This is a genomic window from Paraburkholderia dilworthii (genome assembly GCF_000472525.1).
Classification (GTDB): Bacteria; Pseudomonadota; Gammaproteobacteria; order Burkholderiales; family Burkholderiaceae; genus Paraburkholderia; species Paraburkholderia dilworthii.
Genome location: NZ_AWZT01000012.1, coordinates 54,964 through 150,318, shown reverse-complemented (window position 1 = coordinate 150,318; position 95,355 = coordinate 54,964). Strand labels below are relative to the sequence as shown.

Sequence of the window (95,355 nt, the reverse complement as noted above, 5' to 3'; positions counted from 1 at the left end):
GGGTTATACGGCGCGCCAGCTACGATTCCGTCAAAGTCCAGTGGATACTTCGTTGCTTCGACCATCGCTTCGCGACCACCGTCCGAGCAACCCATAAAATATGAACGCTTCACGGTCTGAACGTTGTATGCAGACGCCGTTGCCTGCTGGCCAAGTGCCGCCATTGTATGCACCGCGCGATGCAGATAATCCTGTACAGCATCGGTATTTTGCACACCTGGAGAACTTACGGCCCAACTACTGTCGGACTCGAGAGATGTTCCCGTTGCAGCAATGGAACCGTCTACATGACCGTCGTCGGTTTGCCAGACCGCATAACCAGCGCGGAGATGAGCTGGATTGGGAGCTCCCGACTCACCAACGTTTCCGCAGTTGCCACCGCATCCAATCTGGAGGTACTTGCCGTTCCACTTATCTGCAGCAGGAAATCCTGCTGCAAAATTTGCGGTCTTGCCCGTTACGGAATTGGTAACGAAGCTCCCGGTAACCAGACAGTAGGCGGGTGCACCATCGCCCAAGGCATTCTCAGCTAGCAGGTTGACCCCTCCTTTGGTCGCGCGGAATACTGCCGGCAGGCTCGTCCATAAATTTGGGATGTCCTTGACCGTGACGCCCGTCGGCATTGCTTTCTGCATGGTCGAGGTGGTGCACATTTCCGCTAACGTCTGCTGCTGCGGCGACGCAGTTTGTACACCCCCGTCGCCACACCCCGCCGTCATCAGCGAAACAGCTACGCTGACTATCGCCGAAATCCTGACATTCATTTGTGTCTCCGGTGGTTCTATTACTTCGGATAAAGCGGCGCATAAGCCCAACTGAGGCATATGCCGGTAGCGGAAGAGTACAACCTTAAGCGAACCTCCGTTTCAGTTAACGATATGTCTTGCCGCGAGTACTGTCAATCCCAGCGGAGTTAGTGTTAGTACCAAGCAAGCGCTGGCAAATGAAAGACTGTGGTATCGGACAGAATCCCGCGGAGCAGTTCTACTCGTTAGCGGTATAAGTAGTCCTCAGCATGCCGGCCATTGTTCAACGCACTTTTCTTATTGCGACAGAACCCGTCGGACCAGTTACATAGTTAAATCTGCGAACCCGCTCCTCTCGGAGCGCAAGACATCGCATTGTTATGCGTGACGCCATACTCCTGCGTCATCTACAGATCGAGCACAAGCACCGGCGAACGTGAGCGCGAACAACAAGGCGTGAACTGGTCATCAGCCGCACGCTCTTCATCGGTCAGGAACATGTCCCTGTGCAGCGGTGTGCCATCGAGAACGCGCGTAAGGCATGTACCGCAGACGCCTTGTTCACACGAAGTCGGAATGTGAACGCCATGTTTGGCGAGTACTGATAAGGCCGTTTCGTCAGCGCCGACTGATAGCACCTCGCCGCTGCTTGCGATTCGAATCTGGAATGCTCGGTCCTCTTCATCGGTGTCTTCAATTGCGGCGGCAAAATATTCGCGATGCAATAGCTCGTCGCGATATCCGGCAGCGCGAGCAACCCCCAGGACGTAATCGATGAAACCACCCGGCCCGCAGACATACACGTGAGTGGCGGGATTATTTGCAGCGCTGAAGAGAGACGTGGCATCGAAACGCTGCGTAGCGTCGCCATCGTCAACGTGAAAGATGACATTCGACACGAAGTGTGAGCCGTTCAGGCGTTCCATGAAAGCGAGCTTGGAGCTTGAGCGGGCGCAGTAATGGAGTTCGAATGAATCGCCGGTCGTGTAGAGGCTTTCGGCCATCGACAAAAGCGGCGTGATCCCAATGCCACCAGCCACTAGAACGGAGTGATGCGCGTCCTTTGATAGCTGAAAGTGATTTCGCGGCAGGCTGATCGTGAGGGTCGTTCCTTCCCTAAGTTCGTGCATGGCAATCGAACCACCACGAGAAGCGGGGTCCTTCAGTACGCCAATCGAGTACCTGTGCGTTTCGTTGGGGTCGTTACATATCGAATACTGGCGAACGGGACCGCCGGGTGGATGCACGTCAATGTGTGAGCCTGCGGTGAACGACGGAAGAGGATTTCCGTCCGCATTTACCAGATCGAACGCGCAGACATCCTCGGCGACCAACTGCCTGTTCGTGACTTTGACTATCAAACTCATGATATTTTCCGCCCGAACTCAGACCGACGCGGTTTGCGCTTCGAGTGACGCCGGCGCGGACTCGGCCTTGATCATTGCGGTCCACTGTCGACGCGCCTGCACTGGGGCGATATCGAATGCGATGTCGACGAACGGCCTGTCGGGAGTACGCTTCACACTCCGATATTGCGACTCAATGATTTCCTTGTCTTCGCCGAATGTGACCACGATGTTTCGATAGATCTCTTCAGTAACCGAGGGCTCATCAAGGCGGAAATTATGCGCGGCCGACCAGAAGTAATGCGTTGTGTCTTCCGTTTCCGGGGTCATCGCGTTCAGCCCGCGGAAGCCATATCCGCCGTCACGCTGCCCTTCCGGTGCTCCAGCGCCTACGTCCTTGGCTCCAGTGAAAATCCGCACGAGTCCGGGTTCGAACTCGATTTCTTGCCAGCGGTCGACCCGATCAGTGCCAAATGTAAAGGCAGCGGTATATGTCGGCGGGGGAACACAATTCGGCATCCAGCGCTCGACACGAACGCCGCTGTCCGTGCGCGTCGTCTTCGTCGTCGCCGCGAAGTGAGTTTCGGCATCGCCACCGATAGTCTGCTTGTGTACGTAGCCGAGATGTGTCAGGTCGAGCAGATTGTCGTAGATCAGCAGATGGTTCGCTTCAATGAGGTACGTGTTTTTCTTGTACCGCCATCTGCCATCCTGATGCCACGGGTATGCCGCAATCCTGTTCGCATCCGCCTTTTCGGTATCGCCCATCCAGATCCAGATCAGGTCGTCGCGCTCGACCACCGGATAGGCCTTCACCTTTGCCTTGGACGGGATCCTGTCCTGACCGGGAATACGGACGCATTGCCCATTCAGGTCGTATTCCAGTCCATGGTAGGCGCAGCGCAGACAGTCTCCCACGACATCGCCGTGGCGCAACGGCAAGGCACGATGACAGCATCGGTCCTCCAGCGCTGCCACTGTGCCGCCTGCGCCTCTGAACAGGACGACGGGCTCGTTCAGGAGCGTCCGGGCGAAGGGGCGGGCTTCTACTTCGTCGGCCCATGCCGCGACGTACCACGAGTTTTTGGCAAACATAATTGTCTCCATATCGTCGGGAAGACATCGACGGAACCCTTCCGTCGTTGCTTCGCTCAATTGACTTTCCGCAAGTTTCACGGCTGCATTATCATCTGGCAATCAGATAGCGTAAATAACGGTGATAGACAAAATGGATAACTTCGATCTGAATCTGATCAGGGTCTTTGACGCGTTGCAGCGGCATGGACACGTCGGTAAGGCCGCCGAGGAACTCGGCCTGAGCCAGCCGTCGGTGTCGTATTCGCTCAAACATCTACGCGAACAGCTCGGCGACCCTTTATTCGTAAAGGTGCGGCATGGGATGGAGCCGACCTCGCGCGCGCTCGCGCTGACCCCGGTCGTTCAATCGATCCTGGCCGATATCCGTGAACATATCCTCACGGCGCCCGGTTTCGACTCAGGCACAGCGCGCCGAACGTTCACTCTCGCAATGTCGGACGTTGGAGAAATGGTCTTCCTTCCAAAAATCCTGAAACGGATCGCGAGAGATGCACCGCTCGTCGACGTGCGCACTGTGTCGACTGATCCGAAGGATCTGATGGCGGCGTTGCAGCGCAGCGAAGTGGATCTCGCCATCGGTTACTTTCCGGATCTTCAGGGCACAGACGTCTTCCAGCAGCGATTGTTTCGTCATGGCTTTGTCTGTCTGGTCCGGGCCGATCACCCGGTGGTATCGGAAGGACTGACGAAGAAGCAGTTTCAGTCGCTGCCGCACGCAGTCGTGCAGGCCGAAGGGCGCAGCCAGGAAATCGTAGAGCAGTTCCTGAAGGCGAAAGGTGTCCAGCGCCGCGAGATGCTCCATTCGCCGCATTTCCTGAGCATTCCGATGGTTATTGCTTCCACTGACCTCGTTGTGACAGTCCCGGCTGCCGTAGCAGAGGTGTTCGCACGGTTTGCCGATGTGCGCGCGCTCGAACCTCCCTATTCGATGCCGTCATTCGATCTGAAACAGCATTGGCACCGCTCCCAGCAGAACGATCCAGGCAACCGCTGGCTGCGGGCTCAAGTGCTCGAGTTATTTGGAGACGATGGATCGGCTACACGACGATAGGTGACGACCGATTTCTTGCCTTCCTTAAGTCGGGGCGGTGTTATTCATTTTATCTATTACCGTTATTTAACCCATCTGATTGCCAAATGTGTGTCCCGTGACGAAACTTGAGTCATACGAGGCGCGCGAAGAAGCGCACGGCGATACCCGGTCAGATTCAAACGCCGGGCCATAACGAACTGGAGACAACCGTCATGCACCCACAACATCCCTTTTCAAGGCGACCGTCGCGCGCCGGAACAGTCCTCCTGTAAATTCCAACTGCATGTAGCAAGCCTCTCTGCACCCGTTCCGGGCACCTGGTACTGGCCGGCTGTCTTGGCTTGACGGCACACACGACAAATATCACGGAAGGAGACGTATGAACTGCAGTAAGTACTACATATCACTTGTGGGTGCACTCTTCACCATGCCTGCTTTCTGTCAGAGCAGCGTGATCTTCTACGGCATCGTTGACACAGGGGTCGAATATATTTCGCATGCGAATGCGTCGGGCGACAAACTTTTCCGGATGCCAGCGATTACTGGTTCACTTCCGTCGCGGTGGGGTTTGCGTGGATCCGAAGACCTCGGCGGCGGATATAAAGCTGTTTTTACTCTGGAGGATGGCTTCAACCTGCGAGGTGGGGATCTTGGGCAAGGGGGCCGGCTTTTCGGCCGGCAGTCATGGGTTGGCGTTAGTGGGCCGTTCGGCACCGTTTCGTTTGGTCGTCAGTACACCATGACCTACCTTGCCCTGCTCGATAACGATGTGCTCGGGCCCGCCATCTATAGCCTTGGATCGCTTGACGCATATGTGCCGAATGCACGAAGCGATAACAGCATTGCGTACAAAGGCACGTTCGCCGGATTCACACTCGGCGCAACTTACTCTTTTGGCCGAGATTCAGCCGGCACCGGAAACTCGCCGGGACAAGGGACTTGCGCGGGATCCATCGCGGGTGACTTCAATCAGTGTCGGGATTGGTCGGCGATGGTGAAGTACGATGCACCCATGTTCGGGGTAGTGGCGTCGTACGAGGAACAGCGTGGTGGGACGAATGCAGCGTTCACCTTCTTCGAGGGGGTGGCGCCTGTTGCGATTGCGAGTAGTGGCGACAAGGACACTCGCATACAGGCGAATGCTTATGTGAGATTTTCTGGTGTGAAAATTGTTGGTGGATGGCTTGGACGCAGCGTTGAACCAGCCTCAGCTAGCACGGCGAGCGTCCGGTCAAACATTTACTATGCCGGCGCTTCCTATCCGGTTACACCATTTCTGAATGTCGATGGAGAAGTCTATCGGATCATAAACCGCGAACACGATACGCGCGCGACGTTAAGTACGGTACGCGTCATGTACTTCCTTTCAAAGCGGAGCGCTGTCTACAGCCAGGTAGCATACGTCGCGAACAGTACCCACGCGCGATACGGCGTAAGCTCGGGGGGCGCAGGTGCTACGCCCGGTGCGGGGATGGGTCAAACCGGCGCGATGGTTGGTCTTAGGCATCTCTTCTAGACATCATGTATGGACCTGCCGCACCTCAAGGTACGCGGATTAAGCTTGAGGTGGGTTACGCCGCGGCTCAGAGCCGCCATTGACGGGGCAGGTCATGAACAAGTTTAGCAAGTACGTGGGCCTGGATGTACATCAGGAAACGATTGCCGTGGCGGTCGCCGACACGGCCGGCGAAGTGCGGTATATGGGCGAGATCGTGAACACGCCGGAGGCCATCACGAAGCTGGTCGCACAGCTCAAGCGGAGCACGGGACGGCTGGCGTTCTGCTACGAAGCCGGCCCGTGCGGCTACACAATCTGCCGGCAACTGCGTGAGTTGAAGCAGGACTGTCAGGTCATCGCGCCGTCACTGATTCCGAAGAAGCCGGGCGAGCGCGTGAAGACCGACCGGCGCGATGCCCTAAGCCTGGCGCGCCTGCATCGCGCCGACGAGTTGAGCCCCGTGTGGATTCCAGATGAGGCCCAGGAGGCACTGCGCGATCTGACCCGTGCGCGTGAGGACATGAAGCATCTGCAGCGCCAGGCCTTGAGGTAACGCCACAGGGCAATCGCGAGGCGCCGTGCGACGGCGACGATGGCCATGCGTCGGGCACATCGGTTGGGGCCGGTGCCCTGGGTGCGCCGGTTGAATCACTGCGAGTGCGCTGCCGGGCTGATAGCGCAGCCAGGTCCAGGCCATCTCGACTAGTAGCGCGCGTACGCGCCGGTTGCCCTGTTTGCTGATCCCCTGGTCGGTCTGGCTCTCGCCGCTGTCATACGGTTGGGGCACCAATCCGACACAGGCCCCGACCTGGCGTCGGTTGTGGAAATCGCGCCAGTAGAGTTCGAGCGCGAGGCGCGAGGCGCGAGGCGCGAAGCGCTGACTTCGCCAATGCCTTTCAGGCGTGCTAGGGCATCGCTGCGCGCGCGAGACGGCGCCGGCACGCTGGCCTGACGGGTCTTCTCGAGTGCGGCGAACTGCTGGGTGGCGAGCGCGAGCCGTTCGCATTCGCGCAGCAGCCGCTCGCGCAGTTCGAGCGGCAGAGGCGTTCCGTCGTGACACCTCACCTCGTCGCGCGCGAGCCGGCCGGCAAAGTCCCGGTGATCGACTTCATCCCAACAGCCTAGCGTGGCCAGCAGCTTGCGCATGCGGTCGAGGTGCTGTAGTACTTCCTTCTGCAGTTGCCCGCGTTCGCGCATCAGGTGGCGCGACGCTTCATCCTGCGCGGACGGCACGTGAACCACGTGCATGCGGTCGCGTTCGCCGCGCAGCCATGCACGCAGGTTGGTGACGAGCTTGATGGCATCAAGCCGGTCAGTCTTCGCACGCCGCATGCGACGCTCTACCGGGATGCTCGCGGGATCCACGACGTAACATTCAATGGCAATGTCAACTTGAAGGCCGCGCTGGGTAGAATGGGGGATGAAGAATAACCCCTCGCCGTATCACGGCTTCCGTTTTCCAGCCGCAGTTATCAGTTGCGCGGTACGCTGGTACCACCGTTTCAACCTGAGCCTGCGCGACATCGAGGAATTGCTGCTCGAGCGCGGCGTCGTGGTCAGCTACGAGTCGGTGCGCAACTGGTGCGACCGGTTCGACGCGATGTTTGCCTACCAGGTGAAAGTGGTCCGGCCGCGGCCGGGCACGACGTGGCATCTCGATGAGCTGTTCGTCAAACTGCGCGGTAAGCCGTACGTGCTGTGGCGTGCAGTCGATCAGCACGGCGTCGAACTGGACGTGCTGCTGCAAAAGCGCCGTGACAAGACTGCGGCAAGGCGCTTCTTCAGAAGGATGCTGCGCTCGCACCCGGTGCCCCGGAAGATTGTCACCCACCAGCTGCGCAGCTATCCGGCGGCAAAGGCCGAGTTGCCGCAGCTGGCCGATGTGAAGCACGTCTTCGTGAAGGCCTCGGCCCGGGTCAATAACCGCGCGGAGAACAGCCACCAGCCGACACGCCGGCGTGAGCGTCAGATGCAGGGTTTCCGTGACCCGCGGCGCACGCAGCGCTTTCTGTCGAACTTCGGCCCGATCCGTCAGCACTTCGCGCTGCCCCGGCACAGGATGAGTGCAGGTGACCATCGCTCACAACTGCGGGCACGCCTGGCCAGCTGGTTCCAGTGGACCGTCGCTGAGCCGACTGGCATCGCTCGCTAATCAACAGGAATCCTACTCATACTGCATTGGTACATGCCCGCGTCGTCAACTTGACAATGCCCTCAGTACGCTTCAAGTGCGCCACAGCAGGCAACGGCGCTACCGGCCCACCGACCGTCTGCTGCAGTTCCTCGAGGGCTTGTGATTATGCTCGGCCGCGTGAACTGATCCGATCGGTGAGCCCAGCAATGCTCAGGAATTCAAAGGCTCGCGCGGCACGGTCCCGTACTTCGATTCATATCGGTACCCACGCCGCGCACTCCGTTGTCCTCAACGCCAAACCGTGCATAATTCCGGGGCATCCATAAAAGGTCGACTCGACCACGACGCCAGCAAGCCCGTCTTTCCACGGCGCAAGGAAATCCAGGATCTTCGTCAGGTCGTTGGGCAGGCGCCTTTGAGCCACGATCCGGTCCGTTTCATCGATCACGGTAACCATGCTGTTGTTCGAATGCAGGTCAATGCCACTATAGTTCATGGTGAACGTCCTTCCGGTCAAAGTGCTTGGCAAACTCACTTTAAGCCCGGCCGCTCCGAAGAGCGGCGGAAGGCCCGCTAGATGATTTTCAAGTTCCGCCGTCTGCTGCTGCGCTTTGAGCGCATCAGTGACGTTCACTATGCGTTCAAGACGCTCGCCTATACGATGATCAACCTGCGCCACTTCTGCTGAACCAGCGCGTGGCTCGCACTTCACTGACGGCGCCATGCGCCATGATCGCTCACGCCTGTTGCGTTCGCATTCCTTATCATACTGTACACTTCGATATCGAGATGCCTGTCGCTTTTCACAACGATGTGCCTGGCTTCGCACGATCACCAACGGCCATCGTAGTTCTTCCGTTCGCAATGGACGGAAACCCGCAACCAGTTGCACGTTTTGCTCTCACGAAGATGGCCGTTGGCCTGACCTCGTCTGAAGTCACGGAGCGCGCCGTGGCGAGCGTGCTCATTGACGGACACTATGACCGACACATTGCGCACATACGCGAACGACTGTTCAACGCCCACGTAAAGATGACTCAGTCGATGTCCGAGGCGGGCCTGGAGATTTTTCATACACCGAATGCAGGGCTGTTCCTGTGGGCAAAGTTGCCCATTCAGCCGGAAGACAGCATCGCGATTACAAACGATGCCTTGAGCAAGGGAATCTGGTTGGCGCCTGGTTCTTACTTCCGGCCGAGCGAACACGCCTCGGAGTGGTTCAGGTTTAATGCCGCAACATCCGACATACCGGAACTGTGGGCGTTTCTCCGCAAACTGAGACGCAGCCGGACCTGAAGGAGGAGCGGGCACCGAGGTCTCGGTGACCCACCGTGAGGCATTAAGAAACCGCCATCGATTCGGTCATGTTCTGACGCATGTAGTCCAGGAACCGCTGCTGGAACAACATCGTGTGTTCATGCGCGAGTTTTTCTGCCGTATTGGCATCCTTGCGCTCAATCGCGTCGATAAGGTCGGCGTGGTCACGTCCTAGCTTCGTCGCCGTCGGTGATGTGACAGTGAAATCAAAGTGAAGGTGTGAGAGCCGCTGTCCTTCACCAAGCAGCCGCTCGTAGTACCCGATGAAGTAGGGATTATTCGCTGCATGTGCGATGGCAACGTGCAACGCCTTGTTCGTCTCGGTCATTGACTGATAGTCGCCGCTCTCAACCGCTTGCATATACTCGTCATCCGCCTGACGGATTCGCACAAGGTCCGCCTGCGTACGGTGCAGTGCTGCCAGACGGGTCACGGCCCGTTGAATGAGGTCCAGCGCGGAGATGTATTTCGGGAACTCTTCAATTTCGAAGGGCGTGACGAGCGTCGTCCGGTTCGGAAGAATCGTAACGAGACCCTCGCTGATAAGGCGGGCGAGCGCGTCGCGAACGGGCGAACGGGAAAGGCCAAACTGCGCGGCGAGCGACACCTCGTCGAGCGGGGAGCCTGGCTTGAGTTGCAGTGTCAGAATCTGCTTTCGCAGCTCCTCGTAGATATACCGTCCGCCGTGGCGGCGGCCGCCTGCCTCTGTCTCCGTCGTAGCTTTGCTCATGGTTCCACCGCTGTCATCGTAAGCCCGGAAACACGGGCGCGCATTCAAGTTTATCATCGTGCGCGCTCCGCCTCAGACCGCCGGAAAACCGGAGCCCCACGTGTCGCTCAGCATGAATCCGGCGGACAATGGGTCATCGGGGTCAACCCCAATCTGCTGGATTCCATAAAGCCAGGCTCGCCCCTGAATGCGCGGAAGAATTGCCGCGCGACCTCCAACTTCCGTCTTGCCGAGCAGTTCCACATTGAACTCGCCACCGATTGTCGAGCGCGACTTCAACCGGCTTCCGATGTCAGCCAAACCTCTGGCTGCCAGCGTCGCCAGATTGGCGGAGCTGCCCGTACCGCACGGGGACCGGTCGACTCGCCCCGGCGGCAACGTCGTGCAGGTCTGATAGAGCTCAGAGCTGACGCGATTTCGGAACATGACGTACGCGACCTCGTTTATCTCCGGGAAAAGCGGATGTTGAATCCGAATCCGGCCGTTGATGATGTCTCTGAGACGGATGCCAAGCTCAGCAAGTGCTCGAGCATTCTCCGGCGCAATAGTCATCTCTACTTGGTCAACATCGACGAGCGCGTAGTACACCCCGCCGAAAGCTACGTCCGCTTTGATTCTCCCGAGTTGTGGAACTTCGAATTCCAAATCCAGTAGTTCGACAAAGGAAGGCACCATGTCGAGCGAGACCCCCGTGCAGCGTCCATCCTCGCAGGTCGCGCGCGCAGTCACCAGTCCCGCAGGCGTATCGAGAACAACAGTCGTCTCCGGCTCCTGCATCTCGACCAGGCCGAGCTCGAGCAACGCCGTGACCACGCAAATTGCATTGCTGCCGGACATCGGATAGGCTTTGTCCGCCTGCAGGACGATAAACCCGGCATGCGCCTCCGGACGCGTCGGCGGCAGCAGCAGATTGACTGACATCTGAAGGCACCCGCGCGGTTCGAGCACAACCAGTCGGCGAAGACTATCGTCGACCTCGTTGATGTAGTTCATCTTGTCGAGCATCGTCGCACCGGGGATTCCCAAAACTCCCCCGGTGATGACTTTGCCAACCTCGCCTTCACAGTGCACATCCACGAGTTGAAGCGTCTTTTTCCAGCGCATGATGGACCCGCCTTACTTGATGTACCAGCCCCAGGGCTTATCGCCGTCATACCGCGTGATTTGCTTCGTTTCCAGATAATTGTTCAAGCCCCACACGCCGAGCTCTCGCCCGATGCCGCTCTGCTTGTATCCGCCCCAAGGCGCTTCAGTGAACGTGGGCTGCGAGCAGTTAATCCAGACGATGCCGGCGCGCAGCGCCCGTGCGACTCGCTCACAGCGTTCGTTGTCGCGCGACATGACGGCGGCAGCTAGCCCGAAACGGGAGTTGTTGGCAGAGCGCACCGCTTCGTTATCTTCGTCGAACGGCCGGATGCAGACAACCGGTCCAAAAATCTCTTTGTTCCAGACCCAGCTTTCTTAGGGACGTCGGCAAAGACGACGGGCTCCATGAAGTAACCTTTGTCGAGGTGTGCAGGACGGTCACCACCCGTCACCAATCGCGCCCCGTCTGCCTCGCCACGCGCAACCGCCGCGAGCACTTTCTCGTACTGTCCCTTGCTAACAATGGGGCCGAGCAGGACGCCGTCTTCAAGGCCGTTACCGATTTTGATTTTGCGCGTTTCCTCTTTCAGCCGCTGAAGGAGACGGTCGTAGATGCCACGCTGAACGAGTACCCGCGATGTAGCCGAGCAGACTTCTCCCTGATTCCAGAAGATGCCGAACATTATCCATTCGACGGCAGCGTCGATGTCGCTATCATCAAATACGATGAAGGGGGACTTGCCACCCAGCTCGAGGCTGATGTTCTTGATGTCGCGCGCAGCGGCCTGCATGATGCGGCTGCCGGTCGGCACGCTTCCCGTGAACGCCAGCTTGTCGATGCCCGGATGCTCGCTCATTGGCAAGCCCACATCACTTCCAGGGCCAGTCAGAATGTTCAGCACACCGGGCGGAAGGTCCGCCTCGGCCGCGATACTGCCCAGCTCAAGGGCCGTCAGGGACGTCATCTCTGACGGCTTCAGAATCATCGTACATCCGGCGGCCAGCGCGGGGGCGACTTTCCATGCTGCCATCAGCATCGGGAAGTTCCACGGAATAATAGCGCCGGCAACGCCGACCGGCTCCTTGCGTGCCACTGAACTGAAACGGTCGTCGGAGAGCGTCACGGGCGTCTCAGCGTTCTCGTCAAGCTTCTCTGCGAGCCCAGCGTAGAAGTCGAAGCAGCCTGCTGCGTCACCCAGATCCCAAAGCGCTTCGGGAAGCGGCTTACCGTTGTCGCGGACTTCGATTTCGGCAAGTTCCTGGATTCGGTCGCGGATACCGTTGCCGATGCGTCGAAGCACGACGCCACGTTCTGCTCCGCTCATCCTCGGCCACGGACCCTCATCAAATGCTTTTCGGGCCGCCTTGACGGCGAGGTCGACGTCTTCTGCAGTTGCGGAGGCGACTTTGGCAATCACCTGCTCGGTACTGGGGTCGACAGTTTCGAAGGTTCCCTTGTTGACAGGCGCCACCCAACGACCGTCGATGAAAAGCTGTTCGTACGATTTCATAATAAGTCTCGTCAAGAAAAACGATAGGCACTGAATGGCGTAAGGCTCTGCTTGGTCGGGCGACCAGCAACCATGTCGGCAATCAGTCGACCTGTGGTAGCGCCGAGCGTCAGACCGAGCTGCCCGTGGCCGAACGCCATGAAGACGTTTCCAAGCCTGCGAGAACGGTCGATGATGGGCTTCGTGTCAGGCAGGAAGGGTCGATAGCCAACACCGTATTCCACGTCGGCGGTTTTAAGTTCCGGCAGAACCCGTTTGGCCTTTTCGAGGATGATTTCCGCCCGCCCGAAGTTCGGTTTCGCGCCGTCGCCCGCGAATTCGATAGTGCCGCCAATCTGCAGGCCGCGAGTCATGGGAGTGAAGCAGAAACCGCCATCCGCATAGATGGTCGAGTGACGAAATTCCACACCCGGGTTTTTGACGACAGCCTGGTAGCCCGCGATGCCCTTGAGCGGCACGCTTACCCCCAGCGAATTGAAGAACCGCCGCGCACCCGTACCAGCAGCAACAACGACGTGCTGCGCCGCAACGCTCTGGCCATTTGCAAGGTCGACGCCGACAGCGCGGCCGTTCGATTCGACAATACGATTGGCCTCAGTCTGGATTCGGCGTCCGCCGTGAGCGATGAAGCTGCCGGTGAGCGCAGCGATGAAGCCTTCCGTGTCGCTGACAGCGCGCCACTCAGGGAAAATCAGTCCGTGGGCGAACTTGCCAGCAAGCGCCGGCTCGAGGTCGCCGATTTCCTTGGCGTTCAGACGCTGTGACCTGAAGCCAAGCGACTCGCGCAGCTCCAGATGTGGCAGCTCGCGCGTGAGCGCAGCTGGATTGTCGAAGACTTCCAGAATAGGACGTTCGCCCATCAGAGCTTTGTCGTCGCAGGCCTCGAGCAACGGAGCGTAGTCTGCATAGACGTCATGCGTGAGGGTCGCCATTGACTCGGCGATGTCCACAATCTTCGAGTGCCTTGCGCACATGAGAAAGCGGAAGAACCACGGTATGATTCCAGGCAGAGCGCTTGGACGCAGCGCGAGCGGACCCTTCTGGTCCATGAGCCAGCCCGGGATTTTCATGAGGATGCCGGGCTTGGATAGCGGGATGATTTCGCTCACCGCCATCTGGCCACAACTCCACTTCGCCGTACTATTGCCCGGATTTTCCGGGTCAATGAGCGTAACCGCGTAGCCGTCGCGCTGAAGATAAAGCGCGCAGCACACGCCCACGATGCCGCCGCCTATGACGACAGCAGATTCCTGGGCAGAGGCAAGCGGGTCAAGCGAAGCATTCTCGCGAGGAACGGCGTTCAATTCACAAACTCCTTCAAGCTGAAGCCATGAGCATAGGGCTGGGAGGTGTCGACATAATATTCTGCCCGTCCCGTAATCCAGGCGCGTCCTTCGACACTCGGCAACACCGCGTCCAACCCGCTCTTCAGTCTTGTTGTTGATTCCACTCGACCAGTGAAACAGCTGCCAATCAGGCTCTGGTGCCGGAAAGCTTGCCCCTCCGAGAGTAGGCCGCGCGCGTACCGCTGGGCGACTCGAGCGGACGTGCCGGTGCCGCACGGTGAGCGGTCAATCAGCGTGTCGCCGGCGATGACGACCGCTCGAGCGTCGGCGTCATCGGAGACAGGCGCGCCCGTCCACATGGCATGTTTCACGCTGCGGATGCCTGGGTTATCAGGATGAACGACGTCGATTGTCGAGTTCACCGCGGTTTGCAGCTGGCGGCCCCACTCCAGCAGCTGGTCTGGAGAGAAGTGCTCGCATCCCGGGAAGTTCGGCTGCACCTCCACGATAGGATAGAAGTTGCCGCCATACGCGATGTCGACGGCAAGACGTCCGAAGTGCGGATGCTCGATTTCAATATCGCGATGAAGCAGAAAGCTGGGCACGTTTGTGAATCGAACCGACGCGACACGGTCGCCATCCATCACGTACCTGGCGTGCAGTTTGCCAGCAGGAACGTCGACGACGACCATACCAGCCGACTTGGGTTGAATCAGACCCGCTTCGAGCGCGAACGAAATGGAGCCGATTGATGCATGTCCACACATCGGCAGGCAGCCGGATGTTTCGATGAAGACGAGACTCATATCCGCATCTGCAGACAGGGGCGGATAAAGAATGGTCCCGGACATATGCGAGTGGCCGCGCGGTTCCAGCATCAACGCGCGTCGAATCCAGTCGTGGTCTCGCACAAATAGGCCGCGGCGTTCATCCATTGTCGTACCGCTGAGCGCCGGCGCGCCGGCAACCACCATGCGCACGGGCATGCCTTCGGTATGCCCTTCGATACTCTTAAAGTTGTGCTTGCTCATCCGAATACCTTGCAAGAGTGCATTGCCGGCGGATTTCTGCGCCGGCTTCCTGTCATGCCTGAGCTGCTTCGAAGACGGCGCGGAAGTCCGCCTTTTCTGCGTCGGTCAGCGGCTGCAGCGGCATGCGAGCTGAGCCGACCTTGAATCCCGCCAGTTCACAGCCGTACTTCACCTTCTGCACGAACTTGCCCGCTTCCATCGTCGCCATGACCGGGAAGAGCGAGCGCATTACGTCCTGGGCACCGCGGATGTCGCCAGCGGTGAACTTGTTGTAGAAGTCCACCACCGGCTTCACGAAGCAGTTCGCCGGGCCGCAAATCCAGCTGCTCGCGCCCCATAGGAAGAAGTCGAGCGCCTGGTCATCGGAGCCGCACGACAGCTGGTAATGGTCTTTGTACTTTTCGCCGATTTCGATGGCGCGCAGCAGGTTGCCGCTGCTCTCCTTGATGCCGACGACCCGCGGGTTATCCTTGAACGCGTCCAGCACGCCGAAGCCCACTTCGACGTTCGTGCGAACTGGATAGTTGTAAAGCACGACATCGACGTCGGGAACCGCTTTGAGGATGGCCTCGTAGTGACCAATCAGCTCTTCCTGCGAGGGCAGCGCATAGTACGGCGGAGCGATGAGGACGTTCTTGTAGCCCGCATCGCGGACCAGCTGAACCTGCTCGATGACTTCACGGGTGCATGAACCGTTCGCGCCACCGATGAGTGTGCCGCGGTCGCCCACGACCTCAAGAACGGTCTTCAGGATGGCGCGGCGCTCGTCGTGCGTCAGCGCGTAGTACTCACCGGTCGAGCCGAGCGGCACGAAGCCGGCTACCCCCGCCTTGAGCTGGAACTCGAGAATGTTAGCCAGGACGTCGCGGTCGACAGCGCCGGCAGCATTGAACGGCGTGACGAGTGCGGGCAGGATGCCTTTCATCTGCATGTGTTTCTCCCTTTATGAAGGACGGGTTGGGTTAGTAGGCAAAGCGTTTAAGGAATCGCGACTCGACCACGCCAACCAGGCGCGTGAGGGGAAAAGCGACGAGGAAGTAAATAATCGCGACCGTCGTCAGGAACTCGACCGGCTTTGCTGTGCTGCTCGAGATGTTCTGTCCGACGAACATGAGGTCCGCGACGCCAACCGACGAGATGAGCGCACTTTCCTTGAACAGACTGACGACGTTCGAGAGCAGCGGCGGAATCGCGCGCAGCAGTGCTTGGGGGAAAATAACGTAAAGAATTTTTGCTTGCGGCGAAAGGCTCAATGCGATACAGGCGTCGAGCTGTTCACTGGAGATAGACTTCAACGCGCCGCGGAACGTCTCGCTAGTGATAGCTGCCATGTACAGCGTCAGGGAAATCACAACCGAAACATACGGCGGTATCGGAAGGCGGAAAACGACCGGGAAGCAAAAGAAGACCCAGAACAGCTGGATGAGCAGCGGCGTGCCTCGTAAAAACTCCACGTATAGCGTTGTCGCGCCCTTGATGAATCGGTTGGGCGACATACGAAGCAGGCTTAGCACGAAGCCGGCGAGGCTTCCGATAACCGCGCAGCTGCTCGTAAATGCAAGGGTGAGCCCCAGTCCTTTGAGCAAGACAAGCCAATAAGGAAGAACAGCTGAAAAATCGAGATGCATGGTCTTCTCCTCAACGCTTGACCGCAAGGTCCTGACGACGCTCAATCACATGCACAAATTTTGCGATGGGCACGGACAGAGCGAAGTAGATGAGAGCAACGACCGTGTAGGTTTCGAGCGGCCGGTAGGCTTCTGTCGCAAGGCTCTTGCCGACGTACATAAGATCGGCGACCGCAACGATGGCAACGAGCGCGCTCTGCTGCAGACTGCCAATGCCGTTTGTCATGAGAACCGGCATCGAGCTGCGAAGTGCTTGAGGCAACACCACATACATGGTGCGCTGCCACGGCTTGAGGCCCAAAGCGACAGATGCGTCGAGATGCTCCTTAGGGACCGCCTGAACGCCTGCACGGTAGGCTTCAGCGTTGAACGCGGTCAAATTGAGACCAAGCGCGAGCACGCCCATGAGGATGGGGTCGATGAACACGTCGACCATCATCGGGATGCAGTAAAAGAACCAGACGATTTGTAGAAGCGCAGGCGTGCAGCGGAAAAACTCGATAAAAAGCTGCGCCGGCCAGCGTACGACGACCCATCTGCTCATGGCCATGAGGCAGAGCAGGAAGCCAAGCACGAGACCCATGATGTTCGAGGCTACGGCGAGCTCGATGGTGACCTTGAGGCCTTCGAGCAAGGCGCCGAAACTGCCTTCAAGGAAGCGGAAGTCGAAGTGATAGTACATGTCGGACCTCAGTCGAGATGCAGCACTTTCTCGAGGAATTCGCGGGTGCGCGCTTCCTCGGGGCACTTGAATATTTCGGCGGGAGCGCCTTGTTCGACGATTTTTCCGCTCGCACAGAAAACCACGCGTGTGGCGATGTCGCGCGCAAAGTGCATGTCGTGCGTCACGATAATCATCGCCATCTTCTGTTCGGCAAGCTGGAGCATCACGTTTTGCACTTCGATGACCATCTCGGGGTCAAGGGCCGAGGTGACTTCATCGAACAACATCAGCTTCGGCTCGAGCATCAGGGCACGCGCAATGGCAACGCGCTGCTTCTGGCCGCCGGAGAGCTGACTCGGGTATGCGTGGAGCTTGCTTTCAAGGCCGAGCCGGGCCAGATACGTGCGAGCCCGCTCGGTCGCTTCTGCTTTTGTGATGCCGCTGACCTTCGTCGGGGCGAGGATGAGATTACCAAGGACGGACAGGTGCGGGAACAGCGTGTAGTGCTGGAACACCATGCCAATCTGTTTCTGCAGCTTGGCATCGATGCGCTTCGACTTGCCCGAGTCGGCTCCGTAGATGTACGGCTTGCCCTGAAAGCCAATCTCGCCGCCCTGGACGCCTTCCAGCCCCATCATCACGCGAAGCAGCGAGCTCTTGCCGCTACCGCTCGGTCCAATGATGACGAGCCGGTCATCGGCGCGCATGTCAAGGTTCATGTGGTCCATGACGACCAGATTCGGGCCGTAGGACTTGTAGACGTCTCGAAACTGTACGAAATCACCGAAGGTCGCGTTGGCACAGCCAACTGCAACTGGCGGAACATCCTGTTGAGCAATCATGGTTTGGGAAGAAAGCATGGAATCTCTCCAGCTGACGCGCCCGTAGGCACGTGATGTGTGATTCGAAAATCAGCGGCTGGCGACAGTGCCGAACCGCATACGAAATCGGCTAATACGGCTTCGGCTCGAGAGTTGGGACCCTTAGGAGCCTTGGTGCCCATGGGCTTCCCATACAGCACGCAGACATCCATCCGCGCCCGGAACGTAGGCAAGTCGACGACGGTGCGCGTTCTATCGCCTCTGTGACGTAGTCGGAAATTTTCAGTAAGCACTGCAAACGGCCTCATGGAGCATGAAGCATCGTGTTGTTCTATCTCGTCAAGCTTGCAAAGAACAGATTGACGGGCGCCCTTCTGAATATCCTCGGAACAGCGCACGCATTGGGGCGTGCCGCGTCAACGGGTGCGTCACTTGTTTGTGACAAGCATTGCCTGGACAGAGGTTTTGATGAGGCGGTTGACGGCGCCCGACTTGACCTGTTCGTCGACATACTTGTTAAGGACGGCGATGTCGGCAGCAGGCGTTTCTTTCCTGAGGCCGAATGCGACTTCCTGCTGGGCGAGCGGCGGAGTCGGCTGGATTGTGGACGCCCATTCCGGGTGCGCCTCGGTAAGCAGCATGTTCGTGATGTTGGCATCTGCGAGCAGGTCCGCGCGCTTGGACATGAGTGCGAGGCGCGTCTCATCGTTACCCGGCAGACGCATGATTGTCGCTTGCTTGAAAACGGCAGAGATAGCCTTGTCCTGCGCGGTTCCTGACATGACCGCGACTGTCACACCGGGCTTGTCGATTTCGGCGATGGTGCGAGCGGCCTTTGGAACCTTTGGATTGTTCTTGTTGTAGACGAAGGAGACGTTGTAGTCCGTTGCCGGCGCCGAGAACGAAATGGCTTTCTCCCGTTCCGGCGGGTCATTCAACGCCATCGACAGGTCCCACTTGTCGGACTGCAGGCCGGCGACGATGTTGTCCCACGTGGTGTCGACGAACTCGACCTTCACCTTCAGCACGTTCTGTCCAAAGCTGCTACAGAGTTCCGAGAAAAAGCCGCTATATTCGCCGGTTTTCGGGTCGCGCATGACGTAGGGAGGAGCCACGGCCGCGCCGCAGCGGAGAACACCAGCCTTTTTCACACTTTGCCAGGCATTGGTGTCATCGGCGTGAGCCGGAGCACCAGCAGCGAGAAAACCGGTTACCGCCAGGCACGTCAGAACGCGCCGCGTGAAGCGAGACAGCAGAACCATAATCAGCTCCCGAAGTATTGATAAGCCTGTTAGAAAGCCTCTTTCTCGTCACACAGCTTTGCGCATCTATTTGTGTGCAGCGATGTACACATTCTAGGAATTCAAAATTTGGGCTGTCAAGCTAGCGCAGGTGGCCGGCACCCCGCGACAGGCATTTTTTGCGGTAACGGCTGATCGCACGATGCGCGGCATCGAGGTGATTCGATAGCCGGAATACGGACGCTGGCACCGTTTCCAAAAGCCAGTGGTGTACCCTACAAAATTCGGCTGTCGGATCAAGCCACTCACGTTTCCAGCGAGGCGCCGACACGTCCGCGTCATTTAGCACAAAGCATCTGAAGCAGTACGGCACGCAGCGGCGATCGGTGAGCCAGCCCGGTGGCGTCTGTATGCGGCTCAACCTGTCGTCATCAAGACGCGCGAGCGTTGCAAATGCTTCCAACGCTGAATGCGAAATCGCCGGGAAAAGTATCCAGCCCGCAGTTCCCAGCACAGGCATCTCCTCTGAAACGCTGATTTCCCACAATGTCCCGACGCTGAGCTGATAGCGCGCCGCAACCCTGCCTAGCCAGCTTCCGAAAGCCTCCTCATAAAATGGCCTTGGAGCGACCGGCCACGGGGCCGAGTTACTGCGTGATCCGGCAGACATGCTCAAGGTGTGTTATGTCGATCAATTCGTCGCCGTTGCGAATCGCTAGCTCCGCGGCGTTGTTCAGCAGCGCAGATATTTCGCCGGTTAATCCCCCACTCGCGCTCAAGACAAACTGAACGATCTCGCGTCGCGCGAGATCCGACGGCTTGCGCAGCGGCAACACCCGTTCAAATGCGGCGAGCAGCCGCCGTAGACCGTCGCTTTCGCGCCAGCGGGGGATCTCAAATGGGGTATAACGGCTGATCATCTGGGCATCGGTCTGAAGTGCCAATACTGCGTCGCGTGTTCCGACCAAGACCATGCTGATCTGTAGGTCATTGGCGAGGAACTTGAGAAGATTCAGGGACGCACGCTGTTCCCGATAGCTGCCCGCGAGCAGATGGTGGATCTCATCGACAACAAGCATGCGTGGCGATACCCGCCTGAGAATGTCACGAGCTAGCCGCTCCAGGGACGCCAGACCAGCCGCGGCATTGTGCGGAGCGCCTAGCTCGAAAAGAAGGCCCGAATAAAAACGATGCTGGTCTGGCGTCGGCGGCATCTGCATGGAAACGACCGAACAGCGTTCTACCCCAGTCCTGTCGTCAAATTCGTTGGGATGCGAGCGCCGGAATTTCGCGGTGATTTTGGTCTTGCCGATATTTGAGTCGCCATGCAGGAGCAGGCATGGCATCCGATCGCGACGAGGGGTTTCGTACAGACGCTCAAGTTGCTGCAACGCTTGCGTGGCGAGCGGGTAGTCAATCCATCGATCGCGGAGAAGCGCAACAATGCGTTCGTCGTCCCCCAACTCGGCCTGCTTTCTGGCGGTCGGCAACAGATGTCCGAGCGTGACATTTTTCATGTTCTACCTCACCATTGCTCGACATCAAAAGCCTGAACGGGTGCATCGTAATTGACCGTCTAGACGTCGTGCTCCGACGTCTCACTCCTGAATTGCACGACTCTTTCGAGCACCTCATCCAATGGGACATACTTTTTACGCGATCGCCGACGTGCTCGAGCCGTCGCCCGCCTGGCGTTAGCAATCACGTGCCGCTGCTCTTCTACGGTGCGGAAAATTAGCGCCTCAGAGATGGTGCGCTGTCCTTCCGACCGGATCGCCTTTAGCGCGGTTCGCTGTTCGAAAAGCGAAATCGCCGGCCGCCGCATATCCGCATACCGGACTTCGAGGTAGTCACGGGTACCGGCGGTCACGAACACGCGTGAGAGATCCTCCGGATGGTATCGAATGGTGACCGTGCGCCGGGACTCGCGCCATGCAACGAATATCGGATGCCAGTAACGAATATGGAAAAGCGTCAGTCCATACGCCTGGATGGTCCTCGACGCCGCAGGCAAGAAACGGATCAGGAACTGCAACTCAGCGTCCCTGGCCCCCGACAATTGCCGCGAGTCAGAACTCCGGCCGAGCATTCTCCACATGTCGGCTGGCGTTGCGCCAAGCAGCCCCCGATGTGCCGCATGGTGGTATCGTCTGGCGACTTCAATCGCGAGCCATTGCTCAAACTCACGCAGCGTTAGTGCGGCCGTCTTTTCGGACTTTCGCGCTTTGCGACCTTTCGGGGACGATCCGGTCGCCCCCGGCAGGCCTCGCACCCGTTCCATGAGAGTCCGGTTCAGGCGCTCTATATGGCCACCGAAATGGGGACGTCCCACAGGTCGATACATGAGGTCGATGCCGTATTCGCGGCACCCACTGCGAAGCGCCCTGCTTTTAAACTCGGCAGCGTTGTCGAGATGCAGAACTTTCGGAATTCCACGCATCGGCGCAATCCGCGTCCGCCTCTATCTTCGCAAGCCAAGGCTCCTTGCATAGTGCCGCTCTGGTCAGGAGCAATCCCACCGTTGCCGCCCCCGGACGATCCATGCTGACGTAGAAACTCAACACGCACCTCGTCGCCACGTCCAGCGCGATGGTCAGCCAGGGACGGCCGATCACCCGTCTGTCGTACTCGCTCACCAGCAGCACATCCGCTTGTGTGTGGTCGACCTGAACGATCTCCAGGGGGTACTTGGCAACAAGCGACCCGGGCGCTTTGAGCGCGTCAGGCAACGCCGCGCGCTTCAAAGCGTCCAACTCGCGATGCCTCGCCCATCGCCGCCCAATGGTCGTTCGGCTTGGCAGTTGCAGTCCCGCGAGTGCACATCTGCGTCGAACCTCCAGCACAAGATCCGTTGCAGGATGGGCCAGCTGTCGCTGCTTAGGGAGCGAGACATGCACTATGAGCTTGCCCCCGAAAAACGAATCCCTTGCTGAGCAGGTAAACTCAAGCAAGGAGAAGAACGATGACAAGCAAGGCAAAGCGAGCGCAGTACACGCTCGAGTTCAAGCTGGAAGCGGTGCGGCTGGTCAAGGCCGGGCAAAGCATGGCAGCGGTGGCGGCGACACTGGGCGTGGTTGAACAGACGCTGTACAACTGGGTGAAGGCTGACCGGGAAGGCAAGCTGGCGGGCGCAGGCACGAAGCCTGTGAGCCCGGAACAGATGGAGCTGGCGCGGCTGCGTGCCGAAGTAGCTCGCCTGAAGATGGAGCGCGATATTTTAAAAAAAGCCGCCGCGTACTTCGCCAGGGAGTCGATGTGAAGTACGCATTCATTGAGCGTAATCGACGCCACTGGCCAGTCTCGGTGCTATCTGAAGTGCTGGAAGTCAGTCCCAGCGGATATCATCAGCGCCAGCGACGCAGCGTACAGGACAAGCCTCACCGAAGCCGCGTGAGTAACGATGCATTGCTCGCAAACATCAAGGCCATTCACACACAGGTCAAGGGCGAATACGGCTGGCCGCGCATGTGGAAGGAACTGCTCGCACGTGGTGTACGCGTGGGCAAGGAGCGGGTTCGCAAGCTGATGGCGCAGCACGGCATTCGAGCCCGCCACAAGCGCAAGTACATCGCGACGACAAACTCGAACCACGATTTGCCGGTTGCGCCAAATCTGCTGGAGCGCAATTTCACTGCCACAGCGCCTAACCAGACCTGGACAACCGACATCACGTATCTGGCGACGGCCGAGGGCTGGGTGTACCTCGCGGTCATCATCGACCTGTTCAGTCGGCAGGTGGTTGGCTGGTCGATGCAGCCGCACATGAAGGCCGAACTGGTCACGGACGCATTGCGCATGGCGTGGTTCCGGCGACGCCCTGACTCCGGCGTAATCGTGCATAGCGACAGGGGTAGCCAGTATTGCAGCGGCCTGTTTCAGGACACGTTGAAGGCCTATGGCATGCGTTCGTCGATGAGCCGACGCGGCGATTGTTGGGATAATGCGCCGACCGAAAGTCTGTGGGGTTCGCTGAAGGTCGCACGTATGCATGGAAGACATTTCGCCACGCGGCGTGCCGCGATGGATGAGGTAATTGACTGGCTGGGTTTTTACAATGCATGCCGGTTACACTCGACGCTCAATTACGTCAGCCCCATGACGTTCGAAAAGAACTGGGTCGCAGCTCAGAGAGGCGAAGCCGCATAATTCACCCAGCTATGGGATTCGTCAAACGAGGGCAAGGTCACTACTTCGTCGATCACCTTATCGACGTCGTCCCCCAACCGACCGCCGCCAATCGATGGGCCTCGGCGATGCGGAGCGACGGAACTCGCTACAGGATCGGTTAAAAATCTCCGGCGCAGACGATACACCGTTGTCCAATGCACGCCGAGCAGGCGCCCGGCGAGAACGGCCAGTTCTCGTGAAAGCGGTCCCCGCCCCAATGGCCGAAGCACTGATGCCACTTTCGCAGCACGGTCGTTCGTCACGCTCGCATCCGCCATCGCAGCCCCTCATCGACTTCCGTTGAACGCATTTAGCGGAATTAAAGGACACGTCGACCCGCTAGCAAAATTAACGGACAAACGGACGTGCATCCGTTGCCGGAACGCAACGCGTTAAAAGGACGAATTTCGCCGCTAAGGCCTGCTGAGCATGGCTCGCGGACCTTTGTTCCGCTAGCGCAAGATGTGGACGTGGCTAGCAGAATTAACGAACATCAACAAACGGTTCGTCTTTCCACCACTGCTGGCCGGCAGCGACGCGACAGTGCACCGGGTCGTCGAACGCCTGCGAGAAGACCACGCCTGGATCGAATTGCAATGGTTGGACATCGAAGCCCAGCTTGAGACACGGCGGACCGCGCCTCTAGACGTACAAGGGGTGGCGTCAGGATTCGGACGGCTACGCACGTTGGCTCTCCTGTCACACTCCGATGCATCCTGTCTGCATTGGAAAGAGTCGCGCTTTAGTTCCATGCGACAGCACGAATGTACACTTCGGGTTTCTCAGTGTCCGCTTGACCGAGGACATTGAATAGGCGCAGGAACGACTCAGCCTCAGTTGAACGGATATCGATTTTTCCAGTTAAATGCCGTGCAACCTTGCAGCCCGCATTCGCGATCAGCGGCACAACGTTGAACATCACTCTGGAGGGGCTGAGTCGAGCGGCGCTCGCGTACTCGCCAAACCGATCCGCCCTCAGATATTTCCTTACTGCATCGGCTGTTTCCGCTTTCACAGCAGCTTCTTTAGCGGGCATAAGCAGAAGCGACTCAAGATCGTTCCACGAGAGGTAGACATCGAAAGTATCGCCGCCGTTATCTTCAACGGGAAAATCTACAAACACATAATGCTCGAACTCGCCAAGTTTCTCTGTTTCATGTGCATAGTAATTGTAGACAGTACGAATCTTATGGGCGTGATTGTGGTGGCGGGCGTTCCGCAGAACTAGCATTGTGGCAAGCTCCGGAGTCGCGTACCACGCCGGCTCGCTTTGCAAGCCCGCTTTTGACATAGCGTCATATAGACTATGGAACGCGTTCAGAACTCCCGTTAGAGCGCTTTCGACGTTGCCAGCGGCTTCCGCCCTATCGACGCGTAGCAACCCTCCGCGTTCTGCACTGAAATTGGCCTCAAGCAGGATCCGCAACGATTGCGCTAGATCCTCGAATGAATGACTCAGCGGCGACATAACGCTCTTGCCCTCATGGATGTTCGATCAGTCCGTTGATCTTTCTCTTCGCGGTTTGCGTCACCCGCTTGCAGTTCTGTCATGAACAGGATCATGGGTTTGGCACCACGATCTCGAGTTCGGAGTATTTTGTGATTTCAGCTGCAAAGGCTGACGGCAGTCGCTCTTTATGAACGTCCCCTGTTGCGAATTCGTGCTCGAGATATACGTCTTGTAGCCGCGTCCGAGGAAGCGGACCCGCCAAACCGAGCAGAGTTCGAAGGTGCCGGACGTTCTCGGCGTATGGTACGACGAACGGATACGGAACGCCTGGACGAAAGTTTGCCCAAGTGAGATCCACTCGATTTTCGTCGTCATCGTAATGGCGCGAGACAAGGTGCTCAGTCTCGGGCTTTTGACGCACTCGCCAGCGCGCCGCAAGAACAACTGCTTCCCGATCACCAGTGTTTGTTATAACGAGTCGGCCCTCTGTCGGAAGGATCGGTTGAACGAATGGAAATCTGTGCACGTCCAAGACGACCCTAGCCGTCGGCTTGCGACCCCGACTCGAAAGATGAAGCGAAACGATGACTGCACCGCACGTGCCGAGTGCGGAAAGAATTTGCGCAACATCAACAACGATATCCCAAGCGTCCTTAGTCTTTTTTTTCTTCCTACACCGCCGCTTGACTGTTTCCTTCATCGCGAGCATGGGCATTGGTCGCTGCGTCTTCTATTGAGAAGTATATGGCCCCCCCTTGCCCAAGTAGCGGTTTGCTCTGCGCCAATACGGGCATAAACTCTTTCGAAAAGTCCGAAAGATGCTTTTCGCTCTTTTCCTCGAACTCATGCCATAGACGGTTCAATTCAAGCTCTTGCGCGAGGTTTTCCAGCACACGGGTCGGGTCATTGGTCTGCCCCGAACGTCGAAGGGCAGCGCTAATCGCGGCTCGGGATCTGTCCGTTCGCTCTATTGGAATTCCGCCATCTCGATCGTGAAGCGCGGCCTCCTGGAACATTCCAGTTAGCCAGGCTGCCTGCGATAAAACACCAACGCCACCGCGGCCTTGCAGATGCTGGCGAATGCGCTGATACACCGCAATTTCGAACGCAAACGCGTTGATTAAACCTCTATGCGGCATTGCAACATATACGTTACCTCGTCCGATCCGGCGGAGATCCCGTTGTCCTTCCGTTTCCCTTATAAGCTCAGGCGGCATGGGCACTCGAGTCAGCGTGTCGAGAATGTCGTACTGAAGGGATGCAGTCAAAAGCTGGGCTACCTCTGTCAATATTTCCAGCGCAACGCCGCCGGGTTCGCGTTCCGGTGGATCGACAACATCGAAGCCAATCGCCTTCACAGTCTGGCGCGGCCGATTCAGCTTCGCAAATGCGCATACTCTGCTGACCGGTGGCGACAGCGCGCTAGGCTTCCCAATCGTTGCAATGGCGTCAAGCTGGTCAAGCGCCTTGATCACTGCTGGCGATCTATAGTTAGTACGCCCGCCTTTCGCTTCGAACAGATGCCATTCGCCACGGCGATCAATGATTAGCAAGTCTGGCACCTTCTCACTTTTGACAGTCAGTTTACGGCCCGCGGCAACAGTCTTCGTAGATCTTGTGGCAATCAGCGAGGCCGGAGTGACGAAAGCTGCCGAGGTGAAAATCGCTTGATGCAATGCCTTACACGGCAGCCGGTCCGCGGGTAGCTAGCGATCGGCTGCTATTCGCGCAGCGATCTGTCCCATGTAATAGGACACAGTGCTCCATTCTGACGACTCGACGTAGCGAGAAAAATTCTGCGGCCTAATCTGGCCGTTCGAAATGTCAAACATGCTTAGCACCCATTCCACCCGTGCACTCAAGAACGCGCTCAGTGCGGTCCGCTCCGGCCCTCCCATGAGCAGCGTTGATGGCCAATCTTTTTTAGGTCCATAACCCGTTTCGAACGCGGCGCGTGCAAGTTCATGACGCGATACCTTAGATCGCAAGTTCAGTGTGTGTAACCTGTCGAACGGACTCTTTCTGACTGGAGTGAAGTCCCCCGGAAACTTTGATGCAACCTTCGCGGCTCTCTTTGGAAGCCAGTAGCTGAAGTGACTCGTCAATGGATTTCCTTTTTGTTATTTTCGACCTCTCAACAGCATGCCCGCAATGCATGCGTGACGGGAGCGGTATCATCCTGGCAACTCAAGCTAGCCTTGTGCAGTGTTCAAAACGGTTCCTGACCACGCAGTCAAACGGTCCACGGTGACATATCGCGCCCCCGTACCCCGATAGAGACCAACAAGTGTTGCGTACTCTTTGTGAATAATCCGGGCTCCTCTCTCGGCGATGCTTGCGCTTTGACACTGCAAAGCAAGAACGCAGTCGGAGAGTTGCACCTCCGAGTCGGCAAACCATGCGCAAATGTTTTCTTTTTTTGGTACCCCGACACGTGGCAATAAAATCATGTGGCCGATGGAAATCCCACGCGTGAACGGTCGAACCTTGGGGAGCGACGAAATCGCGGCCCCCCTAACAAGATGCTTGATATCAGTCGAGTGGATGAAGGGCAATCCGCGACTTGCCGGAACGGCTTCGAAACAAGGTAGCCCGCCCCGCACAATCGTGCTTCTAATACCAGAATGCTTTACGTTCTCGGCGGGTGTTCCCGAACGTTGACTCTTTCGTTTGGTCATTGCTACCAGCAGGGAGTTTGCCCTCGCCCCACGGAACGTCGAACTCTTGAACTGGGAAACAACTTGCACGTCATAGAGCGATTCCACCACTGCTCGTCCCTGCCTATCCATGTCGGCGAACATAGTTGACTCCGGGAGAATCGCAACTACCCGTTTGGGTTTCGAATGTTCGATCGTCGTAATGACGTGAGCCATTGCCAAGCTCCCTCGAATCGTCTTTTCGTCAAGCGCGATGTCAACACCCTTGGCCTGACCCATGCTGAACGGTGGATTGAGCACGGCGACGTCGACGCTCCTATTTAACTTCGAATGCACTTTCTCCCACGTTACCCGGGCGAGAGAGTCACCGCGAATGAGCGTCCAATGGGGTCGCGCTTTTTTTAGATGTGAAATCGCGCTTCCGTCCAAATCGATGCCAGCGCAGTGGACGGCGGGGAACCATCTTTCAACGGCATCGAGAAGCGCACCTCTGCCGCAATGACTGTCGAGGACTGACTTCAATCTCGAACCTCTGAGAGTTTGTGCGACAACATCTGCAACATGTCCCGGCGAGTAGTAAGCATCCGTATCAGATGTAAGCATGGCGCGGCTTTATGCAATAAATGTGAGTGGGACCGACACCCGTTGTACGCTTTCCCTTTCTGATTGGATGGTCGTAGATGATCTCAGTATCTCGCGGATGGTCAAGCGCGTACCAGACCGCACCGAGCGCATGGGGTTTTGTACCCGTAGGCGCAATGTGTAGAAAGCAGCCCGGATTGTCTCGGTGGATCTCAAACAGCGCCGAATATGCTTCAAACGGGCAACTAGCGCGCGCATACCGGATATGCTCATAGGCTCGCGCTTCGCTAAGAAATTCGTTGTTCGTGGATATCGTGATCTGAGGATAATCGGTCTTGAACCCCGGTAGACCAACGACCGGCATGACCTGTGGCTGTGGATCAAAATCCAGCGCGATGTGTTTCGGCCGCGCACTTTCGAAGCCGAGGAACGGAACGAGCACACTCTTCACATGACGATCGGGCCCTGCGAGGTTTGCCATACCTGGAAGTGGGGAGACCCCGCCAAACGTTGCGGTAAGATCAAAGAGACTCGATGACGACGGGCTCTCATGCTCCTTGTAAGCACCAGGCTCTGTGTAGATAAAATAGATCGAATCGAAGTCCGGCAAAAACACCCGCAGCAGTGCAGCCCAGACGCTATGGTTGAGGCCGGTTATGTCGACATAGACTACGCTACGATTAAAAATCCTCTTAAGGCCCTCGTTATCCGAAAGCCCCACTGATGCGTCGGTCCCAGCCAACCTATAGGACATCGCTGTATCTTGCTGTTCAACAATCTGAACACATTGTGCCGGGCGTTTCTCGAGCATTTCGCGCCAAATGGCTTGCTGCAGTCTGTGTTCCTCGCTGAAGGCTCCGAAAACATAGAAGGCGTCCTCACCTAGAAGGTCTTCCTTCAGTGCCGGCACTGTCTGGGTATGGCCGTCATGCGCGATGTAACGATTCATCAATCAACCCTCATAGAAATCGGTAAACATCGCGAGCTGAGCCGGAAGCTCATCGGTCGGTGCGGGGTTCCCAGTGTTCAGCATCTCCGACAATGCCGCGGATGGGCGGGTGGAAAGTTTTAACAAGCTACTGGCCCGGAAAGTGACCCGACGCTTCCGTCGATGCGAATACTCAAAGAATGCGCAAAAGATGGGGTGGAGGCGATATTCGTCGTCCTTCATCTCGAGTTCAGATGTTGGCTTCGTTTTAGCGGTTACCTCAAATGCGAGGTTCGCCACACCGTCATCAAGGATCGGCTGGATCATTGCGCGCGAAGCGGAATCCCCCGTTACCACGAACGAATTCTGTTCCGGCGCTCTTCCAATCGGATCGCGAGCGAACTCGAAGAACGTCTTGCCGATCGCAAGTACAAGACGCTTGATTTCCACTCCGCGCTCGCTGAGTCCTTCAAGTTGAGCAAGTCGACGTTTCCCGACGAGGCGCGCCGATTCAGTCTGCGCACGAGCGTACAAAACCAATGGCGTTTCGCCGTCCCATCCAAGTCCGAGCTGACTCTGGATGGCTTCGTCAATGAGCTCCAAAAAGAACCGAATGTTGCCGGATGCGAGCGCCAGATAGGTGCCGACTCCGGCGTAATATTTCCGAATTCGGGCCCCCTTGCGTCCCTTCGACAACCAGAACAGGCTCGACACGCCGTGGTTGCCAATTCTGGTTTCCCATTCAGACGGTTTCGCCATCCAATTCTTCGCCAACTCGAGCAAAGGCTCCCCGGAGCTTTCGTGCCAGTATTGAAGGAAATATGATCTTGTGTCTGGGAGCGACGCAAACCAGTCGCGCACTTCCGCTGGCGCATCCCCAAGTCCGTGTTCAGCCAGGGCTGCCACACGCGCACATCCCAGCCCCTTTGCCTCCTCCTCAAACGACATGTCCGGCAGTAAATCGGCAAGCGACTCGGGGACCGGAACGCCGCGCTTTTTCGCGCTCGACAGCCGTTGATTCGCCACAGTCTCAGCAAACGTGTCAAATCGCTCCTCCGCGATGTCGATGATGGCGAAGTCATCGGGAGTAGAGAGCTGATCTCCTTCGTCGAGCGTATGATGGGTCTTAAGGCCGCCCCGACGCATACCGACCTTATACGACAGTGGCGGCTCTGAATGCTTGATATACGCGTTGAGCATCGACTGCTGTTCCATCGCCAAATTTTCGTACTCGTCAATGCAGCAGAAAAGCAGCTTTTCCTTCAGGTATCCCGCGTCAGCCAGGACTGAAGCAAAAGCTTTGAGCGGAGCATCGCTCGAGGAAAGGACAGGTGGAGTTGTGCGACCACCATTGTTAACGTACAACTCTAGCCCCGCCAAAGCCGACGTGAGAGCCGCCTGAAGAGCTCGAGGGTCGCTCACGTCGGACAGTCCGAACGTTGCTGCTACCGCGTGGACTGTGATCGGTGTACCCGATGGACGATCACGCTCGAGCCAGCTTGAGAGCTGGCAAAGTTCGATACAAGTGAGAATGTTGAAGTAGTGGGCGAACGCGCGCTGCCGATCAGGCGGACAGAGTTCGGTGATCGAAAATGCACGCACCCGATTCTTGTTGATCCGGACATAGATTCCATAGTGCGGCAAGCCATCTGAACCGAAGTCAGATGCTTGGGACCGCGCATAGGCAGCGTCAAAGCGAAGCGATCGCAATGCCGTCGTCTTTCCGGTCCCCCGCCCTCCGACCAGAAAGCTAGGTCTTGGGTGTACCAGCTTTTCGGTGTACGGCGGAGGCGTGAACAGTGCTGCGAAGTCCGGTTGCGACCATTCAGCGCGATAGTCGCCAAACAAATGCTGGACAACTTCTTTATTCGAGCTCATACGCGTCGCACCAATGGTGTCCATTGATCTGGTCCAACAGCCCAGAAGATTGGGAGAGTGGAATCGGGAGTGGAATGCTCGAACGCAACGAGAAGACCCGCCTCCGCATGTCCATACATGCGTGTACGTTGACCTTCAAGATACTGTGGCACACCAAGCCGAGAGGAGTATTTCTGGAGCAGACTCACGATGGCTGCCGGAATATCACCCAGATCAGGCTTCAGCGCACTGCGCGGAACGCCCGTGATAGTGTCCGCAGATTCGAGGACGTGAGCCGCGACCACCTTCAGACCGGCTAGATCCGCACGTAGCCTGTCCAACCCTGCACGCGTCGCAACCAAGCTCGCGTAAATAACGTGCAAACCAGTCGTGGCCTCAAGGTCCGCGAACGAATACGGTTGCTGGTTCAGATAGTCACGCTTCCACGTCGCCGCGATCTGGTTTCCGGATCCAAGGATGTCGTCCAGAAAGACTACGAGACGCCCCTCCCTCGCCTGCTCAAGGGCGCGCTTCGGATCCATGAAACGATCGTCGGCGATTCTGGCGGTCTGACGCAGTTTTCGGCAAAAGAGATTTCCCGAGTCGGTAACGTTCGGATCTTCACCTTCGACGCTCGTGAAAACGGCCCGGTCCAGCGTTGCCTGCGCCCTTTCCACGCCCATACGTGAGATGAGGCCGTCTCGAAGTTGACGGTAAAGAGACATCAACATCTGATCGACCGCACTGCTCGCGAAGTACGTAAAGTGGTCAAGAAGCACTGCGGCCGCAACCTGATCTTCTGTCTCGAAATTGTTGAGCCATGCCCGCGGCCGTACTATTGGTTGCCGGCACCACAGTCCCGAAGCCACCAGCGCCGAGCACTTCTCGACTACGGTGTCAATATATTGATCGGATCTCATACCTTCCAGATTTAGTCGCCGATATTCGCTACTGTTTGATACGAACTGCCTTCCGCGTCAGCCCGCGTTCGACTGCTTTCCCCGCCGCAATTGTAAGCGGTCTAACCAGACTTGAACTCCCTTCAATTTGACTCTAGGCGTGCCGACTCCGCTGCGAGCATTCGGGGATTGCAAAGCTACGGATGGTACGAGTTCCCGGCCATGTACAAACACCGGACAACCGGACGCCCCTCCTCTCACGCGCGGTTGACTACATCCTTAAGCGCCTTGCCAGCGGCAAATTCGAAGGTCTTCGCCGAAGGGATCTGGATCTCAGCACCTGTACCCGGATTCCGGCCGACGACGGGCGGCACGTGCGCCCGTCGAAAACGAGCCGAACCCGATCAGTCGCACGGTTTCGCCCTGCGTGAGCGCGGTGATGATGGTGCCGATCAGCGCATCCAGCGTTTGGCGGTCTCAGCCTTGGGTGAAGCCCGTCGTCGCGGCGACGACACCGACCAGATCCTGTTGATCCTTGTCTTAGCTGCAGAGATGGTGAAGTGCAGCCGCCACCCTGCCCGATCCAAGGGTCCGTTCAATCGGAGCACGCCGGGGCGAAAGGTAAGAATGTTTTCCTCGGCCGGCACCGCGTGCGTGACCGCACGCGGCAACGGTTTTCGTCGTTGCGCCTAGGTTGGTTGCACCACTGCGACGAGGTCCGAGCAAGCCGACGCCCAAGCTCGAGACGGGGCGCGACACGTCAACTCAGGGTCCCACAGGTTTCGCCCTCTGACCGCCGTCGGCCCCTACAGCCCCGAAAAACCGGTTACGGGGCTGGGGAATGTCCCGAAACGAAGGGTAATCAAGTTGCACGCCCTCAGGCGACATTCACCGCATCCTTGAACGCCTTACCCGCGGTGAACTTGACCGTCTTCGCGGCAGGGATCTGGATCTGAGCGCCGGTCGCCGGGTTCCGGCCAACACGCGCGGCGCGCGCGCCTGTCGAAAACGCCCCGAACCCGATCAGTTGCACGGTGTCGCCTTTCGTGACGGTCGCCGTGATGGTGCCGAGCAGCGCGTCGAGCGTTTCGGCGGCCAAGGCTTTACTGGTGCCCGTTTTTGCGGCGACGGCGTCGACGAGGTCCTGCTTGTTCATGGTGATGTCCTTCAGGTTGGCTTGAATGCCGTCACCCTACCCGATCCGCTGACCGGTGCGCAACCGGCTTCAGAGTGGCGCCACCGGGCTCGTCTTGAAGCAGCCAACGTCGCCCACCGGTGGCACTGTCGTCAAAGGTCACCTTTTGTCGGGCGGGCCGCCTTTCAGACGACGCCGCGATGCCGTCGGTCCGCCTCGATCGCTGCCCGTTTTCCCGCTGATGCTGCGAAGCAACGATCGCCATCCTTGCCGGCTTGCGTCTCCCCCTTCGCGCTCGTCGCGCCTTCAGGCTCTGCGACGCGTACCAAGCGAATTCCCGTGGCTGTCCCCACGGGCGCCCGCCAACGTAACGCGGAGGACGGCTAGGCCATTTGCAACGACTCCCCAGTTTTGATAACTGCTATTATCGCGACTGCGTTTAATGGCCTAAATCCGGGGTTGTGGCACTCGACTCCAGACCCTGCGGGCTTTCCAGCCACCTGTTTTTCGTTTTCATTCCAGCATGGGCAACCGGTCACTTCCTATCACCCTCACGCGCGCCTATAGCCGCACCGACTTCACCGCCCTGCGTGCGTTCGTGCAACGGGTGCCGCCGGCGACCATCGCGCGCCTGTATTTCAGCGAGGACAGCGATGGCAATGCGCCCACCGCCGGGTGGGTCAGCACATATCTGCGACAGATGCAGGCCGATCTGGTGGACCTCGCGATCGAGCATGGATCACCCGTGCTCGCCGATCACCTCAAAGCGTCGGCGCGTGCGCACGGCAGCGCACGGCTCACCTCGGTTACGCTGAAGATGGTCGAGCAGGCGGCAGCGCTTGCAGTAGCGCGACCCGATGCCCAGCATCCGGTCGGCATGTGGTTCCGTCCGCTCGTGTCACTCCGGCTGAAGGGCGAAGGGATCAGGACGCTTGGCGATCTGGTGGCGTTCTGTAACCGGCGCGGAGGCAGCTGGTGGCGGCCGGTGCCGCGCATCGGTGCGGGCCGGGCCCGGCACATCGTCGCGTGGCTCCGGCAGCATGAGGCGTCGATTGGTGAGCGGGTGGTCGATGATGTGGAACTCGAGGACCCCCTCGTCGCGGCCGACTTAGTGGTCGTTGATTGGCCGCGCAGCGCACTTGTGCCGCTCGAACGGATGACCCTCGGTGCCGCTCTTTCCGGCACAACTGGCGCCAACCGGTCTAGCGCTTTCCCGTTCATCCAAGCGCGCAACGATCTGGACGCGGTGCGCGCCTACCTCAACCGCTATCGCGACCAGCCAAAAACGCTGCGGGTTTACACGAAGGAGCTGGAACGCTTTCTCTTGTGGGCAGTCGCCGTAAGGGGCAAGCCAATGAGCGCGCTGATGGTCGAGGATTGTGAAGCCTACAAGGACTTCCTCGCTCTCCCCTGCCCTTCCTTTGTCGGGCCTAGGGCGCCGCGTAGCTCGCCGCGCTGGCGACCTTTTGCGACCGATGCACTGACACCAGAATCGCAGCGCTATGCGACCCGGGCGCTACGTGCGGCGTTCGCGTGGCTGGTCGATGTCCGGTATCTGGCCGGCAACCCGTGGAAGGCCGTGAACGACCCGCGGGTGGTCAAACGGGAGGCCAGCATCCGCATCGATCGGGCACTTCCTCGAGATCTATGGGAGCGCGCCCGGGCGTTCATGGACGGGGCATGCAAACCCGTGGGCGCGAAGCAGTGGCGCATCGCTCGCGCCCTGCTCCTGCTCATGGGGGCCTCGGGGCTGAGGCGGGAAGAGGCGGCTGGCGCGGTGCGTGCCCGGCTGGTGGTTTCACCGCACAGCACACGTGTGCATCCGGTGTGGCAACTAACAGTGATTGGCAAGCGAAACCGGGAGCGCACGGTCCCGGTCAGTCCTGCTACGGTGTCCGCACTGCGCGCCCACTGGCACGACAGAGGGGAATCTTTTGACGGCCCGCACTCGCCCGCTTCACTGTCCCTTCCGCTGCTCGCGCCACTCGTGGTGCCAAATTTCAGGGTTGCCGAGGCCAAGCATGCTAATACTGATGCCCCCCAGGGTTACTCCACACATGGCGTCTGGAAACTGGTCCGGTGGGCGATGACAGGTTTGCTGGAAGGTATGGACGGACTGTCGGAAGCAGAGCGGATGGTGCTTCATGAGGCGTCGCCGCACGCGTTTCGCCACACGTTCGGGACACATGCTGCGGCCGAGGACGTCCCGATCGACGTAATCCAGCGGGCGCTGGGACATGCCAGTATGCAGACAACTTCGATTTACGTTCAAGCGGAGCAACGTCGAATGGCGCAAGAATTCGAGCGCTTCTACGCCAGCGAGCGGGATTTGGATGAATGACAAACGGCGGGCGCGATTTTCGGGAAATCACCTGTCGCTCCCCGGTCCCTGCCCCGACCGCTCGATCGAGAGCCGGCATCGTGACTGCGCTTGGCGCTTAACCCAAAGGCATTGTCAACTGACAGTTTTCTGATCGTTCAGCTTTGGCGTAACACTTCCGTAGCACCTTCAGACACTTTTCTATCAGAATGGGAGCCCCCTGAGCGCGCAGTTTAGCGCGAAGCGCCCGTGCCATCGGCAGCGCAAATTCAGTATATAAGGCCGCGCCCGTTACGATAGCAAAGGTCACGAACGGCTCGGGCCAGAAAACGCATGAATGCGGGGCCCGGCGTTATTGGCGGCTCGACGTGGACGAAGTTTCCGCCGCAGCATCCTGGCCGCCTTGCCACTTTAACCGGGGAAACTGGCGCACCGGCGATGCTCAAATCGGCGCTCCCACGCCCCGAGCGGAGCCCGCGCCAGCGCCGAACAATCCAAGTACCCAAGTACCTGATTCTATTGAATATCCAAATTGGATTAGCTGAAGCAGAGCAGTGCCGCGTCCGCTAACGCTTTGATTTGATTGAGTTTCCAATTTGGATGTTCAGCGCCATTACTTGTTGTCGATCTCAGATTCGATGAACTCGGCGATTCGTCGCGCCCATTCTTCCGCGATTGCCTCTCCGTCTTTTCCCGGAAAGCGCAGACCGACGACCCCGCTCCTGACTGACACGTCACAGAACTTCCGCTTACCGGTGTTAATTGTCCTTACCGACGGCCGTGCCGCTTTCGGACGAGCTGGGGAGGCTAATGCCAGAGCCCTCTCCTGCGTCATGTCGACTGAATTAACTAAAGCATCGATTGCCTTCGTCACCTCTTCCACTCGCCCTTGCTGCGCCAACGAGGCGAACTTCGCGGCAGCGGTGCCGCCCAGCTTGTGAGGTCTGGCCGCGACAACTTGTTTCGCAGCGTCTGGCAAGTTCTCAAACGACAGAATTCGAGCCACGTGGCTCTGCGCCAGCCCTGACATACGGGTGATATCTGCCTGGGACAGACCAAGGTTCTGCTGAATTCTCTTGAATTGCCGGTATTTTTCAAAGTCTGGAAGCGACGGCGCGAGCAAATTGGAGAACGCCGCACCTAACTCCACTTCAGCATCCGTTCCGTTGAACGGTACACCACGAATGGTCGCGCGCTTTAACTCATCGCGGTAAATCGCTACTCGGTTATTTCCAGAAATGATCTCGTTCCGACCATCGCCCAGCGGTCGATAAACAATAGGGTGCACAAGCGGATTGCTTTCGAGGTTTGTTCGAAGCTCCTTGTACTCTTCCTCAGAGAGAACTCGTCGCCGCCCCGGAATTTCGACGAGAGTTTCGATTGCGACTTCTTGAGACGCCCCGACTCCGGCGGTCTCAAGCTCCTCAATTCGCTTCATTGCCGACTGGAGTTCTCGCTCCTTCTCGGCAAGTAGCGGAAAGGAAGCCATCAATTGCCCAGGCGCCGTTTTCGGCCGTCCGGAGGGATCGTCTCCGCCCTTTGGACTGCGTGGAGACGATCCTATGGAAGCGGCTTTTGCTGCTAGTCGGTCTTTAATGCTCATTTGGCCTCCTGGCCCGCGTGCCACAACGCAACAAGTTGCTGATCGATAATCTCGGCAAACCGATCGTAGGCCTCGCGGGCCCGCTGATAGGTTTTCAGACTGCCTTGGTACCTCGAAATGTCGTACACGGTCCCGAATTCCGCCGCGGCGGTTTGCGTAACCGCAGTCGTCGGAATTTCGATCGGAAGCACCAAGCCTTCATATGTCTTGTTAATCCAATCTCGTACGATAGGCGTTGCCGCTTGACTCTGATCGACCTTCGCAAGAAGAACATGAATAAAATCGAAGCTTTTGACGAGCTCAGGCGCCACCTGTGTCATGCTTTCTGATAGGTCCGAAAAGAGGCTCCAGAACTGAGTGGAAGATGCGTAGTCGAGTGCGCTTGGCGGCGTCGGTACAATCAGCCCGTCCGCAGCCATGAAGGCGTTGATTGTCAGATAGGAGAGTGCAGGGGGGGTGTCAATAATTACGACGTCATACTCGTCCAAGAGCGGCTCAAGCCCCCGATTCAACACGTTCCAAAATTGGAATGATTGATCCTTCGATTGCTTGAACGGAAGAAAAAATTCGGCGCCAAACAATGCGGCGCTTGCGGGAATGAGATCGACGCCGTCCCAGTACGTCGACTGGACCGCGTATTGCAGGTCGTCCACGTCTCCATAAATCAACGGAAGAACCGTCTGCTCGTCAGAAACTTCGCTATCTGCCAGTATTCCGTTGAGCGCGGACAAGGACGCTTGCGGATCAAGATCAACGAGTAACACCCGACGGCCGAAGAGCGATAAGCCCTGCGCAAGCGTCATGGCCGTAGTCGTTTTGCTCACACCGCCCTTGAAGTTCCCAATGGCAATTTTCTTTCCCTTCACCCCTGCAGGCCGCTTCGCGAACGGCGCAATTTGGGCAATCCATACCCGGGCCTCCTCCAGAGTAAACTCCCGGCTTCGACTGTGCCGCAGCGTCCCTTGCGGCAAGTCGAAGTCCGACCGCGTTAGATAGTTCATTCGCTGCCGATCGATCCGACAAAGGTCTCCGACTTGTGCAGTAGTAAAAACCGGAGGATTTTTGCGCGGGTGAGGAGCAAGCATGCTTTCGCGAACATCCACGAGCATGCCGCTCGCGTTGTCGGCGATAGCTTTTATCGCCGACAGGGGCATCGGCTTCGGAGCATGTTTCAGTTGGATTGACATTACTGGCTTTTCAGAGCGCGCACGCACTGCTGTGTTCATCAAGGGCTCCCAATTTTAGTAACGCCCAAGGCTATGAGCGTCGCGTGGTTGTTTCAACACCTAAAGCGTTAATCGCCAACTCGTGTTGAATTCTGCCGGAGCTTAGTGAGGAAAACTAGGGCTTGCAAGAAGTTTCGACGTTAATTCCGGCGCACGATACACGTCCGCCGCTGATTGAACATAAGGCCCCGTATGCAATCCATCGGAAACGTTCCGACTGTGGTGCAGCTCCGTGCAGGTTGGAACACAGTGCCTCGCCGGGAAGGTCAAAAGGTCATGGTTTGTGGGGAGCTTTCAAACTACGGTCAACCAAAAGGTCATATTTTGTGGGGAGCTTTTGAGACTGGCTCCTTCTGGAAGTGATCCTTTATGGGCAAACCCGACCGGCGCGTAGTCGAGCGGACGCCTTGCACGCGACTCCAAGGCGAGGCGCAGCCAACAATCGGGCGTTCAGTTGCGTCGGCCAGCGGACTTTTCAATGTCCCGGCGTTGCGATCGATGGGGCTAGGCCGATCCCTAACGCCCAACCCACCCACTAAAGGTCATGGTCTATGGGGCAGATGGCCGCGTTATCCCCCGGCCCGGACCTCCTCCCCACGAACCCTGACCTATGGAAGCCGGATGTCTTCCGAATGTCCTTACAGATCAATCGCTTGCAACGGCTTTCTCCGCACGCCCCACGGAACCTGACTTTTCCCCATAGACCATGACCGAATCACCCACGAACCATGACCGCAAGAACCCGCTTGTACCCACAAACCCTGACCTTTCACCCCATAGAACCCTACCGAACGGAGCCGAACCAACCTACCAGCAAGGCTTCGCCCGCTGTAAACGTTGTTAAAGGTGTTTGTTTTTAAAGAAAACAACAAACAGGAGTTGTTTCTCGACAGATTCCTTCCCAGAACCCCGCACCCGCACTCGCGCGATGAGTTATGAACAGGAACAGTCATGGTCTATGGGGCGCCGGGGGCAGCGCGTAACTGCCGCGCTCTCAAAGGTCAGAGCCAAATGAGTTGCCGACATGACCTTCTCCCCCTAAAATCGCCGACGTAACGGAGAAAACATGGCAAACCTGAAGCCGCTCAACCTTCCACCCAGCGAACTGAAAAAGCATGTCGCTACGGTTCACGTTAGCGGCGAGCTTTCCCTACTTGAGCGCAAGATTGTGAACGTGCTTTTGCTGAACGCATACGACGAGCTTCTCACAAAGAAACGTCACACATTGCCCGTCGGGATTCTATGTACGATGCTGGGGTTCGACAGCAAAAACCACGACGCGTTAAAGCGTGCGTTGTTAAAAGTCATGTCGACGCCAATCTCGTTCGACCTTCTTCATGATGGCGGAAAAACAGACTGGGAGGCCTCTCCGCTTATCGCCTATGCAAGTATAAAAAGCGGCACTTGTGCATACGAATACAGTGACTGGCTCGCCGAGAAACTTGCAAACCCTGACATCTACACGCTCATAAACATCAACGTTCAGAGACAGTTTAGCGGCGGCTACGCGCTCGCGTTGTACGAAAACTGCCTGCGCTTTAAACGAACAGGATCGACTGGCTGGATCTCAGTAGAAACTTGGCGACGACTTCTCGGTGCCGACGCGAGCATGTACGATGAGTTCAAGCATTTCTCAAGTGAAGTCATCAAGAAGGCAGTCAAAGAGATAAACCAAGTCTCTAATATCATCGTCACCCCGGAGTACAAGAGGGAGGCGAGGAGGGTGGTTCAAATCCGCTTTCTTGTTGACGATAATCCCCAACGGTCGATGTTAGACAATGACGAAGACGAGGATCAGAAGGCGGTCCGGAGTTCTGATGCGTTCAAACGGCTCACAAAGCTTGGTGTTGGGGATCGACTTGCGATAAGTTGGATTCAGCAGGAGCCTGAAAGGGCGCTTCAAACGGCGCTCTACGTCGAGGAGCGTGCGAAGCGAAAGCAGATTCGAGGTAACGCTGGCGGCTACGCGAGGACAGTGTTCGAAAAAGGGACGATCATTGAGTCTCTAGGAAACCAGCTCAAAGAGGCTCCCGCACCGGCACCCGTAACCCCGGACCAGACATCGGCAGACGAAAGAGCGCGACGCACGACGGAGAAGGTCAGAGCACTGTCCCTCGCTGAAAAGCAGCAGTTCGCCGCCGAATATATGGCCCAAGGCGGTAAGGGCAACACGTATCAGCACGAAACGGGGACCTTCAAAAACGCATTGGAGCGAACCGCCTACACCTCGTGGCTTCGCGCAAAGTTAGCGGCCGATTAGAGAGCACGGTGCGCGCATTCCCGGCGTGTGGCATAGCTGGCATCCAGTCCTTCCCGTTACTCGTCGCAAGCAGAAAGTTGAGAATCTGCTCCAGCTGCGCTACTCGGGGCGCCACTTGCTCGAAGTTCGGCACATCAAGACGAAGATATTTTTGTCCGTGCACAAGGCTTGACCGCACGCCCTTCCGCTCTTTTGGATGGCCAATGGTTAGCACAGCGAATAAGTCTTCCAACGAACAGTCGTCTGAGACGTACCGTGCCGTCGCTTTGGACCAGAAAAAAACCTCGTCGCGCGGATCGCCCCCGCCTCGACGATTACCCAGCTCATCCTTCGAGCTTGGCCGGAGGTATCCCGGCGTCACCGCCGCGCGGCGTCATCGGTCGCCAACAGCGCATTCACGAGCAATTCGATCTCTCGAACGCGCGAGGCAACGCTCGCGATGTCTGGCGTGGTCAATGCGGAGGTATTTCTTGCCTCCTTTCTTGCCTCTTGCAAAGCTGATGCTAACGCCCTTATGCGGAGGACGTTGTCCCGTGGTCAGAAATGCGAAGATGTCTGCCGTCGTGCTTCCAGGCGGAAGACTTGCGGCGCGCTCCGAGATCAGCTTCTCTCCGACTTGCCGCATCAGCACGTGGAGTGTGGCCACCTGTGCGGCAGACAACGGCTTGTCGGCGATTGCGTCCAACACGACTTCGGGCAACCGCGCGACGGCCAACATCCGTGATGTGTGAGCCGTCGAAACGCCGAGTCCAGCGGCCAACTCCTTTTGCGTTACCCAAAGACCGCGCTCAATCATTGCCGAATAGAACCGGCCCATAACCACCACGGGCGCCTTCGCGGCACGCAGCCGGCTGTGCATTGAGACTGCGGTCAGCTGGTTGGGAATCTGACGCACACTAAAGTCGTACCGCATGTTCTGGGCCTCATGTATTCGTTCGAATGTTTACGTCCGGATCTTATCGTGCCAATAGTTCTGTCAAGATCGCTATCGCTCCCGAAGCTCGTTACGCAAAGCGCTGAGCGGCTACGTCGTTAAGCGGCCAGTCGGCGTCCTTGCAAGGGTTTTTGGGGTCTGGGGAAAAAATCCTAGCGCCAATTGATAAGCTTGGTAGCGGCCATTTGGCTTGATAACCAAGCGCCAGGCTGGCGGACTATTTCAGACATCGTAACAATAGATCGCGAGACGCGGATTATGTCTCATTAAAGTCGCTGAAACTGAAATAGGACCGTGAGCCGGCTCACGGTCTCAACGAGATCAATCTATCGCGTATTTCCCTGAAGAACGCATAAAAATCAGTCACTTAGGGTCGGAATTTAGCCGGGACAAGCGGCGTGACTGACCTTGTAATTTATGGAACCGGCTTGGCGACGGAAACTGCTCTACTTTACGGGGCTGAATAGGGTGCGCCGACCGTAAAAGCTTCAATTATTTACCGTCATTCCGGGTTAAGACCGTGAGCCGGCTCGTCCCAATCGCGGGACGAATCCCGTGTCGCTAATGCGGCTGCAAATCACACCTCTTTTGCATGACTGGCTTCCTGCTGGCGCTGATTCAATTGAGTCGGCACAAATGGACCGATCGTCATGCGTTTATTCCGCAGTAAAAAACAGGTAGCGCTCTCTACAGCGCCGGGTGGTTATTCGGAAGAGGACCCCGAAGGGCTCATCTTCGATATGGGCGCGCGCCTGCGCACGGAAGCGAATCACTGGAAGCTTTTCGCCTTCTTTCTGGCGTTCGTTGCCGGTGGGGCGGTGTATACGCGAAATCCAGCGCCGTCGGTGGTCAAGGCGTACGGCGTCTCGTCCGACGCTAATGGCCATGCGGTTGTCCGACAGTTGACAGCCTACAAGCCCGACGATCAGGCGATTCGCACCGCACTGAAAGAAACGGTTGAGAGCTGGTTCACGATCGAGCCGGTGCTCACAGACGACATCCAGGCTTCGCGGATGGCGCGCAACATCAACGCCGTCAAGGCGATGATGGTCGGCAACGCACGCAACCAGTTCGCTGACTGGATCAAGGCCGACGCGCCGTTCCAAGCTATTACGCTCAATCCGAAGCTCGTGCGCGAGCCGCGCGTCTTCAACGTCGCATTGCTCGAAGACTCGACGGCTGTCGTTGAGTTTACAACCAGCACCACCCAGTCACCGACCGACAAGCCGGTCGTCCAGAAATACGCGCTGACTTTCCGCTATCAGGTCGTCCCTCCGACTGCCGAAGACGCGCTCGGCCGCAACCCGTTCGGGCTCTTCTATCCGTTGTTCTCCATGCAGAAGACCCAATGATGAATTCGAACCGTACGTTTGCCTCGTTGATGGTCGCCGGGCTGTGCGTCGGCGCGATGTGTCAGCCGGCCAGTGCCGCGAGGAAGGGCGAAGCGCCGTCGGGCGCTTCGTTCGATATTGCGAACGCCATGAGCGATCCAATGAGCCCGGTTAACCCCTACAACGCTGGCACGGATCCCGTCACGATGCCTGGCGACGCGCGTATGGCGGTGTTTCCGTACAGCCGCGACCAGATCTACCGGATCATGACCGCGCCGTTGAAGAACACGACGATCGAGCTCGCGCCCGGCGAGCGGCTGACCACGGACCCGGCGATGGGCGACTCGGTGCAATGGATCGTCGACACCGACGGAGGTAACCATGTATTCGTGAAGCCGATCAGACCCGGTCTCGTCAACACGTTGCACCTGACGACGAACCTGCGCGAATACGATATGACGCTCGTCTCTTCGCCGATGGGCGGACTCTTCTATCAGACAGTTCGCTTCAATTACCCGGGCTCCTTGATGGCGAAGGTGCGTGCGCGGGAAGAGGCCGGCTATGAGTCACGCGACGGCCAAAGCTCGGCGAACGATTCCGGTCCCATTGGCGTGTCTCCGGACAAGCTGAACTTCGATTACACCGTTTCTGGTTCCGCGTCGTTTCGGCCCGAAACAGTGTTCGACGATGGCAAGTCCGTCTGGTTGCGCCTGCCTGCCGACGCTCCGTTCGCCGTCCCGATCGTGAAGGATCACGGTGATGTCGTCAGCCCGAACTTCATTCGCCGCGGGCAGTACATCGTCATCCAGGAGATGGCGAAGGAAATCGTGCTGCGCGCGCCGAATGAGGAAGTGACCATCAGGCGCCGGCGTCCGGGCCTGTTCGGATTCTGAGTCGAATTATGGCTACGCAAAACGGACAACCTGACAGCGACCGGGCGACGATCGTCAAAGGCAAGTCGCCCCGCAATGTGCTGATCAGCGCAGGCGTGGTCGTCGCCGTCATTATTGGCGCGCTGGGCTTTTACTATCAGGTCAAGGAAGGCAACAAGGCCGAAGAAGAGGCGAAGCTCCAGAAGAAGGCGAAGCAGGCGGAGGTTGTCGACAAGTCGAACAATACCCAGGACCTGAACAAGACCATCGACGACCAGATGGCAGCGGCGCGGCGTCAGGCAGCTTCAGAAGCGCGTGCGGCGGCCGCGCCGGGCGCGCAGTCGACAGCGGGGGCCAGCTCGACGCCTGCTTTGAACGCGGATAATTTTCTTGGGGACCAGCACACGCAGCAGATCAAGTCACAGGCAGATTCGGACGCAGTTTTCGCTTCGCCGATCTTTCGCGCTGGCCTGAAAGTGAAAGACACCGCCCCGCAGCAGGCAGGGCAAATCCCGGGCATTCTCACGCCCGCGCAGGTTGCCGCGCAACAGGCCGCCGCACAGCAGGCAGCAGGCGCGTCGGTGGGTGACCGCGTGGCCGCCGCCTTGTCGGCCGCCGGCGTCGGCGGACAGCAGGGGCCGCGGCCCTATTCAAGCCAGGATCACGATGGCGCCTTCATCAGGAACGTCGCGAATCAGTCCGGGAATGGCCAGGACTTCGCTCGGACGGGTTTTGTCGGGCAGGCGCGCGGCTGCGTCCTGTCGCCCCCGCATCACATTCCGGTGTTGTCGATCGAAGGCCTGAATTCAGACAGGCCCGGCACTGCTGCGCTGGTTGTCGAAAAGGACGTTTACGACAGCATCCGCGGCGACTGCCTGATGATTCCGAAGGGGAGCATGATCACCGCGCCCTACAGTTCGGACATTCAACCCGGTCAGGAAAGCATTCTCGTTGCAGCAACCGAGATGCGTCTGCCGAACGGCAAACACGTACCGTTGTTCGGTGCGCAGGGCGCTGATGCCGATGGGACGGCCGGGTTCTCGGGTGACGTCAACAACCACTTCCTGAAAATCTTCGGCACATCTTTTCTCGTTGCCATTCTGCTTCGAAAGTTCGACGGTGGCGACACCTCGACAACGACCGGACCGCTTGGCGTCACGCAGGTCGGGAGTACGGGCGGGCAGGTCGCGGCGACTACCGCCCAGTCGGTGCTCGACCGGTACAAGAACATCCCGCCGACTATCACGGACGGTCCGGGCGAGCGTCGCTTCATGTTGAAAGTGAATCGCGACATCTACATGGAGCCGTACCGTGATCAGTAAGCGATTTCTTCCCGCCTTGCTGGTCGCAGTGTTTGTGCCGGTGGCGCATGCCGCGACGATTGAAGAGGTCATCAGTCCGACAAGCGTCGTGCTCGCGCAAGGCACCGCGCGCACGATCGCAAAGATCGATGGAAAACCCGTGTTCTATTGCGGGCTTTCCGCCTTTGGATCGTGGGCCGCGCATCTGGTCGGCCAACCGGTAGGCCGCAACTCCGAGAGCGGGATCACCGTGGCTGTGGATGAGCGCGATGTTGCGCTGGCCGGGCTGCTCGTCAGTAAGGGCTGGCTCCAGCCCCCGATGCTTGACGACGAAGCACAGGCCGCTATCACGGAGAGACGCGGAGGCTGGGCGTGCGCGAGTGCGGTCACGCCGTTCGAGCTCATGCATGGCAGCGTCGATCCGAAGGTTCTGGCGGGCATTGCGCTGAACGAGTCAGGGCTCAATGGGCATGCGTGGCCCTGGACGCTGAATATCGCAGGACAGGGCTATTTCTTCAGGTCGCGCGAGGACGCCTACCGCGTTGTGCAGTCACTGATCGCGCGTGGTCGCAGCGACTTCGATGTCGGCATCATGCAGATCAACTGGGGGTACCACGCTCGCCGCTTTGCATCGCCCTGGGATGCGCTCGCGCCCGCGACGAGCATCCGCGTGGCTGAAGACATTCTCAACGAGAACTACAGCAAGACCCATTCGGTTGCAAAGGCGATCGCCTATTACCACAGCGCCAATCCGGTCCCGGGCCAGGCGTATCTCGCGCGCTTTGCGCGGCACCTCAACCAGATCCAGGCCGGACTATGAAGCACACCGTTTCCCGCATCGCCGTCGCGTGCGCCATGCTCTTCGTGGCGATGGCGTCGCATGCTGCGAACACCGACCCGTTCGACTTCGATTACGAAATCGCGGGTGGGATCGCTGAGCGCCCGGCGCTCATTTTCAATGACGGCTCCAAAACATACATTCAGCCGCGCGCGGGTCAGGTCATCACAGCCGCTGGCGGTCATCAGGAAGGGCCGTACGTTGTTGTCGACGGCACGCCCGAGACGATCACGTACACGGTAGCGGGTCGCTCGGCCAGTGCGCGCTGGACGAGGGCGAATGCCTTTATCGGAGCCGGCGCGCGCGGTCCGCTGGCGTCGTTGCGCGACGACCAGCCGGCTGCGTTCGACGGCTTCACGAATCGACTGGTGCTGATCGGCTCCCACGGCTCGCTCGAGCCCGTTCGTGTGCTGAGTGGTTCGATGCCGGTGGCCGCCGTCGTGAAGGCACTCGTCCCCCAGGGATGGACGGGCTCCGCCCAGAAGGATGTGGACCTGACGGAAAACACCGGCTTCGCCACCCGCGCCGGCGAGAACTGGATGCAGGCGCTTGATCGCCTGATGACGCAAAGCGGTCTATACGCTGATGTGGATTTCACGTCACGTCATATCAGGGTGCATCGCGACGCGCCCAAGTCCGGCGCGCTGAACTACGCTGCTGGCCAGAAGTCACCGGCCGACGCGATCGCGCAGACGGTCGCAATGAAAGAGGGCGCAGCAGGCGCCTCCGCCGCTGGTACGCCGCAAGCGTCGCTGCTCGCGCAGTACTTCGGCGCTCAGGCGATCCGCGATGGCGACGACACACATACGCAGATCCGTTTCGCGGCAAAGCCCGCAACCGAGCTGACGTTCAGGACGCTGGACGGTCGGTCGCTACACCCGAAGTGGGATAGCGAAACCGCGGTCATGACAGTCGAGCGTGCGGAACGCATGCTGGTTTCGGACGGAACGCGCACGGTTGAGCTGGGCCGCTCGGCAGGCACGGTGTACGACTTTGACGCGGGCAGCGCCGCGCATCTGGAGGCGGTGTTCGACCGCGACGGCCAGACGTTCTTCAAGTTCGCAGACTCTGTCGTGCAGGTCCATGTGAGCGACGTGAAACACCTGGGCTTCGGCGAGCAGAAGGGCCGCTACTACATGTTCAACGGCACGGCGGACCAGTTCATCGTGACAGCCGATGGCGCAACTGTGAATGTCACGCGGCGTCACGACGTGAAGTATTTCGAGCGTCCTGCAGCGGGCGCACCGACGACGGCGTCGGCGGCATCTGGAGCCGCGAAATCATGAGGCGCGTGATTCCGGTTCTCATCGCTACGGTACCTGCACTGTGCGGGCCGCTCGCGCACGCGGACTGCCTTGATGACGCTGCGGCGTTCCAGCACGTGAGTACGCAGCTTGTCCATGCGATTGCGCAACACGAATCCGGGATGCGTGCGAACGCTGTGAACGTGAACAGCAACGGTACTGAAGACATCGGTCTGATGCAGATCAATTCGTCGTGGCTGCCGAAGCTCGCGCGCTACGGCATCCGGCGTCAGGATCTTTTCAACCCGTGTGTGAACGGCTACGTCGGCACGTGGATTCTCGCATCGAATATCCGGCAGTTTGGGCCGACATGGAAGGCCGTCGGCGCCTATAACGCGGTCTCGACGCAGAAGCAGCTGATTTACGCAAACGCCATTTATCGCCGCCTACAGCGGCTGGGGCAACAACAATGAATGTGACCATCGAACGTAACGACCGGGCGCGCGTGGTGGCGCGTGTTCTCGCCGTAATCCTGCTCATCGCCGGGCCCGCATGGACGCGCGCAGCGACCGATCCGAGCCCGTCGCGCATCGCCGCGCCGGCAGGCGACGGCTGGCAGGTCCTTTCAGGTGCGCCGGCCGGCAACGTGCCCGGTGAGGCTCCCGCAGCGGCTGTGAGCGGGTCGGTGTTGCCACCGTCCACCGCGCCCGTTTCGATGGCCGTGGCTCCGGTTGTTCTGCCAGCGACAACGACTACGGCTACGACTACGGTAGCGGCCGCGGCGCCTGGCGGTGTACTCACGTTTTCGGTGTCGCCATCGGACCGCAATCTGCGCAACGCCCTCGACCGCTGGTTACAGACCCAAGGCTGGCAACTCGCGTGGAAGGTCGACGATGACCTGCCGCTCGAGTTCAACGCGACGTTCACGGGCGACTTCACGTCAGTGCTTGTTCAGGTCATGAAAGCGACCAACCACATGCGCGTGCCGACCCGCATCTGCCGTCATTCGAACAACGTCATCCGCGTCGTGGCACGCGCGGCCAACTGCCAGGAGTAACCGATGCGCCACGCTTTCATCTTGAGGACTGCGACTGCTGGTGCGTGCGCGCTGGTCATCGCCGGCTGCGCCGTCACGCAAGGCGATGTCAATTCGGCCTACGACTCGGCAAACAGCACCGCCAGCGCTGCCATGAATAACCTGCCCGGCTCGATGGCGCTCGTTGAAGATGTGCCCACGGCGTTCCTCGGCGATCGCCTCGTGCCGGTCGCGTATGAAGCGACGCTGCCGGCGACGTTTCGTGAGAAGCGCATCACGATGCCCGCGAACCTCGACATCAACCGGATCGCTAACCTGGTGTCTGGCGCGACAGGCTATGCCGTTCATCTGAGCCCTGACGTCTTCGTGCCGCGGAGTTCGCTCGTGCCGCGCGAGGGCGCATCGTCGGGTGGCAAGTCGTCGTCCGCACCAGGCGGCAACAGCGCGAGCAACTATGAGAAGCCCCGCTATGCGCAGGTGTTTGACGGCCCGGCTGGCGAGTACCTGACCCGCATGACGCAGGATCTCGGGCTCGACTGGTCGTTCGATGGCTCGACCATCAATATCACGCGGTTTGTGACCCGCATGTACCAGATTGCCGCGATTCCGGGCAAGGTCTCCATCAAGTCCACCATGTCCAAGGGCATGGACACCTCGACCGGCAACCAGTCGAATGGCAGCGGTGGTGGAGGAAGCGGTGACACGGGTTCTTTCTCGGCGCAGACCTCGACGGGCCGTCAGGGTGAGTTCGATCAGATCCAGTCGATCACGGACGCGCTGAACAAGCTGCGCTCGCCCATGGGCAGCGTCAACGTCAATCCGCAAAGCCGTCTGGTCATGGTCCACGACACGCGCGAGGCCGCAGATGCGATGGGCAAGCTGCTCGCGCAGGAAAACGCGGTATCGACGCGTCAGGTCGCAATCCGCGTGCGTACCCTGCAAATTGCACTGAACCGCGGCAGCCAGGCAGGCGCCAATGCCGATGTCGTGTTCAACGCAATTGAGGGCGGCCTCGCCAAGTACGCGATCAGCTTTACGTCGCCCACGTCGCTGTCGTCCGGTGGTGGCACGCTCGGCATGTCCGTGTTGCGCCCGAATGCGCCGTTCTCCGGCACCAATGCGGTCATCAACGCACTCAACCAGTACGGGCGCACAGTGCAGGACAACACGCAGACCAAGCTCACGCTCAATGGCCTGCCAGTGTCCATCGCTTCGTTCCAGAGCGACGACTACCTGCGCTCGACGACGTCCTCCGCAGGCAGCCTGACGGCGACGTCGGGCGGCGTTCCCGGCCTGAACCCGGGCACCGTGACGACAGGCGATTTCGTGAACATCCTGCCGTCGGTGAACGATCACAACCAGATCGTGCTCGCGTACTGGAGCGACAGTTCGAAGCTGAACGGCCCCTTCACCGAGAAGTCGGTCGGCTCTGGCCAGACGCAGCAGACGATCCAGCTTGCACACACCGTGGGCAGCAAGGACGATCAGATTGTCGCGTTGGCCGATGGCCAGACGGTCGTGCTGTACGGCGAGATGACCGATCACGCCGACAGCACGACGAATGGGGGCATCGCCGGTATCACGGGTCTGTGGAACAAGGCGAAGACGTTCCAAGTGATCATGCTGACGGCTTCGGTCGTCCCGTCGATGTGAGCGGGCTCATGCACATCACGGATCCACTGCCGCGCGAAAAGAACGCGCGTCTCATCTTCGGGCTCGAGTGGCGCGCGTACCCGTCGAAGCAGATGCGGGCGGAGCGCCGTCGCTATGCCGACGATTTCGGCGCGACCCACTATGTCGAATACAGGATCGGCAAGGACGTCATCGGTGGGTTCTGCGCGCCCGAGATGGCCGAGCTTAAGGGTGCAAAGCTTTACTCGGGCGCCGCGCGCATTGCACAGCATGACCGGGTGAAGGGCAAGGCGGCTGTGGCCGTGCTGCTGCAGGACGATCAGCGCGTGCACGTCGTGTTCGTTGTACGCGGGGTCGTGCGTAGCGATGAGGTGCTCACGGTACCGCAGGTCCACGAGAGGAAGCTCTCCATCGAGCAGGAATGTCTGAAGCTGAACCTGCCGCTCACGACGCTCGGCTCGGGGCCGGCCGTGGGAGACGTCGACGAGAGTTTCGGTGCGGCCGCGCTGCTTGATGCGCGAAGAAGCGCGCGCGTTGGCAAGGTGCCCGCCAGCGTTCCTTCCATAGTGCCCATCGTGGTCATTGGCGCCGCGGTGATTTTTGGTGGCATCGAACTGGTCGACATTCTCAATCCGCCGCCGCCACCCGCACCGCGCGAACCGTCGTTCGAGGAGAAGTATGCCTCGCAGGTGCGTCAGACGTTCGCCGCAAAGATGCCGCGCGCCAATCTGCTTGCGCCCGCGCTGCTTGCGACGCTCGGCAACAGCGAGACGGTCGTTGCAGGCTTTGTGTTCGAGAAGGCGGTGTGCGGCACGCAGGGCTATTGCGCACTGACGCTGCGTCGCTACGGCGGCAGCTTCGACGATCTTCGACAGACCGCGCCTGAGTCGATGCGCCCGCTGCATTTCGATGCGGATGGACTGCATGCAGGGGCGCGCGGTCCTGATGTTCCCACAGTCGCGTTCGTGACTGCGAAAGATCAGAGCACCTGGCCCACGGAGCAAGGGCTGATCGAAGCCTTGCAGACACCGCCACAGAGGCTTTCCGCAAAGCCGTTCGAACTCGACAGCTACGGTTACACCGTACACCTCGAGCCCCCGAAGCCACTCCTCGCGGCTCGGATGGGCGCTAACGACTCCCGCCCGGAGCGGTTAATCCGCGTGGGCGACTGGACCATCAGCGGATACCGGTGGCAATCGCCGTTGCTGGCGAAGCTGCCTTCGAACATGACACTGGACACGATGACCGTTGAGCTGAAGCTTGGAGAGGCCGGCGCGAACAGGTCGCAAAGCGGCGAGGCGGTCGTCCAGAACGGTATCCATTTCACAGCCAGGGGCAAATACTATGTTCTCAACTAAAGTCCTGCCGGCGCTCGCGTGCGCCTTGATGGTTGCTTCGGTCGCCGTCCATGCCCAGCCAAAGACGAAGACGGTGCAGCCACAGTCAGTCGGCTCACATGTGCCGTCCGCGGACCTCGATCTGAGCACGGAATCGCCGGCGGCTGATGCAACTGCGCATACGAGCGTGGCCTCGCAGGCCGCAGTCCCACAGTCCACAGCGTCACAGTCCGCAACCGCCACGTCTGTTTCCGCTGCGCCGGCGTCGGCGTCGGCGACTGTGCCGTCAGAGTCCCGCCTTTCCATCGAGGATGTGGACCGGATCGCGCGTTCGTCCATCGCGCGGCAACTGGCGGGCAACGGGAGCGCGCTGCCCGGTGGTGTGGCTTTGAATGGTGCTGCTCCGGCGGTGGCGCCCGCCACTGCTCCTGCACCCCCCGTGAATAGCAAGCCTGCGCCCGTTCGTTCGCGCGCGGAGCCTGTGCGGTTTGTTGGCGCCTTCAGCGACATGAGCGGACAGTCGGTGCTCTACGAGTACCGCAATGCATCGTATCCCGCACACGTCGGCGCCAGGCTTCTTAACGGCTGGACTGTGAAGCGCGTCGACGGGTTCGTGGTGACCGTTGCTGACGGGACAGGCAAGGGCGCGCGCACCTGGACTGAAACGATAGTTGGGGGCACCCCCGCGCAGGACGTCCAGCAATCGGGGGTGAGCGGGCTGGCGGTTCGAGGTTTGCCGGATCTGTCGGGCCCGCTGCCTCCGAACATTCCTCTTTCCGCTATTGCTCGCTAACAAGGGACGCTGACCCATGAGTATGTTTTCTGGAATCGAAAAGAACGAGCCGTCCACTGGCGGCATCTTCGGACGCTTGCGCGCGTTCCGGGCGGGTTTCTCGGAGGACTCGGCGTCGTCCATGCCCATTGCCGGGTCGGACAAGCTGGATGCCGCTAATCGTGAACCGCGCTTCAGCAAGAAAAGCACGAAGGTGAAAGCCGAACCGGTTGAAGCAAAGCCGGGGCAACCGATGACGCTCGGTATGCGCCTGCGGATGGCCGACATCAGTGACGTCGACGCGCACGAGGACGGCAATCCGGATTTTCTGCATTCACCGGACGCCCGGCCGTTCGACCACATGAACGAACCGTCGGCGAGAGCAGACGAGCGGCCAGTAGATGACGGCAAAACGGGATTCTCTGCCAGTCCTGCCGAAGCTGCGCCTGCAACGTCGACGATCAACATAGAGGCAACGGTCGAAGTCGCCGCCGGGGATGCGCGTCGTCCAGCTTATCCAGAGGCTGACCTGCGCACGAAGCCGGAGTCGCCCGAGCTGGATTATCTGAACACATCTTCACCGCTGGCAGACGGGGTGCACGAAATTCATGCGCATGCCGAGCCGGTAGTGCAACAGGAACCGGAATTGATCCCGGTTGGGCTGCCGCAACTGCCGTCGGCCGAAGCGCTCGCATTCAAGCGCATCCTGAGCGAGCGCGGGACCGATGCAACGCTGCGCATCACTGATGCGGCTCGCCGCGAGTTCGTGGCAGTCGAAGTGCAGGCGGGCATGGCGATCGTCGTGACGACCCAGGCGTTCCACGAGTCGGCGCTCTATCCGACGTACCTGAAGGATCTCGAACGCGCCGATATCAAGGTGCATGAAGAGATGATCGCGGTCGAGGCCGTCATCTCCGCGATCTACGGGCGCGAGCGCAATCGGTCGGCGGCAATCGTCCCCGAAACGTCGCGCGCGATTGGAACGTTTCGCGATGTTGCTGAAGCCGCTCACGAATACGGCGCCGGCGACGTCCACTACGAGTACCGCGACTTCAACGATGATGTCGAAGTGCGTTTCCGGGTAAACGGCGACCTTTACACCTATCGCAAGCTGTCCAAGTCGCTGGTGCGTCGCGCACTGTCCGCGTCCTATCAGGACCTGGTCGCTCGCAATACGAACTCAGGCGAGACATTCCAGCCGAGCGCGCCGCAGTCGGCCATGATCCCGCTCGTTGTGCACACGGACATTCTCAACATCCGCTGGCAAAGCTCGCCGCTGGTTGGCGGTTTCGATGTCGCCCTACGCCTGCTCGATGGCAATTTCCGGAATCTCAAACTGCTGATGCCGGACCAGATGGGTCTCACACGCAGCCAGTTGAAGATCCTCGACTCGTTGTGCAATGTAAGTGGCGGGGTATCGATCTTCACAGGTGAAACCGGGTCGGCGAAATCGACACTGCTGCGCGCGCTTTCCTACATGCTGTCGTCCCGCGACCTGCGCAAGCAGTATGTCGTGAGCGAACCGTCGGAGTACCCGCATCCGTGGCTGTCGGAAATTTCGATTCCGCGCCGGCCGGACGAGTCGGACGAGGACGCGAGTCGCAAAGGGGCCGAGGTCATTCGCACGCTGATGCGGATGGACCCGGATGACCTGACCGTCAATGAGATCCGCGACCGCGTGATGGCTGCTCTCGTCGCGGAGCTGGCACTGACCGGCCACCCGGTCAGAACAACCCTCCACGCGGACAGTGCGATCGGCGCATTCATGCGGCTCGCAGGCGGCCGTCTGCAGTTGCCGATGGACGAAATGTCGTCGGAGAAGTTCGTCAACGCAGTCGCCAATCAGAAGCTGATTCCGCTGCTGTGCCCGCATTGCAAGGTTCCCGCGCGCGACGTGCTGAGCGCAACGCAGGTCGACACGCTCGAGAAGAAGTTCGGGCTCGACACGTCGACGATGGCATGCCGCGACGAAGCCGGTTGTGAGCACTGCCGCCTGAAGGGCCTCTTCACCCGCGCTGGCAAAGTAGCTGCCGGCACCAAGGGGCAGACGCTAGCGATGGAGATTTTCCGGCCGACGCTGGAGTTTCTTGACCATGTGGCAGTGCGCGACTGGCGCGGCGCGGAGAAGGTCTGGCGTTCGACACGCGTGTCTGGTTTCGACGATGACGACATGACGGGAAAAACGATCTACGAGCACGCCCTTTACAAGGCGTCGCAGGGGATCATCGACCCGCGCTTCATCGATACCACGATGCGCTCTTTTGACGAGTACAAGGTTTTCGCAGACCGTGACGGGAGGATGCCGTCGTGATCAGGGGGCTCGTCTACACAGTCTTCATGATGCTGCCGCAGAAAGAACGCATGCGTGTGGCGATCTGGCGATTTAGCAAACTGCGGGAAGGCTTTTATCGTGAAACGCGGCTTGATGTGGCCGCGAAAGGCCTGCGCAATCGCGAGACGCTGCTCGAGCGGCTGACGACGCTGGAGAAGCGTCACCGCAATCGCAAGGGACTGGCTTGGCCAGTCTTCCAGGCTATCGCCAAACGGATGGTGGCGGGGGACAACTTCGCGAACGCGATAAGGCCGTACATCCCGACCGACGAATACGCGCTGCTGGAGATTGCCGGTGCATCGACGCAACAGGATGCGGCGATCCGCGGCCTCGAGCTCGCGGAGATGGCGGCGAACGCGAAAGCGGTACTGGCCACGACGACATCACTGCAGATGGCTTACCCGGCGCTGCTCATCGTCTACATGTACCTGTACGCGATGCTGTTCGGCGGCACGATCTTTCCGGCCGTCGCCGATACGAAGCCGGTCTCGGAATGGTCCCCGTTTGCCCAGGCGCTTTATGCGTTCGACAGCTTTGCGTACCACTACTGGTGGCTGAGCGGCTCGATCGTCGGCGGGATTGTCTTCGGCTATTTTCATACACTCAAGCGCTGGACCGGGCACCTACGGAACAAGGTCGATTCCATGCCGCTGATGTGGCGCAACCGGCGTGATCTGCGCGCCGCTTTGCTGATTGTCTCGCTGGCAGGCCTCTTCGACTCGAACCTCACGTTGCGCGCGTCGCTCGACCGGCTCACGAAGACGGCAGATCCATGGCTCAAATGGCACCTCAACCGGATGGGCCGCAGGCTCACCCAGCGTCCGGACGAGACGATGCGTGCACTCGACACCGGCATCTTTTCCGAAACGGTGATGGACACGATCGCGGACGCGGCCGGTCGTGACCAGTTCGTGCAGGCGATCAAGTCGCTCGGTCGCAACTCACTGGACCGCGTTGTTGCGACGGTCCGCCGCAACGCCCGCATTACGCACTACGTGCTGCTCGGCTTTGCTGTCTCACTCTTTTTCGTTTTCGGCATCGGTTCGTACGTCGCGACCGGTGCTGTCAGCTTCGATTCGTCATCGTCGGCTGGCGCCAATTACTGAGGACCCGAAATGACTAACAACACCGCGAAGCGGAAGACCAATTCGTCAACCCCCGTAGCCGCACCTGCACTAGCCGGTCGGAAGTCGTCGCTCCTCAGGATGGGTCGTCGGCGCCGGCAGTCGGGCGAACTGTCGTTGATCGAGGGAGCGGCGGTCATGGCGGGCGCGGCGCTGCTCGCGCTTGTGGTCTATCAGGGGCGGTCATTCGTGATGGATCGCATCCACGCGCATCAGTTCAAGAGCGAAGCGCAGCTTTTTCGTAGTGGCATTCAGGACGCCACCTCGAGCGACGTCGATTTCTCAAGCGAGACGCAACAGACGCTCGCGAAGAACCATGCGTTTGACTCAGCGAATTCCCGCGTGAACACGTCCACCGGCGCGCTGACGGGAATTTTCGGCGGTGCAGTGACCGCCGTGCCCGGAACGATCGCGTCGACGGACGACGCAATGATCGTGACTTATCCGGTGCCGAGCACGGTGTGCTCGCTGTCGATCGGTGCGGTCGCTGGGGCTTATGCGAAGGTGACCGTCAACGGGACAACCGTGTACGACCCGGACACGCCGTTTAGCGGTGCGACGGCAGGTACGGCATGCGCCTCGGCCGGTGCCACAGCGAGCATCGGCATGTACGCCACTCACAATAACTAAGGGCGCCGGGTATGTTCAGCATCGTTGAGATGGTTGTCGTGCTGGTCGCTGCGGCATTGATGACGGTCGTCGGTATCAAGGAGGACGCAGCAAAGCGGCGCAACCAGGTGCTGACGGCCGAGGGGCAGAACGAGGCGGTGATCAATGCGGCGCTCGGTAACTGGGTAACCAAAAACTACGCGGCGCTCACGCAGAACGGTCCTGTAGATGTGGTGCCCCCGACAGATCTGCCCACGCTCGACCAGCTGTTTACCCAAAACAACGTGAAGCAGCCGCATGCGAACGGTCCATTTTGGGGTGGCACATACGTCATCAGTATGAGTGTGGGTCCATCGACGTGTTCCGTCGGTACAGGGGACTGCCACGTGAGCTATGTCCTGTATCCGTCGAAGCCCGTAACCCGCGGTGGCAACGCTGACGCGATCGGCGCATCGATTATCGCGCAGGCGGGAGGCAACGCCTTCGGCTTTTCGAAGCTGCCGAATCCGGGGACCATAACGGGGCTTAACGGATCATGGAATGCAACCAACCCCTTGCCGGGTAGTCCGGCTGGCGCTGTCCTCGCGACCAACGGCCCGTCGTCGGATGGTAACTCGGTGTACATCCGACGCGATGGCGCGCTGACGTGGACCGGCGATCAGAACGTCAATCACGTCAGCCTTCACAATGTGCATAACCTCGATGCCGAAGGTACGGTCAGCGCGGCGAATATCGGGACCACTGGCGCGGTGGCTGCGAGCGGCGCGGTTTCCGCGGGCACAACTGTCTCGACGGGCAACATCGGCTGGCCGCGAGTGGCGTGCCCGAAGATCAGCCAGATAACGGGCGCGAGCGACAACTCGGGCCTGATGCTGTCCTGTCAAAGCGTGTCAGGTGTTCTGCAGTGGATGCCAATCGGCGGTCCCAAGCTCTGGTACGGCTATACCGCGATACCGAACGGCAACGGCACGTTCGTGCCGAATCCGAACTGTCCTGCGGGTGGGACACCGCAGCTAGTGGTGTCGGGCCAGAGCATGTACACCGACCCGACTCGCGTCACTAACTACCCAGCGACCGGAAGCGGGCCATGGACGGTCTATATCACGGATGGCAGCGGAAGCATCATACCCGGTAGTGCCGTCGCGACAAGCTTCTGTACTTATTGAAGAGGACGGGAAATGAGCTTCGCCAGGATTTTCATATGGATCGCCGTGCTTACGGGGATCGCGACGGCCAGCAGCGCAGCAATGGCGGGGCCGGTTTTGTGCTCGGTGAACAATCAGGATTCGACATGTGTCGGGCATCTGACGACCGCATGGGAGGCGCCTCCCACGTGTCCTGATCAGCCTGGATGGACGACGGCAGCACCGGCGCAATGGATCGGGTCGCAATACTCAGCGCCGCAGTGCAACTATCAAGCGCCGCCGACGTGCCCTGCCAACTTCACGCAAACGTCGCCGCCCACATGGACTGGTTCGGGTTGGACTTCGCCCGGGTGCTCCGCTCCACAAACCCCGCCGCCGCCGACTCAACCTCCAGGCAACCTGGCAGCAATCTGCGAGACCGCCATAAGTAACTATGCGGCCCGAGCGGGAGTGCATTATGGCCCGTGGGGGACCATGCAGGGGCCATACCCCGTTACCGCCTCCAACCCGTACTCACCGCAGTTCCAGGGCGGGGGCTGGGGTTCGACAGGGCCAGGTGGAGTAGGCCCCGCCGATTTCTATTACATCCCTGACCTCGGGGCGAGCGGAAACAACGGCGTCTGCTGGTTTCAAAGCGGAACGTCGAATCTGACAGGGTACGACTACATGATGCCGTTTGGCTACGACGGCGGCGGTGACGGCGGCAGCGGCGGTTGAACAAGTAGTAAGAAAAAAAAAGCGCCCATCGGGCGCTTTTTCTTTGATGTTGATGTGCGATCACGAGCCCGTTGTGAACGTCGCGGTCTTTGTGATCGGCTTGCCGTCACGCTGGCCGGAAAACGTCACCGTGTATGTCGTCTTGGCCGCGAGCGGGGAGAGCGGCAGTAACACAGCGACGCCCGGGAACAATTCTCCATTCACATCGGCTGTTGCACCTGTCGATCCCGTCATTGCTGCGGCCGGAACTATGACACGTGCAGGGACGGTTGCGCCGTTGCCAGTCAAAGTAAAGCTGGTGACAGTCAGGGAGTCGCCCATTTGATCCGCCCTAACGCGGATCAGGACCGGACGGCCGGGCGACGCAACGTCCGGCGCGGGATTCGGGCTTTCCGCGACCATTGCGCGTGCCACGTTGGTTTCCCCGTCGTACGGGGAAATAGCGATCGCTGTTGCCGCCATCTGCTGTCCAGCGGCTGTGTAGAACCCGTTATCGGCAGGCGAACCCGCGACGTTTGTTGTCTGGCCGAAGTCGAGCACACAACCGTATGTGCCCTGGGGAGCATAGGTCACCAAGCCAATACCGACCGTCTCCTGGGTGGATGTTGCCCCCTGAAGGTGGTAAACAGAGTTCAAGGCCTGCCCAAGGCAGTCACTGCCGTTTGCGTCTCCTGTCGATTGAGCCAAACCGACTGCCGCGTTCTCGCCAATCCACTCGGTAACCGGCGCACCGGCCTTTCGAGCACGGCTAAGGGGCGTGGCTTCATAGTAGTTAGCGTTGGTCGAGATTTCGTTATGTGTGACGGCTGTGATATTGCTGGTCGCCAGATTCGTGACCAGATACAACGCGTGCGCTGCCGATGATGTATCGAGCACTGAATCCTGCTTCAGCAGACCGACGCCCATTGCCGAACGGTAGGCATTCAGTTGCGAAAAGATTGCGGCTTGAGCGGTGCTGCCGGCGTAGGTCGGTGCCGGTACCGACGTTTGCAGATTGCCGGCGCCAGACGGTGTCGTAGCCGGTGCAGCCGCTCCCGAGCCACTGCTTCCGCCACCGCCGCCGCAGGCCGACAGCGCTACTGCCGCGGCGAACGAAAAGGCGGTCAGTGCTGAGGTCTTCTTGTGGTTCATTGTTCTGCTTCCTCGATTGTCATGTGGCCGTGCCCCTTGCGCGACCTTGATTTCATCTTATAGAGCGGCAACGAAAGTCAAGTCGCCGTCAGTTGCGGTACCTATTGGACGGTTAGCGCAGACGCCATATTTCGGGCGTGATCCCATGGGTTAACGGAAAAATACGGCCAATGTTGAGCCCTATGCGCCGTAAGTAAGAAAGCGAGCCAGTGGCGGGCTCTCAGCGGCGCTTGCGGCGCCGGTGGAATATGCGAAGACCGATGAAGGCGACGACCAGGGCCAACCCCGTAGCTTCGGGCATTGCCTTAGCGAACCCGGGCACCAGGTGGCAGCCCATGTACAAGCTGAAAAGAGCGATCGCGACGCGACCGAACCATGGCGCGCTCAAAGCAGAGAGGAGTCGCGATGGCCGTGCCGCGGACCAATCGCCATACTCCTCGTTGATCTTTTCGAGGTCGAATTTGTCCGCCGTTTGAGCCCGCTCACTGTGATAGAACTGCTCGTAGCGGTCAAACCGACCGTCTCCGCGACCATCGAGCCATGCCGCGTTACTTTCCCGCGCAAGGTAATCAAAGTCTTGCATTTTCATTGGGCCCATCCTCTTCAACTCAATGCATGATCCCGGCATGCCACGCAACTGCGCCGACAGCGTTCGCGATCACGTGTCCGTCATCTTCGGCGTGAAAAGCCCCAGTCTCCGGATTTTGCCAACCGAACTGGGTCTTGCCGTCGGTGCTGAAAATGACGAGCCCTGCAGGCAACTCGTTGAGCGCGGTGTCAGGCGTCATTGGCCTTTCTCCGCCTGGCGCGACGTTTCATACCAAGCTGTTGCTGGCACGCGGGACAAGTGAACCGGTTATGCATTTCGATCTTGGCGTCGTTGTTCGAGACGACGTAGTGAGTGGTGCACGACCGGCAGGGTGCGGTCGTGAGACGCGTATCGGCCGCCATTGACCGGATAAGATTCCAGCCGCGATCGGCCGATATCACCCGGTTACCGCCAAACAGGCGGTCATATACGTCGTTGGTCGCGATCAGTGCCTCGGGCGGCAGAGCGCCCATTGCTACCGCCGAGCGGTAAAGCCATGCATAGACCGTGGCGTGCAGTCGATGCTGGGGAGTTTCAACGAACCATGGGAGGGAGTTTGCGGTATTGCCACAGGGTGAGCTTTTGCCGTGGATCTTGAAGTACAACCCGCGCATCTGGTTCTGCGTGAGGTTGAACAGGGCGGTGGCCGTCGATGCTCGCAACCCATAAGCAAGCAGGGCGCCGGCGAATGCCTCGTTCTTTGCGCGGCCCAGTCGAAGTTCGCCCCATCGCGCGTCGCTTGGAAGATCACCCGCCCGCGCCGGCGACGTGAACATGATCTGATGCGCAATCATCTCGTCGGTCAATGTGCTACCGACGAACTCATACCAGAACGACTGGCTGTTAAAGCGCCAGCGGAAGAGCGGCAGGCCGTTCATGCGCTGCAAGGCGAGATTGAGTCGATAGGAGGGGACTGTGAGTAGGTACTTTGCCACTTCGGTCGTAATGCCGAGTAATGGCGCGGCAAGCACGCTCATATTGAGAATCTGCGTCACAAGCGAAAGGAACGCCACGTTCTGGTGCCCGACAGCATACGATGCCAATGCGTCAAGTTCCGGTGTTTTCCTTCGCAGGATATCCACCGCCACCGTGGTCGCTGTGTCGTCGACAAAACAGCGCCAGTCCTCGACGGCCTGAAGAGTTGGCTCGACCATCAGGAACGGTGCGCGCAAAAGGTTGCGAAGCGACGATTGATTCAGCTGAAGCTGGTCAAGATCCTTCAGTTCGACGTTAAACACGTCGTTGAAGCGACTGTTCTGCTGCAGCAGCCACTTCATGTGATCAACCATGTTGAAGTTCGCGACCTGGATCTGTTCGGTGAGCCAATCCGGGACGTAAAGGCGGTCGACGGCCCGATAATTTTCTTTAATTTCCATTTCTACAACCTGTATCTCTCGTTGCTGGGCGGGCGGGGAATCACGCGGCGTTGGCGGCGGCAAGTAACTCCTGGTGGAAGGTGCCGACATGATCTGCAAAGGCTGCAAAAAGATTGGCGAAGGGTGCGACCGAACCGCCGGCCGTGACGAGCAACTGGGCCGTCTTGTATTTCTGCATGAACGAACCAAAGTCGTTCATGAGTTCCCGGATGTGTCGCTCGATAGCCTCTTTCGATTCGATCTCGGCCAGTTGCTGCTTGCGCCGTTCTTCCAGCAGAGCGACCTCGGCCTGTAGGCTTTCCATCTGCGAAGTTGCTTCCTTCACCTGTGCCATGAGGCCGTCCGCCGCTTCCTGCAGGTGCTTGATGTTCTCGGACGGTCCGCTGACGATGACTTCCTTCGTCTGAACTCGCTTGGCCGCCTCGGCAAGTTGACGGAGCAAGGTGTCGCGCTCCCGTTCAAGCCTGGATATCTCGGTGTGCATCGTGCTGACGGAACGATTCGCGCCGTCAAGATCGACCATCGTTTTTTTGTTCTTTTCCTTGTCCTGCTCGATCTGCAGACGCAGGTGCTTTGTTTCTTCGGTGAGGTACTGGTTTTCATTGCGAACGTCGTCGAGTTGGCCGACGATCTCGGACAATTGGCTTTTCACCACATCAAGGCTCGCGTCTTTCTCGGCGAGTTTGGCCTTGTAGCTCTCGATGATTTTCTTGACTTCGCGCTTAGACAGGTCGGGGTTCTCTTTCTTTGCCGCCAGCACCGCGTCGATTACTTCATCATCTTGGCTTACAAGCATCTGCATGTCAGTGATCGTCAGCATTTCGACGGCGCCGGCGTTAGTGCTGAAGCGTAGGTAGGAACGGATGTAGACCTTGACGGTGTCTTGTTTTTTCCGGAATGCCTTTTCTACGTAGCGGTAGAACAGTTGTGCTGCCTTGTTGCGTACGTGCCGGGTGTCGCCCTGCGATGCAGCGAAGTGGCTCTCGATCCGGCTGCGCAGATTGAAGAGGATGCCCCCAATGCGCATATGTTCTTCGAGAATCTTCCTAGTTGAGTGCGCGATTTCATTGCTTTCGGATGCGATGATCGCCCGCAGCGACTCCGGGATCTCGTTGCCGAAAAACTGGCGTACGGTATGCGAAATCTCGGACTCGTCCGGTACGTGAGCGAACGCCAGCGGTGTGGACTCAGCGGCCGCCAGGTCGGCGCCGTTGTCGTCCCCCTCAGGCACGGTCGGGTCGAACTCTGGCTCGTTGGTATTTTGCAGCGCTTGTGGATGGCTCATGTTCATTTCCCGCAATATGTTTTCGATGCTGCATGACGCCGTGCGCGGCGGACGCAGTTGGACGTCATGACCGGAGAAGATGCCCTTTCGGCCAGAAAGCGTTCAGTCTGGGGAGGGCGAAGGTATTTCTCATTTTTCATTGCGGAAGCCTTTAGTTGATCGCTCTTTTGGGCGCACATCCGAACGGGCGTTCGACTCTTAACCTGCGAGTCTCTTGGAGTTCCCCGGAACTCCAGTCCAGATTACGCTTCGTTTCCTGCCCGTCATTCCGGAAAGCGGCAGAAAAATAGCCGTCTTTGACGGATACATCAGACAAATATGCCGAAGCAAACGTTTAGATTCGGCAAAACCGACTAAAACTTTAGGAAAGAAGCGGCTATTTTTTAGGGCTAACCCTCAGCCTTTCGCGATGCTTTCTAACGGCCGCATCGTCTGCGGTGGCAATTCGCTGGATGGCATGCCATGCAGCCGCTACATTTATCGGAATCGTTGTGCTCGCTGCGTGCCGAGCGCGCCTGTCCCTTAGCCACTGGCGCAAGTCGGCGCGGCGTACGATGTTGACGGGCAGTTCCGGCGATAGGACACAACTGTCGCTAGCGAATACGCCCGCGCCTTCTATGAACCACACCGGCGGCAATATCCCGCGCAGGAACGCAAGTTTCGAGCGGTTCTGGCTGAGCGGGGACTTGCGCGCCTGCGGCTCACCGTCGGCGCCGATACGTATCAACACCTCCGCACTCGGCCCTGGCTTGATCAGACCCGTCCAGTTCTTCGTCTCGAAGACGAAAATCCCGAAGGGCGTGATCGCAAGATGGTCGACCTCGGCGGTGGGAAACTCTGTGCCGGGCGCATGGTTGAGCAGGACAGGGCCGCAGTGCAAGTAGAAGTTCCGGCCGCAAAGCCAGGTGAGGATATCCAACAACTCGGCCTGAACGCGCGCCTCGCCTTCGTCGCCACTACGGTCGTTGCGGATCTTTCGGAGCGGCGACTCCTCCCTGGCGCGTGGGTTGAGACCGCGTGCACGTAAGGTCCGCCATGCAACGAAGGCAACCGCGGCCAGGATCCACAGGCTTGTACTCATGACTCACTCCAATATCAGACGGTGAGTCAAGCTTGCCAGGAGGATGACAAAGTCAAGCGACCGGTTCCAAGGGGCGGAGAATCTCCACCCTCACATTGCAGCCCGAAAAGCTCCAGTTTTTCTGGAGCTTTCCGTGTTAAGACCGTGAGCCGGCTCGTCCCTGCGGTACGACGATGGTGGGCGGCGAAAAAGCGTAAGCCGCATGAAGTTCGTGAGCATTCCGGGCTCTCAGTAACGCTGGCCCCGGTAACCTCGTCCTATCTCCCGCGTCGGCTCGACGCATCGAAAGTAGCGTGCAGGCCCTCGCGCGCCTATTCCTTACCTTCCCCGCCTGACGTGACAACACGCCAGCCCTTCCGTGCGCGCCCCCCAAAAGCCGGACGCGGACGAAAGCGCATGGCGCCGAGTTTCCTTGCTCGTTGAGCATCGAAACCCCCGGACGTTGTCCGGACATTCCTTTGTGAATTTTTCTGGAGAGAAAAATGCTGAAAGTTCTGTTTAGAAACGCTATCACCTCGCCTGGCAAGCTGGTCGCACTGTGCTTCGTCGTGTATTTCGCGACGATCTCATTTGTCGTCGCTGCATTCCTTCTTCTGCTCAGCGCACGCTGGGTGATGGTGGAGATGAAGAAAAAGGCGAAGGCAATCGAAGCAGCGGAAGCCGAAGCTGAAGCTGCACGCGCAGAAGCGCAAAAGCTTGCATCCCGTCAGATGGCCGCAAGTGGAAGCGTCGAAAACGTAACCGCTTCGGCCGCAGCGAATGACAGCGTTGCAGCGCCTGCGCCGGCAAAGCAATACGCCAAGTCGGCCGTCGTCATTCCTTTCAAGACCGGTACCCAGTAAGTCGGGTCACCGCAAGAACCTACCGTCACCTTGGGCTTCCGCCCTGGTGACGGCACCTTACCCCGCCGGGAATCCCATTCCCGGTCATGGGACATGAGATTGCCGGCACCACCGGAGCAATCTCATGGAAATGCATGTGGCTGCCTGGCAGCTGGACATGTTCGGCGAGTCATCGCCGGTTGTCGTTACCCCTCCCAAGCCTGAGCCTTTGCCTGACCCCCATCTGTGGGCCGACGCGGTTCGCGAAAAGATGATCGATGCGTTGATCTCTCTCGCGAGCGACAGCCGCCGCGGCGACAGCATGCCGGAGTCGCTGATGGATTGTGCGGCGCTGCTTTCCGAGCGACTTCGCAATCGCAAGATCGACATCGACGACTATCACGCAACCCTCGGATGGATCATGGGTTACTGGCAGGGCGCCTTGCCCTATATCTATGTGTGCAAGGTCAACGGCGTTGACCCGGAGACAATGCAGGACGTGATCCTGACCACGCCGCTGCTCGAGCGTGATCTTCGCGAACTGCGCCGCATGTGCTTCGGCACCCTGCTATAGGAGGCATCGTGCGAAACACTGCGACACTTTTGACCCGCGTGCTCGCGGATCTCTTCCCGGGCAAATCTGCCATTCAACATCCCCCAAAACAGCCGTCACCGGAACCAGCGATGTCGCCGATGACGTCGACCGCGGCTGCTGCTCCTGATAACGGTACAGCCGCAAGCGTCGTGGGACAGGGCGCCGTCAACGAAACGGTAGTAACGATAGGCGATACGCCGCATCTGTTTGTGGACGAGGGCGACCACATCGTCCAGTTCACGCCGGCTTTCGACGACCGCACGGAAGAGACCGAGTTTGGCATGAAGATCGTGCCTGACCTCGAGCCTCACTGGTCCAAGGTGGCTGTCCATCGTTGTCCGCTCAAGATCGCTATTGCTACCGCCATACGCCAGGGAAACGACACTGTCATGAGCCCTGCAGTGAAGGCGACGCCGGAAGTCTCCGGCAACGGCTCCCGATCACCACTTCCGGAGACGGAGGAAGAACGCTTCGACGCCGGCGACGTGAGCCCGGTGCGCCAGCGTCGCGAACAGTCGGTGGACGCATCTACGGTGGTCGGCCGGATTGTTTCCTGGGGCGAAGAGAGGTTTCCCGACCGGAAGAAGCCGGGGCGGTTCTACAAGTCGTTTGCCATTCATATCGACACCACGTCCGGCAAGCGGACACTGCAAGGCGAGGGCTTGAAGGAGGCCATAGCTGAATGCAGGTGTGTAGTCGGTGACGTTGTGTCTGTCAGGCGCCTTCGCAAGATCAAGGTACCTGCAATCAGGGCGGATGGCTCGGCAATGGTCAAGGACGGCAAGCCGGTCATGTGGGACAAATGGCTCTGGTCAATCACTAAATAGAGGTAATTCAAATGGCATCTGTAAATAAGGTGATCCTCGTCGGCAATCTCGGCGCTGATCCCGAAGTTCGTTATCTCCCTAGCGGCGACGCTGTGGCTAACATTCGACTGGCAACAACTGACCGCTACAAGGACAAGGCGTCGGGCGAAATGAAGGAAGCAACGGAATGGCATCGTGTTTCCTTCTTTGGTCGGCTTGCCGAAATCGTTTCGGAATATCTGAAAAAGGGTTCGTCGGTCTATATCGAAGGCCGTATCCGGACGCGCAAGTGGCAGGCGCAGGATGGCACCGATCGTTACTCCACTGAGATCGTGGCTGAGCAGATGCAGATGCTTGGCGGTCGTCGCAGTGAAGACGACGGCGATGGTGGCTTCGAGCAGCGAGCCGGCGGTCGCGCTCAGCGCCCGGCGGCTGCGTCCCGCTCCACTGGATCCCGCGCGGCTGATGACGTTGGTACTCGTGCTCAGCCTCCACAACCTTCGCATGGTGGCGGTGGCGGTATGCGAGCACCAGCGGGCGGCGGATTCGACGACATGGATGACGACATACCATTCTAAGGATTACTAAAGGAATGATGTCGGAATGATCCCCGTATTTACGGGACTTCGCGGTCTGCAATCTGATCCCGGAAACACTCACCGATCTGTCAGCTTCACTCCCGTATCTCCTCACCATCGCAACGGCACACCTTCGGGTGTGTCGTGCGACGGATCTTCTGCCCAGCGGTTCTCGCGATTCTCTTACCTCATAGCACGTCTGCTGAGAAAAGCCGCCCGCTCGTGCGCGGACCGCTTTTTTGAGCACGCGTTTTCACGCCTGTCTCAGGCACCGACCAAACCCACTTACTTCAAGGAGAGTGATTCATGACTGTACGAGCAAAAGAGCTTACGCCAGACCAATACGCGTGGCTTCAGCGCGCGCTGGCCGGGTTCTCGCGTTCCCCGGAGCAATGGATTTCGCTCCTGATGAGCTACGGGGTGCCTGCAGACCGTCTTACCGGCAATGCATGCGCGTGTCCGATGTGCGGAGGAACTGATCGCTTCACCTACGATAACAAGCGTGGGCGGGGAGATTGGGTCTGCCGTCAATGCAACAACGGCAAGCCCGCGGCTGGTGACGGCCTGCAGCTAATCACACGTCTCAACCGGATAGGGCTGTATCGACTGATGTGCGAGCTGGATGGCGGCATCGTGCCACGGCCCACGCGTCGTGTTGATGCAGCTAACCCGCCGAAGCCCAGGCGTAAGCCTGACGCGAAGTTCATTTCGAACAGGCTTACGTCGATGTGGGATGCAGCAAAACCCGTGTGCCACGGCGACCTCGTGATGCGTTACCTGGGCGCTCGCGTTCCCGGGCTTAGCGTCGCGCCGTCGCAGGCCTTGCGGCTTGGCATGCTGGAGTATTGGCACGGCAGGAAAGTCATCGGCAGCTGGCCGGGCATTCTCGCGTGGTTCGAGCTGCCCGATGGTCGACTCGGAACACTGCATCGCACCTATCTGGAGCGATCCACGCCCTCCAAGGCACGGATCGTTTCGGGTGATGGAGAGATCCTCGACTCGAAGCTCAACGACCTGACGCTCAACCCGCTGGGAGGCGGTGCTGTGCGGCTGATGGAACCGGTGAATGGTGAGATCGGCGTCGCAGAAGGTCTCGAGTCGGCGTATGGGGCGTACATGGAATCCGGCGTCCCGATGTGGTACTGCCTGAACATCGGACTGCTGCGACAGTTCGTTGTCCCGGAAGGGCTGGGCATTCGGGTCGTGCACATCTTCGTTGACTTCGACAATATCAATCCGAAGACAGGGCAGTCGGTGGGCGTGGCAGGCGGGCTTGAACTGGCCAAGCGCCTGCGGACAGAGGGCTTCACGGTCTTCGTCCATCGCCCCCGTATCCGCGGAACAGACTTTGCCGATCAGTGGTGCGCGCGATCAGCGAATCGTGTGAATCCTGTGGCGCCGCCGCAGGTGTCTGTCGCTCGCTCTGAGCTGGTCGCCGCAGCTTAGGCGACTTCTTTTTTTTCCGCGGCTACGGCCGCACTTCTTCAACTTGCCCGGTGGGGATACTCCCCATTGGGGAATGTCTCGTCGGGCCAAATTCTATGGAGTAGAAAATGGCTTCGTTCCAGGTTCTCGTGGGTGGCTTTGCAATCGTCGCAACGAACGGCGCGGAGGGCGGTCGACAGCGCGTGGGGAAGTCTGAGGCAGTTGCGTTCGACGTGATTGACCGCACTGCTCAGGGCAACACCGCTTACGCGTGCCGCGACCAGTCCTTTGTTGACGCGTGGGACTTTTGCGCGCATCGCCTTCTTGTTACTGCAATGCCCCGATCGCATTGATCATGTAAAGCAAAACGGCTCCACCAGGTATGGTGGAGCCGTTTTTTTTCGTCCGTCGTACGCGTTCATTTCATTATCGCGAGGCAGACAAGAACGATGTAGAAGAAGGGTTTCCAGAGCCGCCAGAGGTCGGTGGACCACATGGCGCCCACACCCCCTGCGATAAGAATCAACGCGCAGAAATCAGCATTGACATGCAAGTTCACCAGCGTCGCACCAATGATCCAGACGAAGATCGACAGCGCGAAGATGATCGCACGCCGTGCCAGAAACGGGAGAGCGGTGAACTTCCTGTAGTAGGGTACCAGCCGGTCGATAGCATCCATCATTCAGCGTCCTTGTTGCGGCTTGCGTACCACGCAGCGACGTCGCCGCTATACCAACCTGCGACACACGCTGCAAGGACCGTGGCGATCAACAGCCACGAGCGAGGTTCGCTGAGCGGCAGACCGGTGTGCAGGATTTCAATCAGTTCAAGCATAACTCCTCCGATATCATAGCGTTGCACCGGTGCACGGCGCGGCGCGCCGCGTATCCCGATGTCATGACCTATCTTCGTATCCCCGCAGAGAAGTCAAGGCGCGCTCAGCCGAACGCGCCGAACGCTTCGCTGATGCCGTCGACGTCGAAAGCCTGGGCGACGTCACCTTCGCTCACACCCGAAGGGGCTGCAGATCGCAAGCTTGGAGCTGTATCCGTCTCAACGCGCCTGGGCAGCTCCCGTTGACCGGGCGACGCGACCGGGTACTCGCCGTGGGACGGCAAGGCTGCCGACGGCGTCGCCGGATAAGCAGTCTTGCCCGTTGAACTGCCGCTCTCGCGCAAGGCGGCTTCCGCGAGAGAGCGGAGGATTGCCGCGCGTTCCCGGTACGACGATGCCTCGCTCAGCCGGGCATGCAGAAGCGGGGTGGTCACCGCGTCGATGACCAGCTTCATGTCGAACTTCCCGTTCATGCTTTCGCGGCTGCCCGCTCGCGGGTGAGACCTGCTTCGCCGACAATCAGGAAGCCTTTTGCGTTGGCGGTGCAGGGTGCCTCGATGACCTCGATCCTCACCCGCGGGAAGGCCTTCCGTATGGCGGGCGCGTACAGCGAGGCGCCGCCGCCTGACAGCACGATCGAACGCACACTCGTTAGTGGGCCGACAATGTTCTTGATCTCGTCGACCACTCCGGCGATAACAGGCTGTGACTTCTCCAGATACGGGAGGAGGTCGATTTCGTTACCGTAAAATATGTACGGCTTTTGCTCCCGCAACGCCTTATCGATAAGCTCGATGGCGTCGACCTTATCTCCCTGGTCTTTGCTGATGAGCTGCGCGATGCGTTGATAGACCTGCGACACGCCGCCAGGCATACCGTTGCTACGCCTGTCGTCCATGGTGAATCCATTGGCGTATACCCAGTCGGTGGTGAAATATCCAACGTCAATGACCAGATGCGCGCTATCGCGGCCGAATTCGCTCTGGCGGTTCGCCGAGGCCGCAACGAGAGAGCCGAGCGGCTGCGGAATCACGACGACCTTGTCGACCGTTACTCGACCGGGGCCGTAATTGTGGGTTTTCCCGGAGAGCCGGTCGCGAAGCTCACCGGCGTATTTGCTCATGGTGTGAACGGGCAAGCCGAGCATCAGCCGTTCAACATGAGTTACTTGCGCGAAGTGAAACGCACCGAATAGGAGAGCGTCGTAGCTTTTGGAAGCGACGAAGTCATTGGACAGTGTACGACCGGTCTTGCCATAGGCAGCGTCGAGGAAAACGTCTGGCCCGACCTGATATTCGATGCCGCTAACAACGATCGTCGTAACGGCGCCGGCTTTGTGTACATCGCCGCCATGGATGGCGATCGAATCGCTTGCTGAGAGCGGCGCGAGCGATGGGAACATGCCAGTTGCAATGGCGCCGTTGCTGGCGCGGTGCGCGTATTTCGTATTGCCGTAACCGACGTCGATTGCGAAGACCGAGGTTTTCAAGATGACTCCATTCACTAAGGTGGTCCACGCGACGAAGTGGTACTTAACTGACAGATAAGTGTCAGTTAAGTCGCTTCCTTCGCGAGGGGCCGACGAACTATCAGACAACTGACACTTAAGTGTCAGTTTGTGCCGACGCGCCGGGACTATCGGATCGAACTGACACTTTTCTATCAGTTGTGCCTGGCTTCCAGTCTATCCAAGCGCTAGCAAAGTCAAGTCGACGAAAGCCCACTGGTTCCGTCCAGCTTTCGACGGGAAACTTGCGACATTGCCGGTCTATGCTAGGCACACCTACCGCGTCCCTGACGCATCGAAGCCGAGTGCGAGGCACTCGCTCGTCCATACTCCAGGCCCGCAACGGGCCAGAAACACCAAGTTGACCGGGTCGCACACTGATGCGGCCTTTTTCTGAATCAGATCAAGTCCATGATGGTCCACCATGAGGACCACTGGACAGTGCGATATCCATACGATCAGCGGCGGTTTGCCGCGATGTGACGCAATGAGGACATGTGGAGAGACCGGACACCGGACACTTCCGCATGTTCATCGCGTCTGCACACGCCCTTTCAGCGAATGCTGGGTGCGTTCACGAAGCCCGATACACCGCGGCTGAGATGAACGTGCTTGGGGGCGGGGGAACTCATGCGGTCCGGAAAACACCGGAGAACCGCGATTCCCTGACGGAAGAGGACACGGCGCGCGCGGCCGTAAAACAACGCGTATCAGGTATTGCCCGGCACTAGCAGGGTGCGCTACCGCGAAGCGGAGCGTGCCCAGACGCGCAATGCGTCACGCTGGCAGGGTGGCCACGAAGCTGCACACACGCGGAGCAATCCGCAGCGCCTTTGACGCGAAGTCAGGCGCAACAGCCGGAGGTGGATTGCGCGAAGCGCAACTCACGCCGGCACGCGGCAGAGTGGACAGTCGGACCGCATGTTCTTCCCATGCATCTGGTTGATCGGTGGAAATCGCTAAAGGTCAGGAAGGCAGCAAAAGGCAGTAACCCGACGCCGGGGATCAGGCGAAGCCGCGCAAGCGGCAAAAAAAATGGATAGCCGCTGTGTCGAGATGGCATCAGGTAGGGATGCCGTGACGCGGCGGCGACGAACAACACAGCAGCGGTTTTGTCGCGCGGAGCGTCAACGATGGCAGCGATCCTTAATGTACGTGCAGTGGTCAATGGGTACCGGTTCACTCCCGAGTTCCGCGACGCCTTGCTGCAACTTTTTGACAGCCATGTCGCGGAGATTCACAGCACGAGTCGCATCAGCAACAAGGCCTTGTCAATCAAGACGCAGGAGAGAAGAGCGACGGCGTTATGCAAGGCCTTCATGGAACTCAGGGAGCACGGGTATGCGTTGCAGACGCCGTGGTCCCTGAAAGACAAGCACGTCAGATTTCTGGTCAAGCATTGGGTGGCGTGCAAACAAAGTGGGGGCACTGTCGAAAACAAGCTGACGTATCTCCGCGCTCTCGCGAGCTGGATGTCTAAGCCGAATCTGGTCGGCACGCTGGCCAACTACGTAGACCGTCGCGAGCACGGCCTGGTGCGTAGCTACATCGCCACGGAGGACAAGTCATGGGAAGCGCACGGCATTAATGCAGCGGCGAAGATCGATGAGATTGCGCAGACCTGTCCGTATACAGCGGTGCAATTGAAGTTACAGGCGGCATTTGGCCTTCGCGTGGAGGAGAGCTTCATGCTCCGGCCCGCAGAAGCGGCGCGTAACCCACAGACGCTCGCTGTCACGCGCGGCACAAAGGGTGGGCGACCGCGGGAAGTGCCTATCGAGGCGCGGCTGGACATCCTTGAAGAAGCCGCGCGTCTGAGCAATGGCTTTACCGGCTCGACGGTCCCCGCTGACCGGACGCTGAAGCAGTGGCGGGACTGGTACTACTACGTTCTGGATAAACACGGCGTAACAAAAAAAGGCTTAGGGATCACCAGTCACGGCTTGCGGCATGGCTTTCTTCAGTCGCTCTACGCGCGGGTGGCTGGCGTACCATCACCTGTGAAGCGTGCCGGCGATCGGCCGGATCCGAATGATCACCGGGAAGCGATGCGGCGCGTCGTCGAAGCGGCCGGGCATAGTCGGGTGACGAAAGCGAACGCATACCTGTCCACTTTCGCGAAGCAGGACCGGCTGCAGAAGAAGCTGCCATCAGTGGACGAAGTGCGCTCGGCGCTGGTGAATGCCGACGGAAACAAGAGTCATGCGGCGGCCGCTTTGGGCATCTCCAGGCAAGCGCTGTATCGCATTCTGGGGGCGCATGCTGCCCTCGCGGTGGCCGATTCGCAACGCCACGAATGACACCCGAAAGAGGGCTTCATACGCCCTTCGAGCGCGGCGGCGGAGCAGGCACAATGAATCGTCTCTCTGGTTCTGGTTGCGGGCCCCCCCGGGAACGCCAGAACCATTTTCGAAGCCGGCTCCTGTAGCCGGTTTTTTTTCGTCCGTTCCGCATCGAGGGCGGCTATCGGGGCGGACTGCACAAGCATTGGCATGCTTCTGCGCTTTCGCCCGCCCGTCCCGGACGACCTCCGATATCGTCAGCAGCAGCGTGCTGTACCGAGGCAGTTAGGGTTCCCTTTTGGGCACTTGCACACCCGCGCGGCGAGAGAGCTTTGTTCACCTATCGCAACGCGTTACCGCGAATTCCGAGTGGCCAAACTCGACCCAACTGGGACATCCGCGCACGTCTAAAGCGGTCACTTAAGCGAAAGGACTTGTGCTCCAGCAACTATGAACTAGTGTGTGGTGAATGGCCTTCCATCTAGCAGGATGTCTCCAATTTTCGCTCGTCTGGACCTTTTCTGGTCCGTCACGGGAATGAACAATTTCAAAGGGCAATCGAATGCGCCGCGCGACCCCGTTCAAGAGGCCTGCATCGTCCAAGCGAGACATTTGGGACAAGGCGGACATCGTCGCAAAGTTCTTATCGACAGTCGTAATCGCCATAATCGGGACGTTAATCACGTATCAGATCCAGCGTGTGCAAATCGCAACGAACCAAGCTATTGCTAACGCGCAATTACAGGCGGCAAGGTCAAAGGCACAAGATGACAAGCGAACGCAGGATAGTGAGATTACAGTTCAATTACTCAATCACCTTATAAGCGAAAAAGCTATTCAGCGGCGATTGGCTATTGTCGCCCTACGCCAATCTGTCCCCGTGCAGGTCTACGACCCAATTGTACAAATACTTGCAACTACGGACTCGGATGCCGAAGTTCGCGCTACGGCCATTGGGCAACTCGCATCGGGGCAGTCGCCCGGGATATCAGCCACGCTGACTGCCATAGCAACAGACCCAAAGCGCGCTCCACAAGAGCGTCTTCAAGCGGCCCAAGGCACTGCGCAAGTCACCTTGCGAACAGGTTTCGAGGTGCCGACATACGTTTTTCTTGCTTCTTCTCCGGGGGAGGCGTTGCGTGACAATAACCCCTTCACACCGGCTCTTGTCAAGGCATTCGGGGATGATCGAATTCGCGACTTCGACGGCCTACAGCGGTTTGTGACGCAGACCGTCACTTCAACGGTGCCCACCCAACATGTGGTCGTATCTCGTACCGGGCCGGCCGATAATGCAACGCAAGCATCGGCACTGCCTGGATCGGAGGACCGCGCGGTCTTGATTGCTGTCTCAAAAACAAGAAACCCTCAGTTTCAGCCGCTTACTAGTCCAATCGCGGATGCGCACAGACTTGCCGACGTCCTAAGGCGCCGTGAAATCAACGTGTTGTTAGCTGATAATCCAACGAAACAGCAAGTCTTGGATCTGATCGTAAGAGCCGTAAATCACAACTCGCATACTGCGTTAATAATTTACTTTTCTGGCATTGCTTCGACAAGCTCGATCGGAGCGGGTTGGCTTGCTTCGGACTCGACAGAAGATCCGAAAACGTGGCTAATGTACGCGGACATCAAGCAAGCGGTTGCACGTTCCGAAGCGCTTTCAACGTGGCTGTTCGTTGATGCCATGTACGCAGATCCGCTTGTTTCAGCGCCGGCCGAAAATAAAAGCGGCGACCGCTTCGCCACTCCATGACTGTCAGGACATCTGTGGGCTGCTAGGACAAGCGAAGCTATCAATATCAGATAGGGCAAGGGCAAGCGACTTGATGTCGACGATCTAGGCGATCTGGTCGACTGACCTCTAATGGCCCGAACTCCGTCCGATGACAAGCGGCTCCGGTTGACCCGCAGCCGGACCTGGCGTGGTGCCCAAAACCGTCGTTCATTGGAACGGTGTCGTATTTCGGTGCACGATCTTTCCTATCGCCGCTCTTATAAAATTTGGCGAATCGCTTGTCGCTACGAATGTCGAACTTCTGCGGCCCATGACAAATGCCACAGACCGGTACTCGAGCGCCTCAAGCGCGCTTACGTCTGGAAACGGCGCCTCCACCAGACCAAATACATCGTCCAAATTGACGTAAAACAGCAGATCGAGGGTCTTTCGCACGGCGGGCGGATACTTTTGCGCAGCCAAACGAGTTGCCTCCGCCAGTATTAGCTCATAGACGTCTGAGACTTTCACATCCCGTGGTGTGAAATGTTCGACAAGATCGCTTGGCGAGGTCGATTTTGTTGCTTTCCGCAGCCGTTCCTGGTATTCCTGATGCCGACGGCGACCCTTGGAAAGGATTTCTTTAATTTCGAATTGGGCATCCCGAAATAGAACGTCTGGAGGATCTTGACACGACGATTTCAACTCGGTTTCGGAAAAGCACAGATCGAGGTTCGTCAAATATTGACATACAACCCAGAGCTCCCGCTCCGTTTTTTTTTCGGCCCGAAAAAATTCGACGGATTCCGCCAGCGCCTGCCGTACAGATTTCAAATACTCTTCGTCTTCGTCTGTCATTCTCGCCTCAGCGTTAAAGCGGGGAGTAGAAGCAGCTATCATCAGTAAAAACATTCTACTTCGTATAATGAACAGTCTTTGCCACCGATCACAGCAGTGAGGCGCCGAAGCTGGCGTGCCAAACGTGAGCCGCGCGTGCTTCGGCACCGACCAATTTCAGCGAGAAAACAACCAGCTTAAGCGCGTAGATAGCGACATCAACCCTGCTGCGCGCGGGTTTCGAAAGGTGAGCCTTCAGCTGTTGTCGATGCGCAACCGGTATGAATACGCCCACGCGGTCGTGGCCCGGTTTCGTTGTCGACGATCTACGGCTCGACCTCGAACGTCCGTAAGTGGCCGGGCGCTGCCTTATGCGATTGGCATAGGCGGAAATATTGGATATCGGCCGGACGCAACCCGATTCGTTCACTTACCGTTTCGACCATCGGGTGTACTGCGCTTTTGATGCAGGCGATGAATGAAGAACGCCCTTGAGTGAGCTTCATCATTGGACTAAAGGATCAGGCCCGCGCTGCCGTAATCCGGGTCACCTGGTAGGCTGATCCCTATCCGGTGTGTGTTTAAAGGTCTTGGGCCAATGCCGGTGAACCGGTGTTGGCCCTTTTTTATGGCTGGTCGAAGTGGGGGGCCGAGCTACCACCGATCGCGGTCGGGCATTCCGTCAACGGCAAGCGCGATCCGGTCCTCAAACAGGCAGTCGTCATGTTCTCGAGGCGTGGGTATCTTCGGAAACTGTACGTAGCGTTCGCCGTCGATATCGACCCATTTCGCAAGCTGGACGAGCTTCCTGTATCGGGCGGCATCCTGCAAAACGGGATCAATCGGCCAGCTGTCGATCGTTGAGACACTCGCGTCGACAAGTCGCTGGGCGAGCATTGAAAAAATGGGGCCACGAGTTTCCCAGTCTTCGCTGTTCCGCGAGAGCATGTCGATGACCATCTGCGCGTCGCATGCGCCGAGCTCCTTTTCAATCAGGTCGCGCAGGTCGCCTTCGGTGACTTTCGGCCGCGCCACGCGCCTGTTCCATATCCGCGCTGCCTCGTCCATGGCCGCGGCTTCGTCCTCGCCTATCTGTACCCAGGGCGTCGACATCCCGCAGTCGGCGCAATAGATGCACGCCAGCTTCTCGGTCTGAGGGGCAAAAGGGGGCCGCGGCGTCACGTCGCCGATTTTGGGGGGGCCAGCCTGGCGGCCAAACTGCCCGTAGTCGAAGCCGGGCTGGCCGATCTCCGCGACGACTCGTTGAGAGAATCCTACTGTGCCGCGGCCGCCGCAGTGGTCGCAGGGATAGAGCTGTTCGTACATTGGGGTTTGTGCGTCGGAGTTTGGTTTGAATTATCGTTGGGCACCGGGCGCGAGAGAAGCCGAATTTACATTTAGAAAGCACCTTGCTCAGTGCTCGCCCGTCATTTCAGGGGAAATCGTCGTGCAAACGGCCGTCAAGCCTGCGCCCCGCAGCTTTCTTGCCGATTCTGTCCATCGTCTGACGAAAGGCGTTCGGACCCAGCGGATTCCATCCATCGTTGTAATCAAAAAATCCGCTGGCGATCTTTTGTCGGTCCCGGTCAATAAGATCGTTGCCCGCGCAACTATTTCCCGGCGCCCATTCGCCCCATTGTTTGAAGTGAAACGCGACCCCGGCGTCGCGGCACTGGTCGCGCAGCGATCGCGCCCAGGACGGATGCATGGGGCGCGCTCCCCGTCCACTTTCTCCGCCAACGAATACACCGTCGATCATCGGCGGCGCCTGGAGCTCTGTCGGATTACCCCATGGGCCGATCCAGTCGTACAGGTTGACAGGGCCAAGCAATGGTTCCATCGAAAGAAAGCGGACGCGGGCAGGTGCGTCGACCAGTCGAGGAATGTCCCGATCAGCCTCCGCCTGATTGACGATTGTTGCGCCCAGCCAGACGTTCGCGGGAGCGCCCTCTGGAAACATGGCTGCCAGCATCGGCCCGGCGTTGCCGATACGCTTGGTGAGCAGTAGCCACACCAGATTTGCGGTGCATCGGATGAGTTCCGCGAAGCGCTCTCTTTGCCCCTCGGGAGCGGCGTTATCAAACGGGTCGCAGACGCTCGGGAAAACCTTCTGGTGACGGCCGGTCTTCGCGGCGTTGGCGTTCCAGCGCGGAGGCTTTTTCCAATGCTCGTCGCTGTAGGTCCGCCGCGGTGCGCCGGGGCCCCAGTTGCTGCCGCTACGCAGCCATCGGTTCATCGACTCTGCGTAACAATGATCGCAGCCCGGGCCGACCTTCTGGCAGCCCTCCCAAGGACTCCAGCTGCTGTCCGTCCATTCAATGGCAGTGTTCGTTCCCATGTCCGGTTTCCCTCAGGCCGGTTCAAATTCGAGACGTGAAACTGCGAGTGTGCCGCAGCGCCGGGCGCGAGCTTCGATGCCGTCAAGCCATCTCAGGTGCGCCTCGTCGTTTGCATGGTCCTGCAGCGAAGGGAAGATCACATGGTCTAGCGCGCCCGGGGTGACGTTGATTCTCGCGAGTGTCCTTTCATCCGGAACCGCCCAGCAATACCAGCGCTGCACGAAATACCACCAGGTCTTCGCACGCGCCAGTTCATCCCACGTGGCGGTGAAGTCGAGCACCGAGCCCACAGCGCTGAAAAATACACAACGCACGCCGTCGGTCGTGAGCGATGCGGCGACGATCTGCCGGCCGCGCGACAGTGATTCTGGATCATGGCAGGCGCAGCCGAGCGCAGGGTAGCGGCCAGACCAGTCTGGCGACCGAGAGATCGCGCGCTGGAGAAAGAAGGTTTTGCCTTGCATGAGAGGTCCTCGAGTGATGGCCCGTCATATGCGGGCATGCGTTCATGCTGCCGCGTTCTGGATGAAGTCAACCTGCGGCGGAGGGGGCTGCATAAGTGGCGGCTATTTGTGAATCTTGAGATCAGCGATCGCTTCGAGGATAGGGTCTGCACCGGACGTCGCCGAGGTGTCATCATTCGCGATATTGAGAGCGCTTCGGATTTTTCCGAGATGGACGGCGGCCTCGCGATACAACGACTCGTAACGGTCACCTGTGTCGGCATGGCCCAGCGACTCATCGACTACTTCCAGCAACGCAATTAGGGCGGGACCTTCGAGGTGGCGCTCCCGTCCTGTAAAACGCGGTTCGGATCGGGCTGCAAGCTGCCGCTGACCGTCGCGCCAGGCCGCCCGCAGTGCGTATTGCACCTTGTCAGACTCGTTAGGATAGTGGTGCCTGACCCATTGATGGCTTTGGACGGTCTCTTCGTCAGTCCATTCGTTGGTTGTGCATTCGTCGCTGGATAGCGCATCGATCGCGCTATCCACCCTCGCGGTGAGGGCAGTGAGCCGCTCGCGCAGCGCATGAAGCCATTGCCGGACTGAATCAGGCCTGCCTGTGACCACGAAGGGCGCGGCCGCGTAGCGGGTGAAGTTGAGCGTGTCCTGCAGTATCTGTGCGATTTGGGGCAGCATGGTGTCTCCTGCGTTGCATATAGGTCCGGTCGGTCGGGTCATCTGCGCCGCCGCAGCCCGAGGGTTCGTCATGCGTTCTTCGGAGGAGGCAGTCGAACTGATGTCAGGGCGTCTTTGTCGACGTCCCATTCGACGGCAGGAATATGGCGAGCGGATCGCAGCGCGCGTTTCTGCTGCTTGCGTGCTTCGTACGATGGGACACCGTTCATTCCATACACTTCGATGTGCGTCTCAATGTCCGTGTCGCGCAGTATGAAGTCGGGCAGCATGTCATCGCCCTCGGCAACGCGAACGGGCTTTATGAAGTCGCGTCGCTCAGCGACAAGCCGGTTCGCCATGGCGACTTCGTGTATCGAATCGCAGGGTAGAAATGCGTGCGAGCAGAGCATTGCGGCGAGATCGACGACCTTCAGGTGTCCCTTTGGTGTGCGCTCAACGAGAAGAAGGGCGACAACGCGCGAGCTGCGGTCGCCAAGCGCGCGCCATGCGTGTGAATAAGTGCGCGCGGCGTGCTCGATCAATGGCGCGCCTGCATAGTATTTACGAGCACTCTGTCTGAGGCTGACTGCGTGGCCGTACTGCGTGGGCGATACTTCGTTGATCTCGCCGATGACCAGTCCTCGCGTCGTTGCACGCTGTTCGACGCTCAGGCGAGCAATGAACGCGTCGAATTCCGCGTTGATCGCGGCGCGATCCGCTTCATCGAATCGGCGCATGATATGCAGTACGTTCTGCGCGTCGGTACCGTTAATCAGCGCCGTGCCGATCTCGGCGAGGAGCTGGCTATTGCAATGCCCCCAATGGCGGGATGTGCTCGCGCCGTTCCAATGGTTAAGGCCAGCCTCGGCCCACAGCGTTTGCAGGAATGCGAGCAGGCTCGCTGAACGGCGGCTCGCCCGATTCGACGGTTTTGCCGGCGAGCCGCGCGAGCCTGTCGTCGCTTCACGCAGGATGAGCGAGGCGTCAAGCTTGATGTTAAGACCGGCCGGCGTCGCGTAGATCGCCGCTTTCGTGTCCCTACCGCTTACTGGCCTGGAAGCGTTGGGATCCTTGAAAAATGCACAATCTCGGTCGTGACGGTGACCGTCATCAGGCCATCCGGCAAGATGAAAGAGCGTGCCGTAACGGCGTATGACAAGCTGCAGCGGCGAGCTGGTCTGGCAGAGGCACGAAGCGTAACCGGGCGTGACCTTTGCGCGCTCGAGGCGCTTCACGTAGCGCGCCGGATTTTCCTGCACGTCACTCAGCGGGAATGTGCCGCCGTCGAAACTCACGCTAAACATAATGGACCGGGATAGAAAATGGCCGCAACGGCGGCCATGGCTTTGAAGGGGATATGGGACAGGGCTAAGTCACCGGCTCGACCGGCTTTTCTCGGAGGCGCGCAGATCTTCGGAGATTTGCTGCAGCCATCCGCTCGAGCCGTCGCGCGTGCTGCCCAATGTGAACGAGTGGTGCGCTTCCTCGGTTGGCTGGTACTCGCGGCCCGTAGATCTCTCCGTCAGAAACCAGTTACCGTTCGAAAGTCGGAGCACGTGGCAGCCGGGGTAGCGCTGCTCCATCGCGGCCTGTTCCCTGCGCTCACGACGCATGCGCACATCTTCCCGAAGCGAGTGCAGTAGCCCGAGCCCCAGCAGGGTTGCTGCGCCACCCGCGATAACAGCGGCGGGCACCCACGATGACCAGTGCAGTGCAGCCCCCAGAGCGCTCAACGCGCGCCACGCGGCGGTCAGGAAAAGGAGGCAACCGGCAATTGGCACGATGACGAATTCGACGAACATGGACGCCTCACGCTGGCTGGATACGACCGACAGTGCGGGTCGCAGGAACGAAATGCAGCGTTCCGTCGCTGGCGCAATTGATCTTGAGTCGGATGCGGCGGTGAACGGCGTTGCGAAAGACGTTCGCTAGGCCGAGGTCAATGCCGAAGCTGAGGCTGCTTGCGATCACGAGCATGAACACAATCTGCGCGATATAAAGAATCTGGATGGCCGTTCGCGCGAGGTCTGCCGGTTGTAAAGGGGCGATCATCGATATTGCGGTCTGCAGGCTGGCGGGGAATAACCAGGCCGAGACCACGTACGTCCAGAACAGCATCAGCGGTACCAATATGAGTGTGGCAAGGGTGCCGCGACCTGCGAACCCGAGGATGTTTACGAACTGGGCCGCGTAATTTCGTGCGTCACGGAGTGCGTCGAGCTTCAGCGAAATAACGTCGATCGACGCGATCGTGCCGACCTGCGCACCGTTGATATAAACATCAAGAAACGCGTCGGCCTCTGTCGCGTTCAGGCTCGCGACGAGCTTACGAACCGCGTGGCGCCGCGACATCTCAGTAAAGATGCCGGCGAGGACGGCAACAACCGCGGGTTGAATGACTCCATCTGCGCTGCAGATTGGGACAAGAAAGGCAAAAACAAATGCTGAAACGGTCGCGGCGAATGCGGCGCTGCCGGCTGAGTTCACGGGGTAGTTAACGTTTGACATATGGTATCCAGTGGTGTGTGCTTATTACGCTTCAGTAAAGAACCCACGCTCACACGATGACTTCAACGTCAGCGTCGGGCCCACGCCAGAACGTGCCGTTGAAATCGTCGAGCACGATCACCATCCGGGTGATCGGGTCATGCCCGGTAGCGAAGCCTTCCCGGAACCGCGCGTTCGCAGCCAGGTAACGCACACGCCGCTTGCAGAGCGACGTGACCACCTTCGACTGAATAACGGCTGCGGCATTGGATTGAGGCATCGGAATCATGTCCCCGCGCGGAGGGTATAAGTCATTCTCCTGCCGCGAGTCCCCTAGGCGAATGCAAAAGGCCCCACGTTTGCCGTTGCTTTCGGTTCTTGGCGGTTGCGTTAAACGGCCCTCGCCCTGATCGTCAGCGAAAGCCCGCCATGTGAGATTCTCATTTCCTGACCGCGATACGTGAAGAACTCGCTTGTTGTGCTGAAGTCATCGGCGCGACGCAATGCCGATACGTTGATCTCGCAGATAGTCAGAATCGTCCCGTCTGGTCCAACCCGGGGTGTGAGGGAGACAAAGATGCCGGAATGCGATTCGCCCGTCGAGCAGTCCGTGGTCGCGTCGCACGAGGCCTGATACGCGACGGTATCTTCGCTCGTTGCGGTTACCTGTTTTCCGTCGTCCGTCACGAAGTTGAATGACCTGAGAACTATCCCGTCGCGGGATAGAGTCACCTGGTAATAGATCTGCGAGGGCGCGGTGGTGGTCCGGCCGGGCTGGTCGCCCGTGATGGCAATGGATCGTTCGCGGATATCGTGGATTGCCACGCGTTGCGGGCCGGTTGGCGGCGAACTTTCTTCAGCGATTGCGCCGGTGGTAAATACAGCTAGCACGATAGCAAGGATCTTTTTCATTCGATTTATCCGTTGACGACGATAGTAAGGGTTCGCAGGACTGCCCGCGTTTTGCAAGTGAAGTGCATCTCAGCCAACCGGACACCCTTCGCGGCCCAAAGCTATATGGTTTTCTGAAGCTTTCGCGGTTAAGACCGTGAGCCGGCTCACGGGCGTCGCTCCTGCCCGCGTTAAAGGTGGACTGTTCGCATCGCCCTATGGGCGGGGCGAGAAGGGGTCGTAGGGTCAGGTAATCCACAGAGTTATCAAACGAATCTGTGGATATCTTCGCGATGATCCGTGCGCGTGTGCGGGCGAAAGCCACCCAAAAGTCGTGCCCATTCGAGCGTGCATGGCGGGCTCGCCCCGATACCATCGTTGCATCTCTCGCGTCCCTGACGCATCGACCACCCGCCTGCGACGAGCCGGCGGTCTTCATTTACCCCGACGGGCTCTACACCCGTTGCGGGCGTGCTCCCGTCCAATCGTTGGAGCTCGCATGAATCGTCAACGTCTCTTCTCTTTCGGACTGATGGTCTGGCAGACGCATGGTCTTTCTCATGACCAGCTGCTGCGGATCGTTAGCGCGAAAAAGCGTTACTCGCCACAGTTCCGCGCGGCAGCGCTACGTCATCTGGTGGCTGCGGCTCCGGTGTCGATAACTGGTGGCCGTCCTTTCGCGGAGCGGCGCCGTCGCGTGCGCGCTCACTACCGCGTCTAACCAGCAGTATTCACTCACCCAACGGGGCCGCCCCGTTGGGGATGCGCCCCGGATCACCTATGGAATCCGGCATGTTCAATCACTTTATTCAAACGTTCATTGATGCGCAGACGGCGGCATGGCGTCACTACAGCGCGATCGCAGCGACTGAAAAGCGCCTGTTTGGCGAGAGCCCCGACCCCGCCGTGCGCGTGCCGACTACCGCACAGGTGGTCGACGAGCTACGACGTACGTACGAGACGCTTGCCACGCGCATTATCTGGAAAGCGCGCGAGCAATTTGCCTGCGAGGGGAAGCGACCATTAGTTCATCGCGCCGCGATTCTCAAGGCGGCCGACTTCGATGTCGAGCGCTCGCTCGCGCTGGGCGAGGTCCCTGACTTCGACCTGCTGTGGACGGTGCTCGAATCGCAGTTGGGCAATATCGGTGCCCCGGCAGGGGAACGCTAATGGGACGCCAGCAGAGGAAGGAGCGTGCCGCGAGCAGTGGAGATCCGCACAAGGCTGCGATTATCAAGTTGATGCGCGAGTTCACGCATTCGCACGATCCGTACACTGTGTTCGCGGATTTCGTTGAAGTAAGCGCGATCGCCATTAGCAGCAAGGTCGACCAGTCGCAGTTCGAAGCGCGCGAGAAGCGTTACCTCGAAGTTGTCGGCAAATACAAACGGGAGGAAGTTAACCGGTTTGCCGCGATGTTTGCGGAACTGCAGATGTGCTACAGCACGCGCATCGACGCGATCGGGGACCCGGGCTCCGGTCATGAGCCGGCCAGCGGACTTGGTGACGTTCTCGGCGAAATTTTCATGGCGCTGGAACTCGGGAACGCTCGCGCGGGGCAGTTTTTCACGCCATATAGCGTGTCGCTGCTAATGGCCATGATGACCGTGGGCGATGGCGCGTCTATCCGCGAGCAGGGCTTCGTGACCCTGCAGGAGCCGGCCTGCGGTTCGGCTGGCATGGTGGTGGCGACGGCACAGGCCATGCATCAGGCGGGCCTGAATTATCCTGAGACCCTCCATGCGACCTGCGTCGACATTGACCCGCGGTGCGTGCATATGGCGTACGTGCAGCTATCGTTGATGGGCATCGCAGCGGTCGTCGTGCACGGTAACGCGCTGTCGCTTGAGGTCTGGTCAGTGTGGTACACGCCTGCCCACGTGCTCGTAGGCTGGAACAGGAAGCTCAGGCGTAGCAGGCAGCAGTTGCCTGTTGAGCCTGAGGTGTCCCCCGCAGATGAGGCGGCGATGCCGCAATCCAGTCTTGAGTCACCTGAGGCAGCGAGGACCGATGATGTCGAAATAGACTCAGGCACTTGCCGGCTGCACGCTGGCGATACCGCTGTTTGTGAAGAATCCGATATCGCCGTCGCGGTAGAGGATCAAAGCGACGGTTGCGCGCCGCTGACCGTGGCGTCGTCGCTTGCGGACCTCTTTGAGCAGGTGACAAAGGAGCCAGGGGCAAAGCGCACAGAGCCCACGATCTTCGATCGTATCGACCAGATGACGTTGTTTTGATGGATCACTGTTTTCTCACGCCGATCCGGGTGGCAACACCCGGTGAAAGCGATGTATGTAGAAAGCCCGGTCTTGCGACCGGGTTTTTTTTCGTCCGCTGAAGGCAAAAGGCGATACGATTTCTGCACCTTTTCACTGCGGCGACGCCCGTCACTGGCGGTATCGTTCAAATACTTACCGCGTCTCTGACGCATCGACCTTGCCGGCTCTATCCGGCTTTTCATCTTTGACCCCATCGGGAACCACTCCCGAACGGGGGCAGGTTCCCTCTCTGGAGAACCTGCGATGCAACAACAACTTACTGCTCCCCTCAAGCGCATCAGAATCGGTCGGAACCCTCGCACGTACTTCGATCCGAAGGCGCTCGCGGAACTGACCGAGTCGATCCGTCAGCACGGCGTGGACACGCCGATCATCGTGCGTCCGGTCGTTGACGGCGATTTCGACTACGAGGTCATCGCCGGTGGACGCCGTTACCGCGGCGCCATGGAAGCCCACGGCGAAGACTTCCCGATGCCCATCGTTGTAAAGGACGTCGACGAAGCCGAAGCGCGGCGTATTGCGCTCATGGAGAACATCCAGCGCGAGGACCTTTCGCCCGCCGAAGAAGCTCGCGACGCAGCTGAGCTGCTAGGGATCCATGGCGGCGATCGCGACGTGACGGCCAAGATCCTTGGTTGGTCACGTTCGACCCTCGATAGCCGCCTCGCGCTCCTGAACTGTTCGACGGCTGTGCTCGATGCCCTGAGCGAGCGGAAGATCAACATCGCTCACGCCGAGCTGCTGGCGGCGCTCTCGAAAGAGAATCAGGACAAGGTCCTGCCCGTCGTCGTCGCGGAGAAGCGTTCAGTCGCGGACGTGCGCAAGCTGGTGGAATCGGCGTCGTGCGCGTTGGCATCAGCCATCTTCGACAAGGCGGATTGCGCGGGTTGCCCGCACAACTCGTCGACGCAGGCGCAGATGTTTGGCGAAGCGATCGGTACGGGCAACTGTACGAACAAAACCTGTTTCAACGAGAAAACGGAGAAGCAGCTTGAAGCGACAGCGGCAGGCCTGCGTGATGAGTTCCAGACCGTGCGTATCGTGCGGGCTGGCGACAACCACACGCGCGTGCAACTGGCGGTGGACGGTCCGAAAGGCGTGGGGCTTGAGCAGGCGAAAGCCTGTCATGCCTGCGCGAACTACGGCGCGGCTGTCAGCGGCTTGCCAGAATCCCTTGGTAAGGCCTATCGCGGGCAATGCTTCGACACCGTCTGCAACATGAAGAAGGTGGCGGCGCGCATCCAGGCAGAGAAGGCCGCGGAGCAGCCGAAGCAGGCCGAAGGCGCGAAGTCAGCGCCGGCGGCAAAGAGCGCGAGCGGCACGGCCGGCAAGTCTGCAGGCGCGCCGACGTCGACGAACCCATCGGTCACGGTGATTGCCGAGTCTGAGAAGGTCAAGGCGTATCGCGTGAAGCTCTGGCGCAAGGCGCTACGCATGGACATCGGCATGGATCACAATCTGGCTCGCCAGTATCTGATCGCAGTCGTGCTAAGCGGCAACGCCCGGCACATTGAGGACGGTGCGTTCCGCAAGTTCTTCGAGCGCATGGTCGGTGGCGACGTCGAGTTGCCGATGGCGGATCTTCCGAAGTCGGTCAGCGCTGTTCAGGCGACCAGCGAGAAGGTTCAGGCGGACCTCATGATTGCCATGCTGTTTGCGGCGATCGAGGGGCTGGAAGTCACGCGGCTCACGCAGTTGTGCAAGTCGCACAAGCTGGACCTGAAGAAGCACTGGAAGCTCGACAAGGAGTTTCTGGAGCTGATTACGAAGTCCGAAATGCTGGTGCTGGCCGACGAGATCGGTATTCGCGCAGCGCTCGGCGACAACTTCAAGAAGGTTTTCGCGAAATCGAAACCGGAACTCATCGAGGCTCTGCTCAAGGTCGAAGGTTTCGACTATGCGGGCAAGCTGCCGAAGGTGCTGAAGTTCTGATCTGGCGGGGCGCGTTCTGCGTCCCGTTCCCCCTCTATATGTATACGCCGCCTCGTGCGGCTTTTTCACTTTTTTCTGGAGTCAATCATGTTTCAGCAACTGGAAGCGCTCGTGCGCTCCGCAGGCAAGGTCGTCATGACGTTGCAGGCAGCCGGTGATCAACTGGCGGTGTTTGTCGTGCCGCAAGGTGCGCCGGACCCGGCGCTGCGTCAGCCTCTCGTGCTCACGGCCACTTCGGCGGAGCTCGATGAGGGATTCGCGGCCGCACTGTTGACCTACACGGGTTCGCACAAGTCGCTCGAGGAGCAGGTCGCAGCAACAACGGCGATCCTCGAAGAAGCGACGAAGTCGCAGGCCGGCAAGGCGCAGAAGGCGTTGCAGGGCGGTTCGAAGAAGGCGCTTCCTGCGCCGGTTTCGAGCAGCGCGGCGGATAACGACGAGAGCGATGAGGATGACGATGCGCAAGCGTCGGAGCCCGCATCTGCTGTAGCGTCGGCCGAGCCCGTATCCGCCGGGCCGAAAGGCACGGACCTGCTGTCGCTTCTCGGATAAGGGGCCTGCCATGTCGATCTCCATTGCGGCAGTGATTCGCGAGTTCGCCTACAACGGCATGACCCTTCTCGATCCCGGCCCGGCGTTCACGCCGGATCAGGTTCGCGATCTGTTCACCGCACAGTACCCTGAACTGACGACGGCCGCGGTAGACGGGCCCGAAATCAGTGGGAACGTGATGCGTTATACGTTCGTCCGGGCAGCAGGGGCCAAAGGCTCCCATGCGTAAGGACGCTTTGCTCAAAGCCCTGTCCGGACCGGACGCGGCATTCAACCAGGAACCGCCCGAAAGGGCGGTTTTTCTTTATGACGAGGAAGCCCGCTCATGCTCTTCGATCCTTCAACAGCTGATTCGCACTTCACTCTCGGCGCCGGTGGGTCGTGGCAACCGCCACGCGCTGCCGTTGCCCGATGTCGACCTGCCACTGATTTTCTGACGCTGCCCAGCGTCGCGGACGACGTCCCTGTCGCTGCACGCGTGAAGTGGCGCGAGGACGTATCGCTCGCGTCTCTGGCAAAAAAGCACTTCCTGTACGGACCCCTGCGTGCCGCAGACGTGAACGCGCCGGTCGATGCTGGAGATGCCTTGCAGCAGGCGTTCTTTGCCTGGGCGAGGCGCCACACATGCCGACTCGAGCGAATCACGGTGCAGGCGCGGCTGTTCGACAGCCACGCGGTGGGCGACGTCCTGCGGTACACCGGAACGGCGAGCAATGACGAAGATCCTTCGCCACTGTTCTTCGCTCTGGAGTCGCCAGAAGAATGGATCTGCTCATTCGGGGCGACGGCCGCGAAGTTGCGCGCCGCGCATCCGCTGCTTCTGCGCACGGTCATGTCCGTCATCCATCGGGCCTCCCTGCGTACGGTTTGGCTGCGAACCCCCGACTGGTTCATGTATGAATTTTCATGCTGGTACTGGGACGGGGACGAGCGCATCACCGACGCGGAAGCGGACGAGATGCTCAAGGAGCGGTTTGGCGAAGACGAAGAGGCGCGCAAGGCTTATCTGCCCTCGGTCGTCAGACCCATGCTGGCCCCGGAGGACGCTGAAGCTTCCGTTTTCACCGGCGGCCGCTGGCGGCTTCGTCCGGCATTGACGGACGACGAGCTGCTTGCGCTGCGTTCCAGAAGCAGGGGGACTGTTCGCCGGGTCTGCACAGAATTGCTCAGCCTGAACCGGCTGATGCACGGCACGCGTCGGCGAAGACTTTTTGACGCCTGTTACGAGACCAATCCCGTCTACGCGGGATGCGGAATCGTCTACGACGGCAACGAGTTCACCGGCGACATCCTCGACGCTCATTTCGACAGCGAGGCTCAAAGCGGCGAGGCCACGACTTATCACGGCTTCATCGCATTGGGCGCCAACGCGCGCGCGATCCGCCGGCAGTACGCCGACTGGGAGCTCGCATTTTCCATTCTGAAGCGTCTCGACCGCCTGCTGGCGTTGGTGACGCACATCATCTAGGAGTCTTCTTATGTCTGGTATCTCAACTGGCCGCGCCGGTGCAGATGTTGCACTGCAGTCGGCGCTGCTGCTGTACGGCGCGAAGGATGACAGCACGGTGTTTGCAACGGCGCACCCGATCGCGTTGGTGAACGGGCGCCCTACGGTCGGCGCTGGTCGGCCGCTGCAGCGCGACGCGCTGATTTCTGCGCTCACAAAACTGGCGGAGCACGCCGCACCGAAGGCGGAGTTCCTGCCGCCGACGGTGTTAGGTGTCTCGTCGGCGGCCGTGACGTGGTGGTGCCCGGGCGGAATGCGCCGGGTGTTCTTCAAATGCTCTAACCTTGGTGAGCGCTCCGCCGTCGTGCCGCATCCGGGACTCGTATTCCAGGCGTCCAGTCTGGGATTTCGCGTCTTTGCGCTCGCCGATGGAGAGCGACCCACGGCGGGCACGAAGCTGTTTGAGCCGCCGTACTTCAACACGTGGGATCAGGGCGGCATCTGCATCGGAACGGCGCGGGTGCCCAAACGTGTCGATGTGGCATCGATCCCCCGCTGGGAAGCCGGGTTTTTCGAGTCGGCCTTCACCCATCCCAACGCAGGCGGCAAGCGCGTGAGCTACACGGATGGTGAATACGCCTTCTGGCGCGACATGCTCGACGGGAAGTTCGGCGAGACGTTTCCGCTCGAATGCCTCGTGCCGACGAAATTCACGGTGCAGGCGCTGGTGAGCGGTCGCGTCGGAGGTGCAGCATGAACGCCCTGGACGCAGTCCTGCAGAAGTCGTTTCCGTCCGTGATGGTCCCGCGCAATGAGGCGGTGCCGCCGCTGACGGTCGCGGGCGAGCGGCTGCTCATCGCCTCTAACGGCATCTGGCTTGAAGTGTTCCGTCCGTGGATCCGGGTGGTCCGCTGCATAGCCCGTTACGACGTGCGCACAGCGATTCCGTACGGCGAGGTTGCCGAATCAACGGAACTGCTGTGCGGCGCTGTACCGGGAGAGCACGTAGCTGCGTTCTACCAGATAGCCCGTGCTGCTCTGCCGAACGAGGCGGGGGCATGGATCGTCTGGAACAACCACACGCGGGAATTCCGGATCGTTGCGTTGCCATCGTTGTCACATGGTCCCGGGCATCTCGTGTATGAGCGGCCGATTCTGCGTGACGGCGAAAGCGTCATGCTGGACTGTCATTCGCATGGCTCGGGCGCCTCGTTTTTCTCGCGAACGGACAACGATGACGACCGGCATGACGTGAAACTCGCATTGGTGCTCGGGCATTGCGACCGTGCACCATCGGTCGCGCTTCGACTGTGCGCCAAGGGGATATTCGAGAAGCACGACGGTATCCCCGGCACGTGGCAGGCGGCGCTGGATGCGGAGGTGACGGCATGAGTACCGCCATCAAACACTGCATTCCACAGCACATGCTCACGCAGGCCTGGCGGGTGGTTGTCGTTGGCGCTGGCGGCACGGGCAGTGCATTGCTGCCCAGCCTCGCGCGGCTGCACCACGCAATGATCGAGCTCGGACACCCGGGTGGAATCGAATGCACGGTGTATGACGACGACACGGTCAGCGAGACGAATGTCGGGCGGCAGGGCTTCTATCCGAACGACGTGGGTCAGTACAAGGCGTTGCTGCTTGTGAACCGGCTGAACAACCTCATGGGTACGCGGTGGGTTGCGGAGGCGCGTCGTGTCGATTCAAGTGTCCGGCTTAACGCGGATCTCGTGATCGGATGTGTTGACACGCGGCGTGCGCGCCATGCGATCGTGCAGTCTGCGAAGCGCGGCTCGTGCCGTTACTACCTCGACTGCGGCAATGAGACGGATCGCGGCCAGGTCATTCTCGGCGAGTTTGGAAAGGCACGGCATGACAGGTTGCCCCATGTGGGCGATCTGTTTCCCGACCTTCTGAACGCGAAGAACGACAAAGGCGACGACGCGCCGTCCTGTTCGATGGCCGACGCACTGCGCAAGCAGTCGCTGGTCATCAACCAGGCGATTTCGGTGCAGGCGTTCAATCTGTTGTGGACGCTCTTTCGCACCGGGTCGCTGGACTGGTCGGCCGTATTCGTGAACCTCACAACGGGGCGAACGAATCCGGTTGCCACTGATCCTGCTGCATGGGCGCGCTTCGGGTACGAAGCACCGAAACCGGCGGAGAAGAGGGCTCGCAAGAGTCGAAAGAAATCCGCCGCACTCTGATATGCCGCTTCCTTCGGGAAGCGGCTTTTTTTTTGACCGGAGAATCATGAAACAGAAGATTGTTGATAGCCTGGCGCAACACGGGTGGGCCAAGGACCGGATTGTGGATGCGTTCAGCAGTACGTTCGAGACCGTTGTCGCGCCGAAGCGGGCCAGCATCTGGTTGAGCTTCGATCGCGAGTGCGATCGCTGGTGGCTAAAGAACGGCGAATTCACAAGCGCTGGCGAGAATGTATTAGCGGGCAGCTTTGCGATATTCCCGACCGGCATGCCTCATGACGAGATCGAAGACACTGTCGCGGCCCTCGTTGCCGGTATGGAAGGCAGCATAGCAGGGGCGTATTCGGTACGGCTGCTTGGCCAACGTGAGCAGGAGGGGTCACCGAACACACCCGGTCACAGGGGCTAGACTTTTATTGCGTTCGCCGCAGCAGTGCGTCTGAAACCCCCGCCCGTGGTTGCGTCGGCGGCTGTACTGAACGTATGACGACGAGCGCCGTTCCCTCCGGGGACCGGCGCTTTTTTTTCCGCGAGTGGCCAGGGCACTCACACCGTCCGCCGATAGCCGGTCCGGCACGTTCAGAAGGCGAACGAGGCTTGCGTCGGGACAGCAGTCGCGCTGTCCCCTGAAAAAAATTCCGGTTGTGAGGCGTTGCGCGCGGCGAACAGTTCGTCATATCGCTGCGCGACCGAGTCGGCCGTCATATGCTCGATGTCGATACCGACGAGCGACGCTACGCGGGTGCGAACGCTCGCCAGGAGTACGGCTTCCTCGTAGGTGGGGCGTACGGTTGGCCAGCCGGACGTGAAAAGCAGGTGACAGGGGATCTCCGCTTCGATCGCCTGGCGTTGAAGAGCAGCGGCCTTTGCGCGCGCGATGTCAGATTTCAAGCTCAACGGAAGCAGGTCTGGCGATACGTCCGCAAGCCATCGTTGTCCCTGAAAGGCGAAAGTTGACGCTGCTTCCATTGAGACCATTTCGCGATAGAGGTTGTGGTTATCGGCGCAGCCAGCGGCGGCGCGCAGATCCTCCAACGAACTCATGATGCAGAACGCGCAGGAGAAGCGGGAGGCACCGGACACAGTGTAAGCCTCATGAAGCGCAAGTCCGGCCGCTGCGATCTCCCCGAACACGTCTTCTACCGGCCATTCGATGATCGCGTTCCACGTCCAGCCTTTGTGGCTGCGCCGGGTGAGGGCGGCGAGGGGAGCGGCGACCGGCATCTTGCCTCGCGCCGAACTCTCCTGACGTCGAACACCTGTGACGTTAATGATGTCACGTGCCGGGTAGCGCTTCTTCAGGGCGCTGGTGATCACGGAGGTCTTGAGCTCTGAGGTGCAAAAGCGCATGGAGGGTGTGCTCCACGGCAAGATCAGCTTGACACAAGACAAGGCCCGATAGCGCGTGACATTGTTCTCCCAGCGCTTCTGCCAACGCGCCAGCATGTCGCCAGCCTGGCGTCGCTCAGTTAGAAGCTCCCAGCCGAGATGGGCGGCCAGCCGCTCGCAAGCGGGTTTGCTGTCTTTCCATTCGACGCGTCCGAGGTCAGCATGGACCAACACGCGGGGCCCGGCATGACCAATCGCGTCGAGATGACGTGCGACAGCAAGCGCGCATGCAACGCTGTCCTTTCCACCGCTAACGCCGATCGCGACGACCGCGTCGCTATCGAGCAACGCGTCAACCTCTTGCGTGGTGGTCACGAAGCGGTCGAGCCTGCCAACCGGATTGCGCAGTGAGCGGTGCAGTGTGGACAGGGTAATGATCTGGGAGGGCATAGCCGATATAAGTGGACTTGATGATCCATCTTCGCAGCTACGTGAAGAAGTCAAGCGCGGCCGGTGGCGAGCCATAACGGCGAAAGCGGGGTGCGTTTCACGATGTTTCCAGGTCTCGGCTGCTTCGACTTGACCTAGACTCACCCTATCACCCGCGCTTCTGCGCATCGAAAGAACACTCCAGCTTGCTGGAGTGCTCGAACCTTTGACCGGCTATCGTCGGTCGTTCACGACGGATCAAATCCGTCTGTCAACCCTGTTGGGAGCCATCCCAATGGGACCGGCTCCCTTTTTTTGGAGCCGCACCATGCTGCCGCAAGCTTTCGCTTCTGTTGATCCGATCAGCACCCCTGCTAAGGCATCTGTCTCCCCGGCCGATGCTTACAGCAAGTCCCGTGAACTTCTAGGTCTCGTCTACGGCCAAGGTTTCAGTCAGGCCAAGACTGCGTATGACTATGAGATGTTCGCCACGGACCTCCGTCGTGAGTTTCCCGATGCTGTCCCTGCGAAAGGGCGCGTCGCCGGAACTGACGAACACGTGTCGTGGATCCTCGGTAGCCAGACCGTCGCGGTCTGGAGCCCGGAGATGTCTGTCGGTGTGACTGGTTATTCGAATCGAGTCTGTAACCATTGATTGGTTACTGCGTCGCTCGCTTTACCGCGGTCGGATTCTTGCCCGTCGCCCTGCATTATCTCACCGCCGTTCGTCGTAACCGCGTTTGTTCACAGCTTCAGGTGTAACCCACCTGAAGCGCACATTTGACCCTGTTGGGAGCCAATCCCAACGGGACCGGCTCCCGCTTTTTCGGAGCTGTTCCATGTCGAATCGAAACCATGCGGCCACGGTCGTTTCGTCCCAGTTCGTTCTTATCGTAGGTGCCGTTCTCGTTCTAATGGGCTGCGCACTGGTCATTTCTGGCTGCGCGTTCGAAGCGCAGAGCCAACTCGATCTGCTGCGTGCGCATGGACCGGCTGCTCTCGATACCTATCTGGCGCACGTCGGCTCGCATCAACTGTCTTTCGCTGCTCTTATGGTCGAGTCCGTTACCGGACACGGCTACGTGTACGGCGCGTTCATGCAAGGCGTCGGTTTCTGGTTTGTCTTCGTTCTCACACCGCTCTCAGCTGCGCTGCTCGCCGCAGTGCGCTGGTTCGCTGTCCGCGACCGAAACGCGAACCATCGCCGCCTGGCTACTGTTCACTGAATCAAAACTCTCCTTTTCCCGTCAGGGCGACCTCCCTGACGGGACGGTTGCCCCAATTTCGTTGAGGCAATCAAATGTTCAAGATCATCGTCAGTCTCGTTCTCGCATCCATGCTGTCGGCTTGCGCCGGTATCGACTTCGGTTCTCCGAATACGTACCAGCGGTATGACGTGCAGCACGCGGGTTCCCTCGAACAGGGAACGGTTCTCCGTACTCGCGCCATCACGATCGAAGCCAGCCAGGATAACTCTGGTCTGACGTCGCTCATCAGCGCGGGCGTCGGTGCTTTCCTTGGCTCACGCACGATTGGCAACGGCACCGGTCGCTACATCGCCGGCGCCTTGTCCGGAGCTGCATCCGGCTTCATCACGCAGAAGGTTTCTCAGGTGCTGTCGCATCACGCAGGCCTCGAAATCATCGTGCACACGAACGCAGGGCGCGACGTGGTTGTGGCTCAACCCGACGATCAGCAGTTTGCGCCGGGCGATCACGTCCTGCTTATCTCGACCAACTCGGGTTTGCGCGTTACGCACTGACCTGTTTCATTGCTATGCGGCTGGCCTTAGCTGGCCTGTCTCTTCATTCCGAGGTGTTCCCGAAAGGGGCACCTCGCTATTTTTTTGAGGTTTATATGTTGAAAGTCCCCAAGGTGTTCTATGCCGACCGCCGCAGTGCGGGCGCGGCGACGGACTCCGCGATAACCGACCACGCAACGCGGATGTTGCGACGCGTGGCTCGCGACCTTCGTTTGCATTCGAACGAACACGAGATCGTCGCCGAACCGGCGCGTCGCGGTCGCGGCTGTCGCGTGACTCTTCGCACCCCGGCCCTCATGCTGGAAGTCGCGGACACGCCGACACGTCAGATGGTTGCCGTGTCGTTCCGCACCCGCCGTGGCCGCTCCGACATGTCGGGCGGTGGCGAGAATGCTGTATCCCTCGACCAGCTCTCGTCCGCGGATGGTTATAAGGTGCTGCTCGGTGGTCTCCGGCTTGCCGGCGGCCTCGATGCTGAGCGTCGGTAGGAGGCGCAATGGAAATCATCGATATTCGTGTCGAATACGCCTCCGGCATGACAATCGCCGATAGAGCGGCTCTTCTGCCGGATCTAGGTGAGGTCTGCCTGCCTGAAAGGCTCGCGGTGCTTTTGCGCGAGTTCTCGATGACGGAGGCTCCGCCCAGGGTTTCCGCAACAATCAGAGGGCGTACGGTGACGCTGGACCAGGGAGTCGATGGGAATTTCATCATTCCGGAAGGCGCGCTGGAATCGGCTCCAGTTCCAGTATGGTGGCTGCGGGTCCTGCAGGCCTCTATTCCGCAAACGAAGGACCAATGGCAACAGTTTGGTCGTTTCATGCATACGCTTTCCGCAGCGTCGTTGATCGGCGCGATTGGCTTCTGGCACTCCACGTCGTCGTGGACGGCCAGCAACATTCTGAGCGAGGTTAATCTGCTCCTCGCCTTTGTGATAACTTACTACGAGGGCATGGTTTCCATGAAAGGAGCATGAGCATGGGTTTCAGTTTCTTCGCTCTGGGTGTAGCGCTGGCGTTTCTTGGCTTGGGCATTTTTGCGGAGCACAACCGCCGCAAGGACACCGAGCGTCGGCATTCGCGCATCCCGCGTTAATCGACTATTTGAGCCTGTCTGACAGGCTGAAGACCAATCTGGCCGCACCTTCGGGTGCGGCTTTTTCATTTCTGGGCCCTCCATGCCATTAACCCTTGACTTGCCCGTCGCGCTAGCGGCGGCCCCCTTTGAAACGGTAGGTATGACCGTTGGTAGTGTCGTAGATCAGGTTTCCCGTGTGTTGCGCCGTACCGAAATCGAACCCGAGTGGGTGAGCCACGCTAACTTCATCGACGTAGATTGCCCAGACAGATTTGGCCTTGGGCCGTCGGCCCCGTGGCCTGTCGAGGAGTCAACCCGCCGCGTGAGTCTGGCGGTCGGTCGTGGCAATTCCGAAGGATGGATCATCCGCGTCGACGTGATCGAACTGGTCACGGATGGTGAGTCCCAGTTGTGGAAGAGCGTTCCACTCATCCGCATCAAATCACTCTCGCGCTCGCAAGCGTGGTCTATAGCAGCAGTCGTCTCGCGTCTGCTGGACATCGACTGAAGAGCGTTTAATTCCCTGAACCCCGATGGGCCGACATCCCCATCGGGGACGTTGGCCCTTTTCATTTTGCGGAGCCAACATCAATGTACACACTATCCATTCCCAACGAGACATTTTCCGCCCCGACGCTCGCGGGCGTCATCGCGCTGTTCACCAACGAACACGTAAAGGCGGCAGACACGTCGTCAATCTCGCTACAGAGCGACGCCATTCCGGCAAGCGTGACGCGCTACAACGGCACGCTGGCGCTTCGGTGTGCAGGTTCGGCTGCCGAGATCGTAGCCCGACTGTTCGACGAGGTTCACGCGTTCTGGCTGTCCGCCTATGGAGAGCAGGCCCGTCCTTGGCAGGTCCGCCCGACGCACTGGGAGGAGCTGTTCGGGCTCTTCGAACTGGCGCGTGCGCCGCAAAGCTTCCTGTCGACCAATCAGATCGATGCGGAAAAGGCGGCCGCGCGAGATGCGCGACAATTCTTCAATCTGTCGTCGCTTTTCCATGACGCGGCGATCGCACGCTTTGGCTTCGGCTCAGGCGGTCCCGCAGTGGCCGGAGGTCAGGTGAACGGTCGTCACGAGGTTCATGTCGCCTATGCTCTGCTTCGCAATGAAGACGTCCCCGCGGTGGTCATGGATGATTACCGCGCGATGGAGCAGCCATTC

General features: G+C 59.3%; 95 protein-coding genes and 6 pseudogenes (1 of these 101 only partly in view). 50 read left to right on the top strand and 51 right to left on the bottom strand.

What is annotated here, in order from left to right:
* The coding region (locus F759_RS42135) for a tannase/feruloyl esterase family alpha/beta hydrolase (RefSeq protein WP_161633318.1) at positions 1–764 on the bottom strand (764 nt) is incomplete at its 3' end.
* A gap of 125 nt (positions 765–889) precedes the next feature.
* Between F759_RS42135 and F759_RS45145 the strand changes: the two are divergent.
* Positions 890–1,003, top strand: a pseudogene (locus F759_RS45145) (IS6 family transposase); the annotation flags it as partial.
* A gap of 150 nt (positions 1,004–1,153) precedes the next feature.
* Here F759_RS45145 and F759_RS0113730 read toward each other — a convergent pair.
* Both F759_RS0113730 and F759_RS0113725 read right to left on the bottom strand, forming a co-directional pair.
* A complete protein-coding gene (locus tag F759_RS0113730; protein ID WP_036024315.1) occupies positions 1,154–2,113 on the bottom strand; it encodes a PDR/VanB family oxidoreductase in 960 nt (319 codons plus the stop codon).
* An 18-nt stretch (positions 2,114–2,131) separates the two neighbouring features.
* Entirely contained in the window at positions 2,132–3,247 is a 1,116-nt protein-coding gene (locus F759_RS0113725; protein ID WP_244438824.1) for an aromatic ring-hydroxylating dioxygenase subunit alpha, read from the bottom strand.
* 73 nt (positions 3,248–3,320) lie between these two features.
* Here F759_RS0113725 and F759_RS0113720 point away from each other — a divergent pair, with 73 nt between their 5' ends.
* The 3 genes and pseudogenes from F759_RS0113720 to F759_RS37735 all read left to right on the top strand — a co-directional run.
* Complete coding sequence (locus tag F759_RS0113720) at positions 3,321–4,241, top strand: LysR family transcriptional regulator (protein WP_027800362.1); 921 nt, start codon at positions 3,321–3,323, stop codon at positions 4,239–4,241.
* A 361-nt stretch (positions 4,242–4,602) separates the two neighbouring features.
* Positions 4,603–5,739: a porin gene (locus F759_RS0113715; protein WP_027800361.1), complete on the top strand. Its 1,137-nt coding sequence runs from the start codon at positions 4,603–4,605 to the stop codon at positions 5,737–5,739.
* Positions 5,740–5,833: 94 nt separating this feature from the next.
* A pseudogene (locus F759_RS37735) lies at positions 5,834–6,265 on the top strand (IS110 family transposase); the annotation flags it as partial.
* Here the strand turns inward: F759_RS37735 and F759_RS37730 are convergent.
* Positions 6,265–7,101 (bottom strand): annotated as a pseudogene (locus F759_RS37730) (IS110 family RNA-guided transposase); the annotation flags it as partial. The pseudogenes F759_RS37735 and F759_RS37730 sit on opposite strands and share 1 nt — an antisense overlap.
* Before the next feature lie 40 nt (positions 7,102–7,141).
* Between F759_RS37730 and F759_RS0113700 the strand changes: the two are divergent.
* The gene (locus tag F759_RS0113700; protein ID WP_027800360.1) at positions 7,142–7,873 is read left to right on the top strand and encodes an IS6 family transposase; all 732 of its coding nucleotides are present in this window, start codon (positions 7,142–7,144) and stop codon (positions 7,871–7,873) included.
* 307 nt (positions 7,874–8,180) lie between these two features.
* On the opposite strand, the pseudogene F759_RS0113695 reads toward F759_RS0113700, so the two are convergent.
* Positions 8,181–8,351, bottom strand: a pseudogene (locus F759_RS0113695) (IS110 family transposase); the annotation flags it as partial.
* A 233-nt stretch (positions 8,352–8,584) separates the two neighbouring features.
* Between F759_RS0113695 and F759_RS0113685 the strand changes: the two are divergent.
* Positions 8,585–9,151 (top strand): aminotransferase class I/II-fold pyridoxal phosphate-dependent enzyme, encoded by a 567-nt coding sequence (locus F759_RS0113685; protein WP_027800358.1) that lies wholly within the window; start codon positions 8,585–8,587, stop codon positions 9,149–9,151.
* 43 nt (positions 9,152–9,194) lie between these two features.
* Here the strand turns inward: F759_RS0113685 and F759_RS0113680 are convergent, their stop codons facing one another.
* The 14 genes and pseudogenes from F759_RS0113680 to F759_RS44045 all read right to left on the bottom strand — a co-directional run bounded on the left by F759_RS0113680 (position 9,195) and on the right by F759_RS44045 (position 21,923).
* Positions 9,195–9,902 carry a GntR family transcriptional regulator gene (locus F759_RS0113680; RefSeq protein WP_027800357.1) on the bottom strand — a complete coding sequence of 236 codons (708 nt, stop codon included), beginning with the start codon at positions 9,900–9,902 and terminating at the stop codon, positions 9,195–9,197.
* 72 nt (positions 9,903–9,974) lie between these two features.
* Positions 9,975–11,006 carry a proline racemase family protein gene (locus tag F759_RS0113675; protein WP_027800356.1) on the bottom strand — a complete coding sequence of 344 codons (1,032 nt, stop codon included), beginning with the start codon at positions 11,004–11,006 and terminating at the stop codon, positions 9,975–9,977.
* A 12-nt stretch (positions 11,007–11,018) separates the two neighbouring features.
* Positions 11,019–12,499 (bottom strand): annotated as a pseudogene (locus F759_RS37720) (aldehyde dehydrogenase family protein).
* Between the two features lie 11 nt (positions 12,500–12,510).
* Positions 12,511–13,803: an NAD(P)/FAD-dependent oxidoreductase gene (locus F759_RS0113665; RefSeq protein ID WP_027800355.1), complete on the bottom strand. Its 1,293-nt coding sequence runs from the start codon at positions 13,801–13,803 to the stop codon at positions 12,511–12,513.
* Positions 13,800–14,816, bottom strand: a complete 1,017-nt coding sequence (locus F759_RS0113660) for a 4-hydroxyproline epimerase (protein WP_027800354.1) — start codon at positions 14,814–14,816, stop codon at positions 13,800–13,802. The genes F759_RS0113665 and F759_RS0113660 overlap by 4 nt, the downstream gene beginning before the upstream one ends.
* A gap of 52 nt (positions 14,817–14,868) precedes the next feature.
* Complete coding sequence (locus F759_RS0113655; protein ID WP_027800353.1) at positions 14,869–15,747, bottom strand: dihydrodipicolinate synthase family protein; 879 nt, start codon at positions 15,745–15,747, stop codon at positions 14,869–14,871.
* 31 nt (positions 15,748–15,778) lie between these two features.
* Positions 15,779–16,444 (bottom strand): amino acid ABC transporter permease, encoded by a 666-nt coding sequence (locus tag F759_RS0113650; RefSeq protein ID WP_027800352.1) that lies wholly within the window; start codon positions 16,442–16,444, stop codon positions 15,779–15,781.
* Between the two features lie 10 nt (positions 16,445–16,454).
* Positions 16,455–17,126 carry an amino acid ABC transporter permease gene (locus F759_RS0113645; RefSeq protein ID WP_027800351.1) on the bottom strand — a complete coding sequence of 224 codons (672 nt, stop codon included), beginning with the start codon at positions 17,124–17,126 and terminating at the stop codon, positions 16,455–16,457.
* Between the two features lie 8 nt (positions 17,127–17,134).
* Positions 17,135–17,968, bottom strand: coding sequence for an amino acid ABC transporter ATP-binding protein (locus F759_RS0113640; RefSeq protein ID WP_027800350.1), 834 nt, complete (start codon positions 17,966–17,968; stop codon positions 17,135–17,137).
* A gap of 389 nt (positions 17,969–18,357) precedes the next feature.
* Positions 18,358–19,191, bottom strand: a complete 834-nt coding sequence (locus tag F759_RS0113635) for a transporter substrate-binding domain-containing protein (protein ID WP_027800349.1) — start codon at positions 19,189–19,191, stop codon at positions 18,358–18,360.
* 121 nt (positions 19,192–19,312) lie between these two features.
* Positions 19,313–19,840 (bottom strand): TniQ family protein, encoded by a 528-nt coding sequence (locus F759_RS40845; protein WP_084534258.1) that lies wholly within the window; start codon positions 19,838–19,840, stop codon positions 19,313–19,315.
* Positions 19,818–20,687, bottom strand: a complete 870-nt coding sequence (locus F759_RS0113630; protein ID WP_027800348.1) for a TniB family NTP-binding protein — start codon at positions 20,685–20,687, stop codon at positions 19,818–19,820. The genes F759_RS40845 and F759_RS0113630 overlap by 23 nt, the downstream gene beginning before the upstream one ends.
* Before the next feature lie 59 nt (positions 20,688–20,746).
* Positions 20,747–21,610 carry a Mu transposase C-terminal domain-containing protein gene (locus F759_RS37715; protein WP_084534257.1) on the bottom strand — a complete coding sequence of 288 codons (864 nt, stop codon included), beginning with the start codon at positions 21,608–21,610 and terminating at the stop codon, positions 20,747–20,749.
* Positions 21,561–21,923 carry a hypothetical protein gene (locus F759_RS44045; RefSeq protein ID WP_084534256.1) on the bottom strand — a complete coding sequence of 121 codons (363 nt, stop codon included), beginning with the start codon at positions 21,921–21,923 and terminating at the stop codon, positions 21,561–21,563. Before F759_RS44045 ends, F759_RS37715 begins: the two co-directional genes overlap by 50 nt.
* 209 nt (positions 21,924–22,132) lie before the next feature.
* Between F759_RS44045 and F759_RS0113615 the strand changes: the two genes are divergently transcribed.
* Positions 22,133–23,316, top strand: a protein-coding gene (locus F759_RS0113615; RefSeq protein ID WP_152530633.1) for an IS3 family transposase whose coding sequence is annotated in 2 segments (ribosomal slippage) — positions 22,133–22,400 and positions 22,400–23,316 — 1,185 coding nt in all. Because the reading frame shifts where the segments join, the coding sequence is not laid out codon by codon here.
* A 763-nt stretch (positions 23,317–24,079) separates the two neighbouring features.
* Here F759_RS0113615 and F759_RS0113610 read toward each other — a convergent pair.
* The 8 genes and pseudogenes from F759_RS0113610 to F759_RS0113580 all read right to left on the bottom strand — a co-directional run bounded on the left by F759_RS0113610 (position 24,080) and on the right by F759_RS0113580 (position 32,866).
* Entirely contained in the window at positions 24,080–24,805 is a 726-nt protein-coding gene (locus tag F759_RS0113610; RefSeq protein WP_036024311.1) for a hypothetical protein, read from the bottom strand.
* Between the two features lie 653 nt (positions 24,806–25,458).
* Positions 25,459–26,340, bottom strand: coding sequence for a hypothetical protein (locus F759_RS0113605; protein WP_152530632.1), 882 nt, complete (start codon positions 26,338–26,340; stop codon positions 25,459–25,461).
* A 639-nt stretch (positions 26,341–26,979) separates the two neighbouring features.
* Positions 26,980–28,047 carry a methyltransferase gene (locus F759_RS0113600; RefSeq protein ID WP_084534255.1) on the bottom strand — a complete coding sequence of 356 codons (1,068 nt, stop codon included), beginning with the start codon at positions 28,045–28,047 and terminating at the stop codon, positions 26,980–26,982.
* On the bottom strand, positions 28,034–28,975 hold the full coding sequence (locus F759_RS37710) for a hypothetical protein (protein WP_152530631.1): 942 nt from the start codon (positions 28,973–28,975) through the stop codon (positions 28,034–28,036). The genes F759_RS0113600 and F759_RS37710 overlap by 14 nt, the downstream gene beginning before the upstream one ends.
* A 3-nt stretch (positions 28,976–28,978) precedes the next feature.
* A complete protein-coding gene (locus tag F759_RS0113590; RefSeq protein ID WP_209440485.1) occupies positions 28,979–30,856 on the bottom strand; it encodes an ORC-CDC6 family AAA ATPase in 1,878 nt (625 codons plus the stop codon).
* Positions 30,829–31,731: a phosphoribosyltransferase-like protein gene (locus F759_RS0113585; protein WP_027800341.1), complete on the bottom strand. Its 903-nt coding sequence runs from the start codon at positions 31,729–31,731 to the stop codon at positions 30,829–30,831. Before F759_RS0113585 ends, F759_RS0113590 begins: the two co-directional genes overlap by 28 nt.
* Before the next feature lie 236 nt (positions 31,732–31,967).
* Positions 31,968–32,232, bottom strand: a pseudogene (locus F759_RS43650) (HU family DNA-binding protein).
* A 355-nt stretch (positions 32,233–32,587) separates the two neighbouring features.
* Complete coding sequence (locus F759_RS0113580) at positions 32,588–32,866, bottom strand: HU family DNA-binding protein (protein ID WP_027800340.1); 279 nt, start codon at positions 32,864–32,866, stop codon at positions 32,588–32,590.
* Between the two features lie 502 nt (positions 32,867–33,368).
* Here F759_RS0113580 and F759_RS0113575 point away from each other — a divergent pair.
* Entirely contained in the window at positions 33,369–35,186 is a 1,818-nt protein-coding gene (locus tag F759_RS0113575; RefSeq protein ID WP_027800339.1) for a site-specific integrase, read from the top strand.
* A 592-nt stretch (positions 35,187–35,778) separates the two neighbouring features.
* Here F759_RS0113575 and F759_RS0113570 read toward each other — a convergent pair.
* Both F759_RS0113570 and F759_RS0113565 read right to left on the bottom strand, forming a co-directional pair.
* The gene (locus tag F759_RS0113570) at positions 35,779–36,768 is read right to left on the bottom strand and encodes a ParB/RepB/Spo0J family partition protein (protein ID WP_027800338.1); all 990 of its coding nucleotides are present in this window, start codon (positions 36,766–36,768) and stop codon (positions 35,779–35,781) included.
* Positions 36,765–37,994: a ParA family protein gene (locus F759_RS0113565; RefSeq protein ID WP_084534254.1), complete on the bottom strand. Its 1,230-nt coding sequence runs from the start codon at positions 37,992–37,994 to the stop codon at positions 36,765–36,767. Before F759_RS0113565 ends, F759_RS0113570 begins: the two co-directional genes overlap by 4 nt.
* Positions 37,995–39,060: 1,066 nt before the next feature.
* On the opposite strand from F759_RS0113565, the gene F759_RS0113560 reads away from it, so the two are divergent.
* Positions 39,061–40,254, top strand: a complete 1,194-nt coding sequence (locus F759_RS0113560; protein WP_036024304.1) for a replication initiation protein — start codon at positions 39,061–39,063, stop codon at positions 40,252–40,254.
* 373 nt (positions 40,255–40,627) lie between these two features.
* On the opposite strand, the gene F759_RS0113555 is transcribed toward F759_RS0113560, so the two are convergent.
* On the bottom strand, positions 40,628–41,167 hold the full coding sequence (locus tag F759_RS0113555) for a hypothetical protein (protein WP_027800335.1): 540 nt from the start codon (positions 41,165–41,167) through the stop codon (positions 40,628–40,630).
* 671 nt (positions 41,168–41,838) lie between these two features.
* On the opposite strand from F759_RS0113555, the gene F759_RS0113550 reads away from it, so the two are divergent.
* The 15 genes from F759_RS0113550 (at position 41,839) to F759_RS42125 (ending at position 57,478) form a co-directional block, all read left to right on the top strand.
* A complete protein-coding gene (locus F759_RS0113550) occupies positions 41,839–42,540 on the top strand; it encodes a type IV secretion system protein (RefSeq protein ID WP_027800334.1) in 702 nt (233 codons plus the stop codon).
* Positions 42,537–43,412 (top strand): TrbG/VirB9 family P-type conjugative transfer protein, encoded by an 876-nt coding sequence (locus F759_RS0113545; protein ID WP_027800333.1) that lies wholly within the window; start codon positions 42,537–42,539, stop codon positions 43,410–43,412. The genes F759_RS0113550 and F759_RS0113545 overlap by 4 nt, the downstream gene beginning before the upstream one ends.
* A gap of 8 nt (positions 43,413–43,420) precedes the next feature.
* Positions 43,421–44,713, top strand: a complete 1,293-nt coding sequence (locus tag F759_RS0113540) for a TrbI/VirB10 family protein (protein ID WP_027800332.1) — start codon at positions 43,421–43,423, stop codon at positions 44,711–44,713.
* Positions 44,706–45,512 carry a transglycosylase SLT domain-containing protein gene (locus F759_RS0113535; RefSeq protein WP_027800331.1) on the top strand — a complete coding sequence of 269 codons (807 nt, stop codon included), beginning with the start codon at positions 44,706–44,708 and terminating at the stop codon, positions 45,510–45,512. The genes F759_RS0113540 and F759_RS0113535 overlap by 8 nt, the downstream gene beginning before the upstream one ends.
* The gene (locus tag F759_RS0113530) at positions 45,509–46,816 is read left to right on the top strand and encodes a TrbG/VirB9 family P-type conjugative transfer protein (RefSeq protein WP_027800330.1); all 1,308 of its coding nucleotides are present in this window, start codon (positions 45,509–45,511) and stop codon (positions 46,814–46,816) included. Before F759_RS0113535 ends, F759_RS0113530 begins: the two co-directional genes overlap by 4 nt.
* Positions 46,813–47,247: a lytic transglycosylase domain-containing protein gene (locus tag F759_RS0113525; protein WP_027800329.1), complete on the top strand. Its 435-nt coding sequence runs from the start codon at positions 46,813–46,815 to the stop codon at positions 47,245–47,247. The genes F759_RS0113530 and F759_RS0113525 overlap by 4 nt, the downstream gene beginning before the upstream one ends.
* The gene (locus tag F759_RS0113520; RefSeq protein ID WP_027800328.1) at positions 47,244–47,831 is read left to right on the top strand and encodes a TcpQ domain-containing protein; all 588 of its coding nucleotides are present in this window, start codon (positions 47,244–47,246) and stop codon (positions 47,829–47,831) included. Before F759_RS0113525 ends, F759_RS0113520 begins: the two co-directional genes overlap by 4 nt.
* A 3-nt stretch (positions 47,832–47,834) precedes the next feature.
* Positions 47,835–49,463 (top strand): type II secretory pathway protein, encoded by a 1,629-nt coding sequence (locus F759_RS0113515; protein ID WP_027800327.1) that lies wholly within the window; start codon positions 47,835–47,837, stop codon positions 49,461–49,463.
* Between the two features lie 92 nt (positions 49,464–49,555).
* Positions 49,556–50,800 carry a hypothetical protein gene (locus F759_RS0113510; protein ID WP_322787089.1) on the top strand — a complete coding sequence of 415 codons (1,245 nt, stop codon included), beginning with the start codon at positions 49,556–49,558 and terminating at the stop codon, positions 50,798–50,800.
* Positions 50,787–51,572, top strand: coding sequence for a hypothetical protein (locus tag F759_RS0113505; RefSeq protein ID WP_027800325.1), 786 nt, complete (start codon positions 50,787–50,789; stop codon positions 51,570–51,572). The genes F759_RS0113510 and F759_RS0113505 overlap by 14 nt, the downstream gene beginning before the upstream one ends.
* Positions 51,573–51,588: 16 nt before the next feature.
* Complete coding sequence (locus F759_RS0113500) at positions 51,589–53,862, top strand: ATPase, T2SS/T4P/T4SS family (RefSeq protein WP_027800324.1); 2,274 nt, start codon at positions 51,589–51,591, stop codon at positions 53,860–53,862.
* Entirely contained in the window at positions 53,859–54,989 is a 1,131-nt protein-coding gene (locus tag F759_RS0113495) for a hypothetical protein (protein WP_027800323.1), read from the top strand. The genes F759_RS0113500 and F759_RS0113495 overlap by 4 nt, the downstream gene beginning before the upstream one ends.
* Before the next feature lie 9 nt (positions 54,990–54,998).
* Entirely contained in the window at positions 54,999–55,637 is a 639-nt protein-coding gene (locus tag F759_RS37705) for a type 4 pilus major pilin (RefSeq protein ID WP_036024300.1), read from the top strand.
* Positions 55,638–55,648: 11 nt separating this feature from the next.
* Positions 55,649–56,782: a hypothetical protein gene (locus F759_RS0113485; protein WP_027800322.1), complete on the top strand. Its 1,134-nt coding sequence runs from the start codon at positions 55,649–55,651 to the stop codon at positions 56,780–56,782.
* A 453-nt stretch (positions 56,783–57,235) separates the two neighbouring features.
* Positions 57,236–57,478 carry a hypothetical protein gene (locus F759_RS42125; RefSeq protein WP_152530630.1) on the top strand — a complete coding sequence of 81 codons (243 nt, stop codon included), beginning with the start codon at positions 57,236–57,238 and terminating at the stop codon, positions 57,476–57,478.
* A 60-nt stretch (positions 57,479–57,538) separates the two neighbouring features.
* Here the strand turns inward: F759_RS42125 and F759_RS0113475 are convergent, their stop codons facing one another.
* The 6 genes from F759_RS0113475 to F759_RS0113450 all read right to left on the bottom strand — a co-directional run bounded on the left by F759_RS0113475 (position 57,539) and on the right by F759_RS0113450 (position 62,940).
* Positions 57,539–58,609, bottom strand: coding sequence for a CAP domain-containing protein (locus F759_RS0113475; protein WP_036024298.1), 1,071 nt, complete (start codon positions 58,607–58,609; stop codon positions 57,539–57,541).
* A gap of 220 nt (positions 58,610–58,829) precedes the next feature.
* Positions 58,830–59,198 carry a hypothetical protein gene (locus F759_RS0113470; protein WP_322787088.1) on the bottom strand — a complete coding sequence of 123 codons (369 nt, stop codon included), beginning with the start codon at positions 59,196–59,198 and terminating at the stop codon, positions 58,830–58,832.
* Positions 59,199–59,217: 19 nt separating this feature from the next.
* The gene (locus tag F759_RS0113465) at positions 59,218–59,397 is read right to left on the bottom strand and encodes a hypothetical protein (RefSeq protein ID WP_027800318.1); all 180 of its coding nucleotides are present in this window, start codon (positions 59,395–59,397) and stop codon (positions 59,218–59,220) included.
* On the bottom strand, positions 59,387–60,574 hold the full coding sequence (locus F759_RS0113460; RefSeq protein ID WP_027800317.1) for a FlhC family transcriptional regulator: 1,188 nt from the start codon (positions 60,572–60,574) through the stop codon (positions 59,387–59,389). Before F759_RS0113460 ends, F759_RS0113465 begins: the two co-directional genes overlap by 11 nt.
* Positions 60,575–60,614: 40 nt before the next feature.
* Positions 60,615–61,859, bottom strand: coding sequence for a coiled-coil domain-containing protein (locus F759_RS0113455; protein ID WP_027800316.1), 1,245 nt, complete (start codon positions 61,857–61,859; stop codon positions 60,615–60,617).
* Between the two features lie 376 nt (positions 61,860–62,235).
* Complete coding sequence (locus F759_RS0113450) at positions 62,236–62,940, bottom strand: nuclease-related domain-containing protein (protein WP_027800315.1); 705 nt, start codon at positions 62,938–62,940, stop codon at positions 62,236–62,238.
* Positions 62,941–63,488: 548 nt separating this feature from the next.
* On the opposite strand from F759_RS0113450, the gene F759_RS0113445 reads away from it, so the two are divergent.
* From F759_RS0113445 to F759_RS0113425, 5 genes are all read left to right on the top strand, one after another.
* Complete coding sequence (locus F759_RS0113445; RefSeq protein ID WP_244438823.1) at positions 63,489–63,782, top strand: hypothetical protein; 294 nt, start codon at positions 63,489–63,491, stop codon at positions 63,780–63,782.
* Positions 63,783–63,906: 124 nt separating this feature from the next.
* Positions 63,907–64,335: a hypothetical protein gene (locus tag F759_RS0113440; RefSeq protein ID WP_027800313.1), complete on the top strand. Its 429-nt coding sequence runs from the start codon at positions 63,907–63,909 to the stop codon at positions 64,333–64,335.
* An 8-nt stretch (positions 64,336–64,343) separates the two neighbouring features.
* Positions 64,344–65,183 (top strand): hypothetical protein, encoded by an 840-nt coding sequence (locus tag F759_RS0113435; protein ID WP_036024294.1) that lies wholly within the window; start codon positions 64,344–64,346, stop codon positions 65,181–65,183.
* Between the two features lie 11 nt (positions 65,184–65,194).
* Complete coding sequence (ssb, locus tag F759_RS0113430; protein ID WP_027800311.1) at positions 65,195–65,740, top strand: single-stranded DNA-binding protein; 546 nt, start codon at positions 65,195–65,197, stop codon at positions 65,738–65,740.
* Positions 65,741–66,046: 306 nt separating this feature from the next.
* Positions 66,047–67,186 carry a primase-helicase zinc-binding domain-containing protein gene (locus F759_RS0113425; protein ID WP_063829655.1) on the top strand — a complete coding sequence of 380 codons (1,140 nt, stop codon included), beginning with the start codon at positions 66,047–66,049 and terminating at the stop codon, positions 67,184–67,186.
* Positions 67,187–67,583: 397 nt separating this feature from the next.
* Here the strand turns inward: F759_RS0113425 and F759_RS0113415 are convergent, their stop codons facing one another.
* From F759_RS0113415 to F759_RS0113400, 4 genes are all read right to left on the bottom strand, one after another.
* Positions 67,584–67,847 carry a hypothetical protein gene (locus F759_RS0113415; protein ID WP_244438822.1) on the bottom strand — a complete coding sequence of 88 codons (264 nt, stop codon included), beginning with the start codon at positions 67,845–67,847 and terminating at the stop codon, positions 67,584–67,586.
* Positions 67,844–67,999 (bottom strand): hypothetical protein, encoded by a 156-nt coding sequence (locus tag F759_RS43300; protein WP_167334022.1) that lies wholly within the window; start codon positions 67,997–67,999, stop codon positions 67,844–67,846. The genes F759_RS0113415 and F759_RS43300 overlap by 4 nt, the downstream gene beginning before the upstream one ends.
* 104 nt (positions 68,000–68,103) lie before the next feature.
* Positions 68,104–68,454, bottom strand: coding sequence for a hypothetical protein (locus tag F759_RS37700; RefSeq protein ID WP_152530629.1), 351 nt, complete (start codon positions 68,452–68,454; stop codon positions 68,104–68,106).
* A 14-nt stretch (positions 68,455–68,468) separates the two neighbouring features.
* The gene (locus F759_RS0113400; protein ID WP_027800307.1) at positions 68,469–69,488 is read right to left on the bottom strand and encodes a PRTRC system protein D; all 1,020 of its coding nucleotides are present in this window, start codon (positions 69,486–69,488) and stop codon (positions 68,469–68,471) included.
* A 1,151-nt stretch (positions 69,489–70,639) separates the two neighbouring features.
* On the opposite strand from F759_RS0113400, the gene F759_RS0113395 reads away from it, so the two are divergent.
* Both F759_RS0113395 and F759_RS0113390 read left to right on the top strand, forming a co-directional pair.
* Complete coding sequence (locus tag F759_RS0113395; RefSeq protein WP_027800306.1) at positions 70,640–71,806, top strand: integrase domain-containing protein; 1,167 nt, start codon at positions 70,640–70,642, stop codon at positions 71,804–71,806.
* 544 nt (positions 71,807–72,350) lie between these two features.
* Positions 72,351–73,544: a caspase family protein gene (locus tag F759_RS0113390; RefSeq protein WP_027800305.1), complete on the top strand. Its 1,194-nt coding sequence runs from the start codon at positions 72,351–72,353 to the stop codon at positions 73,542–73,544.
* Between the two features lie 189 nt (positions 73,545–73,733).
* Here F759_RS0113390 and F759_RS0113385 read toward each other — a convergent pair whose 3' ends face one another.
* The 10 genes from F759_RS0113385 to F759_RS0113335 form a co-directional block, all read right to left on the bottom strand.
* On the bottom strand, positions 73,734–74,363 hold the full coding sequence (locus tag F759_RS0113385) for a DUF1780 domain-containing protein (protein WP_161633315.1): 630 nt from the start codon (positions 74,361–74,363) through the stop codon (positions 73,734–73,736).
* Positions 74,364–74,996: 633 nt separating this feature from the next.
* The gene (locus F759_RS0113375) at positions 74,997–75,668 is read right to left on the bottom strand and encodes a Lar family restriction alleviation protein (protein WP_027800302.1); all 672 of its coding nucleotides are present in this window, start codon (positions 75,666–75,668) and stop codon (positions 74,997–74,999) included.
* Positions 75,669–75,774: 106 nt separating this feature from the next.
* A complete protein-coding gene (locus F759_RS0113370; RefSeq protein ID WP_027800301.1) occupies positions 75,775–76,680 on the bottom strand; it encodes a phage Gp37/Gp68 family protein in 906 nt (301 codons plus the stop codon).
* A gap of 12 nt (positions 76,681–76,692) precedes the next feature.
* Positions 76,693–77,145, bottom strand: a complete 453-nt coding sequence (locus F759_RS0113365; RefSeq protein WP_027800300.1) for a hypothetical protein — start codon at positions 77,143–77,145, stop codon at positions 76,693–76,695.
* Between the two features lie 102 nt (positions 77,146–77,247).
* A complete protein-coding gene (locus F759_RS43645; protein ID WP_063829654.1) occupies positions 77,248–77,820 on the bottom strand; it encodes a hypothetical protein in 573 nt (190 codons plus the stop codon).
* A 68-nt stretch (positions 77,821–77,888) separates the two neighbouring features.
* Positions 77,889–79,103, bottom strand: a complete 1,215-nt coding sequence (locus tag F759_RS0113355) for a DUF1173 family protein (protein ID WP_027800299.1) — start codon at positions 79,101–79,103, stop codon at positions 77,889–77,891.
* A 69-nt stretch (positions 79,104–79,172) separates the two neighbouring features.
* Positions 79,173–79,601, bottom strand: coding sequence for a hypothetical protein (locus F759_RS43295; protein WP_036024288.1), 429 nt, complete (start codon positions 79,599–79,601; stop codon positions 79,173–79,175).
* A gap of 7 nt (positions 79,602–79,608) precedes the next feature.
* Positions 79,609–80,307 carry a hypothetical protein gene (locus tag F759_RS37685; RefSeq protein ID WP_051377242.1) on the bottom strand — a complete coding sequence of 233 codons (699 nt, stop codon included), beginning with the start codon at positions 80,305–80,307 and terminating at the stop codon, positions 79,609–79,611.
* A 49-nt stretch (positions 80,308–80,356) separates the two neighbouring features.
* Positions 80,357–80,566 carry a hypothetical protein gene (locus tag F759_RS0113340; protein WP_152530628.1) on the bottom strand — a complete coding sequence of 70 codons (210 nt, stop codon included), beginning with the start codon at positions 80,564–80,566 and terminating at the stop codon, positions 80,357–80,359.
* Positions 80,567–80,676: 110 nt separating this feature from the next.
* Entirely contained in the window at positions 80,677–81,198 is a 522-nt protein-coding gene (locus tag F759_RS0113335; protein ID WP_027800297.1) for a hypothetical protein, read from the bottom strand.
* Between the two features lie 478 nt (positions 81,199–81,676).
* Here F759_RS0113335 and F759_RS0113330 point away from each other — a divergent pair, with 478 nt between their 5' ends.
* The 11 genes from F759_RS0113330 (at position 81,677) to F759_RS37680 (ending at position 90,003) form a co-directional block, all read left to right on the top strand.
* Positions 81,677–81,898 carry a hypothetical protein gene (locus tag F759_RS0113330; RefSeq protein WP_027800296.1) on the top strand — a complete coding sequence of 74 codons (222 nt, stop codon included), beginning with the start codon at positions 81,677–81,679 and terminating at the stop codon, positions 81,896–81,898.
* 59 nt (positions 81,899–81,957) lie between these two features.
* Positions 81,958–82,347: a hypothetical protein gene (locus tag F759_RS0113325; protein ID WP_152530627.1), complete on the top strand. Its 390-nt coding sequence runs from the start codon at positions 81,958–81,960 to the stop codon at positions 82,345–82,347.
* Positions 82,348–82,454: 107 nt separating this feature from the next.
* The gene (locus F759_RS0113320) at positions 82,455–83,414 is read left to right on the top strand and encodes an N-6 DNA methylase (protein WP_244438821.1); all 960 of its coding nucleotides are present in this window, start codon (positions 82,455–82,457) and stop codon (positions 83,412–83,414) included.
* Positions 83,415–83,699: 285 nt separating this feature from the next.
* Entirely contained in the window at positions 83,700–85,388 is a 1,689-nt protein-coding gene (locus F759_RS0113315; protein WP_027800293.1) for a PRTRC system ParB family protein, read from the top strand.
* 87 nt (positions 85,389–85,475) lie between these two features.
* The gene (locus F759_RS0113310) at positions 85,476–85,940 is read left to right on the top strand and encodes a PRTRC system protein E (RefSeq protein ID WP_027800292.1); all 465 of its coding nucleotides are present in this window, start codon (positions 85,476–85,478) and stop codon (positions 85,938–85,940) included.
* A 10-nt stretch (positions 85,941–85,950) separates the two neighbouring features.
* The gene (locus F759_RS0113305) at positions 85,951–86,169 is read left to right on the top strand and encodes a PRTRC system protein C (RefSeq protein WP_027800291.1); all 219 of its coding nucleotides are present in this window, start codon (positions 85,951–85,953) and stop codon (positions 86,167–86,169) included.
* Positions 86,170–86,265: 96 nt separating this feature from the next.
* Positions 86,266–87,408, top strand: a complete 1,143-nt coding sequence (locus tag F759_RS0113300; protein WP_027800290.1) for a PRTRC system protein F — start codon at positions 86,266–86,268, stop codon at positions 87,406–87,408.
* Between the two features lie 10 nt (positions 87,409–87,418).
* Positions 87,419–88,144, top strand: a complete 726-nt coding sequence (locus tag F759_RS0113295; RefSeq protein ID WP_027800289.1) for a PRTRC system protein B — start codon at positions 87,419–87,421, stop codon at positions 88,142–88,144.
* Positions 88,141–88,779 (top strand): PRTRC system protein A, encoded by a 639-nt coding sequence (locus F759_RS0113290; protein WP_027800288.1) that lies wholly within the window; start codon positions 88,141–88,143, stop codon positions 88,777–88,779. Before F759_RS0113295 ends, F759_RS0113290 begins: the two co-directional genes overlap by 4 nt.
* A complete protein-coding gene (locus tag F759_RS0113285; RefSeq protein ID WP_027800287.1) occupies positions 88,776–89,594 on the top strand; it encodes a PRTRC system ThiF family protein in 819 nt (272 codons plus the stop codon). Before F759_RS0113290 ends, F759_RS0113285 begins: the two co-directional genes overlap by 4 nt.
* Positions 89,595–89,640: 46 nt before the next feature.
* Positions 89,641–90,003: a hypothetical protein gene (locus F759_RS37680; RefSeq protein ID WP_051377255.1), complete on the top strand. Its 363-nt coding sequence runs from the start codon at positions 89,641–89,643 to the stop codon at positions 90,001–90,003.
* Between the two features lie 170 nt (positions 90,004–90,173).
* Here F759_RS37680 and F759_RS37675 read toward each other — a convergent pair whose 3' ends face one another.
* Positions 90,174–91,373 (bottom strand): adenine nucleotide alpha hydrolase family protein, encoded by a 1,200-nt coding sequence (locus tag F759_RS37675; RefSeq protein WP_084534253.1) that lies wholly within the window; start codon positions 91,371–91,373, stop codon positions 90,174–90,176.
* 307 nt (positions 91,374–91,680) lie between these two features.
* Here F759_RS37675 and F759_RS0113270 point away from each other — a divergent pair, with 307 nt between their 5' ends.
* The 8 genes from F759_RS0113270 to F759_RS0113235 form a co-directional block, all read left to right on the top strand.
* The gene (locus tag F759_RS0113270; protein ID WP_027800286.1) at positions 91,681–92,007 is read left to right on the top strand and encodes a hypothetical protein; all 327 of its coding nucleotides are present in this window, start codon (positions 91,681–91,683) and stop codon (positions 92,005–92,007) included.
* A 184-nt stretch (positions 92,008–92,191) separates the two neighbouring features.
* Entirely contained in the window at positions 92,192–92,578 is a 387-nt protein-coding gene (locus F759_RS0113265; RefSeq protein WP_027800285.1) for a hypothetical protein, read from the top strand.
* Positions 92,579–92,652: 74 nt separating this feature from the next.
* Complete coding sequence (locus tag F759_RS0113260; protein WP_027800284.1) at positions 92,653–93,114, top strand: outer membrane lipoprotein; 462 nt, start codon at positions 92,653–92,655, stop codon at positions 93,112–93,114.
* 95 nt (positions 93,115–93,209) lie between these two features.
* The gene (locus F759_RS0113255; RefSeq protein ID WP_027800283.1) at positions 93,210–93,602 is read left to right on the top strand and encodes a hypothetical protein; all 393 of its coding nucleotides are present in this window, start codon (positions 93,210–93,212) and stop codon (positions 93,600–93,602) included.
* 8 nt (positions 93,603–93,610) lie between these two features.
* Complete coding sequence (locus F759_RS0113250) at positions 93,611–94,087, top strand: hypothetical protein (RefSeq protein WP_027800282.1); 477 nt, start codon at positions 93,611–93,613, stop codon at positions 94,085–94,087.
* Positions 94,084–94,206 (top strand): hypothetical protein, encoded by a 123-nt coding sequence (locus F759_RS44825; protein WP_274533475.1) that lies wholly within the window; start codon positions 94,084–94,086, stop codon positions 94,204–94,206. The genes F759_RS0113250 and F759_RS44825 overlap by 4 nt, the downstream gene beginning before the upstream one ends.
* Positions 94,207–94,288: 82 nt before the next feature.
* On the top strand, positions 94,289–94,696 hold the full coding sequence (locus F759_RS0113240) for a hypothetical protein (RefSeq protein ID WP_027800281.1): 408 nt from the start codon (positions 94,289–94,291) through the stop codon (positions 94,694–94,696).
* An 83-nt stretch (positions 94,697–94,779) separates the two neighbouring features.
* A protein-coding gene (locus tag F759_RS0113235) for a hypothetical protein (RefSeq protein ID WP_027800280.1) crosses the window boundary here: on the top strand, positions 94,780–95,355 show its 5' end (the start). The gene runs 939 nt beyond the window's last position; the window shows 576 of its 1,515 coding nt (coding positions 1–576); its start codon is at positions 94,780–94,782; its stop codon lies beyond the right edge, outside the window.

Bases quoted from the DNA above. Each gene is read 5' to 3' on its own strand.
- F759_RS0113730 (WP_036024315.1), bottom strand. From the start codon at position 2,113: ATGAGTTTGATAGTCAAAGTCACGAACAGGCAGTTGGTCGCCGAGGAT.
- F759_RS0113720 (WP_027800362.1), top strand. From the start codon at position 3,321: ATGGATAACTTCGATCTGAATCTGATCAGGGTCTTTGACGCGTTGCAG.
- F759_RS0113715 (WP_027800361.1), top strand. From the start codon at position 4,603: ATGAACTGCAGTAAGTACTACATATCACTTGTGGGTGCACTCTTCACC.
- F759_RS0113700 (WP_027800360.1), top strand. From the start codon at position 7,142: ATGAAGAATAACCCCTCGCCGTATCACGGCTTCCGTTTTCCAGCCGCA.
- F759_RS0113685 (WP_027800358.1), top strand. From the start codon at position 8,585: ATGATCGCTCACGCCTGTTGCGTTCGCATTCCTTATCATACTGTACAC.
- F759_RS0113680 (WP_027800357.1), bottom strand. From the start codon at position 9,902: ATGAGCAAAGCTACGACGGAGACAGAGGCAGGCGGCCGCCGCCACGGC.
- F759_RS0113675 (WP_027800356.1), bottom strand. From the start codon at position 11,006: ATGCGCTGGAAAAAGACGCTTCAACTCGTGGATGTGCACTGTGAAGGC.
- F759_RS0113660 (WP_027800354.1), bottom strand. From the start codon at position 14,816: ATGAGCAAGCACAACTTTAAGAGTATCGAAGGGCATACCGAAGGCATG.
- F759_RS0113655 (WP_027800353.1), bottom strand. From the start codon at position 15,747: ATGCAGATGAAAGGCATCCTGCCCGCACTCGTCACGCCGTTCAATGCT.
- F759_RS0113650 (WP_027800352.1), bottom strand. From the start codon at position 16,444: ATGCATCTCGATTTTTCAGCTGTTCTTCCTTATTGGCTTGTCTTGCTC.
- F759_RS0113645 (WP_027800351.1), bottom strand. From the start codon at position 17,126: ATGTACTATCACTTCGACTTCCGCTTCCTTGAAGGCAGTTTCGGCGCC.
- F759_RS0113640 (WP_027800350.1), bottom strand. From the start codon at position 17,968: ATGCTTTCTTCCCAAACCATGATTGCTCAACAGGATGTTCCGCCAGTT.
- F759_RS0113635 (WP_027800349.1), bottom strand. From the start codon at position 19,191: ATGGTTCTGCTGTCTCGCTTCACGCGGCGCGTTCTGACGTGCCTGGCG.
- F759_RS40845 (WP_084534258.1), bottom strand. From the start codon at position 19,840: ATGTCTGCCGGATCACGCAGTAACTCGGCCCCGTGGCCGGTCGCTCCA.
- F759_RS0113630 (WP_027800348.1), bottom strand. From the start codon at position 20,687: ATGAAAAATGTCACGCTCGGACATCTGTTGCCGACCGCCAGAAAGCAG.
- F759_RS37715 (WP_084534257.1), bottom strand. From the start codon at position 21,610: ATGCGTGGAATTCCGAAAGTTCTGCATCTCGACAACGCTGCCGAGTTT.
- F759_RS0113610 (WP_036024311.1), bottom strand. From the start codon at position 24,805: ATGTCGCCGCTGAGTCATTCATTCGAGGATCTAGCGCAATCGTTGCGG.
- F759_RS0113600 (WP_084534255.1), bottom strand. From the start codon at position 28,047: ATGCTTACATCTGATACGGATGCTTACTACTCGCCGGGACATGTTGCA.
- F759_RS37710 (WP_152530631.1), bottom strand. From the start codon at position 28,975: ATGAATCGTTACATCGCGCATGACGGCCATACCCAGACAGTGCCGGCA.
- F759_RS0113590 (WP_209440485.1), bottom strand. From the start codon at position 30,856: ATGGACACCATTGGTGCGACGCGTATGAGCTCGAATAAAGAAGTTGTC.
- F759_RS0113585 (WP_027800341.1), bottom strand. From the start codon at position 31,731: ATGAGATCCGATCAATATATTGACACCGTAGTCGAGAAGTGCTCGGCG.
- F759_RS0113580 (WP_027800340.1), bottom strand. From the start codon at position 32,866: ATGAACAAGCAGGACCTCGTCGACGCCGTCGCCGCAAAAACGGGCACC.
- F759_RS0113575 (WP_027800339.1), top strand. From the start codon at position 33,369: ATGGGCAACCGGTCACTTCCTATCACCCTCACGCGCGCCTATAGCCGC.
- F759_RS0113570 (WP_027800338.1), bottom strand. From the start codon at position 36,768: ATGAGCATTAAAGACCGACTAGCAGCAAAAGCCGCTTCCATAGGATCG.
- F759_RS0113565 (WP_084534254.1), bottom strand. From the start codon at position 37,994: ATGAACACAGCAGTGCGTGCGCGCTCTGAAAAGCCAGTAATGTCAATC.
- F759_RS0113560 (WP_036024304.1), top strand. From the start codon at position 39,061: ATGGCAAACCTGAAGCCGCTCAACCTTCCACCCAGCGAACTGAAAAAG.
- F759_RS0113555 (WP_027800335.1), bottom strand. From the start codon at position 41,167: ATGCGGTACGACTTTAGTGTGCGTCAGATTCCCAACCAGCTGACCGCA.
- F759_RS0113550 (WP_027800334.1), top strand. From the start codon at position 41,839: ATGCGTTTATTCCGCAGTAAAAAACAGGTAGCGCTCTCTACAGCGCCG.
- F759_RS0113545 (WP_027800333.1), top strand. From the start codon at position 42,537: ATGATGAATTCGAACCGTACGTTTGCCTCGTTGATGGTCGCCGGGCTG.
- F759_RS0113540 (WP_027800332.1), top strand. From the start codon at position 43,421: ATGGCTACGCAAAACGGACAACCTGACAGCGACCGGGCGACGATCGTC.
- F759_RS0113530 (WP_027800330.1), top strand. From the start codon at position 45,509: ATGAAGCACACCGTTTCCCGCATCGCCGTCGCGTGCGCCATGCTCTTC.
- F759_RS0113525 (WP_027800329.1), top strand. From the start codon at position 46,813: ATGAGGCGCGTGATTCCGGTTCTCATCGCTACGGTACCTGCACTGTGC.
- F759_RS0113520 (WP_027800328.1), top strand. From the start codon at position 47,244: ATGAATGTGACCATCGAACGTAACGACCGGGCGCGCGTGGTGGCGCGT.
- F759_RS0113515 (WP_027800327.1), top strand. From the start codon at position 47,835: ATGCGCCACGCTTTCATCTTGAGGACTGCGACTGCTGGTGCGTGCGCG.
- F759_RS0113510 (WP_322787089.1), top strand. From the start codon at position 49,556: ATGCGGGCGGAGCGCCGTCGCTATGCCGACGATTTCGGCGCGACCCAC.
- F759_RS0113505 (WP_027800325.1), top strand. From the start codon at position 50,787: ATGTTCTCAACTAAAGTCCTGCCGGCGCTCGCGTGCGCCTTGATGGTT.
- F759_RS0113500 (WP_027800324.1), top strand. From the start codon at position 51,589: ATGAGTATGTTTTCTGGAATCGAAAAGAACGAGCCGTCCACTGGCGGC.
- F759_RS37705 (WP_036024300.1), top strand. From the start codon at position 54,999: ATGACTAACAACACCGCGAAGCGGAAGACCAATTCGTCAACCCCCGTA.
- F759_RS0113485 (WP_027800322.1), top strand. From the start codon at position 55,649: ATGTTCAGCATCGTTGAGATGGTTGTCGTGCTGGTCGCTGCGGCATTG.
- F759_RS42125 (WP_152530630.1), top strand. From the start codon at position 57,236: ATGCAGGGGCCATACCCCGTTACCGCCTCCAACCCGTACTCACCGCAG.
- F759_RS0113475 (WP_036024298.1), bottom strand. From the start codon at position 58,609: ATGAACCACAAGAAGACCTCAGCACTGACCGCCTTTTCGTTCGCCGCG.
- F759_RS0113470 (WP_322787088.1), bottom strand. From the start codon at position 59,198: ATGAAAATGCAAGACTTTGATTACCTTGCGCGGGAAAGTAACGCGGCA.
- F759_RS0113465 (WP_027800318.1), bottom strand. From the start codon at position 59,397: ATGACGCCTGACACCGCGCTCAACGAGTTGCCTGCAGGGCTCGTCATT.
- F759_RS0113460 (WP_027800317.1), bottom strand. From the start codon at position 60,574: ATGGAAATTAAAGAAAATTATCGGGCCGTCGACCGCCTTTACGTCCCG.
- F759_RS0113455 (WP_027800316.1), bottom strand. From the start codon at position 61,859: ATGAGCCATCCACAAGCGCTGCAAAATACCAACGAGCCAGAGTTCGAC.
- F759_RS0113450 (WP_027800315.1), bottom strand. From the start codon at position 62,940: ATGAGTACAAGCCTGTGGATCCTGGCCGCGGTTGCCTTCGTTGCATGG.
- F759_RS0113440 (WP_027800313.1), top strand. From the start codon at position 63,907: ATGGAAATGCATGTGGCTGCCTGGCAGCTGGACATGTTCGGCGAGTCA.
- ssb (WP_027800311.1), top strand. From the start codon at position 65,195: ATGGCATCTGTAAATAAGGTGATCCTCGTCGGCAATCTCGGCGCTGAT.
- F759_RS0113425 (WP_063829655.1), top strand. From the start codon at position 66,047: ATGACTGTACGAGCAAAAGAGCTTACGCCAGACCAATACGCGTGGCTT.
- F759_RS0113415 (WP_244438822.1), bottom strand. From the start codon at position 67,847: ATGATGGATGCTATCGACCGGCTGGTACCCTACTACAGGAAGTTCACC.
- F759_RS43300 (WP_167334022.1), bottom strand. From the start codon at position 67,999: ATGCTTGAACTGATTGAAATCCTGCACACCGGTCTGCCGCTCAGCGAA.
- F759_RS37700 (WP_152530629.1), bottom strand. From the start codon at position 68,454: ATGAAGCTGGTCATCGACGCGGTGACCACCCCGCTTCTGCATGCCCGG.
- F759_RS0113395 (WP_027800306.1), top strand. From the start codon at position 70,640: ATGGCAGCGATCCTTAATGTACGTGCAGTGGTCAATGGGTACCGGTTC.
- F759_RS0113390 (WP_027800305.1), top strand. From the start codon at position 72,351: ATGCGCCGCGCGACCCCGTTCAAGAGGCCTGCATCGTCCAAGCGAGAC.
- F759_RS0113385 (WP_161633315.1), bottom strand. From the start codon at position 74,363: ATGACAGACGAAGACGAAGAGTATTTGAAATCTGTACGGCAGGCGCTG.
- F759_RS0113375 (WP_027800302.1), bottom strand. From the start codon at position 75,668: ATGTACGAACAGCTCTATCCCTGCGACCACTGCGGCGGCCGCGGCACA.
- F759_RS0113370 (WP_027800301.1), bottom strand. From the start codon at position 76,680: ATGGGAACGAACACTGCCATTGAATGGACGGACAGCAGCTGGAGTCCT.
- F759_RS0113365 (WP_027800300.1), bottom strand. From the start codon at position 77,145: ATGCAAGGCAAAACCTTCTTTCTCCAGCGCGCGATCTCTCGGTCGCCA.
- F759_RS43645 (WP_063829654.1), bottom strand. From the start codon at position 77,820: ATGCTGCCCCAAATCGCACAGATACTGCAGGACACGCTCAACTTCACC.
- F759_RS0113355 (WP_027800299.1), bottom strand. From the start codon at position 79,103: ATGTTTAGCGTGAGTTTCGACGGCGGCACATTCCCGCTGAGTGACGTG.
- F759_RS43295 (WP_036024288.1), bottom strand. From the start codon at position 79,601: ATGTTCGTCGAATTCGTCATCGTGCCAATTGCCGGTTGCCTCCTTTTC.
- F759_RS37685 (WP_051377242.1), bottom strand. From the start codon at position 80,307: ATGTCAAACGTTAACTACCCCGTGAACTCAGCCGGCAGCGCCGCATTC.
- F759_RS0113340 (WP_152530628.1), bottom strand. From the start codon at position 80,566: ATGCCTCAATCCAATGCCGCAGCCGTTATTCAGTCGAAGGTGGTCACG.
- F759_RS0113335 (WP_027800297.1), bottom strand. From the start codon at position 81,198: ATGAAAAAGATCCTTGCTATCGTGCTAGCTGTATTTACCACCGGCGCA.
- F759_RS0113330 (WP_027800296.1), top strand. From the start codon at position 81,677: ATGAATCGTCAACGTCTCTTCTCTTTCGGACTGATGGTCTGGCAGACG.
- F759_RS0113325 (WP_152530627.1), top strand. From the start codon at position 81,958: ATGGAATCCGGCATGTTCAATCACTTTATTCAAACGTTCATTGATGCG.
- F759_RS0113315 (WP_027800293.1), top strand. From the start codon at position 83,700: ATGCAACAACAACTTACTGCTCCCCTCAAGCGCATCAGAATCGGTCGG.
- F759_RS0113310 (WP_027800292.1), top strand. From the start codon at position 85,476: ATGTTTCAGCAACTGGAAGCGCTCGTGCGCTCCGCAGGCAAGGTCGTC.
- F759_RS0113305 (WP_027800291.1), top strand. From the start codon at position 85,951: ATGTCGATCTCCATTGCGGCAGTGATTCGCGAGTTCGCCTACAACGGC.
- F759_RS0113300 (WP_027800290.1), top strand. From the start codon at position 86,266: ATGCTCTTCGATCCTTCAACAGCTGATTCGCACTTCACTCTCGGCGCC.
- F759_RS0113295 (WP_027800289.1), top strand. From the start codon at position 87,419: ATGTCTGGTATCTCAACTGGCCGCGCCGGTGCAGATGTTGCACTGCAG.
- F759_RS0113290 (WP_027800288.1), top strand. From the start codon at position 88,141: ATGAACGCCCTGGACGCAGTCCTGCAGAAGTCGTTTCCGTCCGTGATG.
- F759_RS0113285 (WP_027800287.1), top strand. From the start codon at position 88,776: ATGAGTACCGCCATCAAACACTGCATTCCACAGCACATGCTCACGCAG.
- F759_RS37680 (WP_051377255.1), top strand. From the start codon at position 89,641: ATGAAACAGAAGATTGTTGATAGCCTGGCGCAACACGGGTGGGCCAAG.
- F759_RS37675 (WP_084534253.1), bottom strand. From the start codon at position 91,373: ATGCCCTCCCAGATCATTACCCTGTCCACACTGCACCGCTCACTGCGC.
- F759_RS0113270 (WP_027800286.1), top strand. From the start codon at position 91,681: ATGCTGCCGCAAGCTTTCGCTTCTGTTGATCCGATCAGCACCCCTGCT.
- F759_RS0113265 (WP_027800285.1), top strand. From the start codon at position 92,192: ATGTCGAATCGAAACCATGCGGCCACGGTCGTTTCGTCCCAGTTCGTT.
- F759_RS0113260 (WP_027800284.1), top strand. From the start codon at position 92,653: ATGTTCAAGATCATCGTCAGTCTCGTTCTCGCATCCATGCTGTCGGCT.
- F759_RS0113255 (WP_027800283.1), top strand. From the start codon at position 93,210: ATGTTGAAAGTCCCCAAGGTGTTCTATGCCGACCGCCGCAGTGCGGGC.
- F759_RS0113250 (WP_027800282.1), top strand. From the start codon at position 93,611: ATGGAAATCATCGATATTCGTGTCGAATACGCCTCCGGCATGACAATC.
- F759_RS44825 (WP_274533475.1), top strand. From the start codon at position 94,084: ATGAGCATGGGTTTCAGTTTCTTCGCTCTGGGTGTAGCGCTGGCGTTT.
- F759_RS0113240 (WP_027800281.1), top strand. From the start codon at position 94,289: ATGCCATTAACCCTTGACTTGCCCGTCGCGCTAGCGGCGGCCCCCTTT.